106 protein-coding genes, 2 tRNA genes and 1 pseudogene (2 of these 109 cut by a window edge) are annotated in these 114,513 nt (G+C 67.8%); 57 read left to right on the forward strand and 52 right to left on the reverse strand.

Translation table 11 applies throughout. The features are described from left to right. From ACFFRH_RS19135 to ACFFRH_RS19150, 4 genes are all read right to left on the reverse strand, one after another. Positions 1-227: the 5' portion of a carbohydrate ABC transporter permease gene (locus ACFFRH_RS19135; RefSeq protein ID WP_344743479.1), read on the reverse strand. The gene continues 688 nt to the left of window position 1, outside the view; only the first 227 of its 915 coding nucleotides appear in the window; it begins with the start codon at positions 225-227; its stop codon lies off the left edge, out of view. Further along, the gene (locus tag ACFFRH_RS19140) at positions 220-1,167 is read right to left on the reverse strand and encodes a carbohydrate ABC transporter permease (RefSeq protein WP_386158254.1); all 948 of its coding nucleotides are present in this window, start codon (positions 1,165-1,167) and stop codon (positions 220-222) included. The genes ACFFRH_RS19135 and ACFFRH_RS19140 overlap by 8 nt, the downstream gene beginning before the upstream one ends. After that, complete coding sequence (locus ACFFRH_RS19145) at positions 1,164-2,438, reverse strand: ABC transporter substrate-binding protein (protein ID WP_344743481.1); 1,275 nt, start codon at positions 2,436-2,438, stop codon at positions 1,164-1,166. The genes ACFFRH_RS19140 and ACFFRH_RS19145 overlap by 4 nt, the downstream gene beginning before the upstream one ends. Positions 2,439-2,521: 83 nt before the next feature. Beyond that, positions 2,522-5,230 (reverse strand): glycoside hydrolase family 97 catalytic domain-containing protein, encoded by a 2,709-nt coding sequence (locus ACFFRH_RS19150; RefSeq protein WP_344743482.1) that lies wholly within the window; start codon positions 5,228-5,230, stop codon positions 2,522-2,524. Between the two features lie 657 nt (positions 5,231-5,887). On the opposite strand from ACFFRH_RS19150, the gene ACFFRH_RS19155 reads away from it, so the two are divergent. The 3 genes from ACFFRH_RS19155 (at position 5,888) to ACFFRH_RS19165 (ending at position 7,612) form a co-directional block, all read left to right on the forward strand. Next, positions 5,888-6,442, forward strand: coding sequence for an ArsR/SmtB family transcription factor (locus tag ACFFRH_RS19155; protein ID WP_386158258.1), 555 nt, complete (start codon positions 5,888-5,890; stop codon positions 6,440-6,442). Further along, complete coding sequence (locus ACFFRH_RS19160) at positions 6,442-6,945, forward strand: SRPBCC family protein (RefSeq protein ID WP_344743483.1); 504 nt, start codon at positions 6,442-6,444, stop codon at positions 6,943-6,945. Before ACFFRH_RS19155 ends, ACFFRH_RS19160 begins: the two co-directional genes overlap by 1 nt. A 202-nt stretch (positions 6,946-7,147) precedes the next feature. Further along, positions 7,148-7,612 carry a VOC family protein gene (locus ACFFRH_RS19165; RefSeq protein ID WP_344743484.1) on the forward strand — a complete coding sequence of 155 codons (465 nt, stop codon included), beginning with the start codon at positions 7,148-7,150 and terminating at the stop codon, positions 7,610-7,612. A gap of 66 nt (positions 7,613-7,678) precedes the next feature. Here the strand turns inward: ACFFRH_RS19165 and prfH are convergent, their stop codons facing one another. From prfH to ACFFRH_RS19180, 3 genes are all read right to left on the reverse strand, one after another. Next, positions 7,679-8,320, reverse strand: a complete 642-nt coding sequence (gene prfH, locus ACFFRH_RS19170) for a peptide chain release factor H (protein ID WP_344743485.1) — start codon at positions 8,318-8,320, stop codon at positions 7,679-7,681. Next, positions 8,320-9,507 (reverse strand): RNA ligase RtcB family protein, encoded by a 1,188-nt coding sequence (locus tag ACFFRH_RS19175; protein WP_344743486.1) that lies wholly within the window; start codon positions 9,505-9,507, stop codon positions 8,320-8,322. Before ACFFRH_RS19175 ends, prfH begins: the two co-directional genes overlap by 1 nt. A 340-nt stretch (positions 9,508-9,847) precedes the next feature. Continuing rightward, positions 9,848-12,181: a collagenase gene (locus tag ACFFRH_RS19180; protein WP_344743487.1), complete on the reverse strand. Its 2,334-nt coding sequence runs from the start codon at positions 12,179-12,181 to the stop codon at positions 9,848-9,850. Between the two features lie 553 nt (positions 12,182-12,734). On the opposite strand from ACFFRH_RS19180, the gene ACFFRH_RS19185 reads away from it, so the two are divergent. Then, positions 12,735-13,688, forward strand: coding sequence for a LysR family transcriptional regulator (locus ACFFRH_RS19185; protein WP_344743488.1), 954 nt, complete (start codon positions 12,735-12,737; stop codon positions 13,686-13,688). Between the two features lie 375 nt (positions 13,689-14,063). After that, the gene (locus tag ACFFRH_RS19190; protein WP_344743489.1) at positions 14,064-14,876 is read left to right on the forward strand and encodes a CPBP family intramembrane glutamic endopeptidase; all 813 of its coding nucleotides are present in this window, start codon (positions 14,064-14,066) and stop codon (positions 14,874-14,876) included. Here the strand turns inward: ACFFRH_RS19190 and ACFFRH_RS19195 are convergent. The 5 genes from ACFFRH_RS19195 to ACFFRH_RS19215 form a co-directional block, all read right to left on the reverse strand. Continuing rightward, positions 14,824-15,528, reverse strand: coding sequence for a response regulator (locus ACFFRH_RS19195; RefSeq protein WP_344743490.1), 705 nt, complete (start codon positions 15,526-15,528; stop codon positions 14,824-14,826). The genes ACFFRH_RS19190 and ACFFRH_RS19195 overlap by 53 nt on opposite strands. Then, positions 15,528-16,832: a sensor histidine kinase gene (locus tag ACFFRH_RS19200; RefSeq protein WP_344743491.1), complete on the reverse strand. Its 1,305-nt coding sequence runs from the start codon at positions 16,830-16,832 to the stop codon at positions 15,528-15,530. The genes ACFFRH_RS19195 and ACFFRH_RS19200 overlap by 1 nt, the downstream gene beginning before the upstream one ends. Positions 16,833-17,122: 290 nt before the next feature. Continuing rightward, positions 17,123-18,685, reverse strand: coding sequence for a sensor histidine kinase (locus ACFFRH_RS19205; protein ID WP_344743492.1), 1,563 nt, complete (start codon positions 18,683-18,685; stop codon positions 17,123-17,125). Beyond that, on the reverse strand, positions 18,672-19,367 hold the full coding sequence (locus ACFFRH_RS19210; RefSeq protein ID WP_344743493.1) for a response regulator: 696 nt from the start codon (positions 19,365-19,367) through the stop codon (positions 18,672-18,674). The genes ACFFRH_RS19205 and ACFFRH_RS19210 overlap by 14 nt, the downstream gene beginning before the upstream one ends. Positions 19,368-19,437: 70 nt before the next feature. Then, positions 19,438-20,907 (reverse strand): serine hydrolase domain-containing protein, encoded by a 1,470-nt coding sequence (locus ACFFRH_RS19215; protein ID WP_344743586.1) that lies wholly within the window; start codon positions 20,905-20,907, stop codon positions 19,438-19,440. Between the two features lie 97 nt (positions 20,908-21,004). Here ACFFRH_RS19215 and ACFFRH_RS19220 point away from each other — a divergent pair. Next, positions 21,005-21,319: pseudogene (locus ACFFRH_RS19220) on the forward strand (IS256 family transposase); the annotation flags it as partial. A 99-nt stretch (positions 21,320-21,418) separates the two neighbouring features. Then, the gene (locus ACFFRH_RS19225) at positions 21,419-21,727 is read left to right on the forward strand and encodes a hypothetical protein (protein WP_386158268.1); all 309 of its coding nucleotides are present in this window, start codon (positions 21,419-21,421) and stop codon (positions 21,725-21,727) included. A 572-nt stretch (positions 21,728-22,299) separates the two neighbouring features. Here the strand turns inward: ACFFRH_RS19225 and ACFFRH_RS19230 are convergent. Both ACFFRH_RS19230 and ACFFRH_RS19235 read right to left on the reverse strand, forming a co-directional pair. Then, positions 22,300-22,647 carry a hypothetical protein gene (locus ACFFRH_RS19230; protein ID WP_344743494.1) on the reverse strand — a complete coding sequence of 116 codons (348 nt, stop codon included), beginning with the start codon at positions 22,645-22,647 and terminating at the stop codon, positions 22,300-22,302. 496 nt (positions 22,648-23,143) lie between these two features. After that, positions 23,144-23,725, reverse strand: a complete 582-nt coding sequence (locus ACFFRH_RS19235) for a DUF305 domain-containing protein (RefSeq protein ID WP_386158271.1) — start codon at positions 23,723-23,725, stop codon at positions 23,144-23,146. Between the two features lie 612 nt (positions 23,726-24,337). Here ACFFRH_RS19235 and ACFFRH_RS19240 point away from each other — a divergent pair. Together ACFFRH_RS19240 and ACFFRH_RS19245 are read left to right on the forward strand one after the other, a co-directional pair. Then, entirely contained in the window at positions 24,338-25,297 is a 960-nt protein-coding gene (locus ACFFRH_RS19240) for a ferritin family protein (protein WP_344743496.1), read from the forward strand. Between the two features lie 123 nt (positions 25,298-25,420). Further along, the gene (locus tag ACFFRH_RS19245; RefSeq protein ID WP_344743497.1) at positions 25,421-25,900 is read left to right on the forward strand and encodes a hypothetical protein; all 480 of its coding nucleotides are present in this window, start codon (positions 25,421-25,423) and stop codon (positions 25,898-25,900) included. A gap of 84 nt (positions 25,901-25,984) precedes the next feature. On the opposite strand, the gene ACFFRH_RS19250 is transcribed toward ACFFRH_RS19245, so the two are convergent. Beyond that, entirely contained in the window at positions 25,985-26,860 is an 876-nt protein-coding gene (locus ACFFRH_RS19250) for a hypothetical protein (RefSeq protein ID WP_344743498.1), read from the reverse strand. Between the two features lie 759 nt (positions 26,861-27,619). Between ACFFRH_RS19250 and ACFFRH_RS19255 the strand changes: the two genes are divergently transcribed. Continuing rightward, positions 27,620-29,983, forward strand: a complete 2,364-nt coding sequence (locus tag ACFFRH_RS19255) for a polysaccharide lyase 8 family protein (RefSeq protein WP_344743499.1) — start codon at positions 27,620-27,622, stop codon at positions 29,981-29,983. 122 nt (positions 29,984-30,105) lie between these two features. Next, on the forward strand, positions 30,106-30,240 hold the full coding sequence (locus tag ACFFRH_RS19260; protein WP_344743500.1) for a hypothetical protein: 135 nt from the start codon (positions 30,106-30,108) through the stop codon (positions 30,238-30,240). 36 nt (positions 30,241-30,276) lie between these two features. Here the strand turns inward: ACFFRH_RS19260 and ACFFRH_RS19265 are convergent, their stop codons facing one another. The 4 genes from ACFFRH_RS19265 to ACFFRH_RS19280 form a co-directional block, all read right to left on the reverse strand. Continuing rightward, positions 30,277-31,593, reverse strand: a complete 1,317-nt coding sequence (locus tag ACFFRH_RS19265; RefSeq protein WP_344743501.1) for a DJ-1/PfpI family protein — start codon at positions 31,591-31,593, stop codon at positions 30,277-30,279. A 7-nt stretch (positions 31,594-31,600) separates the two neighbouring features. After that, positions 31,601-31,990, reverse strand: a complete 390-nt coding sequence (locus ACFFRH_RS19270; protein ID WP_344743502.1) for a hypothetical protein — start codon at positions 31,988-31,990, stop codon at positions 31,601-31,603. Between the two features lie 120 nt (positions 31,991-32,110). Continuing rightward, positions 32,111-32,743, reverse strand: a complete 633-nt coding sequence (locus tag ACFFRH_RS19275) for a response regulator (RefSeq protein ID WP_386158278.1) — start codon at positions 32,741-32,743, stop codon at positions 32,111-32,113. Between the two features lie 17 nt (positions 32,744-32,760). Continuing rightward, positions 32,761-33,855 carry a sensor histidine kinase gene (locus ACFFRH_RS19280; RefSeq protein WP_344743504.1) on the reverse strand — a complete coding sequence of 365 codons (1,095 nt, stop codon included), beginning with the start codon at positions 33,853-33,855 and terminating at the stop codon, positions 32,761-32,763. An 87-nt stretch (positions 33,856-33,942) separates the two neighbouring features. Here ACFFRH_RS19280 and ACFFRH_RS19285 point away from each other — a divergent pair, with 87 nt between their 5' ends. After that, positions 33,943-34,266 (forward strand): transposase domain-containing protein, encoded by a 324-nt coding sequence (locus tag ACFFRH_RS19285; RefSeq protein ID WP_386158428.1) that lies wholly within the window; start codon positions 33,943-33,945, stop codon positions 34,264-34,266. A gap of 37 nt (positions 34,267-34,303) precedes the next feature. Here ACFFRH_RS19285 and ACFFRH_RS19290 read toward each other — a convergent pair whose 3' ends face one another. Beyond that, positions 34,304-34,816, reverse strand: a complete 513-nt coding sequence (locus ACFFRH_RS19290; RefSeq protein ID WP_344743505.1) for a MerR family transcriptional regulator — start codon at positions 34,814-34,816, stop codon at positions 34,304-34,306. Between the two features lie 48 nt (positions 34,817-34,864). Here ACFFRH_RS19290 and ACFFRH_RS19295 point away from each other — a divergent pair, with 48 nt between their 5' ends. After that, positions 34,865-35,662, forward strand: coding sequence for an MBL fold metallo-hydrolase (locus tag ACFFRH_RS19295; protein WP_344743506.1), 798 nt, complete (start codon positions 34,865-34,867; stop codon positions 35,660-35,662). 122 nt (positions 35,663-35,784) lie between these two features. Continuing rightward, positions 35,785-35,946, forward strand: coding sequence for a transposase (locus ACFFRH_RS19300; RefSeq protein ID WP_344743507.1), 162 nt, complete (start codon positions 35,785-35,787; stop codon positions 35,944-35,946). A gap of 543 nt (positions 35,947-36,489) precedes the next feature. On the opposite strand, the gene ACFFRH_RS19305 is transcribed toward ACFFRH_RS19300, so the two are convergent. The 4 genes from ACFFRH_RS19305 to ACFFRH_RS19320 form a co-directional block, all read right to left on the reverse strand. Then, positions 36,490-37,449 carry a hypothetical protein gene (locus tag ACFFRH_RS19305; RefSeq protein ID WP_344743508.1) on the reverse strand — a complete coding sequence of 320 codons (960 nt, stop codon included), beginning with the start codon at positions 37,447-37,449 and terminating at the stop codon, positions 36,490-36,492. Beyond that, positions 37,430-38,536 (reverse strand): DUF3696 domain-containing protein, encoded by a 1,107-nt coding sequence (locus ACFFRH_RS19310; protein WP_344743509.1) that lies wholly within the window; start codon positions 38,534-38,536, stop codon positions 37,430-37,432. The genes ACFFRH_RS19305 and ACFFRH_RS19310 overlap by 20 nt, the downstream gene beginning before the upstream one ends. Then, positions 38,533-39,693, reverse strand: a complete 1,161-nt coding sequence (locus tag ACFFRH_RS19315; protein WP_344743510.1) for a GmrSD restriction endonuclease domain-containing protein — start codon at positions 39,691-39,693, stop codon at positions 38,533-38,535. Before ACFFRH_RS19315 ends, ACFFRH_RS19310 begins: the two co-directional genes overlap by 4 nt. Before the next feature lie 917 nt (positions 39,694-40,610). Then, entirely contained in the window at positions 40,611-41,564 is a 954-nt protein-coding gene (locus tag ACFFRH_RS19320) for a GIY-YIG nuclease family protein (protein ID WP_386158286.1), read from the reverse strand. A gap of 400 nt (positions 41,565-41,964) precedes the next feature. On the opposite strand from ACFFRH_RS19320, the gene ACFFRH_RS19325 reads away from it, so the two are divergent. The 4 genes from ACFFRH_RS19325 to ACFFRH_RS19340 all read left to right on the forward strand — a co-directional run bounded on the left by ACFFRH_RS19325 (position 41,965) and on the right by ACFFRH_RS19340 (position 51,347). After that, positions 41,965-43,710 carry an N-6 DNA methylase gene (locus ACFFRH_RS19325; protein ID WP_344743512.1) on the forward strand — a complete coding sequence of 582 codons (1,746 nt, stop codon included), beginning with the start codon at positions 41,965-41,967 and terminating at the stop codon, positions 43,708-43,710. Between the two features lie 11 nt (positions 43,711-43,721). Beyond that, entirely contained in the window at positions 43,722-44,972 is a 1,251-nt protein-coding gene (locus ACFFRH_RS19330; protein WP_344743513.1) for a restriction endonuclease subunit S, read from the forward strand. After that, positions 44,972-48,121, forward strand: coding sequence for a type I restriction endonuclease subunit R (locus ACFFRH_RS19335; RefSeq protein ID WP_386158290.1), 3,150 nt, complete (start codon positions 44,972-44,974; stop codon positions 48,119-48,121). Before ACFFRH_RS19330 ends, ACFFRH_RS19335 begins: the two co-directional genes overlap by 1 nt. A 484-nt stretch (positions 48,122-48,605) precedes the next feature. Further along, on the forward strand, positions 48,606-51,347 hold the full coding sequence (locus ACFFRH_RS19340; RefSeq protein WP_386158293.1) for a hypothetical protein: 2,742 nt from the start codon (positions 48,606-48,608) through the stop codon (positions 51,345-51,347). Between the two features lie 702 nt (positions 51,348-52,049). On the opposite strand, the gene ACFFRH_RS19345 is transcribed toward ACFFRH_RS19340, so the two are convergent. From ACFFRH_RS19345 to ACFFRH_RS19355, 3 genes are all read right to left on the reverse strand, one after another. Beyond that, the gene (locus ACFFRH_RS19345) at positions 52,050-54,494 is read right to left on the reverse strand and encodes a type I restriction-modification system subunit M (protein WP_344743516.1); all 2,445 of its coding nucleotides are present in this window, start codon (positions 54,492-54,494) and stop codon (positions 52,050-52,052) included. A gap of 1,637 nt (positions 54,495-56,131) precedes the next feature. Continuing rightward, complete coding sequence (locus ACFFRH_RS19350) at positions 56,132-57,367, reverse strand: IS110 family RNA-guided transposase (RefSeq protein ID WP_344743517.1); 1,236 nt, start codon at positions 57,365-57,367, stop codon at positions 56,132-56,134. Positions 57,368-57,929: 562 nt separating this feature from the next. Further along, entirely contained in the window at positions 57,930-58,664 is a 735-nt protein-coding gene (locus ACFFRH_RS19355) for an XRE family transcriptional regulator (protein ID WP_344743518.1), read from the reverse strand. A gap of 163 nt (positions 58,665-58,827) precedes the next feature. On the opposite strand from ACFFRH_RS19355, the gene ACFFRH_RS19360 reads away from it, so the two are divergent. From ACFFRH_RS19360 to ACFFRH_RS19370, 3 genes are all read left to right on the forward strand, one after another. After that, positions 58,828-59,172: a hypothetical protein gene (locus ACFFRH_RS19360; protein WP_344743519.1), complete on the forward strand. Its 345-nt coding sequence runs from the start codon at positions 58,828-58,830 to the stop codon at positions 59,170-59,172. 4 nt (positions 59,173-59,176) lie between these two features. Next, the gene (locus tag ACFFRH_RS19365; RefSeq protein WP_344743520.1) at positions 59,177-59,653 is read left to right on the forward strand and encodes a GntR family transcriptional regulator; all 477 of its coding nucleotides are present in this window, start codon (positions 59,177-59,179) and stop codon (positions 59,651-59,653) included. A 67-nt stretch (positions 59,654-59,720) separates the two neighbouring features. Continuing rightward, positions 59,721-60,287: an HD domain-containing protein gene (locus ACFFRH_RS19370; protein ID WP_344743587.1), complete on the forward strand. Its 567-nt coding sequence runs from the start codon at positions 59,721-59,723 to the stop codon at positions 60,285-60,287. On the opposite strand, the gene ACFFRH_RS19375 is transcribed toward ACFFRH_RS19370, so the two are convergent. Together ACFFRH_RS19375 and ACFFRH_RS19380 are read right to left on the reverse strand one after the other, a co-directional pair. Beyond that, positions 60,255-60,731 carry an NUDIX hydrolase gene (locus ACFFRH_RS19375; RefSeq protein ID WP_344743521.1) on the reverse strand — a complete coding sequence of 159 codons (477 nt, stop codon included), beginning with the start codon at positions 60,729-60,731 and terminating at the stop codon, positions 60,255-60,257. The two genes, ACFFRH_RS19370 and ACFFRH_RS19375, sit on opposite strands and share 33 nt — an antisense overlap. 3 nt (positions 60,732-60,734) lie before the next feature. Next, complete coding sequence (locus tag ACFFRH_RS19380) at positions 60,735-61,475, reverse strand: XRE family transcriptional regulator (RefSeq protein ID WP_344743522.1); 741 nt, start codon at positions 61,473-61,475, stop codon at positions 60,735-60,737. Positions 61,476-61,628: 153 nt separating this feature from the next. Here ACFFRH_RS19380 and ACFFRH_RS19385 point away from each other — a divergent pair, with 153 nt between their 5' ends. Both ACFFRH_RS19385 and ACFFRH_RS19390 read left to right on the forward strand, forming a co-directional pair. Continuing rightward, positions 61,629-61,850: a hypothetical protein gene (locus tag ACFFRH_RS19385; RefSeq protein ID WP_344743523.1), complete on the forward strand. Its 222-nt coding sequence runs from the start codon at positions 61,629-61,631 to the stop codon at positions 61,848-61,850. Next, positions 61,847-62,023, forward strand: a complete 177-nt coding sequence (locus tag ACFFRH_RS19390; protein ID WP_344743524.1) for a hypothetical protein — start codon at positions 61,847-61,849, stop codon at positions 62,021-62,023. The genes ACFFRH_RS19385 and ACFFRH_RS19390 overlap by 4 nt, the downstream gene beginning before the upstream one ends. Before the next feature lie 8 nt (positions 62,024-62,031). Here the strand turns inward: ACFFRH_RS19390 and ACFFRH_RS19395 are convergent, their stop codons facing one another. Continuing rightward, a complete protein-coding gene (locus tag ACFFRH_RS19395; protein WP_386158301.1) occupies positions 62,032-62,370 on the reverse strand; it encodes a winged helix-turn-helix domain-containing protein in 339 nt (112 codons plus the stop codon). 127 nt (positions 62,371-62,497) lie between these two features. On the opposite strand from ACFFRH_RS19395, the gene ACFFRH_RS19400 reads away from it, so the two are divergent. The 8 genes from ACFFRH_RS19400 to ACFFRH_RS19435 all read left to right on the forward strand — a co-directional run bounded on the left by ACFFRH_RS19400 (position 62,498) and on the right by ACFFRH_RS19435 (position 68,417). Next, complete coding sequence (locus ACFFRH_RS19400) at positions 62,498-62,851, forward strand: SCO3933 family regulatory protein (RefSeq protein ID WP_344743526.1); 354 nt, start codon at positions 62,498-62,500, stop codon at positions 62,849-62,851. Continuing rightward, on the forward strand, positions 62,844-64,166 hold the full coding sequence (locus tag ACFFRH_RS19405) for an FtsK/SpoIIIE domain-containing protein (RefSeq protein ID WP_386158304.1): 1,323 nt from the start codon (positions 62,844-62,846) through the stop codon (positions 64,164-64,166). Before ACFFRH_RS19400 ends, ACFFRH_RS19405 begins: the two co-directional genes overlap by 8 nt. Before the next feature lie 35 nt (positions 64,167-64,201). Then, the gene (locus ACFFRH_RS19410; RefSeq protein ID WP_386158307.1) at positions 64,202-64,864 is read left to right on the forward strand and encodes a DUF2637 domain-containing protein; all 663 of its coding nucleotides are present in this window, start codon (positions 64,202-64,204) and stop codon (positions 64,862-64,864) included. Positions 64,865-64,882: 18 nt separating this feature from the next. Continuing rightward, on the forward strand, positions 64,883-65,227 hold the full coding sequence (locus tag ACFFRH_RS19415) for a hypothetical protein (RefSeq protein WP_344743529.1): 345 nt from the start codon (positions 64,883-64,885) through the stop codon (positions 65,225-65,227). Next, positions 65,217-65,375 (forward strand): hypothetical protein, encoded by a 159-nt coding sequence (locus tag ACFFRH_RS19420; RefSeq protein ID WP_344743530.1) that lies wholly within the window; start codon positions 65,217-65,219, stop codon positions 65,373-65,375. The genes ACFFRH_RS19415 and ACFFRH_RS19420 overlap by 11 nt, the downstream gene beginning before the upstream one ends. Before the next feature lie 98 nt (positions 65,376-65,473). Then, complete coding sequence (locus ACFFRH_RS19425) at positions 65,474-66,868, forward strand: replication initiator (RefSeq protein ID WP_344743531.1); 1,395 nt, start codon at positions 65,474-65,476, stop codon at positions 66,866-66,868. Continuing rightward, positions 66,865-67,056 carry a helix-turn-helix transcriptional regulator gene (locus tag ACFFRH_RS19430; protein WP_344743532.1) on the forward strand — a complete coding sequence of 64 codons (192 nt, stop codon included), beginning with the start codon at positions 66,865-66,867 and terminating at the stop codon, positions 67,054-67,056. Before ACFFRH_RS19425 ends, ACFFRH_RS19430 begins: the two co-directional genes overlap by 4 nt. After that, positions 67,053-68,417, forward strand: coding sequence for a tyrosine-type recombinase/integrase (locus ACFFRH_RS19435; RefSeq protein ID WP_344743533.1), 1,365 nt, complete (start codon positions 67,053-67,055; stop codon positions 68,415-68,417). The genes ACFFRH_RS19430 and ACFFRH_RS19435 overlap by 4 nt, the downstream gene beginning before the upstream one ends. Before the next feature lie 70 nt (positions 68,418-68,487). On the opposite strand, the gene ACFFRH_RS19440 is transcribed toward ACFFRH_RS19435, so the two are convergent. Together ACFFRH_RS19440 and ACFFRH_RS19445 are read right to left on the reverse strand one after the other, a co-directional pair. Beyond that, entirely contained in the window at positions 68,488-69,111 is a 624-nt protein-coding gene (locus ACFFRH_RS19440) for a hypothetical protein (RefSeq protein ID WP_386158312.1), read from the reverse strand. Between the two features lie 726 nt (positions 69,112-69,837). Beyond that, positions 69,838-69,913: transfer RNA gene (locus ACFFRH_RS19445), tRNA-Arg, on the reverse strand. Between the two features lie 260 nt (positions 69,914-70,173). On the opposite strand from ACFFRH_RS19445, the gene ACFFRH_RS19450 reads away from it, so the two are divergent. Both ACFFRH_RS19450 and ACFFRH_RS19455 read left to right on the forward strand, forming a co-directional pair. Beyond that, a complete protein-coding gene (locus ACFFRH_RS19450) occupies positions 70,174-70,911 on the forward strand; it encodes a hypothetical protein (protein WP_344743536.1) in 738 nt (245 codons plus the stop codon). Between the two features lie 173 nt (positions 70,912-71,084). Beyond that, positions 71,085-72,119, forward strand: a complete 1,035-nt coding sequence (locus ACFFRH_RS19455) for a D-alanyl-D-alanine carboxypeptidase family protein (RefSeq protein ID WP_386158315.1) — start codon at positions 71,085-71,087, stop codon at positions 72,117-72,119. A gap of 60 nt (positions 72,120-72,179) precedes the next feature. Here ACFFRH_RS19455 and ACFFRH_RS19460 read toward each other — a convergent pair whose 3' ends face one another. From ACFFRH_RS19460 to ACFFRH_RS19470, 3 genes are read right to left on the reverse strand one after another with little or no spacing between them, the layout of a single operon-like run. Next, positions 72,180-72,380: a DUF397 domain-containing protein gene (locus ACFFRH_RS19460; RefSeq protein WP_386158318.1), complete on the reverse strand. Its 201-nt coding sequence runs from the start codon at positions 72,378-72,380 to the stop codon at positions 72,180-72,182. Between the two features lie 27 nt (positions 72,381-72,407). After that, positions 72,408-72,608, reverse strand: coding sequence for a DUF397 domain-containing protein (locus ACFFRH_RS19465; RefSeq protein WP_344743539.1), 201 nt, complete (start codon positions 72,606-72,608; stop codon positions 72,408-72,410). Then, positions 72,595-73,434, reverse strand: coding sequence for a helix-turn-helix domain-containing protein (locus tag ACFFRH_RS19470; protein WP_344743540.1), 840 nt, complete (start codon positions 73,432-73,434; stop codon positions 72,595-72,597). The genes ACFFRH_RS19465 and ACFFRH_RS19470 overlap by 14 nt, the downstream gene beginning before the upstream one ends. Before the next feature lie 1,024 nt (positions 73,435-74,458). On the opposite strand from ACFFRH_RS19470, the gene ACFFRH_RS19475 reads away from it, so the two are divergent. Both ACFFRH_RS19475 and ACFFRH_RS19480 read left to right on the forward strand, forming a co-directional pair. Next, positions 74,459-74,707 (forward strand): hypothetical protein, encoded by a 249-nt coding sequence (locus ACFFRH_RS19475; RefSeq protein ID WP_344743541.1) that lies wholly within the window; start codon positions 74,459-74,461, stop codon positions 74,705-74,707. Then, positions 74,704-75,021 carry a hypothetical protein gene (locus ACFFRH_RS19480; protein WP_344743542.1) on the forward strand — a complete coding sequence of 106 codons (318 nt, stop codon included), beginning with the start codon at positions 74,704-74,706 and terminating at the stop codon, positions 75,019-75,021. The genes ACFFRH_RS19475 and ACFFRH_RS19480 overlap by 4 nt, the downstream gene beginning before the upstream one ends. Positions 75,022-75,090: 69 nt before the next feature. On the opposite strand, the gene ACFFRH_RS19485 is transcribed toward ACFFRH_RS19480, so the two are convergent. From ACFFRH_RS19485 to ACFFRH_RS19510, 5 genes are all read right to left on the reverse strand, one after another. Then, on the reverse strand, positions 75,091-75,696 hold the full coding sequence (locus ACFFRH_RS19485; protein ID WP_386158323.1) for a CpaB family protein: 606 nt from the start codon (positions 75,694-75,696) through the stop codon (positions 75,091-75,093). A gap of 257 nt (positions 75,697-75,953) precedes the next feature. Then, the gene (locus ACFFRH_RS19490; RefSeq protein WP_386158325.1) at positions 75,954-76,763 is read right to left on the reverse strand and encodes an S-methyl-5'-thioadenosine phosphorylase; all 810 of its coding nucleotides are present in this window, start codon (positions 76,761-76,763) and stop codon (positions 75,954-75,956) included. A 272-nt stretch (positions 76,764-77,035) separates the two neighbouring features. Continuing rightward, positions 77,036-77,410, reverse strand: coding sequence for an FmdB family zinc ribbon protein (locus tag ACFFRH_RS44760; RefSeq protein WP_425581705.1), 375 nt, complete (start codon positions 77,408-77,410; stop codon positions 77,036-77,038). Between the two features lie 205 nt (positions 77,411-77,615). Continuing rightward, positions 77,616-79,121, reverse strand: a complete 1,506-nt coding sequence (locus ACFFRH_RS19505; protein ID WP_344743545.1) for a potassium/proton antiporter — start codon at positions 79,119-79,121, stop codon at positions 77,616-77,618. A gap of 273 nt (positions 79,122-79,394) precedes the next feature. After that, entirely contained in the window at positions 79,395-79,976 is a 582-nt protein-coding gene (locus ACFFRH_RS19510) for a 5-formyltetrahydrofolate cyclo-ligase (RefSeq protein WP_386158329.1), read from the reverse strand. Between the two features lie 25 nt (positions 79,977-80,001). Here ACFFRH_RS19510 and galU point away from each other — a divergent pair, with 25 nt between their 5' ends. The 7 genes from galU (at position 80,002) to ACFFRH_RS19545 (ending at position 84,933) form a co-directional block, all read left to right on the forward strand. After that, positions 80,002-80,901 (forward strand): UTP--glucose-1-phosphate uridylyltransferase GalU, encoded by a 900-nt coding sequence (gene galU, locus ACFFRH_RS19515; protein WP_386158331.1) that lies wholly within the window; start codon positions 80,002-80,004, stop codon positions 80,899-80,901. A 5-nt stretch (positions 80,902-80,906) separates the two neighbouring features. After that, complete coding sequence (glp, locus tag ACFFRH_RS19520) at positions 80,907-82,094, forward strand: molybdotransferase-like divisome protein Glp (RefSeq protein ID WP_344743588.1); 1,188 nt, start codon at positions 80,907-80,909, stop codon at positions 82,092-82,094. 41 nt (positions 82,095-82,135) lie between these two features. Beyond that, entirely contained in the window at positions 82,136-82,639 is a 504-nt protein-coding gene (gene moaC, locus ACFFRH_RS19525; RefSeq protein ID WP_386158431.1) for a cyclic pyranopterin monophosphate synthase MoaC, read from the forward strand. Positions 82,640-82,745: 106 nt separating this feature from the next. Further along, the gene (locus tag ACFFRH_RS19530) at positions 82,746-83,219 is read left to right on the forward strand and encodes a MogA/MoaB family molybdenum cofactor biosynthesis protein (RefSeq protein WP_344743548.1); all 474 of its coding nucleotides are present in this window, start codon (positions 82,746-82,748) and stop codon (positions 83,217-83,219) included. A 55-nt stretch (positions 83,220-83,274) separates the two neighbouring features. Beyond that, complete coding sequence (locus ACFFRH_RS19535; RefSeq protein ID WP_350969880.1) at positions 83,275-83,919, forward strand: GNAT family N-acetyltransferase; 645 nt, start codon at positions 83,275-83,277, stop codon at positions 83,917-83,919. A 124-nt stretch (positions 83,920-84,043) separates the two neighbouring features. Further along, positions 84,044-84,799, forward strand: coding sequence for a divisome protein SepX/GlpR (gene sepX, locus ACFFRH_RS19540; RefSeq protein WP_344743550.1), 756 nt, complete (start codon positions 84,044-84,046; stop codon positions 84,797-84,799). Between the two features lie 57 nt (positions 84,800-84,856). After that, positions 84,857-84,933 (forward strand) — tRNA-Ala (locus ACFFRH_RS19545). Between the two features lie 240 nt (positions 84,934-85,173). On the opposite strand, the gene ACFFRH_RS19550 is transcribed toward ACFFRH_RS19545, so the two are convergent. From ACFFRH_RS19550 to ACFFRH_RS19565, 4 genes are all read right to left on the reverse strand, one after another. Continuing rightward, positions 85,174-85,662 (reverse strand): hypothetical protein, encoded by a 489-nt coding sequence (locus ACFFRH_RS19550; RefSeq protein WP_344743551.1) that lies wholly within the window; start codon positions 85,660-85,662, stop codon positions 85,174-85,176. A 56-nt stretch (positions 85,663-85,718) separates the two neighbouring features. After that, positions 85,719-86,237: an AAA family ATPase gene (locus tag ACFFRH_RS19555; RefSeq protein WP_386158336.1), complete on the reverse strand. Its 519-nt coding sequence runs from the start codon at positions 86,235-86,237 to the stop codon at positions 85,719-85,721. Then, positions 86,131-86,670, reverse strand: coding sequence for an AAA family ATPase (locus tag ACFFRH_RS19560; RefSeq protein WP_386158339.1), 540 nt, complete (start codon positions 86,668-86,670; stop codon positions 86,131-86,133). Before ACFFRH_RS19560 ends, ACFFRH_RS19555 begins: the two co-directional genes overlap by 107 nt. A gap of 461 nt (positions 86,671-87,131) precedes the next feature. Then, entirely contained in the window at positions 87,132-89,282 is a 2,151-nt protein-coding gene (locus ACFFRH_RS19565; RefSeq protein WP_344743589.1) for a WD40 repeat domain-containing serine/threonine protein kinase, read from the reverse strand. Between the two features lie 269 nt (positions 89,283-89,551). Between ACFFRH_RS19565 and ACFFRH_RS19570 the strand changes: the two genes are divergently transcribed. From ACFFRH_RS19570 to ACFFRH_RS19610, 9 genes are all read left to right on the forward strand, one after another. After that, positions 89,552-89,893, forward strand: coding sequence for a cyclic nucleotide-binding domain-containing protein (locus tag ACFFRH_RS19570; RefSeq protein WP_344743554.1), 342 nt, complete (start codon positions 89,552-89,554; stop codon positions 89,891-89,893). Positions 89,894-90,111: 218 nt separating this feature from the next. Beyond that, a complete protein-coding gene (locus ACFFRH_RS19575; RefSeq protein ID WP_344743590.1) occupies positions 90,112-90,270 on the forward strand; it encodes a helix-turn-helix domain-containing protein in 159 nt (52 codons plus the stop codon). Between the two features lie 476 nt (positions 90,271-90,746). After that, a complete protein-coding gene (locus ACFFRH_RS19580; RefSeq protein WP_386158342.1) occupies positions 90,747-92,666 on the forward strand; it encodes a helix-turn-helix domain-containing protein in 1,920 nt (639 codons plus the stop codon). A gap of 146 nt (positions 92,667-92,812) precedes the next feature. Further along, complete coding sequence (locus ACFFRH_RS19585; protein WP_344743558.1) at positions 92,813-94,105, forward strand: hydroxymethylglutaryl-CoA reductase, degradative; 1,293 nt, start codon at positions 92,813-92,815, stop codon at positions 94,103-94,105. 18 nt (positions 94,106-94,123) lie between these two features. Beyond that, a complete protein-coding gene (locus ACFFRH_RS19590; RefSeq protein WP_344743559.1) occupies positions 94,124-96,202 on the forward strand; it encodes a hydantoinase/oxoprolinase family protein in 2,079 nt (692 codons plus the stop codon). Continuing rightward, positions 96,199-98,364 carry a hydantoinase B/oxoprolinase family protein gene (locus ACFFRH_RS19595; protein WP_344743560.1) on the forward strand — a complete coding sequence of 722 codons (2,166 nt, stop codon included), beginning with the start codon at positions 96,199-96,201 and terminating at the stop codon, positions 98,362-98,364. Before ACFFRH_RS19590 ends, ACFFRH_RS19595 begins: the two co-directional genes overlap by 4 nt. Continuing rightward, entirely contained in the window at positions 98,361-99,611 is a 1,251-nt protein-coding gene (locus tag ACFFRH_RS19600) for a CaiB/BaiF CoA transferase family protein (RefSeq protein ID WP_344743561.1), read from the forward strand. Before ACFFRH_RS19595 ends, ACFFRH_RS19600 begins: the two co-directional genes overlap by 4 nt. Then, positions 99,612-100,394 carry an enoyl-CoA hydratase/isomerase family protein gene (locus ACFFRH_RS19605; RefSeq protein ID WP_344743562.1) on the forward strand — a complete coding sequence of 261 codons (783 nt, stop codon included), beginning with the start codon at positions 99,612-99,614 and terminating at the stop codon, positions 100,392-100,394. It begins immediately after the preceding gene. After that, complete coding sequence (locus tag ACFFRH_RS19610; RefSeq protein ID WP_344743563.1) at positions 100,391-101,326, forward strand: hydroxymethylglutaryl-CoA lyase; 936 nt, start codon at positions 100,391-100,393, stop codon at positions 101,324-101,326. The genes ACFFRH_RS19605 and ACFFRH_RS19610 overlap by 4 nt, the downstream gene beginning before the upstream one ends. On the opposite strand, the gene ACFFRH_RS19615 is transcribed toward ACFFRH_RS19610, so the two are convergent. Together ACFFRH_RS19615 and ACFFRH_RS19620 are read right to left on the reverse strand one after the other, a co-directional pair. Continuing rightward, positions 101,307-102,641 (reverse strand): ATP-binding protein, encoded by a 1,335-nt coding sequence (locus tag ACFFRH_RS19615; protein WP_344743564.1) that lies wholly within the window; start codon positions 102,639-102,641, stop codon positions 101,307-101,309. The two genes, ACFFRH_RS19610 and ACFFRH_RS19615, sit on opposite strands and share 20 nt — an antisense overlap. Then, on the reverse strand, positions 102,638-103,537 hold the full coding sequence (locus ACFFRH_RS19620; protein ID WP_344743565.1) for a GAF domain-containing protein: 900 nt from the start codon (positions 103,535-103,537) through the stop codon (positions 102,638-102,640). Before ACFFRH_RS19620 ends, ACFFRH_RS19615 begins: the two co-directional genes overlap by 4 nt. A gap of 132 nt (positions 103,538-103,669) precedes the next feature. Here ACFFRH_RS19620 and ACFFRH_RS19625 point away from each other — a divergent pair, with 132 nt between their 5' ends. Next, positions 103,670-103,894, forward strand: a complete 225-nt coding sequence (locus ACFFRH_RS19625) for a hypothetical protein (RefSeq protein WP_386158350.1) — start codon at positions 103,670-103,672, stop codon at positions 103,892-103,894. Between the two features lie 86 nt (positions 103,895-103,980). On the opposite strand, the gene ACFFRH_RS19630 is transcribed toward ACFFRH_RS19625, so the two are convergent. The 3 genes from ACFFRH_RS19630 to ACFFRH_RS19640 form a co-directional block, all read right to left on the reverse strand. After that, complete coding sequence (locus ACFFRH_RS19630; RefSeq protein ID WP_344743567.1) at positions 103,981-104,373, reverse strand: ribonuclease E inhibitor RraB; 393 nt, start codon at positions 104,371-104,373, stop codon at positions 103,981-103,983. 40 nt (positions 104,374-104,413) lie between these two features. Next, on the reverse strand, positions 104,414-105,079 hold the full coding sequence (locus tag ACFFRH_RS19635; protein ID WP_344743568.1) for a site-specific integrase: 666 nt from the start codon (positions 105,077-105,079) through the stop codon (positions 104,414-104,416). Between the two features lie 210 nt (positions 105,080-105,289). Then, the gene (locus ACFFRH_RS19640; RefSeq protein WP_344743591.1) at positions 105,290-106,699 is read right to left on the reverse strand and encodes an FAD-binding oxidoreductase; all 1,410 of its coding nucleotides are present in this window, start codon (positions 106,697-106,699) and stop codon (positions 105,290-105,292) included. Between the two features lie 108 nt (positions 106,700-106,807). Here ACFFRH_RS19640 and ACFFRH_RS19645 point away from each other — a divergent pair, with 108 nt between their 5' ends. Next, positions 106,808-108,487: a helix-turn-helix domain-containing protein gene (locus tag ACFFRH_RS19645; protein WP_386158354.1), complete on the forward strand. Its 1,680-nt coding sequence runs from the start codon at positions 106,808-106,810 to the stop codon at positions 108,485-108,487. An 87-nt stretch (positions 108,488-108,574) separates the two neighbouring features. Here the strand turns inward: ACFFRH_RS19645 and ACFFRH_RS19650 are convergent, their stop codons facing one another. After that, positions 108,575-109,171: a TetR/AcrR family transcriptional regulator gene (locus ACFFRH_RS19650; protein WP_386158356.1), complete on the reverse strand. Its 597-nt coding sequence runs from the start codon at positions 109,169-109,171 to the stop codon at positions 108,575-108,577. 93 nt (positions 109,172-109,264) lie between these two features. On the opposite strand from ACFFRH_RS19650, the gene ACFFRH_RS19655 reads away from it, so the two are divergent. From ACFFRH_RS19655 to ACFFRH_RS19665, 3 genes are all read left to right on the forward strand, one after another. Next, positions 109,265-110,491 (forward strand): metal-dependent hydrolase family protein, encoded by a 1,227-nt coding sequence (locus ACFFRH_RS19655; RefSeq protein WP_344743571.1) that lies wholly within the window; start codon positions 109,265-109,267, stop codon positions 110,489-110,491. After that, positions 110,488-111,342, forward strand: a complete 855-nt coding sequence (locus ACFFRH_RS19660; RefSeq protein WP_344743573.1) for an alpha/beta hydrolase — start codon at positions 110,488-110,490, stop codon at positions 111,340-111,342. Before ACFFRH_RS19655 ends, ACFFRH_RS19660 begins: the two co-directional genes overlap by 4 nt. 177 nt (positions 111,343-111,519) lie before the next feature. Then, positions 111,520-112,803 carry an NAD(P)/FAD-dependent oxidoreductase gene (locus tag ACFFRH_RS19665; RefSeq protein WP_344743575.1) on the forward strand — a complete coding sequence of 428 codons (1,284 nt, stop codon included), beginning with the start codon at positions 111,520-111,522 and terminating at the stop codon, positions 112,801-112,803. Between the two features lie 8 nt (positions 112,804-112,811). Here the strand turns inward: ACFFRH_RS19665 and ACFFRH_RS19670 are convergent, their stop codons facing one another. Both ACFFRH_RS19670 and ACFFRH_RS19675 read right to left on the reverse strand, forming a co-directional pair. Beyond that, positions 112,812-113,372, reverse strand: coding sequence for a PucR family transcriptional regulator (locus ACFFRH_RS19670; protein ID WP_344743576.1), 561 nt, complete (start codon positions 113,370-113,372; stop codon positions 112,812-112,814). 228 nt (positions 113,373-113,600) lie between these two features. Continuing rightward, the gene (locus ACFFRH_RS19675; RefSeq protein WP_344743577.1) at positions 113,601-113,816 is read right to left on the reverse strand and encodes a hypothetical protein; all 216 of its coding nucleotides are present in this window, start codon (positions 113,814-113,816) and stop codon (positions 113,601-113,603) included. A 137-nt stretch (positions 113,817-113,953) separates the two neighbouring features. Here ACFFRH_RS19675 and ACFFRH_RS19680 point away from each other — a divergent pair, with 137 nt between their 5' ends. Beyond that, positions 113,954-114,513, forward strand: the 5' portion of a protein-coding gene (locus tag ACFFRH_RS19680) for a helix-turn-helix domain-containing protein (RefSeq protein ID WP_386158435.1). Its footprint extends 427 nt past the window's final position; the window shows 560 of its 987 coding nt (coding positions 1-560); it begins with the start codon at positions 113,954-113,956; its stop codon lies off the right edge, out of view.

Here is a 114,513-nt window from a genome sequence, read left to right on the forward strand (position 1 = left end):
GTCGGCGGGATCCTGGTCGCCTCGGCGGTCGACTTGAACAGGGTGAGGATCTGCCAGACGAACGGCGCCACCATGATCGCGGCCGCGAGGACGAGAACGACGTGGATCGGCCAGGTGGTGCCCGCCCTCCCGCGCCGCCGGGGGCGCGGCCCGGGGCTCCTGACGGCGGTGGTCTCGACGGTGGTGGTTTCGACGGCGGTGGTCTCAGCGGCGGTGGACTCAGCCATAGAACACCCACGATTTCTGGAGGCGGAACTGCAGGGCCGTGGCGATCATGATCACCATGAGCAGCACGATCGCGATCGCGGCTCCGTAGCCCTGGTCGAACTGGACGAACGCCTTCTCGTAGAAGAGGTAGACGATCGTCTTGGAGTCGGCGAGGGCGGTGTTGTTCACCCCGCGCAACATGACGAAGATCAGGTCGAACATCTGCAGGGCGGCGATCACGTTGAGGATCGTGACGAAGAAGATGCTCGGGCTGAGCAGCGGCACGGTGATGTGCCGGAACTGCCGCACGCGGCCCGCGCCGTCCAGGGCCGAGGCCTCGTAGAGGTCCTTCGGGATGGCCTGCAGCCCGGCGCCCAGGATGATCAGGTTGATGCCGAGGCCCATCCAGATGCCCACCACGCCGAACGCGTAGATCGTGAACCGGGGATCGGCCACCCAGAACCGACCGGAGACGCCGAACCACGACAGCACCGAGTTCAGCAGCCCGAAGTCGCCGTTGTAGATGAACCGCCAGACCATGCCGATCGCTACCGGCAGGGTGACCACGGGCAGGAAGAAGAGCACCCGGTAGACCGCGCGACCCCGGCCGACCTGCTCGATCAGCGCCGCCAGCACGATGGCGACCGGGATGCCGAGCAGGATGATCGCAGTGTAGAGGGCGGAGTTGCCGAACGCCTTCCAGAAGTCCTCGTCGCCGACGAGGTTCGCGTAGTTGTCCAGCCCCACGAAGGTCGCGGGCCCGAACGCCGGAACGTCCTGGAAACTCTTGATCATGGTGGACAGGAACGGCCACAGGTAGAGGGCGGCCAGGCCGACCACCGCCGGGGCGACGAACGCGGCCGCCCACCAGCCGCTGGGCTGACCGACGCCCGTACGGCGGCCGCCCGGCCGCCGTACGGGCTCCGTCGCCCTCACGGGCTTCGTCGTCAGGGACGTCATTGCTTCGCGAGCACCTCGTCGACGGCGGCCTGGTACTCCTTGGCCGCCTCCTGCACGGGCTTCTCACCGTTCCACGCGGGGGCCAGGTACTGCGCGGCGAGGCCCTGCCACTCCGACGCGTTGCCCGCGACCGGGAGGGGGACGCCGTACTCGATGGCGTCGACGAACACCTGCAGCTTGAACTCGGGCATCGCGTCGAGCCACGGCTGCTGCGTCCCCTTGTACGCGGGGAGCACCGTCCCGGTGGCGGCCTGGATCTCGGCGGCCTTGGTCCCGCCCAGGAAGGCGAGGAACTTCTTCAGCTCCTCCGGGTGCTTGCTGCCCGCGTACCCGGCGTTGCCGATGCCGCTGGTGACGGTGGCGCGCTTGACGCCCTGCGGCAGCGGCGCGACGTCGACCTTGCCCTTCAGGTCGGCGTTCTTGTGGAAGCGGAAGGCCCAGTACGCGCCGGAGAAGTACATGGCGACCTTCTGGTTCTCGAACATCGAGACGGCCTCGGTGTCCGACAGCTGCTGCAGCGTCGGCGACGAGCCGGCCGCCTGCAGGTCGGTCCAGAACTTCAGGCCGGCGACGCTCTCCGGGCTCGCGAAGCCGGACGCGGTGCCCTCACCGTTGATGATCGACCCACCGGCCTGGAGGATCGTGTTGTAGTAGCCGCCCTGCGGGTCGATCGGCGCCGCGACGCCCCACACGCCCTTGGCCTTGTCGGTCAGCTTCCGGGCGGCGTCCTGCACGTCCTGCCAGCCCCAGGTGTCGTCCGGGTAGGCGACCTTCGCGGCGTCGAAGAGCGCCTTGTTGTACCAGATGCCGTTGGTGTCGAAGTCCTTCGGCAGCGCGAACAGCTTGCCCTCGTAGGTGTAGGAGTCGGTGACCGCCTTGGGGTAGACGCCCGTGTCGATCCCGCCCGCCTTCACCGTCTCCGACAGGTCGAGCAGCTGGCCGCCCTTCGCGTACTCGCGGAAGTGGTCGGCGAGCATCCAGAACGCGTCGGGCGCGGTCCCGCCCGCGGCGCCGACCTGGAGCGTCGACCAGTACTCGGTCCACGGCAGCGTCTGGACCTTGACGGTGATGTCCGGGTTCGCCTTCTGGAACTCCGCGGCGATCTGCTCCATCGCGGGAGTCTGGTCCTCGCTCCAGTTGGCGTAGGTGAGGGTGACCTTCTCGCCCGGCGCGGCAGCCGACCCCGACCCCGATCCTGATCCGGACCCGCAGGCCGCGAGAAGTGTCGTCGCCGCGGCCATCGCCACGGCCGCCATCCACGTGCTTTTCATGGTGTTCCTCTGGTTGTGCCGTTGATCGTGCTGTGCGCGGGTCGCCGTGATCGGCGCGGTGTCGTCGGCGTGGTGTTCACCGGTCATCGGCTTGGTGTTCGCCGGCGGGGCGTCACCGGCGCGGCGTCATCCGCCGGCAGGGGGCCGGTGGGCGGGACGCGCAGGGTCGTGTCGACCCAGTCGACGTGCACCCCGGCGTCGTCCGGGGTGTCCGTCTCGCCGCGCGGGAAGGGGGTGGCCGTCTCGCTGCGCAGGCAGAGGGTCCGCACGCCCCGCACGTCCACGCTGAAGTCCGTGACGGGCTCGCCCGCCTCGACGACGGCGGTGAACAGCTCGCGTCCGTCACCGAGCACGCCGACCCTGGCGACGCCGGTCGACTCGTCGTCGACCCCGACCGCCCCGGTGAACGTCTCCACGCGCCCGCCGAGGTGGAAACGCGCCTCCGAGTACGGCGCCGTGCCGAGCCCGCGCTCGAACCCCCGCCCCGCCACCCGCATGGGCCGCCCGTCGCCGGGATTGCCCGCCCCGTTCGACTGGTCCCGCTCGACGGGCCCGTCGTCGTTGACGAAGGCGATCATCGGCAGGTCGGACAGGGCGTGGTCACCGGGCGTCAGCGGGCGTACGACACGCACATGCGACACGACAGGCACCCGGCCGCCGCCCTCGCGGTCGCCCTCGCCGAGGTCGTAGCCGTGGTCCTGGCTCCGGCCGTCACCGCTGTCGAGGCCCTCGCCGTCCCGCTCGACCGTCACGACGCCGAGACGCCCGGGACGCAGCGAGGCGTCGGGACGGACGGCCCAGCCGGTCCCACCGACGCGGCCGGCCGACCAGCCGGGGGGAAGGCGCAGCCGGACATCGGCGTCGGTCGTGATCGACGCGATCCCGTCCGCGCCGACCTCGGCGACGGCCGGATACACGGCCGGTACGGCCTGACGCGGCCGGGGCCCGGCCCGGAACAGCTCGGTGCCCGCCGGAGCGACGATGGCGACGAAACCACCGTCGCGGGCGACCTCGACGTCGATCGCCTCGCCGGCGGTCGTGGTCGTCTCGGCGAGCCCGGTCGCCGCTGTCCGGCCGGCCTTCTCCGCGAGCCCGGTCGCCGGCACCTCGCCGGTCAGGGGCGACGCGTCGCCGACGATCCACACCTGGGCGTCCGTCCCCACCCCGAGCGCGTCGAGCGGCACGCGGATCGTCCGGGCCTCCCCGGTGGCGATGCCGCCCACGAACCACCGGTCGCCGGACCGGCGGGCGACGACCGCGTGGCTGTCGGGGTCGCCCGCCAGCAGCACCGTCTCCGCCCAGTACGGCGCCTGCTCCGCCAGGAACCGGGCCGCGAGCGGGCGGCCGGCATAGGCGTCGACATGATCGGCGAAGTGGGTGATCCCGCACTCGAACGCCACCGACAGCCCGAGCTCGTGCCCGTCGCTGGTCGTGCGGTTCGCGGCGCCGAACGCGACAGGCGTGGCGTCCATGCCGCCCACGACGTTGCGGGTGAACGGCTGGATGACGTTGTGCGCGGCGGTGAGCGCCTGGTTCTCGAAGAACACGTAGTACTCGGCGCCCCGGATCGCCTCGTACCCGATCACCTGCGGGAACGTGCGTCCCCAGCCGCGCGGGATGACCGAGCCGTGGAAGTTCACCATGAGGCCGAGCCGCGCGGTCTCGGCGAGGATCGTGTCGTACCAGCGGTAACGGTCCTTCGACTCCGACTCCATGAAGTCGACCTTGATCCCGGCGACGCCCCAGGACCGCCACAGCGCCAGTTTCCGCAGGTCCTCCGGGCTGTTCAGGTCGCGCCAGATCGTCCACAGGTGCACCTGGACGCCCCGGCTGCCCGCGTAGGAGACGATCTCCGGCACCCAGGTCTCCTCCCACCCGCAGTCGATGAGCAGGTGTTCCCAGCCGAGGTCGGCGGCGACGTCGACGAAGTGCTTCTGCTTGTCCAGCTGGGCACCCGAGTAGAAGTCCGACCACCACGACCAGGCCGCCCGCCCCGGCCGTACCCACGCGGCCTCCTCCAGCTCGGGAGAGGCCGCGGGCGCGAGCTCGTCGACGAGCAGCGAGGACACCAGCTCCGCCAGGGGCCCGACGAGGAAGACCCGCCACGGCGTGACGACGCCCCGGGTGACCTCGACACTCTCGTCGGCGAGGGCGAACCGCAGCGTCGGCCCGCCGTCCTCGAACTCCTCCGCCTCGACGTGCGCGCCCGCGAACCGGCCGTCGATCCCCGACTCGGTGATCAGTACGTGGTTCGTCTCGTCCACCCGGACCAGGAACGGGAGCCCGTACGCTCCGCCCGCCAGCTCGGCGCTGTCGACCCCGAAGCGGGGCGTCTCGTACCAGGTCTGGTAGTCGAGCACCCAGCTCCGCGACCCGGCCGGAAGCGTGACGGCGGTGCGATCACCCGTGACGCGGGCCGTCCCGTCCAGCGCGGGAAGCGCGTAGCGGATCGCGACACCGTCACGCGCGACGCGCAGGATGACCCGCCATTCGACGCCGGCGGCCTCGCGGAAGGCGTACACGATCTCGCGGTGCTCGTACTCGTGCTCGCCGACCGACTTGCCGGAGCGGGCACGGAACCGGTCGCGGACCGTACGCTCCGAGACGCGCACGAGCTCCGCGTCCGCCGTCCCCAGCTCCGTGCCGTCGAGCACGAAGCCGAGCCGGACCCGGTCGAGGACGACCTCCTCCCGCCGGGTGACGGTCAACCGCACCCCCGTGCCGGTGTTCTCGACCCGGGCGTCGACCGGACCCGCGTTCGTCGCGGGTCGGGAGCGTACTTCGTCGGTCACCACGTTCTCCATCAGATGCCGTCCGGCTGCTCGGGCGGTGGGGAGCCACCGCCACATATCAATGACGCTATCGGCCGGGTGATTCCTCGTGAAATGGGCTTTTGCAGGTAGAGCATGGACGATCCGACGGTGTAAGCGGGGCGACACCCGGCCGTGCCGCCCGGCCTGGGCGGCGAGGCCCGGCTCGTTGCGGCATCTCGCCTCCGGTCGGGACGAGGGGCTGGACGTCACCGTGGCGTATTCGCTCAGGTGAGGTAACTATGAGTCCGGCCGAAGGCCACAGGAATGGTGGAAACGGCGGACCGGCTGGACGATCCGACTGTCCATCGGAACGCCCCAGGGGGACACAGGACCGGTGCTGGACTGGTACGGGAGCGGTGTGACACTCGGGCACCAGGTCAAAAGAGCGATCACACGGCACCTGGCCGACGACCAACGACGTGCGCCGGTTCGAGATCCCACGCACTCCCCGGCGGCCCGGGGACGCCCCTGCCGCTGGCCATCCAGCCGCCTGTCACCGTCTCCACCGGCACGGCCACGTCCGCCATACGACCTCGGCACACGGCCTGTCGTGGTCGAACCAAATCCGAAACCCTTGACGGAGCCGAACCCGGCACGATAGAAAACCAACTAGTTATAGAACCGAGAGGTAATAAAGTGGCTGCCGACGTTCTCGACGCGACGTTCGCCGCGCTGGCCGACCCGACCCGGCGAGCGATCCTGGCCCGTCTGATGGAGGGCGAGGCCACGGTGACCGAACTGGCCGCGCCCTTCGCGATGAGCCAGCCGGGTATCTCCAAGCACCTGCGGGTGCTGGAGCGCGCCGGCCTGATCTCCCGCGGCCGCGACGCGCAACGCAGACCCTGTCGTCTGGAGGCCGGCCCGCTCAAGGACGCCGTGGACTGGCTGGCCAACTACCGCTCCTACTGGGAGGAGAGTTACCAGAGGCTGGACGGTCTGCTCGGCGAGCTTCAGCCCGGCGGAGCGAACGCGGCCGAACGGGAGGGCCCGCGACCTGACGAAGCGAACGCCGTCGAGGGGGAGATCGTACGGCCAGGTGGAGCGAACGCCGCCGGACGGGCGGGCACGCGGCCCGGCGAAGCGGATGCCGTCGAGGGGGAGATCGTGCGGCCAGGTGGAGCGAATGCCGTCGAGGGGGAGAGCCCGTGGCCTGGCGAAGAGACGAAAGCCGCAGAGCGAGGAAACCCGTGATGTCACGGCAGGACCGGGCCGGAGGTCTGACGGTGCGAGCGGTGTCCGACACCGACCTCGTGCTCACCAGGACGTTCGCCGCCCCCCGCCGGCTCGTCTTCGACGCGTTCACCCGCCCCGAGCTGCTCCGGCGATGGCACGGCGCACGTGGCTGGCACCTCGTCGTCTGCGAGATCGACCTGCGCCCGGGCGGCGCCTGGCGCTTCGTGTCGCGCGGCCCGGGGGACGCCGAGCTGGGCCAGAGCGGGGTGTTCCACGAAGTGGACGCACCCGGCAGGCTGGTCCAGAGCGAGGTCCACGACGGCTGGGAAGAGGGGGAGGCCCTCGTCACCACCGTCTTCGACGAGCGAGACGGCCGGACCGCGATGACCACCACGGTGCGCTACCCCTCCCGCGAGGCCCGCGACAGCATGCTCCGTACCCCCATGGAACGCGGCGCGGGCGAGGCGTACGACCGTCTCGCCGAGATGCTCGACGAGACGACCGCGAACGCCGACCTGTGACGCCCGGCCGTGCTGTGATGCCCACCCGTGAACGGCGACCTGTGATGCCCACCCGCGGGCGACCTGTGATGACCACCCGCGAAAGACGAGCCGTGATATCCGGCCGCGAAAGACGAGTCGCGACGACCGCCCGCGAAGGCCGAGTCATACTCACCGACCGGTGAAGGCGAGTCGCGATGACCAACCCGAAAGGCAAGCCGCAATGACCGACGCCCAGCCCACGCAGACCGAAATCCCGACCGATCTCGCCGACATCCCGGCCAACCCCACCAACCCGCCCGTCCCGCCGGGCGCGTTCCTCCTCGAGCTCGTCCCGGTGCCCGTCAAGGACATCGACCGGGCCAAGGCCTTCTACGCCGACCGTCTCGGCTTCAACGTGGACGTCGACGTGCGGCCCGCGGACGGGGTCCGGTTCGTCCAGCTCACCCCGCCGGGCTCGGCCTGCTCGATCACCCTGGCCGAGGGCGTCCCGTCCCTCGACATGCCGGCCGGCACGCTGCGCGGCCTGCACCTGGTGGTGAGCGACATCGAGGAGGCCCGCGCGGCACTCATCGAGCGCGGCGCGGACGTGGGCCCGGTCGAGGACCTGGGCGGCGTCTACTACGCACGCTTCGCCGACCCGGACGGCAACACCTGGACCCTCCAGCACATGCCCTGGCGCGTCTGAGGACGCTCATGAAAGTCGAGCACACGTCGTTCGCGCAGGTGCGGACCTGAAGGTGTGAGCAGGGCGCTACGAGATCCCCGGACGTTCGACGCGGGCGGGGTTTCCGCGTACGAGCTCGTCGTGGATGCGCCGGCGGCCGGTGGTGGCGGCGCGCTCCGCCTCCTCGTCGCGGTGCTCGATGCGCTGCCGCAGCAGCCGCATGGCGATGCCGCGGTTGAGACTGAACTGCCGCTCGGTGTCGACCACGACGACGATCCCCGAGGGCCGGTGGGTCGCCCGCACCGCCGTGCCGGCCTTGTTGCGATGTTGACCGCCGGGGCCGCCGGTGCGGCAGGCGACGATGTCGACGTCCGCCTCCGCGAACGTCGTACGCGGGGTGTCGACCTGGCACGGCCGGGCGATGACGTACCAGTTCTTCCGGCCTGTGCCGGTCCGGTACGGGCTCGGGGCCTGCCAGCACAGGGTTCCGGTCCAGGAGGCGGCGAACGCCTCGGCGCCGGCTCCCGAGATCCGGATCAGGACCGACCGGTAGGTGCCGGGCCGGTCACCGGGAACGGTCTCGGCCCGATGGGTCTCCAGGTCACGCCGGGTGGCGTCGGCTTCCAGGCGGCGCAGCAGCCGGGCCAGCGCCCAGGCGCATTCCTGCGGGCCACGTCCGGCCGACAGGAGCAGGTGGACGCTCGCCGCCGGCCTCGCCCGCGCGCTCATCACCGGCCTCGCTTTCGGCGACGGTCCCGCTGGGGTGCGGACCCGAGGTCGGGCGTCTTGTAGGTGACCAGGGGAACCGTGGTGGCCACGGGCGTGGCCAGGTCGTGGTCGACGAGGTCGGAGATCACCTGCTCGATGCGCTTGTAGGCCGTCGGCGCCTCCTCGAAGAGCAGCTGACGGTCTCCGCACACCACCAACGACCCCACCGGCGTGCGGCGCAGCTCCTCGACCGTGTGCTTGGCCCGGCCCCTGCGCAGGGCGTCCGCGCGCGACATCTTGCGGCCCGCGCCGTGCGCGACGGAATGACCGGCGTCCGGCCCGGCGTGGGCGGCCACGAGATAGGAAGGGGTGCCTCGCGTACCGGCGATGAGCACGTCGTTGCCGTCACCCGGCGCCGCTCCCTTGCGGTGCAGGTAGAGCCCGTCGCGGATCTCGACCAGGTTGTGGCACTGGTCGACGAGCGGCTCGGCGGGCTCGGCCCCCAGGGCATGGGCGACCCGGGCGGCCATCAGCCGCCGGTTGAGTGATCCCCAGCGCACGGCGTCGTCGTGCATCGCCAGGTAGGCGCCGGGATCGGGGGCCGGACCCGCGCCGTGGACCTCGGTGTGCGCCCGCAGGATCCGTTCGCCCAGCCCCCGGGAACCGCTGTGGACGATGAGAACCAGGTCGCCCTCGGCGAGTCCGAGACGGCTCGCGTGCCCCGGCTCGAAGACCGTCCCGATCCTCGCCAGCTCGACGAAGTGGTTGCCCCGGCCGACCGTCCCGAGGCCCTCGGTGTGACCGGCGGGAATGTCGCCTTTCACGACGGCCCAGGCCGGGTCGTCGGCGTCCCGCTCGGGATCAAGCGCGCGGTCGAGGTCGGGGAAGCGGGCGGCGAGCCTCTCGGGCACGGCGCGCTTGAGCCTCATGGGGAACACCGCGATGCCGCACCCGATGTCGGAGCCCACCAGGAACGGATACAGCACGGTCGAGGCCATCGCGGCACCGATGGGGGCGCCCTTGCCGGGGTGCAGGTCGGGCATGGCGGCGACGTGCGTCATGCCCTCGAGGGCGGCCACCTGGTGGCACTGCGCGAGGGCGTCGGACTCGATCCAGCTCGCGGGGGAGGCGAACACGGTGACGGTGGCCGAACCCGTGGCCGCGGTGGACGACAGCGGGGACTCCGGCCGGGAGTGTCGCTGGGACAAGGAAACTCGCTTCCCTCAAAAGGGGTGGGCTGACGGCATCACGACGCGCGTCGGCGCCGTGGCATCTCGGCCGTGGCACCTTGGGGGGCGGGGTGCTGTCTCTCGGCCGTGGCACTTTGCGGGGCGGGGGGCTGTCCGTCAGATCATCATGGACACCACGTTCCCTGAACCCGCCACACGAGGGCAAGCGGTTTTCGGCCGTGCGGACCTGTGCGTTTTCGAACCAGCATTACCGGCGTGAACGGTCGACTGTCATCAGACGGCGGTGCCGAGGGCCGGGACCGGACACGAGGTCCGGTCCCGGCGCGGATGTTCAGCCGCTACGAGGCGACGGTGGGCGTCAGTACTCGACCTTCACCGAGGCCCCGGAGAACGCGGTGGTGGCGTACAGGCTGATGTAGTGGTAGCCGGCCACCGGGTTGGTCACCGTCAGGGTCTCGCCGTTGCCGGAGTTGGTCGACCGCCGCGTGTACGCCGACTTCGTGGCCCACGTGCCGGTGCCGTAGTAGAGGTCGGCGTTCCCGGTGCCACCGGACGACGTGATGACGATCTTGGTGGTGCCGGCCGGGAGGTACAGGTAGAAGTAGGCGTGGTTACCGGCGGTCGCGGACACGTCGCCGCGCCGGCAGTTCCTGCCCAGCTCCCTGGCGTCGGAGGAGGTGCACTCGGGCAGGGTGCCGCCGCCCGAGCAGGAGCCGGACGCGCAGGCGGTGAGCCAGCTCGACCAGTCGCTGTCGTAGCGGGTGCCGATGGTACTGGTCAGGAAGGTGCGTGCGCCGCTCCAGTCACCCGTCCGGTAGTTGCCGAGGACGGTGGTGACGTCGGCTGGGTGCCTCTCGAACATGTATCGCACGGCCAGGTAACCCCAGCGGTAGATGCGGGTCGTGTCGTGCGAGTAGTCGGTGTCGAACAGCGCCCTGAGCGTGTGCGTCCTCTTGGCCGCCTCGGTGATCGCCGCGTCGTAGGTCACGTTCCGGTAGGAGTACGACACGTACTCGGCGAAGCCCTCGATCCACCAGATGGTCGGGGTGGTGATGCCGGCGGTGAAGTCGCCGTACATGTCGAACCGGCCGTCGAGGTAGTGGGTGTACTCGTGGTTGAGGTTCCAGATCTCGAACGCGGGCCGCAGCCACTCCGCCTCGTAGGCGATGAAGCGCGGCTGGTTGCCGGCCGCGGCCGGGTCGCCCTCCAGGTACATGCCGCCGTTGTTCGTGTCGATGCCGAACATCGTCCCGGCGTAGTTCCGGTAGTCGGTGCTGGAGTGGAAGACGACGACTTCGATGGTGGTGTTGTTGTCGTTCGCCACGGGGCGGTTGCCGTCGTTCACCAGGTTGTGGAAGTACGCGTCCTGGCTCCTGAGGCTGTCACAGGCGGTGGTGAGCTGCGCGGAGGTCAAGGCCTGCGCACGGACCGTGACGCTGGGACCGCAGGTGTACCGGATCGGCAGAACGACGGCCGCGAGCCGCGCCTGCAGGTCGCAGGTGTCGTAGTAGGAGCAGTTGGCCCTGTCGTAGTAGTCGGTCATCTCGGCGACGCCGACCCACATGGGCGCGGTCGTCCCGGCGATGTCGCCGCGGTCGAGCAGGGCCTTGACCATCGGCCGCACCTTCGGCCGCAGCGCGGTTTCCTGGAGGAAGCGGGCCATCTCCCGGCCGGCGTTCGACGCCAGGTAGCTCTGGCCGGTGCCGAGCAGGTTCCAGTTGTCGTCGGCGAAGCCGTACAGCGTGTCGATCACGCTGGGGTCCGCCTGGACGGCGGTCACGAACGCCGGGAGCTGGTGGCCGCGGAAGAGCACGGTGTAGACGTTGTTGACCGCGTTCAGCATCCACCAGCTCGCGTCGTAGGAGCTGTTGTAGCCGTTGAGCAGCCGCTTCACCACGTGGAGGTAGCGGTCGTTCTCCTCGGCGCTGTCGATCAGCGTGACCGCCTCGGCCAGCACCTCGCCGTTGGCGTCGCTCACCGTCGAGGACTTGGGGTTGCCGAAGAAGGCGTCCAGGCCCGCCTCGATCGCGGTCCTGAGCGGCGAGCCGTACGTGCCCACGGTGGACGCGTTGTACCAGTGCACGTAGTAGCCGGCCCGCAGGTAGAGCACGAGCTGAGCGGTACCGGTGGAGTTGTCACCGGGGTAGGACGACCCGTTGTCACGCAGGCCGTACGCGACGCTGCTCATCTGCGCCTCGCGGAAGGCGTGGTAGGCGTCGCTGCCGGTGAGGCCGAACAGGGTGTTGACGCAGTCGGTCGTGGAGGACTTGATCTGCTGGACCAGGGCGCTTCCGGTCCGGCCGGTGAAGTCGCTCACGGCGCACGCGGCCCCCGCCCGCACCGGGGCGGCGGACTTCGCCTTCTCCTTCATGGACGGGCGAGGGTGCGCCGGGGCGGGCTCGGGCCGATCGTAGTCATGGCGCAGCCGCTCGTCGGAGGAGGGCGTCGGTGCCCGTTCGCTGACCGGGAGCGGAGAGCGCCGGACGTGGTCGGTGCCGTCGGTTGCGAGCAGTGCCGGCGCGGGGGGCGGTGTCCTGACCGCGGATGCCGTCACGACGGGCTCGGCGACGGGGTCGGTGGCGGCCGATGCGGCCGCCGGTTGCAGGGCGAGCCCCAGGCCGAGGGCCGGGACGAGGACGAACGCGGCCAGTGACGATCTTCTGAGCGCGCGCAGGGGTGGGGTGATTCCCACGAGCAACCTCCGGGGGGTGTGGAAGAACGAGCGTGAGGTTGGATGTGACCGGGGATGCCGCGGCGGCCGGAACGGGCCGGGACGCGGCGGGGGCTCCGCCGGGTCCTGCCGGACCGGCGGGCCACGTGGCTCAGGGATTTCGGAGAGCGGAGAGGTGTTGCCGCCCGTAGTTTGCTGACGAAATCAGGCCAGAGGTCATAAAGGCCCACATAGTTCTTGGTTATGACCCCGTCGCAGCCCGGTCTGAAGTGCGGCGGAGCGTGCCGGCTCGGCGTGGAAAAGCGGGTGTCGTCCGGCTCGGGATGCTGCTTCGAGGTCGTCGCCTTCGTGCCGCTCGGCCGGATTGCCTCGTCCCACCTGCGACCGCCGCCCCGCCCTTCGGCCGACGGAGCCGCCGTTGGCCCGTGGCCGGACTCGCGGCGCGCCGGGGGCGTCCCCGGGCCGGTGGAGACGGGGGTGGGGAGGAGAAAGAAGCAGTCATCCGCAAGGGAGAAAAATGAATTTTGTCCGGAAATTCAGGCATTGATCATTAATTGCCGCATAATTCTGAGTTATGGATCTCGATATCCGTCATCTCCGCATGATCTGTGCGATAGCGGAGTCGGGCAGCCTGACCAGGGCGGCGGCCCGGGTGGGGCTCTCCCAGCCGGCCATGACGAACCTGCTGCGCCGGATGGAGACCTTCGTCGGGGGCGAACTCTTCGTCCGCAGCCGCTCCGGGGTGGAGCCGACACCGCTCGGCAACCAGGTCATCGCCCGCGCCCGGATCGTCCTGTCCGAGGTCGACGCGCTCTTCGGTGACCTGCGCGTGCCGTCGGAGGCCCGGTACCTGCGGCTGGGCTCGGTCCACGTCGGGTGCGTGGGCAGCATCGTCAACCGGGTCGGCGACGCCCTGCCCGGACGCGAGATCTCACTGCGGATCGAGCCCTCCACGGCGCTGCTGGCGGAGGCGCTCACGCACGGGCGGCTCGACGCGGCGCTGCTCGGCGTCATCGAGGGCTTCGAGGTCACGCTGGCGCCGCCGGTCGCCAGCCGGGCGCTGGTGTACAGGTATCCGATATTCGTCGCCCTGTCGGCGGGGCACCCGCTCGCGGGAAACGAGGAGATCCGGCTGGCCGACCTCAAGGACGAGGCGTGGATCAGCCCTCCGGGAGCCGACGACGGCTCCCTCGCCGCGCTGCGGGCCTCGTGCCGGGCGGCCGGTTTCGAACCCAGGTTACGTTTCGAGGCGCCTAGCGGCGCCGGCCGCCCCTTGGTGGCGGGCGGGCACGGCGTGCGGCTGGTCGATCCCTGCTGGACCGCGGCGCCGGGCACCGCCGTACGACCCCTCATGGGAGAGCCGCAGGTGGCACGGCTGCTCGTCGCGTGGCACCGGGACCGCCTGGGCGATGAGACCGCGGGGGCGCTCTACCGCGGCCTCGCCGCGGCGTTCATCGACCATGTGCACGACAATCCTCTCTTCGGACGCTGGTGGGAGGCGCATCCCGAGGTGCATCCGCTGGTGTGAGGCACATCCCGAGGTGTATCCGCGGTGTGAGGCCGCCCGCCCGGGGACGCGCGTCCTGCCGGGAGACGGCCGGGCCGCTGTGGAGAACGACCATCGCCCTCCCCGGCGAATCGGCGAGGCGCGCACCGTCACATCGATCATCTCGGTAGTCGTCACCGCGACGGAGCGTGTACGACGGGACGGCCGTCCCCGGTCTTGACGCACCGAGTCGATGACCGACGCGCCGGCGACGCCACCTTCCTGAGGCGGTGGTGCTAGTCCCAGGGGAGGAAGGATCGGGTGGGGAGCGGCCGAAGTCAGGACCGCTGGTGGATGGCGGCGGCGGCACGTTCTTGAACACTGGGCCGGACCGGTTCTCCGAAAGAAGGTCTGTCCGTGTTCGAACGGCTCTCCGATCGCACTACGTCGATCGTTTTCATCGTCCTGACGCTCACGATCTCGCTGGGCACCGCCAACATCGCCGGGGGGCTCGTCCTCGCCCTGTCACCACTGCTCGTCGTGATGGCGATGCTGCTCGTCATCACGCGAGAGGGGTACTCCAGAGACGGATGGCGCCGGCTCGGCATGGGGCGGCTCGGCCTGCGGACCTGGCCGCTCGCGGTCGCCACCACCGCCGGTGTCTGCCTGCTCGCCACCGCGGGCACCGTCGCGCTCGGCTTCGCCCGGTTCTCCGCGCCGCAGGGAGACTGGTTGCAGTCGGTGATCGCTTTGTCCATCACCGGGCCGATCCTGGCGTTCGCCGAAGAGATCGGCTGGCGGGGCTACCTGCAGCCACGGCTCGCGTTCCTGGGCGAACGCTGGGCGATGCTCGTCGTCGGGCTGGTCTGGGTCGCCTGGCATCTGTCGTACATCCTGTTCACGCCGTACTACCACAGCGAAGGGAACCGTGGCCTGGTGCTCCTGCTGTTCAGTGGTTCGGTGATCGCGTTCTCGTTCCTCTTCGGGTACCTGCGTGTCATGTCAGGGAGCGTGTGGCCGGTGGTGCTGGCCCACTTCGCGCACAACGCCACCTTCGCCTTGTTGCTGGAGTACGCGATCTCGACTGAGCGGCCCGTGGTGGTGCGCGAGTACCTGGCCGGTGACACCGGGCTGTTCGTGCTCGTCGGCACGACGGCCTGTGTTCTCGCGATCGGGATCAGCCGGTCGGCCGCGAGTCGCCGGTCAGCCCCTGCGTCCGTGCGAGGATGACCGCCTGAACACGGTCGCGTAGTTCGAGCTTGCGCAGCACCGAGCCGAAGTGCGTCTTGACGGTCGACTCCGCCAGCTGCAGCCGCGCGGCGATCTCCGCGTTGGTGAGTCCCAGACCGACCGAGGCGAGGATCTCGCGTTCGCGGGTGGTGAGACGTTCCAGCCTGGGCGCGGTGGCTGGCGGCTGCTCGGCGGACGCGGCCGTCGGCGGCGCGAGGACGAACGAGTCGATCAGGCGACGTACGAGCCTCGGCGCGACAGGCGCCTCCCCGGCGGCGGCCGCCCGGATCGCCGCCAGCAGTTCCGCCGCGCCCGCGTCCTTGAGCAGGAACCCGGCCGCTCCGGCTCGAAGGGCGGCGACGAGAAGCTCGTCGTCGTCGAACGTCGTCAGCATGACGACGTGTGGCGGGTCGGGTGCGGCCAGCAGCCGACGGGTGGTTTCCACGCCGTCGATGCCCGGCATGCGAATGTCCATCAAGACGACGTCCGCCCGGTGCTCGGGCCGGCGCAGGGCGTCGAGGGCCGTCTGCCCGTCGGCGGCCGATCCGACGACCCGAAGATCCGGGGTGGCGTCGAGAATCATCCCGAACCCGGTCCGCACCAGCTCCTGGTCGTCCACCAGGAAGACGCGGATGAGGCGGTCGGGGCTCATCACTCGCCGCTTCGCCCTGTGCCGCCCGACGGGGTGGCGAGGCCCGCGGGTCGCGCGGAAGGCGATGGAACGGTGACGGGGGTCGCGGCGTCGATCACGAATCCGCCGCCACGGCGTGGACCTGCCTCCAGCACTCCGCCCAGGACGCGCAAACGCTCCCGCATGCCGTCGAGGCCGTAGCCGGGTTCGGAAACGTGGTCCGCGATCGCGTCGGCGCGGCGGACGCCGACGCCGTCGTCCTCGACTCGAACCATGATCCATCCCTGTTTCCTCGCGGCGACCACGTGCGCCGTGGCATGCGGGCCGGCGTGCTTCAACACGTTCGTCAGTGACTCCCGGACGACGCGGAGCACAGCGAATCGTATAGCAGCAGGAACATCGTCGAACACGGCCGGCTCGGCGTCGACGTCCACGGCGAGTCCCGCCGCCCGTACCGAGTCCACGAGCCGCCGCAGCTCGGCGATTCCCAGCCCGGCCCCGTGCGGCTCCTCCGGCCCACCGGTGTCAGCGTCGGTTTCGGTGTCGGCGTCGGTGTCGCGGAGAACCTCGATGACGCCACGCACCTCGGTGAGGGCCGAACGCGCGGTACGCCCGATCGTGGCGAAGACCTTTCCCGCGTCCGCGCGATCCCAGGGCCGCGCGTGCTCGGCGGCGTACTCGGCGCCGTCAGCCTGCACGATCATGACGGTGAGAGAGTGGGCCACGATGTCGTGGATCTCCCGTGCCGCGACGACACGTTGCTGTTGCGCGACGAACCGCTCCCGCTGCAACCGGCTTTCCTCAAGCCGGGCACTCGCCTCACGCAGTGCGCTCACGTTGGCCTGGCGGCCACGGACGAGATCGCCGATGACCCAGACCAGCACGGAAAGGATCCCCAGGAACACGGCGTTCGTGAGCACGTTCGCCATGTATTCCGGCGGGGTGCTCCATCGGAAGCCGGCGAGCACGCTACCGGTGAGCGCGGCACCGAGGGCGAGCAGGCGAATCGGCAGAGACGCGACGTGTGCGGCGACGGTGTAGACGACGATCGCCTGCGCGATGTTGGCCGGCAACGGAACCGGCACCAGCATGAGCTGGACGGCGAAGACCGTGGCCAGCCAGGCGAGGACCGCGGTCGGGAAGCGTCGCCGTACGGCGAGAGGGAGGATGGCCGCGGTGGCGATGAGGAAGGCGAGCGGCCCCGCGAGGGCACTCAACGGGCCGAAAACCAGCCACATCAAGCCGGCCAGTGTCAGATCCAGCAGCCTGGGATGCTCTCGTGACCACTGGTCGACGCGGGCGGCGAGGAAAGTCCGCTGTTTCAAGGGTCTCTCGATCTTTCGTGACCGTTTGGCCGAAGCGGAGGCCCCGGGGCGGAGGCCTCAGGGGGAAGCCTCAGGGGCGAAGCCGACCATCGACGCTCGGACACACGGTGCGCTCCAGCGCGCGGTCCACGCTGGTCTACCAGCACATTACCCGCAAGTCGTCGAGCTCGTCGTTCTCATCACCATCGATGACCTGCCGTTCGAGGCGGAGGCCAGGCTGCTGGAGATCCGTTCCCGGTACGGCCCCGGGCACCGGGTCAGCCGATCGATCACGAAGGCGGCCCCGTGCGTCACCGCGAACCCCCGACGATCGCCTTGGAAACGAGACGATCGTCGGCGAAGCACAACCGGTAGGCGTCGGTCGAGGCCGTTCTCGTGCTGTAGTACACACAGTCCTCACCCCCAGGCGGGGGCGGGGCGTTGTCCGGCGGGCCGTCCTTGGTGAACGCGGGCAGCCGGGACCGTACGTCGCCGCGCGCGTCGCCTACCTCCAGCTGCTCGTACCGGTCCCGATCCAGGACCGAGAAGGAGGAGCTGACGAAGCTGATGGGGATCATGAGCAGGAAGATCCCGGCCAGCACCGCGAGAGGTACCACGATGGCCTGCACCAGCCGGCGCCGCACCTGCCGTCGAGCACGAGCCAGTTCCCCGGCGGAGACGGTGGGAGGGGACGAGCGGGTGGCGGCGCGCGGGGTCGTGCCACCGGTGATTGGCAGTTCGGCGACGACCTCGAAGCCGCCCTCGGGGGTCGAACCGGTGCGCAGCGTGCCACCCGCGAGACGTACCCGCTCGTCGAGTCCCACCAGCCCCGAGCCGCCCGAGGCCACGCCCGGCAGCGGGGCCACCGTGGCCGGGTCGTTGACCACGCTGAGGCCGAGGATCGCCCCGTCCCTGACGAGCCGGACGTGTACAGCCGTGCCCGGTGCGTGTTTGGCGGCGTTCGTCAGGGCTTCCTGGAGCACGCGGTGGACGGCGAGGCCGACCATGGGCGGCAGGTCGTCCGTGTCGTCCAGGCGTTCCGAGGTGACCGTGACCCCGGAGTCCCGCACGCGTTCGACCAGGGCCTCGGCGTTCTCAGCGGATGGGACCCTGGGCGGACGCTCGTCGTCCGTGCGCAACACGCCGATGATCTCCCGGAGGCGTTCGGTCGCGGCCCCGGCGGCCTCCCGCAGTTCGCCGACGGCCGCCTGCTGCCGGGCGTCCAGCCCGGGATCGAGCTCCAGGGCACCGGCCCGTACCGCGATCAGGGTCAGGTCGTGGCCGAGGGAGTCGTGCATGTCGCCCGCGATGCGGGCCCGTTCCCGGATACGGGCGCGGTCGGCGACGGCCTGCTGCTCGCGCTCCAGCCGGTCGGCGAGCCGCCAGCCCGTACCGACCAGTTCGGCGTACTGGCGGCGGTAGCGGCCGAGCAACCACGGCAACCCCACCGTGAGCAGCAGCGTCAGCAGTTGCATGGGCCAGGCCCACAGGTCCCGCAGGACGAGCGCGCACAGTGGCAGCCCGGCGGTGGCGACGGCCCCGAAGAACCACAGCGCCGGACGCGCACTCGCCATCCGCTGCCCCGCCAGGTAGCCGAGGAGCACCAGCGCCGTCCAGTACAGAGGGGTCGACATCCGCGTGTCCAGGGCGAGGCTCAACGCCACCGGTACGGCCAGCGCCGCCAGCGGCCATCTCCGGCTCAGTGCCACCGCGGCCCCCAGCAGCGGGACGCCCACGGCAGCCGTCATCACGTCCCGCCCCTGAAGGGAGACGGCCGCCGTGACCGGCGGCACGCACACCGTCAGCCACAGTCCAAGGTCGAAGAGACGGGAAAGCCGGCCGGGCACGCCGCGCATGGGCTCAGGACCGCCCATGTCCGCGCACCGACGCCTCTGAGGACTCCTCGTCGGGAACGAGGCCCGCCTCGTACGCGAGGATCGCGGCCTGCACCCGGTTCCTGAGGTCGAGACGGGCGAGGATCTGGCTGACGTACCCCTTGACCGTGCCTTCGACGACGTTCAGGCGCCGGGCGATCTCGGCGTTGGACAGGCCGGCCCCGACCAGGGCGAGGACCTCGCGCTCGCGGGCGGTGAGCTCCCGTACGCGGGCGTGGGCGATGGCCTGCCTGTCGAACCGCCGCGTACCGAGGCGGGTGATGACCCGCCGCGCGACGGTGGGGGAGAGATAGGCGCCGCCTTCGGCGACGGCCCGGACGCCGGCGATCAGCTCTCGTGGGTCGCCCGACTTGAGGAGAAAGCCGGCCGCGCCGGAGCCGAGCGCGCTCGCGATGTACTCGTCCTCGGAGAAGGTCGTGAGCATCACGACGGCGGTCTCGGGGAGGACCCGGCGCAGCTCGGCCGCGGCCTGGAGCCCGTCGAGCCGCGGCATCCGGATGTCGAGCAGGCAGATGTCCGGGCGGTGTCCCAGGGCGAGGTCGACGGCCTGGTGCCCGTCGGCGGCCTCGGCGACGACCTCGATGCCGTCGGCCGTGGTGAGGATCGCTCGGATGCCGGCCCGGATCATCGCCTCGTCGTCCGCCAGCAGCACTCGGATCATCGGCCCCGCCTTCGTTCTTCCGTGTACCGCGCCTTCGTTCTTCCGTGTACCGCCAGGCCACGCAGGCACGCTACCCCACGGGGTGAGGGGCGGAGGTGCCCGTGCGACGGACGAGGACGATGTGGACGAGACGGGAGGAGACGACGGCGGCCGCGGCGAGCGCGCCGGTGGCGGCCCAGACGTACAGCGCGAGCCAGACGTAGGTGATCTGATCCAGCGTGCCCACCCGATTCATCACGAAGCCAATCAGATCGGCGAGGCCGGCGAAGAGCGCGATCGGCAGCGCGTAGGGGACCAGCCGTACGACCAGGCGCCACACGGGGCGGCCCGTACGGCGGCGGGCCCAACCTCGGGCGCGGTGGACCCCCACGAGGCCGAGCCCGAGGTTGAGCAGCGCCAGGCCGCCCAGCCAGGGGTCCGCGGTCATGCTGAAGGGTACGGTGCCCGCGTCGGGGCGGCCCTCGATGATGTCGACCAGGCCGTCGGTGAGGATGACCGCGTCGTCACCGGAGATCATCCCGGTGTTGGTGACGACGGCGATGCCGTATCCGCTCGCGGGCAGGAGGGTCTGCGCGGAGTTGTGGGTGAGCAGCCAGCCGGTGTGCCGGAGCCGGGGCGCTCCCCCGGCGGTCCTCCCGGTGTCCCATCCCATGCCGTAGCCGCTACCGCCCACGCCGGACGCGGTCTGGGCGATCCTGACGGTCTCCCTGGGGAAGACCTGGTCGCCGCCGTTCTGCGTGATCAGCCACTTGGCCATGTCGCCGGCGGTGCTGACGACGCCGTAGGCGCCGTTGACGAACCACTTCGGATGGGAACGCCTGACGACCTGGCCGTAGGCGCGAACGTACCCCTCGCCCGCGCCGGGGAGGTCCAAGGTGGTGTTCACCGTCCTGGTGGACGTCATGCCGAGCGGGCCGAAGACGGTGGTGGCCATGTAGTCGCCGAACGGCACCCCGGCCACCACCTCGACGAGCCGTGCCGCGAGGGAGTAGTTGGGGTTGTGGTAGATCTTCCTGGTGCCCGGGTCGGTGGCGAGCGGGGCGGTTCGCAGCATCGCGACGGCGCCTTCGAGAGTGTCCGCCGCGGGGAGCGTCAGCTCGGGGAAGGTCTGGTCGCTCATCCCCGAGGTCTGCTGGAGCAGCTCCCGCACGGTGATCCTCCCCGCGCGTGGATCGGCCATGGCGAACTCGGGCAGGTGCTTCCGGACGGGGTCGTCCAGGCTGATCCTGCCCTGGTCGGCGAGGTGCAACGCCGCCAGGGCCGTGAACGACTTGGAGACCGAGGCGAGCGGCATCGGCGTGTCCTTCGTGATCGCCTCGCCACCGGCCGTGTGGCCGTAACCCGCGGCGTACACGACCTGGTCGCCCCTGGTGACCGCGATCAGGGCGCCGGGCAGCCGGGTCCGCTCGATGTAGTCGCGCATGTGGTGGTCGATCGCGGTCGCGCTCAGCCCGCCGCTCTCCGGCGCTCGCGCGAGGGCACTCGCGGTCGTCACCCCCATCGCGAGCGACACACCGATGATCGCCGCGACTTTTCCCATCACCGTCGAGGGTCCTTGAGAAGGTCCTTGAGAGGTCTTCTGAGAGGTCTTCGTCCACATGGGACGAACGCTAGGAGCCGGGCGGAGGGCCACACAGCGTACGATCGGCCGGACCTCACCTGACTTTCGTCAGGTCCTCCTGGACGGACTGCCAATGCCGGCGCGCACCCTGCGCTCGACCAATCCCATCGAGTCGATGATCTCGATCTGCCGCGACCACGCCGTCAACGTCAAGAACTGGAAGGACGGCCCGATGGCGCTGCGCTGGTGCGCGGCCGGCATGGCCGAGGCCACCAAACAGTTCCGTCGTGTCAACGGCCACATGTGCCTACCCGGACTCCGCGCCGCTCTCGACCGGCATGCCATGACGCGGAATCCCAGCCCGGACTGTTACAACGAGAACATCGCTTGACCGTCGGACCGCTGATCAAGTTCCACGAACGTCAGGACATTCTCTGCCGCTCCAGCAGGGACGGCTCACCATCCGGTCTTCTCAAAAGTCCCAGAACTTATGATCGGCTCAGTACGGCGAACCGGCCTTCCCCGCTTCGACTTCGGGCGGCCTGACGAGCGAGCCGGAATCGGATATCTCCTGGGTCTGATCGTGGAGAGGACTTACCCGGAAACCAAGCTGATGATCTCGGCACTCGTCACACACAAGGGAGGAGCCGACCCGGGCGGCGGTTTCTACGCCCTGGCGACAGAGCTTGAGCTGCTCCGGCCGCGCGCTTCGAAGAGTGAGAAGGACGCGTTCTGGGTGGATCAGTACACCCGGGTGCAGGAGTATCACTCCGGAGCCGGTCGGCCCGGGCCTTACTGATCCGTTGACAGGGCTGGACGATCCGCATGCTGGGTCGCCGTGGTGTCTACAGCAGGGCTCACGGTCGAGGGACAGAGTTTCCGGTCTTTATCGGCGCGTAGGCATCGAGCCGCCAGCTCACCGACCACATCGCCGCTGACGCGGATGCCCAGTATGGCCGCTCCACCCGATTCCAAGTAGGCCGTCACCTTCACGCACGCCGTGAGCCGCTGGCCTGGGACGGACCTCAGTAGATAGACCTCGGACCTCTCTCGGTCTCCTTGGTATATGAGTGGTTCGCCGGCCTGCCGAGGGGACGACGGTACGAGACCCAGAAGTTCCGCTCGCTCCTCCGGGCTGAGTCTGTCCATGAGGGTGCCGATGGGCCACCTGGCGGGAATTTGATCATTTATCACGGATTAAGCGCCTTGAGTCATCGATGTGAAGCTGCTAGAAGCTACACCCTGGAATATGTGGGGGCCAGGTTAGATGGTTATCAGTGTGGATATATTGCATATTGTCCGGCTTGCTCTAAAAGATGGGGCAATATTCCTGTGATTGTCGTGACCTGGCGGAAAGTCGGCACCGGCTCACTACTTATGTACTTGTAAGGTGGTTATTGGGAGTTCTGTGACATGTGTACTTATCTGGTACTGGGCCGACCTATAAGTTTTGAGGCATCGGCGATACGGGTTGATGTAGGCCAGGTGTGAGCCGGTGAAGAGGGCCTGGGCGATGCCGGGGCGCTTTTGTGGTCGGCGCATGCCGCGGTGTGCGGCCATGGCTGACTCGTGCTCATCGGCCACCACCTCACGGACCGCCCGGCGCCGCCGCGGCCGGCCCGGCGCCTCCTTGATCCGCGGCGCCTCGGTACCGCCCTCCCGCGCCTGGCGTTTCCGCCGGAACACCGATTCGCGGCTCGCGTCCAGCGCTTCGGCCACCCGATCCGACGACATGCCCTGCTCCGACGATCGGCTGGCGAAGATCCTTTACCTCCTCCGGGGTGGTGCTGTTGCTCGGGACACCTCGTCTTCGTGTGCGGGAAACCGTTGGCAAGTCGGGGTCCTCGTAAAGGCTCGGCTGGTGATCGCGATGGGAGGCCGTGCGAGACGCACCCGGAGGGTGAGGCCGTCGCGGCCCCCCTGCCGGGGTGAACCTGCATCACGAGTAAAGCGTATCGTGAACTCAGTGCACAATAAATATTTCTGTGTTGGTTCCGGAACGGAAGGCAGCGCGCGACGGGGCCGCCCTCGGATCCGAGCCGTGTGGCCGGCGAACCCCGCGAACGTTCGTGGTCATCGCACCAGTGGTCGCGCTCGTCGGTTCGTCGGAGGCGGTGAGGTTCCCGCGGCAGTCCGGACGCCGAAGGTGTGCCATCAGGCGTCTGGCGTCCGTGGTGAGCGTCGCGGGCAAGGCGAGGCGCAGATGTCCCCTGAGTCAGGTTCCTGTCGGCGAGGGCTCTGCGGGCGCGGGCCGGCCAGGTGTTCCCATATGCGGTCCCGGCGTCATGCCGGGCATGTGAGGTCCTGGCATCATGCCGGGCATGCCGGGCACTTGCGGGATGCAGGGCATGTTCTGCTTCCCGAACCACCGGGCCAGGTGCTCCCGCATCGTTCGGACCTCCGCCCACTGGTCGTCGCGCACCTTGCGGGCGAAGGCGGCGACCTCGGCATGCTGCGCCTCACCGTGCATGAGGAGCTGCTGCGACATCATGATCGCCATCATGTGGTGCGGGATCATGTAGTGCAGGAACGTCTTGTCGAGCTGATCTCCCGAAAGCCCCGACAGGTCCGGCATCGTGGTCCCGCTCGGGCTCGGCGCGGGGCTCTGCCGGTACCACCGCTCCAGCCAACCCTTCATCTTGCCGACCTCGGCAGTCTGCGTCGTGACGATGGACTGCCCGAGCTGCCGCATCTCGGGCCTGTTGGAACGCCGCAGTTGCCGGGCTGCGGTGATGGCGTCCTCATGGTGCGGCACCATCTGTGACAGGTAGTCGTACTCGCTGGTAACGAGATGCATCTGCCCCATGCCCGGGCATGTTGGCTGCGGGCCCTTAGAGGAAGGAATCGGGGACGGCATCGGTGGAGATGTCATGGCCGCAGCAGTGGACCCCGAACCCGTGGTGATGGCGGCAAGGAATGCCCCGGCGGCCATCGCGGTCTTCATGGAGCGTCGCTTCATGCGTCCCCCCAACGCCGATTCGACACCTACTTCTACGGTAGCCTCCCGTTCTTCCACGGTAACCTCGCCTTTTGATCAGCCGACAGGCAGGTCCGTCGGCCCCGGCCGGAGCGTCCATCCGGAGCCGCGCGCCCTTCACGTGGGCCCCAACCGCGGGCCGAACCCTCTGGCGCCGCCCGGGTCGACTTTCGCGGCGGCCGGATGCTCGGCACTCGGCTTTCGGTTTCCCAGGGGTGACTCGTCTTCCCGGAGGTGACTCGCCCAAGCCATGTCACGGAGAGTCTCCGACATGCAACTCTCCGGGGCGCTTCGCCCCGCGCATGGGTCGTGCTTTGCATCCGACCCGCATGCTTCACCTGTTTTTGCCAGAACGACCGTTATCAACCATCTGGTCTAGGTAAGTCCTCCCGTGATGAGCAGGAGACAGCCGCACCAGGCGGGGAGGTCGAAATGATCACCTTGTTCGCACGCGCACTAGCCACCGGCGCGTTCACCATCGCACTGAGCACGCCCATCGGCGGCGCGCTCGCCGCTTCCGCCTCACCGGTGGACCCATCGAGCCCGCAAACCCAGAAGGACCTCGAACAGTCGATGCGCGGTGAGGCGTTCGCCAACGCCTCCTACCGCCTGTACGCAGCTCAGGCCCAGCGGGAGAGGCTGCCGTCGGTGGCCCGCCTGTTCGAACACACCGCCGACGTCGAATTGGGCGAACACTTCAAGGAGGCGGCCGCGCTGAGCGGCCTGGTCGGCAGCGACGCCGAGAACCTGCGTGCCGCGACGGCCGGGGAGGCCTACGAGTCCCGGCAGATGTATCCCGGCTTCGCGCAGCAGGCCAAGGCCGGCGGCGACAGCCGGGCGGCCGCCCGCTTCTCGGAGATCGCCCGTGACGAAGGCAAGCACGCGCGGGCGTTCGGCACCGCGCTGCGCGCCGTCGAGTCCGGCCGGGGCAGGGTGCCGAAGCCGCCGAAGGCCGATGAGGTTCGGGTCCCGCAAGGGCCGCCCGAGGTCCGCGCACGGCAGACCAGGACCGATCTGGACACGGCCATGCATGGTGAGGCGCTCGCGTACGCCAAGTACCAGCAGTACGCCGAGCACGCCAAGGACCCGGCCCTGGCGAAACTGTTCCGTGGCACCTCCGACGTGGAGCTGCACGAGCACTTCGCCGATGAGGCCAAGCTGGCCGGGCTGGTCGGCAGCACGCACGCCAACCTGACCAAGGCCATCGCCGGCGAACGGTACGAGTCCCGGACCATGTACCCGACCTTCGCCAAGCGCGCCGAGGCGGCGGGCGACAGCCAGGCGGCCGAACGTTTCTCGAACAACGCCGAGGACGAGGCCGGACACGCCCGCGCCTTCCAGCGGGCGCTGGATCGGCTTCCCGAGCAGTCTCCGGCGGCGGACTCGCCGTGAGGAGATGACAAGGCTCCGGCCGATCGATGCCAGAGGCCATGGCCGTCGGCACCGTCCGCGGCCATCGGCGCTTCTCGTCAGTCGCGATCCGGCGCCCGGCGTCGCGCGAGACAGGAGACGGACATGTTCTTCGGCCTGCCCCTGCACCCGCTGGTCGTGCACGCCGCCGTCGTGTGCCTGCCGCTCGCGGCGCTCGGCACCATCTTGATGGCGTTCTGGCCCGCAGCGGCGCGTCGGCTGTGGCCGGCGGTGCTGTTCGTCGCCACCATCGCGCTGATCGCCGTGCCGCTGTCGATCAACAGCGGCGAGACGTTGGCGGACACGATCGGGGAGAACGCGCTCATCGAGGCCCACGAGGAGCAGAGCAAGCAGGTGTTGCCGTTCGTCATCGTGCTCTGGCTGGCCGCGCTGGGCCTCTCCCTGGCGACCCGGTTCATGGGACACGGCGGGCACCCACCCCACGAAGGCATCGGTACGCGACCGCGATGGCACGCCGGCGCGATGATCGTCCTGGTGATCTTGGCCCTGATCGGCGGTGTGGGAGGCACCGTCGCCATAGTGCGGGCGGGCCATAGCGGAGCCCAGAGCGTCTGGACCAAGTGAGTTCCGCGGAGGAAAGAGGGGGCGTTCCTGTCGAGAGCCCGGTCGCACGGCCCGGCTCCGCTTTTCCGCCGGAGAGGAGGACGCTCAACCTCGGTTGTTCAGGGCCTTCAGGTCCAGGACGTGGTAGCCGTCCGCCGTCTCCCAATGGAGGTACCGGGCATTGGAGATGCTCACCTTGTCCGTCTTCCTGCCCGGCAGGCGCACCGCGGTCCGTGTCCGTGCGTCGAGAAGCCATCCGGTCCCGCCCTCACGCCACGCCGCGAAGCGCCCGTGCTGCGAGATGCCGACGTTCTTGGCACCCGGGCTCATGCCCGCGACGGTGCCGTCGTGGTACTCCAGGCGATCCCGGTCCCTGTCCACCTGGGCGATGTACGAGGCCGGATCGGGAGCGCCGCGCCTGGCCCCGTCCGGGCCGTAGCGGGACGGCGGCGAGCCGGTGAACTCCCCCGGATCCGACGAATCCGCCACGACAGGGGACCTCGCGAGGAAGGTGTCGCCCTCCCAGGCGATGTCGTACAGTCCGCGCAGCCACAGCCGGGGAGTCCTGTCGCCGGGACCCATGCGGTAGACGCCCACGTCTGCGGTGGCGCCGGTGACGCACCTGGAGAAGTAGAGCTCACCCCGATGGAACTGCAGGTCGACGGGGTATCGCCAGCCGGTCCCGCAGTGCCCCCCGGGAACGCCCCAGGTGTTCAGCACCTGCAGGGTCAGGCCGGTGCGCATGTCGGTGATCTCAAGAATCCATCCGCCCGGCTCGTCGTTTCCGAGGAGCTTTACCACGCGGGTACCGTGCGCCGCTGCGGCGACGGTGTACGACTCCCTGTTCTTGCGTTGCAACAGCGTGCTGCGGCCGGTGACAGGGTCGAGGATGTCGATGTGGTCGAGGTACGGGAGGTACCGGGAGAACTTGCGGACGATGAGCCGCCCGTCGGGCAGGGTGCCGACGACGGAACGGGACATCGTGTCCTTGGCAGGGATCCACAGGACCCTGGCCCGGGGATAGGCCCGTTCGAAAGGCGTTTCGGCCTTCCGAACGGGAGAGGGCATGGGTGGGGGCGTCTCCGACGGGCCGATTCCGGGAGGGACGCTCGGAGCCTGTTCCTCGGTGGCCGACGGCGGTACGGCGGGTCCGCAGCCGCAGACTCCCATCAGCAGTACGGCCCCCATCATGCGGAAACGGTGCTTCACCCGCGTCCGTGCCGGGACGGGAGGTTCCCGATCGCGGCCCCGGAGGACACTGCCGGCGACGTCCGTGCCGTTGGCACCCTGACCCGTCTGCTGACGAGAGGCCATCGCGCACACCGCCGATCGCGCTTTTCGAAGTACCGCTGACAACTTAAACGATCGTTGTCAGATGGGTGGGACGTTTGTCACGATCGCCACCGATCCCGTCCCCCTCGACCCTGCCAAAAGCCGAGCCGGTTGGGGCCGTTTTCTGCCATCAGGGTGAGACGGGCGCCGCAACCAGAGTGACCGGCCATGACCTCCGTCCACTGCTCTCCGGCGCTCGCGCGAGGGCACTCGCGGTCGTCGCCCCCATCGCGAGCGGCACACCGATGATCGCCCGATCGGCCCGGCCTGTCACCGCCCGAGCCGGGTAGCGGGTGTTCCGGGCGGCGTTCGTACGCCCGCTCACCGTCAGAGGAGCCGGATGGTCCATCCACATGTCGACTTATGATCTTTTCATCTGATATTTGCCCTATTGCCGGAAGAGCCTTCATGACCCACCCCCTCAGTCGGCGGTCCGCCCTGCTGAGCGCCGCGGCAGTGGCAGGTCTCGCCCTGTGGGAGAGACCGGCCGAGGCGGTCGGCGCCGCCGCGGTCGATGCTGCGGCGTTCGACGCCGCGCGTGAGCGGTGGGTGAGCCTGCTGGCCGGCGGGTCGCGCGACTCCGCTCATACCGACAGAACTCATACCAACAGAACTCATACCGACAGGTCTTACGCCGACAGCACCTATACCGACAGGACGCGGGCGCTTGAGGGCTCGGCCAACGCGGTGCTGCGCAAGCTGAAGCCCGTTCCCGGTCGCCCGAGCCTGTGGCCCGACCTGCCGCTGTCGGACCCCCGGACGGGCAATTTCAACCGCTCCTACAACCGCATGCGCACACTGGCGCTGGCCTGGGCCACGCCGGGCACCGCCATGCACCACGACGGCCAGGTCGCCCAGACCGCTGTCAGGGCGCTGGACTTCCTGTACGAGCACGCGTACCACGAGGGGCTCGACCGGCGGGGCAGCAACTGGTTCTGGTGGGAGATCGGCGTCCCCCGCGCGCTGACCGACACCTGCGCCCTGCTGTACGACGGCCTGCCCTCAGACCGCCTCGAGCGCTGGTTGCGCCCCTTGCGCCGCTGGTGTCCCGACCCGGAGCGCCGCGTCAGCCACCCCGGCGTCGTCGAGACCGGCGCCAACCGCGCGGGCAAGGCCATGGCGGTGGCGATGCGCGGAGTGCTCACCCACGACGCCCGCCTCGTCAAGCGGGCCGGGAACGCGGTCTCCGACCTGCTGCGGCCGACCAGGGGCCCGGGCGACGGCTTCTACCGTGACGGATCGTTCATCCAGCACGACGTGTACCCCTACACCGGCAGCTACGGCGTGGACTACCTGGAGAGCGTGGCCAAGTTGATCGCCATGCTCTCCGGGTCACCGTGGGAGATCACCGGAATCGGCAACGTCTACGACCTCGTGGATCGCTCGTTCGTGCCGTTCGTCTTCGACGGGCTGATGATGGACTGCGTACGCGGTCGGCAGATCTCGGTGCAGGGCCACCGTGACCACCACTCGGGACAGAAGGCGGTCGAGGCCGTCCTCACCCTGCTGGAGACGGCACCCGAGCGCCATGCCCGGCGGTGGCGACCGCTGGTCAAAGGCTGGCTCACCCGCAACCAGGCCACCCCCTACGGCACGCTCGCACCGCCGGCGAGCATCGCGAGGGCCACGGCCCTGCTGGCCGACCCGTCGGTGCCGGTCGGCCCGCGCATGACGGGCACGTACGTCTTCGCCGACATGGACCGGGTCGTGCACCGCCGTCCCACCTGGGCGTACGCGATCGCGATGAGCTCGCAGCGCATCGGCGCCGCCGAGGCCATCAACCGGGAGAATCTGCACGGCTGGTACACCGGCGACGGCATGACCTACCTCTACACCGGCGACCTCACCCACTGGAACGACGACCTGTGGCCCACGATCGACCCGTACCGGCTGCCGGGCACGACGGTCGACACCCGCAGACGCGCCGATCTCCCGCACGACCACCGTCGCCTGCCTCCCACCCCGTGGGCGGGCGGCGTGGCGCTCGACGGCGAGTACGGCGTGGCCGCCATGAGACTCGTCGCCGGTGGCTCCTCGCTGCGGGCCAAGAAGGCGTGGTTCCTGCTCGACGACGCGGTGATCGCCCTCGGCGCGGGCATCACCGCCTCCGACGGCCGCCGTGTCGAGACCATCGTGGAGAACCGCAACACCCATGACCGGCACCCGCCACTGACCCGGGGCGACGGCTGGATCCACCTGCCCGGCGTGGCCGGCTACGCGCTGCTCGACGGCGCCGACGCGAAGGTGATCCGCAAGAAGCGCACCGGCCGCTGGCGCGACATCGACAAGGGCGCCACCACCGGAGGCGACACCTCCCCTGTCACCAGGCACTACACGACGATCCTCATCGACCACGGCGTCGACCCCCGCAAGGCGCGCTACGCCTACGCCGTACTGCCCGACGCCTCCATCACGCAGATGGAGGCCTACGACGGGCGGATCGAGATCCTCGCCAATTCCGCAGCGGTGCAGGCCATCTCACGCGATGGCGTGACCGCCGCCGTCTTCTGGCGCGCGGGGACCGTCGAGACCCCAGATGGACCGCTCACCGTCGACGCCCCCTGCACACTGCTGGTCCGCCGCGCCGGCGAGCGGGTGCGCCTCGCGGTCTCCGACCCGTCCAGGACCGTCGACGAGGTGAAGATCACCCTGCCCTGGCCGGTGAGATCGGTCAGGGAAAGCGACCGCAGCGTGCGCAGGGCCAGGACCGCGCTCAAGGTTGAGGTGGGGGGTAGTCGCGGGCACGCCCATACGGCGGAGGTGCGCGTCTGACTTCGAACGGGTACGAGATCGACGAGCGAACCACGTACAGGATCACGACAAAGAGCAGCCCGATGAGCTCGGCGGGAACACGTTGAGACCGCATCCCACGTGGGTCTCACAGCGGTTGACACATGGCTTCCTACGGTGGCACGTGGGCGGACGGCGGTCAGGTCACGCTCAACCCGCGCGGCGGCTTCGCCGGTAGGACCGCCTCGGCCGAGAACGACATCAAGGTGCCGTACTCGCGGATCGAGGACCGGTTCTGACGGCGGCTCCCTCGTGTCACGAGGGAGCCGCCGCGATCAGGCCCGGACGAGAGTGTCCACAGTGGTCCGAAGGCGCGTAAGGCAGATCACCGCGGCAACACCCAAAAGGATCAACAGGATGGGCAACGCCGTCTGCTGCCACGGCCACGCCGGGCCGTCCAGTCGCAGGCCGTCGGTCGGCAGTTCCATGGTCTCAGCGGTCCAGCGGGCGGTGGCCACATCCGTTGTCCGGGCCAGGTCCCGCACGGCGTCGTTGTAGGCGAAGTCCTGTCCGGAGTGGACGTACACCGGCTCCAGGCCGTCGGGGACCCGGCCCAGGCGAACGCCGGCTCCGGGCACGAGCAAGCGATCCAGATCCGGGGCCGCGCCGGCGAGATCGGCGCGGGGCAGGAACGTCAGACCATGCCGTGACCGGATCGGGCCGCCGTCCGCGCTCACGGCCAACGTCCGGTCCGCGAGCGACTGGGCGTGCGTGTCGAACACCGACGCCAGGTCGATTTCGCCGACGCCCGGCGTCAGCATCACGCCGACGGTCGGCGGCGCCCACGTCCAACCCGCGTTGACGATCGCGGCCGGGGCGGGCATGGCGACGCCGGTCACGACCGGTGGCGTGTTGCCGTAGTACCGCCAGCCCACGGCCCTGGCCGCGTTCGCCGCCACCGTCGAACCGGCCAAGCGCTCGATCATGTGCAGGGTTCCGTCGATGCCGGACAACACGCCCGCGGTCGTGACGACGGTACCGCTGTCGACGAAACGCCTGCCGTGCACCCAGTTCACCGCGGGATAGTCCGACTCGAACGAGCCGATCCGCATCCAGTGCGCGGTCGCGGGCCGGCCGTCGAGCAGACCCGCCGAGGCGAGGACACCGGCGCCGTTGCACACGCCCAGCAACAGCGTGCCGCGGCTCACCTGATCACGCAGCCACGTCGTGACCGGACCGGTACTCGGCTCGCCGACGTCCGGGATCGCCGGGATGACCGCGAGCGCAGGCGCGGCCCCGCCGGTGAGTTCGGCGAGATCCGCGAAGCTCAGATCCGGCACCAGATCCAGACCACCGGTCAACGGCAGCGGACGCCTTTGCGACGCGACGGTGTAGACGTTGAACCGGCCCGAGGCGACCAGGATCTCGTACGGGGCGAGGGCATCCGACACGACGGCCCCGTTGTCGCCGATCACCACGACCGCGGTCGGTTTGGCGGAGTCGAAAGCCGGGGAGGTGGCGGCGGGAGTGGGCCGGTCCGGCCCGGGTGCGGACCGGGCGGCGAGCGCGGCGAGAGCGGAGACCGCCCCGCCCGCCACCGGAATCAGGAAAACCGCGATCACCGCGAGCGTGCGGCGCAGGAAGGTGCGCATCGAAACCTCAGTGCCAGTAGTGGTCGCGGCGCCACACCATGGCGGCCAGCATGAGCGGGAACATGATCACGTGCCCGGCCGTCATCAACCCCATGGCGGACAACGCCCCGAGCCAGAACGGCACCAGCAAGACGAGGAACGGTAGGTACATCGCGGCCGCCATCTCACCGATCCGCGCCCACGAGTGCCTGCGCAAGACCATCGCCATGGTCATTCCGATGGTCATGTCGGTCGCCATGACGAGCGCGTCGACCTCCGGCCGCGCCAGCCAGGCGTCCGGCCACAGCGGCGCCAGCACGAACATCCCGGCGAGCATGGCGATCACCATCTCGACGTAGTGCCAGACGAACCGGCCCAGCTTGCGACTCGTACTTCGGGTGGTTCCCACGGTCGTCATGACGTCCCCTCGGATTCGGCATCGACTGATACCGGCAAGAGTCGCCGTCCGCCGCCGTCCTGCCATGTGCCGAAGGTCATGCCCGAGGTCATGAGGTGGCCGTGACCCGGGCGGAAACGGTCAGAGCAAACCGAGTGACCGTGCGCGTAACGCGGCTTGGGTGCGGTCGCGGGCGTTCAGTTTTGACAGGACGTTGGTGACGTGGTTTTTCACGGTGCCCTCGGCCAGGTGAAGCGTTGCGGCGATTTCGCGGTTGCTGTGGCCGGTGGCGAGGAGGCAGAGGACTTCGAGTTCGCGGTCGGACAGCGGCACGACCAACGGCTGCGGTTCCGGGGCGCCGGTCGAGGGCAGGCGGACGAACTGGGCGACCACCTTCGCGGCGACGGACGGCTGCAACACCGACTCGCCGCGGGCGGCGGCCAGGACGGCCTCGATCAGCCGAGCCGAGGAAACGTCCTTGAGCAGGTAGCCCAGAGCTCCGGCGCGAAGGGCGGCGAACACGTCCTCGTCGTCGTCGAACGTCGTCAGCGCGACGATGCCGATGCCGGGGTGGTCGGCACGCAGGCGGCGGGTCGCGGCGACGCCGTCCAGGACGGGCATGCGCAGATCCATCAGGACGACGTCCGGGGTGAGCTCGGCGGCCCGACGGATCGCTTCGTCGCCGTTGCCCGCCTCGCCGACGACCTCGACGGCGTCGTGCGTGGCCAGGAGGGTGGCCAGGGCCTCGCGGAACAGAGCCTGGTCGTCGACCAACAGGACGCGGACCGGGCTCATCCGGGAACCTCCATGCTCAATGTGTAGCCCGCCCCCGGTGCCGACTCGACGCTCAACCGGCCGCCCAGGTGCTCGGCGCGTTCCCGGAGCCCGACCAGGCCGAAACCGGACGCGGGCGCCGAAGCGGAGCCGGCGCCGTCGTCGCGGACGGCCAGCCGGACGGCGGTGTCGGCGTAGTCCAGGACCAAGTCGGCGCGGGTCGCCCGAGCGTGCTTTCGGACGTTGGTCAGACCCTCTTGCGCCGCACGGAACAAGGCCTCGCGCGTCTCGTCAGGCAACGGTCGTTGCTCGCCGGATATCGCGACGCGGGTGGTCACGCCCGCGGCGGATGTCAGTTCGGCCAACGCCTGCAGGACGTCGGGCAGGGGAGGGGTTTCGCGTGGTTCGCGCAACGTGCGGACCGAGCGGCGTACCTCGGCGAGCGCGGCCTCGGACTGGTCCTGGGCCTTGGCGAGTATCTCGTCGGCCTTGGCGGTGTCGGTCGGCAGGACCGCACGGGCGGCCTTGACCTGCATCTGGACGACGGTGAGCGAGTGCCCGAGTCCATCGTGGATGTCGCGTGCGACCCGGTTGCGTTCCTGCACGGTCGCGAGCCGCTCCGCCTGCGCGGCGTAGTCACGCAACTGCTCGTGCGCCTCGGCCAGTTCGACACGGGCGCGTTGTTCGCGTTGCAGCAACTCCGTCACGATCGCGGCGAACACCGCGGCGACAAGTATTCCAAGCCCTTCCCGCAGCCCCTCGCCCCACGACATGCCGAGGTGGACGAACGGGACCAGCCCGATCACGACCACCGTCACGGCGATCGGCAACCGCAGCAGCACGCACTGGCTGACCAGCACGACGAGCAGAAGCGTCGCGGCGACCCCCGAGTTCAGCGAGAACACGACGAACGCGACCGGCAGCTGCACGACCACGTACCCGAGCGACCAGGCCAGCTGATCGCGCGCACGTACCCACGAGAAGCCGGCGGTGGCCAATGCGGTGAACACCGCGCCGAGCACGAGCGACGACAGGGACTCTCCGGATGCGACGACCCCGATCACCAGTGTGAGCAGCGCGCCGAAGGTCAGCGCGGCCAGAGCCCTGTTCATGCGCTCACTGTGGGCCGTCCGGCGGCGTACGGTCAACTCACGGTGATCTCGCGGGTGTGACTTGTCGCTGCCGGGCAGCTCGGTGGCCTGACTCCGTTTCTGCCCTTCGAGTTGGTGGACGCTGTTCTGGAGGAGACCCGGGCGGTCCAGCGGCGGCTGAGAGACCTGCCGTCACGGTCCCCGAGCCGGCCCCGGCCAGACCAGCAACCGCACGAACCGCGTCCGTGCAGCCCTGCAGGCGGAACCCGAGCGGCGATGGCGGGCCAGAGAGATCGCCGAGCTTCTCGGCGACGTCACCCTGGTCGCCACCCATCGACAACTCGTCCGCTGGACCGAGAGATGGCTGATCAAAAGGGTCCGCACCGGCCGCTACGCAGCAGTGACTCCGCCAGAGACCACCACCTTGCGTGACCTGCAGAAACGCTAACTACCCGGCCTTAGGGGAAGCTCACCCCGGATGAGACGAATGAGATCCAATCGTCGTCCCACTCGGGACCCTGCCGCCGGGCGACGCGCCGGGTCGAGTTCCACCTGACCGGGCCCTGCCAGTGACCAGGGATGGCGTGAGAGCCGCAGAGCTTTCGAATGTGCGCTTGAAGTCGGGGCACTCTACGAGCGGTTCGTGCATGCACGTCGAGGCATGGTGGAGACCGTCGCGCATCCGAGTGAGCCGGGCGATGTCTTCCTCAAGCTCCCGCGCCTTCTTCGCCATGTGCGCACGCAGCTTGGTGTCGTCGGGTGTGGCCAGTAGGAACCTGGCGATCTCGGTGATCGTGAACCCGGCGCCGCGGGCGCAGGCGACGAGTGCGAGGCGCTCGAGAACGTCGGGCCGGTAGGTGCGGCGCAGGCCGTTGCGACCCGCCGAGGCGATGAGGCCTCTGTTCTCATAGAACCGCAGCGCCGAGGGCGCCAGCCCGGAACGCTCGGCCACTTCGGCGATGTCCAGCAGCGACTCGACCACCACGTCCCCCTTGACTTGAACCGTGCTTCAAGTCACAGACTAGCCGCCATGAACATCCATCACCTCAACTGCGGGTCCGTACGGCAGATCGAGGCCACCTACGACGGCCCGTCTCCCGCGCACGCCGTCAATCACTGTCTGCTGGTCGAGACCGACTCCGACGGCCTGGTCCTCGTCGAGACCGGCCTCGGCCTCGACGACGTCCGCAACCCAGGCGACACGCTCGGCTCCGACTGGGTCGAGATGGCTCAGCCCGTACTGGCCGAGGAGGAGACCGCCATTCGCCAGGTCGCCCGGCTGGGATATTCACCCGACGATGTACGACACATCATCGTGACTCACCTCGACGTAGACCATTGCGGTGGCCTACCCGACTTCCCGGATGCCCAGGTCCATGTCCTTGCCGCCGAACTTGAAGCAGCGACCACCGAGGCGCCCAGCTTCCGTTACCGCCCGGCCCACTGGGCACACGGCCCGAACTGGGTTCCCTACACTCCCGAGCCGGGCGAGGAGTGGTTCGGGTTCACCTCCGTCCAGCCGAAGGGCCTGCCGCCGGAGATCCGGCTGGTCCCGCTCGGCGGTCATACCGCCGGCCACACCGGAGTCGCCGTGCACGAAGGCGATCGCTGGCTCCTGCACTGCGGTGACGCCTACTACTACCACCGGGAACTCGACAAAGATCCGCATTCGCACCCCATTCTCGACATCGTGCAGACCAGCTCGGAAGTCCACCACGACCTTCGGCTCGGCACTCAGGCCCGGCTGCGCGAACTCGTCCGCGACCACGGCGATGAGGTTTCGGTCATCAGTGCTCACGATCCGTGGGAGCTGGATCGCTACCGTTGACCCTGGGCGACCGCAGCATGGCAGTGGATCCCGGGACACGCGCTAATACATGATTTCCCAAAGGGCGGTTTGTGGGCTTCCCCTTCTAGCGTGGAGACCTGACCTAAGGAGGAGGTTGGGTCGTGGGAGAGACCAGACGCAGGTTCGATCCGGAGTTCCGGGCGGGCGCGGTGCGCATCGTGCGGGAGAGGAGAAAGCCGATCGCGCAGGTCGCCAAGGATCTGGGCATCAATGCGGGCACGCTGGCCAACTGGGTGCAGATGGACCGGCTGGCCCGTGAGTAGGACACCAACGGTGGCGAGCTGGCCGAGTCCGAGCGGGAGGAACTCGCCCGGCTGCGTCGGCAGCGGGCCGAGTGGGCCAAGGAGCGCGCCGAGCTGGAGATGGAGCGCGATGTGCTCAAACGCTCGGTGGTCTTGTGGGTTCGAGAAGTGCGCCCAGTCCTGGAGTTTCTGGCCTTCCAGGATCAGGGGTCAGGCTGGCGGAGTACCTAGGAGGCTGTACTTCTCGGGCCGTATTGATGCCACCTGCCCTGGGAAAATATCCGCAAGATCATATCGCGCATGTATCGCGATCATTGGCATGTGGCTGTACGCAGTGGCCTACGACTGCTCTTGATGCACTACTCGTGATCAAGAAATGCCCAGGTCAAAGGTATTTTCGCTGGTCAGAAGAGTGCCCCCGGCATGATTCGAACATGCGACACCCGCTTTAGGAGAGTGGTTGCTGTACAGCTCGGTTGTACGCTCTCACCTGCGTAAATGCTTCGTGCCGCCCTCGCCATCTGAAAGATCATCCCGCGCATATCCCCTCCCGTTGAGGTGGCGTTAAGTGTTCAGGTGGCCGACGAAGATACCGATCAAGATCCGTCCATCCTGTTCAGGGATGGGAAGAGAGAAGTGCACGCGGTCACGGTTCCATAGCCGTTTGCCGTGCCACTCACAGCGGTATGGCGCATCCTTGTAGGTGACCAGACGCTGTGCCCAAGCTTTCGCGTTCCCCCGCGTCGACGGGCTCTCGGGAGAGACGTCCAGACCCAGGGCGGAAAATCGGGCGATGACCTGGTTGTGGTCGCCGGCGTGTTTGTTCAAGTCGTTAGCAAAGTGGTCATTGACGGCGCCGAGCAGCCGAATTAGCCAAGGGAGCACCTCAAGATACGTGCCCTTGAAACGGCGGAAGCTCAAGGATGGTGCGAAGAGCAGCTTAGGGAAGGCCAGGCTCGACAGGGTGAAGAACTGGTCCTCCGGAGTGGATTCACGAGTGTAGATCTCCCGCCAGAACCCCGTCGCCTCCGCTGGGTCGCTCAAGATGTGAATGTCCACCTGATCCGCCTCGCGGTCGACAGCAGTCCACCCCGAGGGACCCGGGACGACCGGCACAACGAGGCAGGACATGGCCCGGCCCGCTGCGGCGCGGACCAGAGCATGTGTCATTCCCCACGACGCCTCCTTCCATTCGTCCCCATCTATCCGTACGAATTGAGGTAGATCTTCCTCCTGCGGTTCCAGGACTCGGCATTTGTCCAGCAGTCTGGCAAGGCGGACACGTTCGTCACGGGGCACAGCGGGATGTGGGGCGTAGATGAGATCGCCAACGGTGACGTCTGGCAAGCACTCGATCGAATACGCCGAGTCCATTAACGCTGCCAGTTGACCATTGGCTACCGGTTCCAGCAGATCCCCGAAGACCCCCAGGACATCTCGTAGTTCGGTGTTCGTCAAGCGACGCCAATCGAGGCTTCCCTCATCGAGTACTACTCGATAATCGTCATCGGGCTCGCCGAGCACGTGCCAGCCTCCCCAGGTCGCTCTCGATCTGGTCAAAGAAGCCTGTCGGCCAGCGGTCCAGCTCGCCCTTGTCGTTGACCTGGATCGGCAGGGTCTCATCCTGGCCGAAGTAGTGCACGATCATTTCTGCTGCAGGAAGTGAGCGGTCTTGGGCGACGGCCAAGCGTGCTCCGTTGAGTACATGGTCGCTGTGGGTCTCCACCACGACGTGAACCCCGCTCCCGGCCACTAGAGCAAGGAATCGGCCGAGCTTGGACTGTCCCGCGGGATGCAAGTGGGCTTCGGGGTTCTCCACAAGCAACAAGTCGCCAGGCTCGGTGAGCAGGCCGGCGACGATGATCGGCAGAGAATAGGAAACACCGAATCCGGTGTTCGCTGGGCGAACCTGCTCGCCGTCGAAGGCGGCCTCCTCGAAGCGAATCGTGCTCGCCATGATCCCCACGGCCATCTGCGCGGTGATGCGGAGTGGGCGGATGATGTCCGATGCCCACGCTTGGGCCTGAAACCGCGGTTGTGGACTACCCGCCTCCGGGTGACGAAGTGCTTCGCGCACGACTCTACGGGTACTCACGGCCCGTGTCTCACGCAGGGCCAGTACCTGGGCGGTGAACTCACCCTGCACCCCTACTCCAATCTCGTCCGGTTCCTGAGCCGAAATCGACAGAGTGTCGCGTGGGCCGAGGCGCTCTGCACAGAGGTAGGTAAAACCAGCCTGCGAGTTGCCGACACCTGGTCCCGGGGCAGGGGGAGCGTAGCTCACATCCAGGTGTAGGGCGTGCTCCTCCTTTGGCAAGCCAAACCGGTACTCCCATTCCTCACCTGCGGGACCGCCGAGCCGCACACTGATTTTGGGTTCCGGCGCGGCCCAGTGCAAGACATCGCGAGCCTCCCCCAAGGCGAGCCCGAACGGTCCATTCAACCGGACAGCACTCCCCGGTGAGGTGGCTGCCAGCCTGGCCATTAGTAGGGCCTGCAGCACAGTGCTTTTCCCGCCGCCGTTGACACCGGTCAGAACAGTGAGCGGACGCATTTCGAACGAGGCTTCCTGAAAACATTTGAAATGCACGATGTTCAGCGAGTGGATCACAATCCTGCCCCCGCATCCTGGGCGGCAGCCTCGAACCGATATGCGACTCTTCGCCGATCCGCTGTGGAAGAGGTGATGGCGTTGAGATATTCAACATCCGTGGTCATTCGATCACGTGCGGCCGAGACGATTTCCTCACGGCGCATGGTTAGACCGTGGGCGTTGTAGTCCGCCACTGCGATAGACCAGGTCTCGAACAGCGCCCGGTTGATAGGACTCCGCCCGCTCGCGCCGTAGGGCCACTTGCGGAATGTATGTTCGCCGAAGATCAGATATGCGTTGGTCATCGCCTTCTCGAAGGCGCGTTCCAACTCCTGCACCTTGGCATCTGGCGTCGCCACCGGATCGTCCAACAGGCGAGTTGCGTACATCAAGAAGGCTTCCATTACCGGATTGTCCATGTACGCGTCCATGCCAAGAAGCCAGAACGCCGCGAAGCGCAGGGCCATCTCGCGGTCGTTCATCCTGATGTGATCGGTAAGGCCATTGGTGGCCTTGGTGAACGCGTCGGTGTGGGTCATCCGTTTGAGGATCTCGCGGCTCCGCGGCCGACTCATACAGTGACGGATCTCCTGTGCGTTGAGTGGTGTGCCGCCGGTGTTGATTCGTTTGAAGATGTCGTACATGACTTCCGGAGGTGTGCCCGGATCGATCACATTGATGATCAACTGGGTGTTATAGATCCGGCGTTGCAACTGCACGGCGAGGTCCTGGAAGCGCAGCCCTTCCACGTCATCGAGGTACTCTACGCCCTTGAGTCGGAATGCTGTGTCAGAGCCGCGCACGAAGTCGTACAGCGTGGACAGCCGCTGGAGTCCGTCGACGACGCGGAAGGCGCCGTCGCTGTCCTCCGCGAAGTAAAAGGCCGGAAGCGGAATCTGCAACAGCAAGGACTCGACGAGTAGTGACTTCTGGTCTGTGCGCCAAACCCTGCCTCGTTGAAAGTCCGGCGCAAGTTCGAGGGAACGCTCGTCGATCTGATCGAGGATGTTACGCAGCGAGAACGCGCTTGTCGTTACACGAATTTGCTCGGGATTCCATGGTCGGTGGATTACTTCCTCGACGCTGCCGGAGTCCTCTACCTCGATGCCGGTGGCCCGGCCATCGAAGACATCTTCCACTATATCCGGCGCCGCCTGTGTTCCCTCCGCAGTCATACGGTCATCCTAGTTTGGTCGCTACCCGATCCCCTCATGATCGCCAAGCTCGACAAAATCGGCTAGTAGGAGACGGGGGAGTGATCAGCCTCGAAGCAGCCGATGGCATGAGTACCGCACTCTCTTGATCGCAACAGCACGACGAAGACGGTGTGGACCGTTAATCGCGCTCGGGCGCTGTTGGTGACGAGAACAACCCCGCAGGCGCAGGGCCTGACCTGACCCGGCTCAGTGGCCACGTGGCGGCGCGCGAAGACCTCGCACGGGATCTTCCGGGACCGGACGGCCGCTGCCTGCCCGCCCGGATATGGCTCTGCATGCGCGGGGATGTCCCGGCGATGGGGAAGAAGAAGCGATCTTGGAGTGGCCCCGCACGCTCTGGGTGAATCGGAGGTCTACCTCTATGACGTGCGGCTAGAGGATCGCCGCGAGTCAGCTTTGCGATCACGACTCGTATCGCGCACATGCACGCAGGCCTGGCAAACACAGGAAGGGAAGTTCTGCAGAAAGCACAAGAGCCTCGCTGTAGGAGAGCGGTGGTCGTACGGTTACGTCATGCGGTGTGAGCTGCGCGAACGTCTCACGCAACCCACACCACTTACAAGGTCATCCCGCGCACGTCCCATGCTTGCGGAGGTTAGCCACCACGTCGCTTGACGCAGGCTGACCTGCGTGTAGCCCGTGGCCCATGAATGGTGGTCGACGGTCGCCAGGGAAGCGTAGCCGGCTCCGGAGATGCCACTCCTCCAGTCAGGCTCCTCAACGCGGTGAGCCCAGTGAGCATCAAGGATGATGCCCGTAACGAGCGGTTCCGGGTCTGACCGCGCTTACTGGTCGCGGACCGACCTGGGGGTCCCAGCCAGACAGAAGGGTCTGGCTGGTCACCCCGCGGGCCTCTCGTTTCGGCCTCCCTGTTTCTAACCGCGGCCGGCTGATCTGGGCTGTGTGAGCTGAGTGAGCCAGTAAGCCGAGTCTTTTGTATTGCCAACTGTATAGTCCAACTTCTCGCCAGTTGAAACCCTCGGCCGTGGCGCCCATGACCGAGGAGGCGACATGCGCATAACCAATTGGATCGTGCGAACCATACCCGGCGGCAGGACTTTATAAGTAGGAACGTTCAGCAGGAGTGGATAGCCATCGGGATCAATTTTCCCGTTCCAGGTTCGACTGACCACCTGACAGTGGTCTCGCATCTCGAACAGAGCAATCTTGCAGAATTGGCTATCGGCCAGAGGGGTGAGCCAGAGCAGGCGATCACCAGGCACCAGACGCTCTCTCCCATTGACGACGCCGTTCGGCATCTTCCGGTCCCGGTCAAGGTAGGGAACGGGGTCGACGATGCCCTCCGGATCGTCGTCGCTGAACCCTGCGACTATCTCCATATTCCGGGTGCCCATCAGCTCCAGCAGGTCGCTGTCACTGTGTGCCTGCCAGAAGTCGACCGGCTCAACCTTCGGCGCCATAAGGTGCGGGAGTGCTAGGACCACAAAGATGTCACCGGCCGAAGCGGTCAGGGCGATCCGGTCTCCACTCCTGACGTAATACGGCTCGTTCGCGTCCCACCCGTCGATACCAGCGGCCTCCAACAGGGCATTCCTGACCGCGCCGATTGCTATATCGGGGGACACTCGGAAGAACTCCCGATTCGGCGAGACCCGAAAAGACTCCAGAAATTTATGGACGCGCTTCTCGACCTCGTGCGGGCGGGACGTTAAAGCGCGGAACTCAACATCGAACGGGAGCGGGACGCCGGTAGCATGGAGCTGCCTCGCGCGATCCTCCGCGAGCTTGGTGGTCATCCCGACCTTGACGATCCCCGGCATCGCCTCATTGCTCAGGACATAGACGAAACCAACAGTGTGAGTAGGCAAGCCGCCTCCCGGCGCACGGTTACAGGCTGGCACCCAGAATGCCAGGAAGGACCGACAAACAGCGCCAAGAATATGGTGGCGAAGGGACCGCTGATATCCGCTCGCGCCGAACTTGGGCACCGGTCGCGGTGGTTCAGAGGGCCAGATCCCATGCGGCCCGTGCGAGGGAGAGTTCGCCGAGGCTGCCTGACCTCTCGTTGCTTGTGCTTTGTGTCGCCTCCCTCCGCTACGGTGCGGGCGGGCCTGAAATTCCGCCCGACTTCTCACGTACATAGGAGGCCGAGGTGCGCGAAGATGGCTTCATGGCGCCCCATCAGCGGACGTGCGCTGCTTTGCGGAGCGCGACTACCCACGTGGGCCAGCGCAGCCATGCACGTTGAGTGATCCCCTGAGGAGCCTTGTGAGCACGCTCGGTAGTTTCATCTGGTCGATCGCCGACCAGCTTCGGGGTCCCTACCGCCCCAACCAGTACGGGAACGTGATCCTACCGTTCACGATCCTTCGGCGCCTCGACTGCATCCTGGAGCCGGACCGCAAGACCGTCCGAAGCCTGGCTGCGGCATACGAGAACCCGAACCGGCTCCGGATCGAGGTCAAGAGAGCCACCGGCCGACCGTTCTACAACACCTCGAAGTACAGCTTCGCCAACCTGCTGAAGGACGCGGACGGGCTTGAAGACAACCTCGTCGACTACATCGACCGGTTTTCCGCCGATGTCGATGTGTTCGAGTACTTCGATTTCAAGAAAGAGATCATCGCCCTGGAGAAGGCCGGTCTCCTGCGCGAGATCGTGAAGTCCTTCGGCGCCGTCGACCTACACCCCGATGTCGTGTCCAACGCCGACATGGGGGACGCGTTCGAATACATCATCCGCAAGTTCAACGAGGCCGCGAACGAGACCTCCGGTGACCACTACACGCCGCGCGACGCGATCCGGCTGCTGGTCGACCTTCTCTTCGCCGAGAAGGACGCCGTCCTGGACGAGGAAAACATCGTCCGTACGCTCTACGACCCCACCGCCGGCACCGGCGGCATGCTCGCCCTTGCCGAGGAGCACTTGCTCGCGCATAACCCGGGCGCCCGGCTGAGCCTGTACGGCCAGGAGTACAACCCGCAGTCGTACGCGATCTGCAAGTCCGACCTGCTCGCCAAGGGCTACGACGCGTCCAACATCGCTTTCGGCAACACGCTCACCGACGACGCCTTCAAGGGGCGCCAGTTCGACTTCTGCATGTCCAACCCGCCGTACGGCGTTGACTGGAAGCAGTACGCCAAGGCCGTCACCAAGGAGCGCGGCGAGGCAGGCCCGTACGGCCGGTTCGCGCCAGGCCTGCCCGCCACCTCGGACGGGCAGATGCTTTTCCTGCTGCACCTGGCGCACAAGATGCGCGCCCCCGAGGACGGCGGTGGCCGGGTCGGGATCGTCATGAACGGCTCGCCGCTCTTCAACGGCGCAGCCGAGTCCGGCCCATCGAACATCCGCCGGTGGCTGCTGGAAAACGACCTGGTCGACGCGATCGTCGCGCTGCCGACCAACATGTTCTTCAACACCGGCATTGCCACCTACATCTGGATCCTCGACAACACCAAGCACCCTGACCGCAAGGGCCTGGTCCAGCTCATCGACGGCACATCGTTCTGGACCAAGATGCGCAAGAACCTCGGTAACAAGAACCGTGAGCTCAGCGACGTTGACCGCGACAAGATCGTCCGGCTGTACGCCGACTTCACCGACGCCGACCCCGACTTCTCCAAGGTGCTGCGCAACGACGAGTTCGGCTACTGGACCGTCACCGTCGAACGGCCACTGCTGGACGAGGGCGGCAAGCCCGTCGTCGACCGTAAGGGCAAGCCGAAGCCCGACTCCAAGAAGCGCGACACCGAGAACGTGCCTTTCACCTACAGCGGCTCGACCGCCGGACTTGCGGGCAAGGACGAGGTCATCCAGGCCTATTTCGACACCGAGGTGAAGCCGCACGTACCCGACGCCTGGATCGACTGGGCCAAGATCAAGGTCGGCTACGAGATCCCCTTCACCCGCTACTTCTACAAGTACGTCCCGCCCCGGCCTCTCGCCGAGATCGACGCCGACCTGGAGAAGCAGGTCGCCAAGATCCTCGATCTGCTGCGGGAGGTCGAAGGATGAGACGGGCATATATGAACGCCGCTTCGCCTTGGCTCGGCAGGATTCCGGAGGACTGGGTTGAGTCCCGCTTCCGCTACGAGGCATTCATCAGCGGTGGCCAGGTCGATCCCCGAGTGGAGCCGTGGTCTGGCATGGTGCTGGTCGCTCCAAATCACATCGAGTCAGGCACCGGTCGACTCCTAGGACGTGAGACGGCAGCGGACCAAGGTGCTGACAGCGGAAAGTACGTGGTCACCGTCGGCCAGGTTCTCTATTCCAAGATCCGCCCAGCTCTGAACAAGGTGGCAATCGCTGTCGAGGACTGCCTTTGCAGTGCGGATATGTACGCAATCTCACTGTCAGACAGAGTCGACACGCGGTTCGCTCGCTACTTCATGTCTGCGAAGCCGTTCCACGACTTCGCCACCGGGATGTCGATGCGTGTGAAGATGCCAAAAGTCAACCGGGAGGAATTGGCTGACGGACCATGGTTGCTGCCTCAGTTGCCTGAGCAGCGCGCCATCGCCGACTACCTCGACCGCGAAACCGCCCGCATCGACACGCTCATCGAGGAGCAGCAGCGCCTGATCGAGATGCTCCGCGAGCGCCGGCAGGATCTGATCCGAGCGGCGGTCCTCGGATCGGCGAACCCCTTCTCGCCTCCCGCTGAAGCATCGTTCACGGCGATTGGTCACCACTTCTCAGTGACCCTCGGGAAGATGTTGGACGCTGGCAAGGCGGTTCGTGCCGAAGATCGGATGCTCCCCTACATCCGAGCCGGGAACATCCAGGACGCCGGGCTGAAGCTTAACGATGTAAAAGAGATGCCCTACTCAGAGGCGGAGGCTGCGAACCTCAACCTGCTCGCGGGCGACTTGCTCGTAGTTGAGGGCGGAGCCGTCGGGACGAACGTGCTGGTTCACGAGGATATGCCTGGGTGGTCCTTCCAGAAGACCGTCAATCGACTCCGTCCGCTCAGCAATTGGTCGTCCGCTTGGCTGGGGTATGTCCTGCGGACCTATCGGGACATCGGCGTGATTGACATCGTGTGCAACAAGTCGACGATTCCGCATCTGACGGCCGAGAAGCTCCGCGCCATGCGTATTCCTTCTGTGGAACCGCAGGAACAGGTGCGTTTGGCCGCAATGCTTGATCGTCAGACTGCAAAGATTGACACGCTCATTACCGAGTCCGGACGGTTCATCGAGCTCGGCCGGGAGCGACGTGCTGCCCTGATCACGGCGACGGTGACGGGGCAGATCGATGTACGGGAGGCGGCGTGATGGCCGATCACAACGAGGTCGTCTTCGAGACTGAGATCTGTGAGTACCTCGCGGACCATGGCTGGCTGTACTCGGCGGACGACACCGGCTATGACCGTGAGCGGGCGCTGTTCCCCGAGGACCTCTTCGCGTGGCTGGAGGCGACCCAGAAACCCGCGTACGAGAAGGCCTTAAAGGCGGCAGGGTCACAGGCGAAATTCCTCGACGTACTGACCATGGCGCTCGACAAGCCGCTGGAGCACGGTGGCGGGATGCTGAACATCCTGCGCAGCGGAGTGCAATACATCGGCGGTGGCCGGTTGAAGATGGCGCAGTTCCGGCCCGAGACGACGCTGAACGCGACGACGAACGCGCACTATGCGGCGATGCGGGTCCGGGTGATGCGTCAGGTGCACTTCTCGACCGCCGACCAGCGCAGTATCGACCTAGTGTTCTTCGTAAACGGGCTCCCGGTCGCGACGGTGGAGCTGAAGACCGACTTCACCCAGTCGTTGAACGAGGCGATCCAGCAGTACCGCAAGGAACGCAACCCGCTGACCAGCGGCCGAGTCGAGCCGCTGCTGTCGTTCGGACACCGGGCGCTGGTCCACTTCGCGGTCTCCAACAACCTCGCCGCGATGACGACCCGGTTGGAGGGTGAGAAGACGCACTTCCTGCCGTTCGACACCGGCTTCGACGACGGTGCCGGGAACCCGCCCGGTGCGGACGGGAGGTCGGCGACGGCGTATCTGTGGGAGGGGATCTGGGAGAAGCACGCCTGGCTCAACATCATCGGCCGGTTGATGATCGTGGAGACCAAGCAGGAGTGGGACGTCGCGACCGGCACGTCGGTGCGTCGTACGAGCATGCTGTTCCCCCGGTTTCACCAGTGGGAGGCGGTCACGAACATCGTGGCCGCCGTGGCTGAGGAGGGTGTCGGCCAGCGTTACCTGATTGAGCACTCCGCGGGGTCGGGGAAGACGAACACGATCGCCTGGACGGCGCACCGTCTCGCGCGGCTCCACGTCGATGATGAGAAGGTCTTCGACTCGGTCATCGTGGTCGTCGACCGTACGGTGCTCGACGGGCAGCTTCAGGACGCGATCCGGCAGATCGACGGCAGCGGGAAGATCGTCGCGACGATCAGCCCCGAGGACGTGCGCAAGGCCGGTGCGAAGTCGAAGTCCGGCCTGCTGGCACAGGCGCTGAAGAATGGCGAGTTGATCATCGCGGTGACGGTGCAGACCTTCCCGTACGCACTCGATGAGATCCGGGCCGACTCCGGTCTGAAGGGCAAGCGGTTCGCCGTCATCGCCGACGAGGCGCACTCCTCGCAGTCGGGGCAGATCTCGTCGAAGCTGAAGCAGGTCCTGACCGCCGAGGAGATCAAGGAGATCGAGGATGGCGGCTCGGTCGACGTCGAGGCAGTCCTGGCCTCGGAGATGGCCGAGCGGGCCGAGTCGGAAAACATCTCCTACTTCGCCTTCACAGCAACCCCGAAGAACAAGACCCTGGAGCTGTTCGGCCGCAAGGGGCCGGATGGCAAGCCGCGCGAGTTCCACCTGTACTCGATGAAGCAGGCGATCGAGGAGGACTACATCCTCGACGTGCTCAAGGGTTACCAGTCCTACGACACCGTGTTGAAGATCGATGGGAAGGCAGGGAGCGGCGGTGGTGGCGAGGTCGAAGAGTCGGTTGCCCGCAAGGGGCTAATGCGGTGGGTGCAGCTGCACCCGACCAACATCAGCCAGAAGGCGAAGATCATCGTCGAGCACTTCCACCTCAACGTTGCCCACTTGCTGGAGGGCAAGGCGAAGGCGATGGTCGTCACCGACTCGCGCAAGGCCGCGGTGAAGTACAAGAAGGCGATAGACGCTTACATCGCCAAGCGGGCGGCCGAGGACGCGTCATACAACTACCGGACTTTAGTTGCGTTCTCTGGATCGGTGTCGATGGCCGAGAACGACGAGTGGAGCCAGGACTGGGGGCCGGCGCCGTCGAAGGGCGACGAGTTCACCGAGGCCAAAATGAACCCTGGAGCGGGCGCCGACCTGGCCGCGGCGTTCAAGAGCGACACGTACAAGATCATGCTGGTTGCCAACAAATTCCAGACCGGCTTCGACCAGCCGCTGCTCTCGGCGATGTATGTCGACAAAAAGCTCTCCGGGGTCACCGCCGTGCAGACGCTCTCCCGGCTCAACCGAACCCACCGCACCGCCAGCGGGGAGCAGAAGGCCAAGACGTTCGTCATCGACTTCGTCAACAAGCCCGACGACATCAGGGCCGCCTTCGAGCCGTACTTCACCAACGCCACCCTGGAGACCGAGACCAACCCGTACGTCGTTATACATCTGGCGAACAAGCTCGCCCAGGCGGGCATCTACACCGAGGAGCAGGTCCGCCAGGTCGCCGAGCTGTGGGTCACCCGCAAGGGCAATAACGCGCTCTCGGCGGCGATCAGCCCGGCTCAGCATGACTTCCGGCGTCGCTATGCGGCAGCGATCGAGGCCGAGGACAAGGTTACGCTCAACACGCTCGACCTCTTCCGCAAGGACGTCGCCACCTACGTGCGGCTCTATGACTTCATGAGCCAGATCGTCGACTACGGCGACCCGTACATGGAGATGCTCTCGATCTTCCTCCGGCTTTTGGAGAAGGTCATCGCCGAGTCCTCGTGGAGCGCCGACGTCGACCTTTCGGACGTGGTCCTGGTCGGTGTGAAGCACAACAAGGCGATCGCGGTTGACATTTCGCTGACCGGAGACGGCCAGTTGAAGGGGATCAGCGGAGCAGGCACCGGCACCAAGAAGGAGCCGAAGTACGTCGCGCTCCAGGTCGTTATCGACAAGATGAACGACCTCTTCGGCGCCGAGTCGTTCGCCGAGTCCCAGATCCGGGAGTTCGTGCAGGGGCTCGTGCAGCGACTGCTCGACGACACGAATCTGGTCCAGCAGACTCGGGTGAACTCGAAAAAGCAGTTCATGGAGTCGCAGGACTTCCAGTCCGCCGTCACCGAAGTCGTCGCTGACAACCAGGAGGCGCACAACACCATGGCTGACTACTTCTTCACCGACGGGCCTGCGATCAAAGGGATCATCGTGGCGCTCGCCGACGCGTTCTACGAGGCCGCGATCGACAAGGGGGCAGGTGGGCCTGCCTCAGGATCTTGAGGTGTCCTCTCACAGTTCCGCCCCCTTGTTCGTGGGCCTTGCAGATCAGACTGTTCGGGGCGGCGACTGAGACTTGAGCCGGCATCGCGAGGTAGCGTCCAACCTGCGGTCCGGTCTCTCGTCAGTTCTTGATGCTTCCAGCCGTTTCCCACTCTCAATGTGCCCGGCCCTCGCAGATCTGGGTGTTCTCCGATCCGGGTTCCAGTGACCTGTGAGGACAGCTCGTCATGCAGCTGAGCTGGAGTTGACCTGGTTCAGTAGGCGAACCGCGCCGGGGTACATCAGCCTCCAGCAATCCCGGCGCGGTTCAGGTCTTGATGTTCGGTTGATCACCCGATCGGGGTGAAGGATCTCGCCGAGGATCTTGGCTACAGCCGCCTGGGGCTGGTCTGTGGGCTGTGATACCAGCCCACAGAGCTGAAGTTCCGTCCTATGCGAGCAGATGGCGGGGCACATACCCACTCTTCCGGCCATAATAAAAGGCATGCATCAAGATGCTATGCGCCCCAAGCTACCGGATGGCCAGCAGATCGCCTTTGACATGCTGTTGAACACATGGATGAATCTATCCGAAGCGACAGTCATTCGCATAGCAGCCCCCCTTGGCAGGGGGAAGACCCACATAGTGCAAGTATTCTATGAATATCTCGCCGAAAATCATCAAATATCAGGCGGGTTCTATGCTTCGAAAGCCTCCGAGTATGAGGAGCTGGCTTCCTGGAGAAAATCACGAAAGAATCTTTCGGCATCCTTGCCTAATTGGGAAGCCAGCCCTGATTGGGTTTGGCTTTCTGTGCGGGCATTGCCGATGGCTGTATCTGATTTACTGGGCGATCTCAAGGAGACTGTCGCGGGGCTATTGGAGTATCTCACAACAGAAGGGCTTGAGTCGGCCAAGGCTGTTCGTCTTAAGAGTGTGCTTCCTGATCAGTTTACTGGAATCGCGGGTAGGGCTGCCGCTGACCTGTTGCTTGACCAAATCCCGTTCGGTAGCACGACCAAGACGTCATTGAGAGCAATTATCGAGACCTATAGCGCAATGCGGGGTCGCGGCGCTCCTTTGAAGGAGTTCGCAGAGTTTCTTGAGAGCGATACATCGTATGCATACATCGTTTTGATGTCTCTCCTTGGGCAGCTGCGTAACCCGCAAATTGGTCCCGCGATCCTCCCAAGCATTATCGTCATCGAAAATGCCGAGCAACTCGAACCTACTGCCCTACGTTCATTACATGAATTGCTTGCTTGTGATCCAGATGTACTGCTAGCCGAGAGAAATACGCTATCTAGATCCATCTATCGCCAGCTCAAACAGCACGGTATTCCCCCGCGGCTCCCACTACTGCTTGTTCTGATGGAGACGACGAATTCTGGAGATGAGTCCGTACTTGCGCCGAATCAAGAAAGAACGGAAAGATTCAAGGCAACTACGAGCCCTCTCCGCCCCTGGCTTGAGCACTGCCGTCAGACAGGAATACCCGTAAAAGAAATTGACTCCACCATGCTTAGACTAATGGTCAAAGATGAAGCAACGGATATTGCCTCGAAGCTGCTTCCAGACGGGCTTGGTGAGCGGCACGCCTCGATGATTGCAGATCGGGCGACGGACCCTTTCATGGGAGGAGTGAACGCTGCTCTGCTCATATCTCATTGTGCGAAGGTCTCGGTACTTTCTTCGCCTGAGGCAACTTTAACTTCAGCGTGGGCGAATCAGCACCTTCCTCTTTTTCTTTCTCTTGAAACCGAGCAGCGATTTGAGGCGCTTTCAGAAGAGGAGCGAAAGGTCATTGGAGCTGCTGCGCTAGCTGGTATTGGATTCGCTGAATCCACCGTTAATTCTTTGTTGCCTGGCCTAGATATCCATCGAATATTAACGCAGATGGAGAAGTCCGGCTATCTCCATAGCTGGGGAGAGGATGGCCTGTACTGCTTCGATGACAACATGTTGCATGAATATGCCGAAAAAACGGTGCTGTCGGATCCACATCTTTGTCGAAAGGCGCTCGATGTAACGGAGGCGCCGAAAATTCGTGATCTAGCCGAAGCCTGTTTCGCTGGAATAACCTACTCGAAGGCGTGGGTTTATGACTCCCTCCGCGGCTCACTATGGAGATATGTAGAAATAGCGACAGGGGCAAATCTGGGTCGACAGTGGGAGACTCACCGCGATGTTTGGCTAGCAGCTCTCACGCTAACCGCCGACCGAGACCTTGTGTTTGCTGCGCTTGAAGAGGACGCCGATAAGAAACAACGTATTGACCTCCTGTTCCAACACCGAGAATCCGACCCGGAGGGAGATGAGAGCGAACTTCTTTGGATGATTTTGGTTCGCTGGCATGTGCATCGACTCACCCCGGGACCGATGACTCCTCTTTCGCTCCGTTCAGCCATTTCCTATGGCCAAGATTTGAAGGATAACACCCGAACACTTACCTCAGCGCATCGGATAGCGGCTAGAATAGCTGGCCGTGTCCTTCGGGCGTCGATACTTAAGCGAGGACAGATTGGCGAGCTAGGGATTAGGTTGGTGACCAGGTTAGGTCCGTATGCGAGACTCATGACTGGTGAAGAGCGTTTGTTAGTAGCCCAATCACTTCTCCGAGCGGGCCCTTTCTCCGCTACTGCCACACACCTATGTTGCTTCGAATACGCGTCTTTGCTGAATAAGGCAGAGCTCCTTGCTCTGAAGCGACAGCTTGCTTGGTGGGCAACTATGCCTGAACCACTCGTCAGGCTTCGTAGTCTCTTGGCTCTATCTCACATTGAGGGAAACGCTTTCGGGGTGGATCTTCTTCCTCAATTAGAGGACTTTCTCATGCATGGCGAGAAAGATGATATGTTTCGGGACTTTGACAATATAACTGGCATTACTTTTGGGCATGATCCTCTCGGGTACCCATGGTGGGGTCTCCGTGTACTGCTGTGTCAGGAAATTCTACGATTGACTGAAAGTTCTTTGAAGGAAAGGCCGTTGCTTCGAAATGCTGTCAAGGAGGCTCTCCGAGAGGAGGCTGAGAGGCATCCGTCCGCCGTTGGGCTGCTAATCGAGAACTTCTCCAGCGAATTACCGGAAGATCAGATCGAGGATCTTAAAGAGCTTGCTGCCCATTGGAAGAAGACCCGCCTGCTCGGGCATTCAGAGCAAGCGGGAATTCTGCCATTAAAGAGAGTGGGAAAAAGTAGGTCGAACGTTACGAATCGCTCGAAAAAGAAGAAGAAGCGACGCTAAAATACATTTAGACGAGAAGAAATTTTAAATTCATCTGAAGTTGTTGCTGATTGGTAGGTCAAGATCAGTTGTCGAGTCGTAGCACAGCCGTTGCGACTAGTGCTGTGCTCCTGAATGGAGGCGGAAATCCCTGCTACCTGGGGTGATGATGCTTTCAGGGGGGTTGTTGTGCCGAAACGGTTGCATGCGCGTACACCGGTGGCCGCCAAAGAGGAACGACAGATCCACAAGCTGGCCGGGGGTTCGCCATGCCCCGGCTGACTGGATCATGCGGGCACAGATCATCGCGTTTAGCTGGTAAGGGTGCGCACCAGCGCCATCGCCGCCAAGCCCGGCTGCCACATGCAAACCTGTGCGCGAGCGGATCGAGCGCTTCAACGCCGAAGGCCTGACCGGCCTTAGCGACCGGCTTGGGACGGGACGCAAACCACGAATTACCGAGGTCGAACGTGGACGACTCATCGCCCGGGCGAGCTCGACTTCGCCCGGCCAGCTAAGCCGCGACCAGACTGGGGACCCGGCCGAGACGACAAGAATGGCCCCGTACAGTGAACGCTGGACAGCCTGACCGCCGCCCGCGCGCAGGGCATCATCATCGCGCGCAGCCAAGTACGCCGGATCCTGCTGAAGGAGAAAGTCCGCTGGCGCCATCCCCGCTCCTGGGCCACTTCCAACGATACAGATTCTCAGTCTTCGGGGAGTTCATGCATAGCCGAGCTCCTTTAGACGCCCATTGAGCTGAACGGCGGCGACCTCGCGCTGGGCTTCGAGGTCTTGAAGGGTGACGGCGTATTTGTCGACCCAAGTGCGGAATGCCGACTCGATAACCCTGCGGACCGCAGCTGTACAGGAATAGAGGCGGGAGGCGAGCTGAAGACGGAGGACGTCGAGTACCAGGGTGCGGCTTCCAGCCTGGTCAAGGGCTTCGGCGGCTACACGGAGGCGGGGCAAGAAGTGGTCTTCCAGCGCTCCAACCTTTTTACGAGCCGCGGTGACACTTGTCTTTAGCTCCTTCAGGCTGGCCTCGGAGAGCTGATCCTCTGGCTCCTCAACCTCGTCTTCATCGTCTTCGCTGAGCTTGGCAGTGGCTGCCTTGAACTGGGCGTTCAACTCGGCGTACCGAGCTTCGGCTTCTTCGAGCTCGACCAGATATTCGGGGATGAGCGCCGGAACGACACGGTGGTCGCGGGCCTTGCGCTTCTCAACCGCGATTTTCTGCTTATCCCAGTATTGAGCCTCTTCCTCGTCGATTTCGAATGCTGACTCAATCGTGGTGAGCCATCCTTCGACAACGCCCTCGAAGCCGTTCAAGGACAAGGTCCTGATGTCGTACTGTGTTTCGCTCCACCAAGCGGCCACGACACCGGCCAGCTCGAACCGGTCAAGCAGACCAAGCGGCTTCAGCTCTTCGACAAACGATTTCAGCAACTCCGCGCGGATCTCCATGACCTTCTTGGAGTCCGGCAGCTCGGCTAGACGCTTGCTGTGCCGTACCCACCAGTGGGAGAACGCCTCCCGCAATCGTACCTCTGCGGGGTTAGCCAGTGCCGGGAGGTGCTTGACAGTGGTCTTCCAACCTTCAGGCAAAAAGTCGTAGTAGTCGGCATTCTTCTCGACGAAGAGCGTGTCAGGGGGGATACCGAATGCAGCGAACAGGTGAGCCTTGTCGGCGACTTCGGCCTTAGGGACGCCCCCGTGTAGGTGGGCACGGACGTCCTGGGGCTCCGGCGGGGGCGTGTTGTCAACGTAGCGGCGGATGTTTAAGTTGAAGTCGTTCTCCTTCAATTCCGCAACGTTAACCACGTGGGCGAAATTGGGAATGTCCTTGTACTCCTCGTACGCAGCGACGATCTTCTCAGTGTGCTGCGGGTCGAGGTAGTTCTGCGTGCGGCCCGCAGTGAACTCGCGGTCGGCATTGATGAACAACACCTTGCCTCGCCGTTCGTCGGGCCGCCGTGCCGTACCTCTCAGAACGAGGATGCAGGCGGGGGTGCCGACGCCGTAGAAGAGGTTGGGCGCGAGGCCGATGACCGCCTCTAGGCGGTCATCCTTGATGATGCCCTCACGGATGTCCTTCTCCTTGCCACCGCGAAACAGCACGCCATGCGGGAGGACCATGGAACCAATGCCGTCAGGAGTCAGTACAGCGAGCACGTGCTGGGCGAACATGAGATCTGCCTTCTTGCCACTCTCGGGCGCAAAACCGTACCTGAAGCGCTCCTTGTGTTCCATGTCGGCTGCGACATAGTTCTGCGAGAACGTAGGGTTAGTAAGCACCCGGTGAAAGCGCATCAGCTCACCGCCCTCCTTGTGGAGGGGGTTGGCAAGGGTGTCATCGTTCTCCAGGCTCGCGTTGAGCACACCATGAAGGATCATGTTTATCTTTGCGACAGCCCACGTGCCGCCGTTGTACTCCTGGCCGGCCAGGGTCAAGTCGTGGTGGTCTTGCCCATGCTCCTCGACGTACTCCTTTGCGTGGATGAGCATGCCGCCTGAGCCGGAGCACGGGTCGTAGATGCGCATACCTGGCTCTGGCTTAACCAGGCGGACCATCGTGCGGATGACGCCACGCGGCGTGTAGAACTCGCTACCCTTCTTTCCCGCGGAGTCAGCAAACTTACCGATCAGATGCTCACAAGCGGTGCCGAGCAGGTCGGGAAACTCGAAGTCCTCATTGCGCAGCCGTACCCGGTGGAAGTGATCGATGAGCTGCTGAAGCCGTTTGTCGGGGATAGTCGAATGGCCGACCTTCTTCATAAAGTCGATGTGCTCAAGCACGCCTTCGAGGATGGGAGAGTTGGCCTCCTCCAGCACCCTGAGGGCAGTGTTAAGCAAGTTGCCGATGTTCTTCTCGCAGGAGTGGTCCTTGATGTGTTTCCAATGGGCCTTTTCCGGAACGTAGAAGTTCTCGCCCCGGTAGAAGTCGGGGATGGCGGCCACCTGCTTGGCCTCGTCGCGGCTCTTGCCCCGGGAGACCCACTTCGTAATGAGCTGTTCGCGGACCACGTCGAACTGATCGGAGGCGCGCTTCAGCAACAGCAACCCGAAGATGTATTCCTTGAACTCCGAGGCGTCCATCTTGCCGCGGAGGATATCCGCCGCTCCGAACAGATGCCGCTCAAGCTGTGGCAGCGTCAGCTTCGCCACGTGGTGCCTCTCCCCATCAATAGTCTGCGATATACCAGTATGGATCCGTCTGTGTGGATCTTCTACCAGCTTTCTAAACTTAGATATCTCTCTAGTGTTAGGCATTACCCTGTTGGCTTATGAGGATGCAGGACGTTAATGCCGACGGAGGGTGTCCTGTATTGAGATCACAGATCTTCAAATATTTCCTCGAAAAGCGCGGGACCCATGTATTCCAGTTTGGTTAGAAGAGCTCGCTGCGCTTTGATCTGAGCATTGATTGCGGCGACCGCTTTTGTCGCTGCTAGCTGTAGCGGAAGAGGGGGCACGGCTACCACCTGTCGTCGCAATGTTCCCGCGTGAGTCCACAAGACTGTCCCTGGAGGGGCCTGCCCTAGAAGATTGGTTAGGACCATCGGGCGAGACAGATACAGTGCCAGAAAAGCAGGAAGCACCCGATCGGAGCGCAACCGAAGGCGGAGACACGACGAGTTGTAGAGCCATCCAGAATGCTCCGGCATGATAACCGCGACTCTGCCGAGAGCGCCTTGACGGACAAAGAGCACATCTCCCTGGCGCAAGGCAAATCGGGATAAGCGTGCGGCCTCCCTTCCTGGAAGGCGCCGCAGGCGATCCGTCTCCACTTCATGTAGGGGGGTGAGGTCGGACGGTGTAAGAACTGGAATGCCGTCATCACCTTCATGGAGGTTTTCCAGCAACGAACCCGATGGGCCGACAGTTACCTCGCACAGTTCCCCCAGAGGGACTTGTCTGAGTTCGGCCACCTCCTCACTCCTTCCTAACTTCTGTGGTGGTGATGGGCCCAGGGTAGATGCTCTTCACCCTGGGCCCTACGCGGTCTACGCCGTACGTGCTTTACCTGGCAAGAGAACCCGCGTCGCCGCCTGCGCGCCTACGCCTATCACAGCTGCCGACACCGCCAGCAATACCTCGGTCGTGCGTAACACAGCCGATACCCCAACGACAACCAACACGAGGATCACCATGACCACGCGGAGGGTCCTTCTAGTCCGTGACTGCCGTGAGGGTCCATGATGGACCTTGGCGCATCTCATAGAGGATGTTCCTTTCTGTCCCCAACGGGACTATCGAGCCGCACCGCCCTCGCAGGCCGCAAACCAAGCAGGGCGGTGCGGCAGATATTGGGGCCAAGTGCCGGAACGCTCGGCGTCCAAGTCTGACGACTCCTCCGCTGTCATCGCTCCAACACCATGCGGCTCCCGTGTCTCGCCACACGCTAGCGGTGCGTATGGAGATAATCAATCCGTTCGTGAGGCTAGGATGCGTGACAGATGCGCCCTTGCAAGCCTTCATAGTTCGTTTGGCCTTGTGGGTGCTGGGCTCGTTTGTTAGGACGACAGCGAACATCCTGAGAAGCGGCACACCAGCTACCAGTCCCGCCTCCCGGGAGGTTGCGCGGCGAGTTCAGAGGTCATGCGATGGCAAGCCGACCCGTACCGCAGGGCTGCCAGGCCCGAGACATCCGATGGGCGGGGCGTGTCAAGTTGGTCCGGAGTGACCGTCGGCGCGAACGGCGGGGTGTGGGCATGACAGTGGGCGCGCTGGCGGTTGCTCCGGCGCGCGGGGGGCTGGGGGCTGTGAAGCCCCCAGCGGCAACGGTGCTCAGCCCGGTGGTCTCAGGCTGTGGCGGGGTGCTGGGCCGATGTGGGAAAGGCCGCCTGTTCCCGGTAGGTCTGGCGGGTGGTCAGGCAGTGAAACAGGCACCCAAGGAAGCGGTTGTAGAGGTTGCGCAAGGCGGCGGCGTGGCGCTCGCCCTGGTCTTTGCGCCGGTCGTAGTGGCCTCGCGCTCCAGATGAGGCGGTCAGAGCGGCGAATGCCCACACATACCCGACCGCGGCCAGGCGCTGATTCTTGACCCGGCGGTGCATCACGGCGCGGCTGCGTCCGCTGGAGCGGGTGACCGGGGCAGCGCCGGCGTAGGCCTTGAGGGCTCGGGCGTCGGCGAAGCGGTTGCGGTCGTCGCCGACCTCGCCGAGCAGTCGGGCGCCGGTCAGATCGCCCAGGCCGGGGAAGCTGGTGATGATCGCGTGGTCGGGGTGGGAACGGAACGCGGCGATGGTGGCCTCTTCCAGGGCAGCGGCCGAGGTGCAGGCGGCCTCCAGCACCGCCAGCAGCGCCAAAGCTTGGTGGCCGTAGGCGTCTTCGACGGGGCCGGGTTGGCGCAGGTGCTCGGCGCGCAGCCCGGTGTGGATCTTCTCGGTCCAGGCTTGCAGGTGGTAGATCCGGCCGCTGCGCTTGAGGGCGGCGCGGATCTGCGGTCGGCTCAGCCGGGCGGCTGCGGTGGGGGTCGGGGCGATGGCCAAGATCGCGCGGGCCTCGCGGCAGCTGACTCCGCCCTCTTGGGCGGCGAACAGCTCCAGGAAGGCGGGGTAGTACTCGCGCAACACCGAGCGCAGCTCGTTGCCGGTGCGGTGCACGCGCCAGACGGCATCTTGCTGGGCGCGGGCCAGCACCGTGACCGCTTGGGCCTGGTGGGTGTCGGCCGGCAGCGGCCGGTGCATGGCCATGTCGGTGCGCAAGATGTTGGCCAGCACGATGGCGTCTTGGCGGTCGGACTTCTTGCGGGAGATCGTGTGCCGTTCCCGGTAGCGGGAGGCGCTGAAGGGGTTGATGGCGAACACCGGGCGGCCGCCGGCGCGCAGGCACGCCACCAGCAGGCCACGGGGCGTTTCGATCGCGACCGGGATCGGGGTGTCGGGGCCGTCGCCTGCCTCGGCGAGCATGGTCAGGAGTTCCTGGTAGCCCTGCACGGTCTCGGTGATTCGCCGTTGGGCGATCACGGTTCCGTTCTCGTCCACCAACGCCACGTCGTGATGGCGCTCGGCCCAGTCGATTCCGCAGAAGACGCGCATTGTTCACCTCCGCTGCTCCGGTTGCTCCTTTGCCCGTGGCGGGGTCGTGCGGCGCCCTAATGACAAGGCTCTGCGGCCTACCATCCGATGAGCCGTCGCTGACCCCGGCGATCCGTGCAGGCCCCGGTCTTGCTCGGAGCTGGCCGCTCACCAACGGGTGAAAGGGGTTCCTCCTGCGCGGGCGGGCTCATGCCACGGTCTATCAGGTGCGGCACGTCCCCGTCCGGCCGAGTCGGCAACGGCACCAGTCTCGGGCGAAAGATCTCGGAGATCTTGCAACGGAAGTAGGCATCCGCTCCGCTCTGCCGGACCGGGGACGTGCCCGCGACCGTCATTAGGAGCGGAAGCGGTGCGGCAGCCTTACAGGGGATCGTCGCGATTACTGAAAGTCTTCCCACTCAAGTGCTTGCCCGGCGGACCTGATGCGTGGGCGGCGCTGGCCCGGACCGGCCGAAGAGCCGCAGCCGGGCCAGCGACCGCCCAACGCGCGCGGGACGCCGCAGGCGGCACGCGCCTTGAAGACGAACAGATAAGTTTCTTTCGATCTTGGGCAGGCTGCCTGTCAGAGGCTTCGGCCTGCGGGTTCGGCGCTGGTCCAGACGTGTTCGAAGCTGGTCAGGTAGGTCGTTGCGGTGCTGTTGGCTTCGGTGTGGGTCAGGTAGATGACCGGTGCTTCGGGGGCTCGGGTGCCGTAGGCGTGCAGGTTGATCAGGAGTTCGTTGTCGGCGCGGTAGATGGAGTTGTAGAGCACCGTGCGGTGTAGCCGGAGCTCGATTCCCTCGACGTCTTGGAGTGGCCGGTAGAGGGCGTGGGCGTTTCTGACTCGGCTGGCCATGACGTCGCCGCCGATGCCTTCCTCGGTGCCGCGGGTTGTCACGTGTGGGCTGTCGGGGTCGCCGAGCAGGATGCGTACGCGTACCCCAACCTGTGCTCGGTCGGTGAGGATGCGCAGGAGGCCGGAGTCTTCGGCGAGGAACAGGCCGCTGTAGACGAGGATGTCGATGTTGGTGGTGGCGGACGCGAAGAACGTGCGCCAGGTGTCCGCCGGCACCGCCCACCGATGGGGATAGACAGCCTTCAACTCATGGGTGAGCCCTGAGCGGTGGCGGATGCTGTCGGGCCACAGGTCGTTCTCGTCGATGTCGAGGAGGTCGGCGACGGCCAGGCGGTGGCGGGGGTGGGGGATGCGGCCGGCGAGCCAGCGGGTGACGGTTTTGGGGTCGACGGTCAGGTGGGTGGCGACGTCGAGGGGTTGGAGCCGCGCGCGGATGAGGGCGTGGCGCAGGTTCTCGTTCATGGGTGGCACCTCCCGTGGCACGGTCAGTGCCTGCGACGTTAACATAAGACGTCCCTAGACGTCCCTAAGTTGCGGTGTCGATCCCCAACCTCGGAAGACGAAGCTCGTCGGCACGGGCTCCCACCCAAGGGACTGCGCCCTTCACGCTGACAGGAGCACATTCATGACCACCGCACGAGAAAGACAGCGCGCCCACCAGCAGGAGTTGCTGACCTTGCTGCGCGAGCAGCTGTCCTCGCTGGAGATCACCACCGTCCTGATCGTCGACAACACCGGACAGCCCTGCCTGGAGGTCATCGACCGGCATTTCCGGACCCGGCGGGTCTATGTCCAGACGGCGTTTCACTGGTTCTACTGGGGCGACCAGCTGGACGAGCGGACCTCCTCGCTGCGTCTGGCGAGTGCGGCCAAGCGGATCTCCACCGCGGCCCGGGAAGGTTGGCGCCAGGGTGAGCAGGAGCCGCTGACCGTGGATCTGAGCAAGATTGCCGACGCGTACCGCACCTGAGTCGATGATCTCTGAGACGAGCAGGTGGCTGACCGGCGGGCTGGTCTATCCCCAGATCGCCGACCGGCTCCGCGAAAAGATCACCTCCGGCGAGTATCCGGCCGGCGGAGTTCTACCCTCCGAGGCGGTCCTTGTCGCGGAATTCCACGTAGCCCGCACGACCGTCCGTCGCGGCCTGGCCATGCTGCAGAGCGAGGGGCTGATCGTCACGATGCCCGGCAAGGGGCGCGTGGTGAAGGAGGAAGGGCATCAAGCTGACGCGGCGGCGTACCGGTATCAGGTGATCGCGAGGGATCTGCGGACACAGATCCGCAGGGGCGTCCTGGCCGTCGGGGCGGCGTTGCCGAGTGAGAACGCGCTCCGGCGGCAGTACGCGGCCTCGCGCAACACGGTGCGCCATGCCCTTGGTGAGCTGGAGCGCGAGGGGTTGATCGTGACCGCGCATGGCAAGGGCCGATTTGTCCGTCCTCTCCCAGACTGAGACGTCCTGGGACGTCTCGGCTCGCGTACTGGATTCGCCTCGGGGGACGGCGTCTATCGTGAACCGCATGGGACAAGCTGAGTGGGCACGTGACCTGGCCAAAGAGCTGCTGGAGCAGCCGTTGCCGCGCCGGTGGGCGCACACGCAAGGGGTGGCCGCGCGTGCCGAGTTGCTGGCGCCGATCCTCGGGCAGGAGTCCGACCTGCTGACCGCCTCGGCCTGGTTGCACGACATCGGGTACGCGCCGCAGCTGGTCGACACCGGGTTCCATCCGCTCGACGGTGCCCGCTACCTGCGCGAGGTGCACCAGGCCGATGACAAGCTGGTCCGGCTGGTGGCGCATCACTCGTGCGCGGTCTATGAGGCCACCGAGCGCGGCCTGCTGGACGTGCTGAACGAGGAGTTCGACCGGGAGCGTCCGGAGCTGGTGGAGGCGCTGACCTACTGCGATATGACCACCAGCCCGGACGGCCTCCCTTTGGACGTCGATGTGCGGCTGGCGGAGATCCATTCCCGCTACGGTCCCGAGCATCTGGTGAGCAGGTCGATCACCAACGCGACGCCGTGCATCACCTCGGCAGTACGGGCGGTCCAGGTCGCGCTAGCCGATGTGCGGCCCGGTGGCGCCGGCTAGGTAGTGGCCGATCCGCAAGCGCATCGAGCGGTCCATGGTCAGCGAGTCGACCTGCTCGCGCGGCACCCACCTCACTTCGCGGGACTCGTCACTCGGCGTCGGTTCGCCGGAGATCGGGCGGCCGGTGAGGACGATGGAGAACTCCTGACGGGCTTCGCCGTCGCTGGTGTAGAGGATGACGTGCCTGGGATCCGTGTAGGTGCCGACGATGCCGGTGATCTCACACGTGATGCCGGTCTCCTCCAGCGTCTCGCGGATGGCCGCGGCCGGGAGGGACTCGCCGAGGTCGATGGCTCCGCCGGGAACGGCCCAGTTGTCGTTGTCGGTGCGGTGGATCATCAGGATGTCCCCGGCGTCGTTGGTGACGACGACGTTGACCGAGGGAACCAGGCTGTTAGGTGCGGGCGCGGAAGGGTCGTTGTAGAAGTCGATCCGGCGGGCCATGGGTCAGGACTCTACCGGGGGGGCTCCGGCCCAGACGGCTTCGAAGCTGTCGAGGTAGGTCGACACCATGCCGCCGCCCACCACCTTGCGCAGGTGCAGGACGGGTGCGTCCCCGGCGGGCATGCCGTACAGGTGGGTGTTGGCCAGCAGTTGGTCATCGCCGCGGTAGATGGAGTTGTACAGCACCGTGCGGTGCAGCCGGATCTCCACGCCTTCGACCTGGCGCAGCGGCCGGTACAGCACCAGCGACATCCGGATTTGGGCGGCCATGCCGTCGCCGATGCCCTCGTCGGCGCCGCGCTGGGCGACCTCGGGTGAGTCGGGGTCGCCGAGCAGGATGCGCACCCGTACGCCCGCCTTGGCCTTGTCGGCGAACAGGCGCATGAGGCCGGTGTCCTGGGAGATGAAAGTGCCGCTGTAGACCAGCACGTTGATCTCTTGCCGGGCGGCGGAGAACAGACGTCCCCAGGCGTCCCGGGGTACAGCCCAGCGGTGTGGGTAAACGGTGACGATCTCGGTCTCCGAAACCGCGGCGGCCTGTTTGGGCGTCAGAGCGTTGGGCCAGAGGTAGGCCTCTTCGGCGTCGAGGTACTTGGCGACGGCGAAGCGGTGCTTGCGGTAGGGGGTGCGGCTTTGGGAGATCCACCGCTCCACGGTCTTGGCGTCCACCTCGATGGCCTCGGCCAGCTCGACGATCGTCGTTCCCCGCTCCAGCAATGCCGTGCGCAACCGCTCGTTCGCCATCTCACCTGCCCGTAAGAAGGGACGTCCAGGGACGTGGCAATCGTAGACCGGACGTCCTGAACATGTCCCATCCTGTAGTGATCTCGTCCCACCTCTCTGCCGCACTCTCGATATCGCAAGGCAGCAACAGCAGCGATCGAGAGGAGAGACACAGTGATCAACGACATTCGGCCGATCGACGAGACGCCCGCCTGCGTGTGCGGCGCGACCCTGGAGGAGGGGCGGATCGCCTGCCGCAAGTGCCTGGCCCGGGACCGGTGGATCCGGCGTCAGGGGCAGGCGGCCAAGCGCCGGATGAGCAAGCGGCGCGGGCAGAGCAGGCGCCCGACCGGCCGTCCGCGCAACCTCGCCGAGGCGGGGGTGAGCTGGACGTGACCACAATCCCGCTGATCATCGGCCTCGTCCTCGGGGCGGCCGTACTGGTCGGCTACGTGCTCGTCATGATCGGCATGCGCCAGGAGGACCGGCGGATGTCCCTGGGGGGCGTTCCCCCAACCCGGGCGGCGGGCCTGGCTCGGCGGGTCACCGGCTGCCACGTGCGCGGATGAGCGGCGAACTACTCGCGCTCGGCCAACTTCGACTCCACCCGCTCCAGACGCTGCGACAGATCCCGCAGCGTGGCCCGCATCTCGGCCAACTCCTCCGCAGCCGGCGGCAAAGCCGGGGCGGCGTCATCGCGGACGAAGACGCCCTTGCCCTGCTGGCCGATGACCAGCCCTTCGTTTCGTAGCACCCCGACGGCGAGTTTCACCACGCTCAGCGATGCCTCGTACGTCGTGGCGAGCTGGGTCGTGGACGGCAGCGGATCTCCGGGTATCAAGGTGCCGCGCCGGATCTGCTCACGCAGGTCGTCGGCGATCTGCAGATAGCCGGGTCGCCCGGTGTTCTTGACCATCGCCCCTCTTCTGTCGCGAGTGCTCCCTAGTTCAGCACAAAGGCGCGACCAAGCCAACCACGCGACCATTGACACCCATGCCAACTAGGCCGACTATGTTGTCCTAGCCAAATAAGGAGGTACATCCATGCGCAACATCCCGATTCCCGTCGATGTCCACCGACTTCGCTTCACCTGCGTCAAGGCCGCCCGTCCCCGCGTGGTCGACCAGGACACCGGCAAGATCAAGACCGACAAGGAGGGCAACAAGATCTACGAGTCCGTCCTGCTCGCCGAGGATGAGTTGGGCCGAATCGAACTGGTCAAGGTCGGAACCTCCGGACAACCCCCGATCGCCCCCGGCCAGGACGTCGTGCCGACCGCGATGGTCGGCTACGTCTGGGAGATCCCGCAGAACGGCGCCTCGCGATGGGGCATCAGCTACAAGGCCACCTCCATCGTCCCCGTCTCCGGTATCCCCGCGGGAGAGCAGAGTGTCTGACTCCCTGAGGCTCGCCCTCATCGTCCTGGCCTGCGTCGCGGTCACTCTGTGGGCGTGGCGGCGCTTTCATCGCCGGTCGTTCTGGCTGATCGCCGCCTACCCGCTCACCGCGCTCAGCGTCCGCGCCACCTGGCGCAAAGTCGCCCTCGGGTGCGGGCTGACGAAGAAGCGGGCGCGCTGGGCCTTCACCCTCACCCCCGGCGCCCTCGTCTCCACCGGCACCGTCAAGGTACGGCGCCGCTTTCGCCGGGTCGCCGTCGACACCAAACCCTGGATGTGGCTGCCCATGCCGACCCGGCACGGCTGGCGCGCCACCCTACGCCTGCTGGAAGGCCAGATCCCCGACGACTACGCCCAGGCCGCCGAACGCCTCGCCCACTCCTGGGGCGTGCACGCCGTCCGCGTCTCCTCACCCCGCCCCGGACGCCTCGTCATCAACACCACCATCCGCGACCCCCTCGTCCAGGTCGACCACCTGCCGCCCTCCACCGAACTACTCAAGGTCACCGTGGGACGGTTGGAGACCGGCAAACCCTGGGTGATCGACTTCCGGACCGTGCCGCACTGGATCAACGCCGGAGCCACTCAGTCCGGCAAGTCCAACCTTGCCAACGCCCTGCTCGTCGGCCTGGCCCCGCAGCCGGTCGCGCTGGTCGGCTTCGACCTCAAAGGCGGCGTGGAGTTCACCCCCTACGCCGCACGCCTGTCGGCACTGGCCACCGAGCGCGCCGAATGCACCCGGCTGCTGGCCGATCTGATCGGCATGATGATCGACCGGATGGGCCTGTGCCGGATGACCGGCGCCCGCAACATCTGGCAGCTCCCTCCGGCGGTGCGCCCGGTGCCGGTCGTGGTGCTCGTCGACGAGCTGGCTGAGCTGTACCTGATGGCCGACAAGTCCGAGAAGGACGACATCGCCAGGACCTCCACCGCGCTGCTGCGCATCGGACAACTCGGCCGCGCGTTCGGGATCTACCTGTTCTGCTCCGGCCAGCGCATCGGCTCCGACCTCGGCCCCGGCGTCACCGCACTGCGCGCCCAGTGCTCGGGACGCATCTGTCACCGGGTCAACGACCCCGAAACCGCGACCATGACCCTCGGCGACCTCGACCCCGCCGCTCTGGTCTCCGCCCGCGCGATCCCCGCCGAAACCCCCGGCGTCGCGATCGTCGCCTCCCAAGACGGCCAGTGGTATCGGGCGCGCTCCTTCTACGTCGCCGAGAACACCGCCGAACACGCCGCCAAGACCTACGCCCACCTGACCCCGTCCTGGGACGACCTCACCGCCGCCCAACCGGTCGACGTCCCCGCCTAACCCCCTGTCCCCACTGACTTCTGAAGGGAGGAACCATGACGCGAAACCTGCTCGCCGTCCTGCTCGACTCCGGACCGGTGATCGTCCTGGCCGCGATCGCCGGGGCCGGCTCGTTCACCCACATCCGCGACACCGCCACCGAACACGGACAGAGCGGCTGGATGGCCTGGGCCGTCGCCGTGTGCGTCGACCTCACCTGTGTCATGGCCGCCCGCGAACGCCAGCGCGACAAGAAGACCGGACGCGTCCGGGACGGCCTGGCCTCCTGGCCCACCCTCGTCCTCATCCTCGGCATCGTCTTGTCCCTGTCCGCCAACCTCCACCAAGCCGAAGCCTCCGCCTGGGGCTGGATCACCGCCGCCACCCCGGCGGGCGCGTTCCTGATCGCCGTCTCCATGCTCGAACGCCGCGCCTCCGGCCCCCGTCCCAAACCGTCCCCGGCCCCGTCCTCCGAGCCGGCCCCGGTGCCCGCGCTCGTCCCCGCCACCCAGGACGACAAGGACGACGACGACAAGGACCAAGCCGCGGACGGCCCGTCCTCGGAACTCGTCGACTACGCCCGCCGGGTGGCCACCGAGTACCAGAACGCCCAGGGCAAGCCGATCAGCCGCGACACCCTACGCGCCCGCCTGGGCGTGTCCAACCAACTCGCCTCCGACCTACTGCGCACCCTGCGCACCACCTCCGAAACCGCCTGAACCGAAAGGAGAACCATCGTGACCACCACCGACAAGCACACCGCAATGATCACCGGCCTGCGGGAACTGGCCACCTTCCTGGAGGCCAACCCCGAGCTCCCCATTCCCTACGAGGTGAGTGCCTTGTGTTTCCCCGCGCGAAGCACCGACGCTGAGATGACCGCCGAGGTCGACCGGATCGCCACCCTCCTGGGCGCCGAAGTCGACGCCGAGGACGCCTCCTACGGCCACTACCGCACTGGCATCAACTTCGGCCCGGTCCGCTACGGGGCGCTCGCCGTCCTGGCCCACCGGCGCGCCCGGTACGACGCCGAGACCAGCTACATCGGCTGCGTCGAACCCGACTCCGCCCATGCCGCCTGACACCCCACCGACCGCCCAGCATGACGGCGAGCAAGAACCGCCCGCGCTGATCGCGCCCAAGCGGTGGCGGTGCTGCGACTGCGGCGCCACCGGCCTCGACAGCCACGGCATCACCTGCAAGTCCTGCGACGGTCTCGGCTTCTGCTGAAACCGTCGGCGCCCCCGGCCTGGCCGTACATCCGCCAAGACGCCTGCCAGGTCGGGGGCCATCCCCCCTCACCCAACGAGTGAAAGGAGGAGACCATCTTGCCCACAACACGCCCCGACACGCACGCGATCGCAGGCATGATCACCCGCCTGAACGATCCGAAGTACCCTCGCTGGGCCGCCCGCCTCCGCGCCACCGGCGGCTGCCGCCAGCCCATCCACATGCGGGGCCGCGTCCTGCACGTCGACCGCGCCACCGGCCGGCTCCTGCACCGCTACACCACCGCCACCGAACCCGAGGGCGTCCTGCACCTGCCGTGCAAGACCCGCCGCGCCTCCCGCTGCCCGGCCTGCGCCGAGGTCTACCGCGCCGACACCTACCAGCTGATCCGCGCGGGGCTGGTCGGAGGCAAGGGCGTTCCAACCACGGTCACCACGCACCCATGCCTGTTCATCACCCTGACCGCCCCGTCATTCGGAGTCGTCCACACCCGGCGAGAGAAGAACGGCAAGACCTTGCCCTGCCACGCCCGCCGCGACGCGCAGACCTGCCCGCACGGGCGCGTCATGTCCTGCACCGCCCGACACGGCGCCGACGAATCGTGTCTCGGCGAGCCGCTCTGCCCGGACTGCTACGAGTACACGGGATCGGTGCTGTTCAACGCCGTCTCCCCGAAACTCTGGCAGCGCTTCACCGACGCCCTGCGGCGACGCGTCGCCAAGACGGCCGGTCTGACCCTGCGGGAGCTGCGCGAGCGCCTGACGATCTCCTTCGCCAAAGTCGCCGAGTACCAGAAGCGCGGGGTCGTCCACTTTCACGCCGTCATCCGCCTCGACGGGCCGGACGGACCAGGCGCACCGCCTCCAGCCTGGGCGACGGTAGAGATGCTGACGCACGCCGTACAACACGCCGTCCGAGCAGTGACCGTGACTGTTCCTTCGGCAGGCGACGAACCGGCGCGCATCCTGCGCTGGGGCCGACAGCTCGACGTCCGCGAGATCACCATGGACGGGGAACTCTCCGACCAAGCCGTGGCCGGCTACATCGCCAAGTACGCCACCAAAGCCGCCGAGTGCGTCGGCACCCTGGACCGACGTATCAACCCCCTCGACGACCTGACCGCCTTCAACCTCCGTGACCACCCTCGCCGCCTCATCGCCGAATGCCAGCGCCTGGGCGCCCTGGACGCGTTGGCCGACCTCCGTCTTGCCCACTGGTCCCACATGCTGGGATTCCGCGGCCACTTCTCCACCCGCTCGCGCCACTACTCCATCACCATCGGCTCCATCCGCGACGAACGCCGCGACTTCGCCCGTACTGAAGAGACCAGCACCGGGCGCCTGCCTCTCTTCGACGAAGACACCATCCTTGTGATCGCCAACTGGGAGTACGCCGGAAAGGGCTACTCACTCGGTGACGCACTCCTCGCTGCCGCACTGACCGGCACGGCCTTACATGCCTCGCCGACGAACGGCGAAGGTGATGCCCGGTGAGTCGGCGTGACGAACTGCTGACCGTTCCCCAGGTCCTCGACGAGTTGGGCGGGCTCTCTCGCCGGACGTTCTACCGCTGGCGCGAGCTCGGCCACGCGCCCAAGTGCATCAAGCTGCCTAACGGAGAGATCCGCGTCTGGCGGAGCGACTTCGCGGCCTGGCTGGACAGCCTCCGGGAGGCGGCATGAACACCTCCTACGACGTGAAGATCTGGGACATTCGCCGGAACGCTTCCAGCAAGACGCCTTCGTATGTCGTCCGCTGGAAGCTCGGCGGTAAGGAGCGGTCCAAGACCTTCCGGACAAAAGCGCTCGCCGAGAGCTTTGTCTCTGATCTACGGCAGGCGACCAGGAAGGGAGAACCCTTCGACTTGGTGACGGGTCTCCCCTCATCGATGGCCGCACCCGCCGAAACTGGGCCTACCTTCTTCGACTTCGCACGGTCGTACATGGCGGCTCGCTGGGTCCACTCGGCGGCCCGAACCCGCGAGACGATGACGTACGCACTGCTGTCCCTCGTCCCCGCGCTCGTCAAGGAACTTTCCAGCAGGCCGAAGGATGACAACCTCCGCGCGGTACTGCGCGATTACGCCTTCCTCCCCGACAAGCGGCGAGGGGAACTGCGGCAGGAGTACAAGGCAGCGTTCGCCTGGCTGGAAGCGGCGTCCCTGCCCCTTACCGACCTACTGGAACCAGCTGTGATCCGCTCGGCTCTCGACGCGATCGCCCTCTGCTTCGATGGCGAACCGGCGGCAGCCAACACGGTACGGCGCAAGCGGGCCGTACTCCATCACATGATGGAATCCGCGGTGGAACTCAAGAAGCTGCCCGCCAACCCGCTGCACGCGGTGAAGTGGAAGCCTCCGAAAGCGACTGGGACCGTCGACCCTCGGACGGTGGTCAACCCAGTCCAAGTACGAGCGCTGCTCGATGCTGTGAGACAGGTGGGTCGGACGCGTGGTCCCCGCATGGTGGCCATGTTCGCCTGTATGTACTACGCGGCACTCCGTCCTGAGGAGGCTTCGGGGCTACGCCGCCAGAACTGTGATCTTCCCGCTGAGGGGTGGGGCTTGATCACGCTTGAGAAGGCCCGTCCGCAGGCGAACAAGCGGTGGACGAATTCGGGGGAGACCCACGACGAGCGCGGTCTAAAGCACCGGGCTCAGGACGACACGCGGGAAATTCCCATCCCTCCCCTCTTCGTCGAAATTCTCCGCGAGCACATCGAGACGTACAGCGCCGAGAAGGATGGCAGGCTCTTCCGCACGAGCAAGGGACGCCCGTTCTCCTCCTCGGCCTACTCTGCCGTCTGGCGGGAGGCTCGCCGGCTCGCCTTCACCGCCGAACAAGTCGTCTCTCCACTGGCGGCCCGGCCGTACGACCTGCGGCACGCGGCGGTCTCTCTGTGGCTCAACGCGGGAGTCCCGCCGACCGAGATAGCCCAGCGCGCCGGGCACGGCGTTGATGTGCTCCTCCGCGTCTACGCGAAGTGCATAGAAGGACAACGAGCACGCGCCAATAGTCAGATCACCCAGGCTTTGGAGATGTGATCACTATTAACTTAGGAGGCCCCGGCAGAGTCCGGGGCCTTTGGTGTTGCCTGCTGATGGTGTGCAGCGGTTAGCGCCAGTGTTTTAGGTCTGGCGCAGCTAAGGTCCGACCCGCTGCGATGGCGTTCTGCACGCTTCGCGCAAGAGTGTTCTCCAGGGCGGTCGCCTGCTGCAGGAGATTCTGCATGCCCATTCTGTCGTCGGTGTGCGCGAGAAGGTAGCGGTACTTGTCGTTGTTCTGTAGTTGCTCATGAGCCCGTAGCGCGGCGTCTGCCTCTTGAGTACGGCGAGCGTAAGCCTCTAGCTCCATGATTCGCTGTGTGACCATCGCGACCGAATGCTGCAGGGCTTGCCGCTGTGGAGCGAGGACGGCCGTCAGCTCAGGTGTGACGATGACACCGTGGGTAGCGGCGACCTGTTCCGCACGAAGGATGCTCTGAAAACGGAGGAGACGACTGATCTCCCACAGTTGTTGGGGAAACAGTACGTTGTTGGCGACAGAGTCCAAGAATCCCTGCCGACTGACTTGCGACCCGGTGACTGTCATCGTGGCGTCGGCGGTCCGTTTGAGCAGAGCGTGGGCTTCGTTGTCGAGATCGCTGGGGAGTACGTAGCGATCACGGTAGAGGCGTGCAAGTCGTTTTGGGGATTTGAGGCGTTTCCGCGCGAGCAATGTCGCTGCGGCCGCAGCCATCAGAATGAGGAGGGGCGGGCCTATCCATGGTGCCTTGCTCGCAGCTACAGCGATGGCTATGAGGATTCCGTAGACCATAAAGATTGCAAGAGTTATCAGGAGACCTTGTGTTCTCGACGGCTGAGAACCGGCGTACCCGGACGAAGGCGCCATTGATATGCCAACGAGCTTCCGATGACCTATGATTCGGTGCTTGTCCCGAGGCGGGATGGTGGGATCGACGATCGGCCAGTGATCAGCCCAGGAGTGCATGGTAAAGATCAGCCTCCTAACGGCCCTGGCGTAGTCCAGCGTTGGACTCGGCATCGTGGGCTCTTCAGAGCGCAGATAATCTCAGAGAGCACTTTCCCGCACAACCAGCTTCAAGGGCGGCGAACAGAAGCGGGTGAGAGCGGAGGGCTCCCTGAAGCCGGACAGAGTTTCTCGCTGAGCTGCGGCTCGCTCTTCCATCTGTCGGTAGCTGAGGGCTCGGCGAGTAACGCCTGTCCTGTCCGTAGGGCGTAGGGGCCGATCCCTGACGTGGTGGTTTCGCTGGTTGATGTGACAGTCGACCGCGCTGACCTGGTCCTTTTGCGGGACATCGCCGGGCTGGGTGACCTCAAGATCATCCCGTGCATATTCCGCGAACGGCGACTCAGGGCCGCTCAAGGTGGCCTACGGCTGCACAGGGCGCATGCCGCCTCAGACAAGAAGTCCCAGGCCAGACGGCAAACCACAAGGTCAAGATGGTGCCCCCGGCATGATTCGAACATGCGACACCCGCTTTAGGAGAGCGGTGCTCTATCCCCTGAGCTACGGAGGCAGGGGCTCCTAGTAAGAGTAGCGAAAGTAGCGAGTGGTTGCGCGCTCGAAGGGGGAGTTGGGGGCGGACGGTGGGTTATCGGTTCGCTGGCCTGGAGTAATAAGGGGGGCAAGTGGGCGGGTGTGCGGCGTTGGGTGGGGTTAGCGTCACGGTCTGTGATCGACAGGCGACGGAAGCGTATTCGCGGGCATCGCGCCCTGCGGCCGGTGGTGCTGTGCGGTGCGATGCTGGCGCCCGCGCTTCTGGCCGGGGGGTTGCTGGTGGCCGAGCTCACCGGCTACGAGGCGGCTGTCCAGATGGCCGATGCCGATGTCGATGGGGAGCCTGAGGGGCCTGAAGAGGCCGAAAGGCGCGGGAAAGCCGAAGAGGACAGGGAAGCCGTAGAGGCGGCAGAGGCGGAAGAAGCCGAGAGGGCCGGGGAGGCCGAGACGCTTCACGAAGACGAAGACGAGGGTCTCTGGGCGAAGGGCAGGGGGCGGCGCGGATTCCAGGGGGGTGGGGGAGCCTGGACCGGTTCGGCGTCCCAGCTGGGGGCCGGGGAGCTTGTCGAGTCGCCGGATGACGAGCCGCCGGGGGATGTGGTGGCCGTGGTGCCGGTCGCGGTCGGGCCCGTACGGAGCCGGATGTTCGAGGCGAGGCTGGTGCCTCCGCCGTTGCGACCGGAGCGGGTGTACGGGGGATGGGTGCCCGTCGCGGCGAAATCGGGAGTGCGTCACATGGAGGAGGGCCCGAGTAAGCCGGGCCAGTTGGATGGTGCCCCTAACCCGAACGGGACGGATGGTGTGGATGAGCCAGATGTGGTCGTTCCCATAAAGACCCGCCCGCAGGGCTCCAGAGTGCCACGGAAGGCGGCATTGCCACCCCCTGTGGCACCTGAGCCCAGGAGGGAGCGGACGCCGCCACTCGCGCCACCTGAGCGCCGCGACGGGTGTTCGGCGGAGTGGAAGGGGACGTGGCTCTGGGAGGTCTGCAAGAAGCGAGGGCGGCAAGAAGTCTGACTTGTCCGGTCCCAAAAAGGGGTGTTCGGCGCATAACGGCTGTGGAGAGTCTGGCCCGTGTACTTGGTCAGCTGTAGTAGCGTGCGTGCCTGACCCAGGTCACGAGTTCGCAAACGGAGGGGTCGAACGTGCCACCTCGTCGATCAGCGGGTCTGATCGCCGTCGTCGCGACGATGACTTCCTTCCTGCCGGGAGCCGCTGCCGCGCAGCGGGCGCCGGCGGAGGTTCAGGCCGTCGTCGCCGCGGAGCCGGTGAATCTCACAGAACTGCGTCGCGAGGCGGAGAAGGCCGCGAAGGATCTTGAGGCCGCGACCAAGGCGCTGGAGCAACGCCGGGCCCAGATCCGTACCTCGGAGAAGGAGCTCACCACCAAGCTGCGGGAGCTGCAGGCCGCTGAGAGGGCCTTCGCTCAGGTACGGCAGCCGCTGTCGGATCTCGTCGGGGTCCTCTACCAGCAGCCGACCGGCGGTGACGTGGTCGGTTTCCTGTCCGGTGAGTCCGACGCCGACACCCTGCGCGCGATGGCCGGTCTCACCCAGATCGTCGCCGAGCGCGATCTGGTCCTTGAGGACAGCAGCCGCCTGCAGCTGGAGCGGGAACGCCTGGCGGGCGAGGCCCAGGAGCTCCGGGCGAGCAATCTCCTCGCGGAGGCGCAGATGGGCGCCGAGATCGAGACGCTCAGGGTGCGCTCGCAGAAGATCGTGCAGTCCCTGACCAAGGCCCTGGTGAAGCTAGGCGTCAAGATCGACAAGAAGGGGCGTCCGGCGGCCGGGTGCGACCCGACCAGGGCGACCTCGATGAGCGAGTTCCCCAACGGGCTCATCCCGCAGGCGTACCTCTGCCCGCTCCAGCAGCGGGGCAACCAGCTGCGGGGGGACGCCGCACTCGCGTTCATCAGCCTCAACGAGTCGTACAAGCGGCAGTTCGGCAGGCCGATGTGCGTGACCGACAGCTACCGGAGCCTGGCCGAGCAGCAGACGGTCTACTACACCCGCCCCGGCCTGGCGGCGGTCCCGGGCCGAAGCAACCACGGCCTGGGACTCGCCGTCGACCTGTGCGGGGGCGTCGAACGCTTCCGCTCGGCCGAGTTCAACTGGCTGGAGACCAACGGCAAGAAGTTCGGCTGGATCCACCCCAAGTGGGCCTACGTCAGCCCCTTCGAGCCCTGGCACTGGGAGTACGACCCCAAGATCGGCTCCCTGCTGTAAGGGGGCTCATTCGGTCGCGGCTCGCGGGCGCTGTATTCGTCGTCGGTGCTCGGCGTTAGATCAGATTTCTCCGTTGCGGATACCTGTCAGGAAGTTGTTCCAGGCTGGATGGGAGAAGGTCAACGCTGGGCCGAACGGGTCCTTGCTGTCGCGGACGGCGACAAGCTCCGGCAGGTTGGTGGCTACTTCAACACAGTTGTTGTTGGCTCCGCTGAGGGTGGGCGTACGGAACTCGGCGCCGGACAGGTCGGGGGAGATCATGGTCGCTCCTCAATGCTCCTCGCCAGGTCAGAGTTCTCCGGTGCGGATGCTCCTCAGGAAGTCGTTCCAGGCCGCGGGGGAGAAGGTCAATGCGGGGCCGGACGGGTCCTTGCTGTCGCGGACGGCGACGAGCCCCGGCAGGTTGGTGGCCACCTCGACGCAATCGTTGTTGGGGCCGCTGAGGGTGGAGGTGTGGAATTCGGCGCCGGACAGGTCAGGGGAGATCATGGTCGCTCCTCAACGCGGCGATGAATGCCGCGGACTCCTTGGGGGACAGGCACGCGTCGGTAAGGCGCTTGAAGGTCAGCATAAGTCGCTGAATCTGCTCGCCGTCTTCGACATATACCTCGCCTGCCGGACATTCGGCATAGCCCAGATCTGGATCGTCATCGAAAGACAACACCGAGAAGGCGCCCTCGGTGCCGCAGTGAACGCCGACCTTCAACGGGAGGATCTGGATGGTGATGTTCGGCTTGTCTGTGGCGTCCAGGATGTCGCCAAGCTGATGAGCCATGATGTCGGCTGATCCCACCGGGTAATGGAAAACACCTTCGGAGATGAGGAAGTGCAACATCGGAGCATGAGTGCCGAGCAGAGTGGTCTTGCGCTGCATACGGGCATCGACGCGACGCGTCAGTTCAACGTCAGGTCGATCGGGGTGGCCCGCTCTGATGATTTCCCGAGCGTAGTTCTCGCTCTGGAGCAGGCCGGGGACCACCAGGGGAGCCCAGTGGCAGATCGTCCTGGCCGCCGCCTCGAATTCGACGTATGACCCGGTGAACACGTCCGAATAGGCCGTCCACCAGCCACGCCGGGCGACTTCACGGGTGAGTTGCACCATGGCCTCGGTGGTCGCCGCCTCCACGCAGTACAGGTGGCAGATGGCCGCCACATCCCCAGGCGCCGGAGCGATCTTGCCGGTCTCGAAGCGGTTGAGCTTCGACCTGGACCACCCAAGCTGCTCGGCGGCGGCCTCGGTCGTCAGGCCGGTGGTCGCACGAAGGGTGCGCAGCTCACGTGACAGACGGCGTAGGCGGACCGTGGAGTACTTCATGCGGTTAGTTTGCCGCAGCTCAGCTGGCCCTTCCCGCTCAACATAGCAATTATGTGCGATGGGATTGCCGGCGTGAGATTCTCACGCCATGATGCTGCTTGTTACGTAGGGTAGTGAGATTCAAACGTATGGTGACGAATCCACTCCCTGTGTCGTCGCACGAAGCCTTGATACGAAACGGGCCCGTCAACGGTGTGGGCCACCGTCAACGAGCCCTTGATCAGGAAGTGAGTCCTGACCCGTGAACAACCCTAGTGCTCCGGTTCTCGACCGGGCCATGGCGAGCGGCTGTGCCTGTTTCGCCGACGTACCGCCGTTGCCCATGGGGTGTGCCGCCTGCGGGCACGCCCCCTACGCGCACGGTTGCCCCGGCCAGTCCGCCGATCATGAGCATGAGTACGCGCAGCCCTCGGGCACCTTGATGGCCATCCGTCTGGAAGCCCGTCGCACCGGGGACCGCTCCCTGTCCTGCTTCGAGCCGCTCGGCCCCGCGCGCCTGGCCGAGGTAACCGCCTCGGTGCCCGTCCAGCGGTCCGCGGAGCGGACCCGAGTCCAGGCCCAGCCTGTGGAGGCCACGCCGGTGCCCGTTCCGCGCCTTCCCTGGCGGGCTCGGATTCCCTGGCGGGCTCGGGCCGTACCGTCGCCGTCACCGTGGTGGGCGCGCGGCGGTCGTCGCCCGGCGCTCCGGTCCGGGGCCGTTCTCACCCGGACACCCTGGCCACCAGGGCCACCCCGACCCGGCATCGGGCGCCACTGCGCGCCTCATCCAACCGACCCACTCCGGCTCGGCGTCGGATGTCATCGCGAGGCCTGTCTGACCCGCCCACTTCGGCCCACGAGTATCGAGCACCACCCCGGGCGAACAGCCGCCCGCACCCCGTGCCGCGCGGCGCTCACCTCATCTCCGTACCGGCCGCCTGGCCCGTACGGTCCACCCCTCCGTGTCCTTCCCCGCTTCACAAGGCGGGCCCGTCCACCGCTACCGACGACCGGACGGGCCCTTGATCGGATGGAGGTCCAATCAATGGACGATGGTAGATCCAGCACCCCCGAACCGGCCATCCCCGGCTGGCGGCTGATTCTCAGTGACGCCGGGCGGCTGTGGGCCAGCCGGAAGGAGCCCTTCTCGGCGGTCGCGTTCGAGGCCGGGGCCGAACGGACCGTCGACGCCGACACCCTCCGGGCCGAGACCGAACGGCAGGAGGCCATCGCCAGGGAGGCCGTCGCCAAAGAGGCGCACGAGCAGCAGGCTGCCGGGCAGGTGATCTCGTGATCCGTCGCGTTCCGATCAGGCGGACCTCCGTTCGCGGGCGCCACCGCGACGGCCTGGCCACCGCCGCCGTACCCCACTACACCTGGGACCACGAGGCCCGCGCCGAGGCTGCCCTGCTGCAGATCACCTGGCCGGGGTGGGCCGTGCTCTACGGCACCGGCAGCCGCCTCTTCCACGCCATCGCCACCTGGCCCACCCCGGAACCGCTGCTGCTCTGCGACCGGACCGTCGAGGGCCTGAAAGCTCAGATGCGCGAGGCCGAGATGACCGCGATCACTCGGCGCCGGGTGCTCACCGGGACCGATCGTCCCTGAGCGGAGGGTACGGCGGCCAGAGCCTCCCCGGCTCCTGGTCGCCGTGCCCTCATCGGTCACCGCGGAGACTCATCCCGCGCGAGGGCCGATCGTGATGGAGAGCCGCCCGCCGGCCTGAGCGGAGGCGAGCTCGGTCGCCTGGGCCGACGTGGTGGCCAGCACGATGAGCGCGCCCCGCTCCGACTCCCCGCCCGGGGTGGCCAGGACCGTGACGTCCTCGGCCGCGACGGTCGCCGGAGCGTCGCCGTCCCACGTCGAGGTGGCGGCGAGCACGTCCACCACGTCACCCGGGGAGAGCAGGCGCGCGGTCTCGGGATCGGCGACGCGTACGGGGGTGGCGACCGTTCCCTCGCCGTGGGCGGCCAGCAGGCCGGGACCGAGCAGGCGGACGTCGGTCAGCGGCTCCCCGCGCCGCGCGGGACCCGTCAGGATCTTTCCCGCGTACGGCGTGCCGGGCCTCAGGGCGCCGTCGGGGACCGTACCGGGTCTCAGTGGGGCCGGTGTGAGGTCGGCCGGTTCCAGCACGCCTCCGGGAAGATCTTTGGCGGCGGTCAGGACGGTCACCGAGGCGGTGTCCGGGCGCAGAGCCAGTACGGCGCAGCCCATCGCCAGGGCGGCGACGGCGGTGGCGATGAGACGGTGACGGCGGTCGAGGAAGCGGCGCAGGGCGCGCATGGCTGACTCCAGGGGTGGGAGCCGGGCGGCGCGGTGCCCGTGATGGGGGTGGGACGCCCCCCGCCGATTGGCGGTGTGGTGCCCGTGGTGGATGGGACGCACCCCAGTTACGGAACGGAACGGGGTGAGGTGAGTGGCTCTCGGCGGATCCGGGTGGCGTGGGCAGGGAACGGGAGCCAGCTTTTTTCGGGGGGCGGGGTTCGGGGTTCTTCGGGGACTACCTGGGGCCGAGGCCGGGGCCGCCGACCACGGCACGGTCAGCCGGGAAGGTCGAAGGGGAGCTTGAGGCCGTCCAGGGCGGTCGGGCAGGGGCAGGTGCGCTCCTCGGGGAGGGCGGCGACGACGTCGGCGACGAGGGAGCGCATGCGGCCGACGTTGGTGGCGAAGAAGGAGAGGACCTCGTCGTGGGTGACCCCCTCACCCGCCTCGACCCCGGCGTCGTGGTCGGTGACGAGGGAGATCGAGGTGTAGCAGAGGGCGAGCTCGCGGGCGAGGACGGACTCGGGGAAACCGGTCATGCCGACGATCGACCAGCCGTTGCCGCTGAACCAGCGGGACTCGGCGCGGGACGAGAAGCGCGGGCCCTCGATGACCACGAGGGTGCCGCCGTCGGTCACCTCCCAGTCGGCGGAACGGGCGGTGGAGACGGCCGCCGCGCGACCTGAGGGGCAGTAGGGGTCGGCGAAGGCGACGTGGACGACGCCGTCCGCGTCGTAGTAGGTCTGCGCCCGGCCTGCGGTGCGGTCGACGATCTGGTCGGGGACGACCAGGGCGCCGGGGCCGATCTCGGCGCGCAGGGAGCCGACCGCGCTGGGGGCGAGGACCTGGCGGACGCCGAGGGAACGCAGGGCCCACAGGTTCGCCCGGTAGGGGATCCGGTGCGGGGGGAAGCGGTGGTCGCGGCCGTGGCGGGGCACGAAGGCGACCGAGCGCCCTCCGATCCGGCCGACGGTGACGACGTCGCTGGGCGGGCCGTACGGCGTGGTGATCTCGACCTCTGTGGCGTCGTCGAGCAGGGAGTAAAACCCCGAACCGCCGATGACTCCGATGTCCGCGCGAGTGACCATGGAGCCGAGGTTAGCGCCACGGCCGGTCCCTGAGGAGCCCGGATGACAGCCTGTGGATAACTACGTCCCTGGGTAGTCGCTCGATCGCTTTGGGTGAGAACGAGCGGAATGCCGACCGGGGCTGTTCCGCGATATCGGTGGCGGGCGGAGGGGGCGTCGGCGACCAGGGCAGGCAACAGGTCAGGGGCGGGGCGGGAGCCACGGCTCGGGGGCGGCCGGTCGAGCGGCCGCCCGTGAACGGCCAACCGAGGGGACAGGGGTGAGGGCAGGGCTTAGGAGGCCGCGGCGGCCGTGCTGCTCGCGGTCTTCGTCGACGTGGAGCCCGACGAGGACGAGGAGCTCGACGACTTCGAGGAAGACGAGTCGGACGAGCTCGACGAGTCGGAGGACTTCGACGACGAACCGGAGGAGTCCGAGGAGCCGGAAGAGCTCGACGAACCGTTCGCGGACGTCACCGTGCTCGACGACGAGGACCGGCTGTCGGTCCGGTAGAAGCCCGAGCCCTTGAAGACGATGCCGACCGCGGAGAACACCTTGCGCAGGTCGCCCGCGCAGCTCGGGCACTCGGTGAGAGCATCGTCGGAGAACTTCTGGACGATTTCGAACTGGTTGTTACAGGCTGTGCAGGCGTACTGGTAGGTGGGCACGCGCTCCTCCTCGTATGATCCGCGCCGATTGGCACTCTAGTGGCGCGACTGCTAATGGTACGCAGCCGACAAGCTTAAACGCGAGTCGGAGTCCTCGCATTCCGTAGCCGGATTCCGATCAGATGGGGTCGGACCCGGCTCCGGACATGGCCCGGCCTGGTGGATCGGGGGCATCGGCCCCGATTCGGCCGGGGCCGGATCCCGGTCAGGTGCCGCGTTCGCCGAACCAGCCCGCGAGCTTGCCCTTGCGGCTGATCGCGCGCATCCGGCGCTCGACCATGTCGCGGCAGGCGGCCGTGGTCACGACCAGCAGCTGGTCGTCGACCCTGATCCTGGTGGAGTCGGTGGGCACGAACGTACGGCCGTCCCTGACGATCAACGTCACCTGGGCGTCCGAGGGCAGCCGCAGCTCGAAGATCTCCACACCCTGCAGCTTGGAGGTCGGCGGGATTTTGACCTGCAGCAGGTCGGCGTTGAGCTCCTCCAGCGGCGCCGACTCGACCTCCAGGTCGCGGGCCTCGGCGGGGGTGGTCAGCCTGAGGAGTTTCGCCACGAACGGCAGCGTCGGTCCCTGCAGCAGGGTGTAGACGATGACGATCACGAAGACCTCGTTGAACACGAACTTGGCGGTGCCGTCGGGAACGGAGGTGGCCGCCCAGGGGATGGTGGCGAGCACGATGGGGACCGCGCCGCGCAGACCGGCCCACGACAGGAAGGCCTGCTCCCGCCAGCCCAGCCGGTCGATGCGTGTCAGCCGGGCCAGCAGCGCGGAGACGATGATCGACAGAGGACGGGCCACCGCGACCAGGATGAGCCCGGCCACCAGGCCGGGCACGATCGCCGACGGCATCTCCGAGGGGCTGGCCAGCATGCCGAGCATGACGAACAGGCCGATCTGCGCCAGCCAGGCCACGCCCTCGGCGAAACCCCGCGAGGACGCGCGGTGCGGCATCCGGGAGTTGCCCATGACCAGCGCCGCGAGATAGATCGCGAGGAAGCCGCTGCCGTGCAGCAGCGTCGCTCCCGCGTAGGCGACGAACGCGAGCGCGAGCACCGCGATGGGGTACAGGCCGGAGACGGGCAGCGCGATCCGGCGCAGCGCGTACGCGCCGAGCGGGGCGACCGCCAGGCCGACGGCCGCGCCCACCACGAGTTCGAGGACCACCTCGAACAGCGCCACCCCAAGGCTGGGCGAGGTGGCGGCGCTCAGCAGCATGACGGCGATCACCGTGGGGGCGTCGTTGAGGCCCGACTCGGCCTCCAGGATGCCCGCGAGGCGCGGGGGCAGGGGCAGGCGGCGCAGTACGGAGAAGACGGCGGCGGCGTCGGTGGAGGCGAGGATCGCGCCGAGCAGGAACGCGGTCCGCCAGTCCATGCCGAGGATCAGGTGCACCGGGATCGCGACGGCCACGATGCTCACTCCCACGCCGACGGTGGCGAGTACCAGGGCGGTGGGGATGGCTTCCTTGACGTGGCTCCAGGTGGTGGTCAGACCGCCCTCGGCCAGGATGATCGCCAGCGCGATCAGACCTATCTCCTGCGCGAGCTGCGGGTTCTCGAACTGCAACCCGAACCCGGCCTCGCCGACGAGCAACCCGAAACCCAGGAAGATCAGGAGACTGGGCAGCCCGCTCCGGTGGGCGACACGTACTGCGACGATGGCCGCGATGACGATTCCGGCACCGAGAAGCAGCCAGACGTCCAGTCCCATCTGGTCCCCTCTCTGACTCCGGGGACCATTGTGTCGTATTCGGAAGGGCTGCCACGCGCGAGTGGCGCGCACTCCCCGTCACGATCCTGACGCTTTCGGTCCCGCGTACGGCGGCGATCCCGCCGGCCGGTCACCTCTCGGTCACCTCCCGGTTCCGCGGTTCGGGCACACTTCCACCCGGCTTCCACCCGGCCGGGCACCCCCTGTGTCCCGCCGCCGGTCACACCTCCGCCCTGCCGCGTCCGGGTACCCCCCCCCGCGCCCCGTGGCCGGTCACACCTCCGCGGTGGCGGTCTTGAAGATCCCCTCGGGGGTCGCCGCGTAGCGGACCGCGAGGTCGTGGGACTCGGCGGGCACGTCGTCGAGCAGCTCGCCCTCGTGGAGCAGCGCCACCGTCGGCACGTTCGGGCCGACCCTGGCCAGGGCCCGGTCGTAGGAGCCACCGCCCCGGCCCAGCCGTACCCCGGTGGTCCTGTCGACCGCGAGGGCGGGCACGATCACCAGGGCCGCGGTCCTGACGGCGTCGACGCCGCGCCGGGTGTCGACCGGTTCCATGATCCCGAAGCGGCCGGGGGCGAGGGTGTCGGGGCCGTCGTACACCGCCCAGTCGAGATCGTCGTCGTCGCGGAGCACGGGCAGGATCACGGTCGCGCCGTGTTTCCACAGGGCGAAGACCAGCCCGTGGGTCGCCGGTTCGGTCCCGACCGACCAGTAGCACGCGACCAGCCCGGCCATCTGGACCCAGGGCCGCTCCAGCAGGGATTCCCTGATCTGGACGGAGGCCGCGTGCCGCTTCTCGCCGGGGATCGAGGCGCGTGCGGCCTCGATAGTGGCACGCAGCGTCAGCTTGTCCACAGGTCCCTCCACTAAGGTTTCGGTTATGGCCGACTTCGAAGCTGTGACGAAAGCAGTCGTTCCCGCGGCGGGTATGGGCACCCGTTTTCTTCCGGCGACCAAGGCGACCCCCAAGGAGATGTTGCCCATCGTCGACAAGCCCGCGATCCAGTATGTCGTCGAGGAGGCCGTCTCCGCCGGGCTGCTCGACGTTCTCATGGTCACCGGCAAGAACAAGCGTTCCATCGAGGATCACTTCGACCGGGCCCACGAGCTCGAGGAGATCCTGGAGGCCAAGGGCGACGACGAGCGGCTCTCCCAGGTGCGGGAGCCCGCCGACCTCGCCATCCTGCACTACGTACGGCAGGGCACGCCGCGCGGCCTCGGCCACGCCGTCCTGTGCGCCAAGCAGCACGTGGGCGACCACCCCTTCGCCTGCCTGCTCGGCGACGACCTCATCGACCCCCGCGACGAGCTCCTCAAGCGCATGATCGAGGTACGCGGCACGTACGGCGGCAGCGTCATCGCGCTCATGGAGGTCCCCCAGGAGCAGGTCTCCCTGTACGGCTGCGCCGCCATCGAGGCCACCGCCGAGGACGACGTGGTCAGGGTGACCGACCTGGTGGAGAAGCCCCCCGCCGACGAGGCCCCGTCCAACTGGGCCATCATCGGCCGCTATGTGATCGACCCGGCCGTCTTCGAGGTCCTGGAGAACACCCCGCCGGGACGCGGCAACGAGATCCAGCTCACCGACGCCCTGCGGACCCTCGCCGGACGCGGCACCGACCAGGGCGGCCCGGTGCACGGCGTGCTGTTCAGGGGCCGCCGCTACGACACCGGCAACAAGCTCGACTACCTGCGCACGGTGGTGCAGTTCGCCGCCGAGCGTCCCGACCTGGCGCCCGAGTTCATGCCCTGGCTCAAGGAGTTCCTGGCCTCGCGATGAGCTCCCTGAAATCGGTCGACGACCACCTCTCCGACATCCTGCGCACCGTGCGGGTGCTCGCCCCGCTGGAGCTGGAGCTGGAACGGGCGCTGGGCACCACGCTGGCCGAGGAGGTCGCGGCTCCGGTCGCGATGCCGCCCTTCGACAACTCGGCGATGGACGGCTACGCCGTGCGGTCCGAGGACGTCGCGGACGCCCCGGTGACGCTTCCGGTGATCGACGACATCGCGGCCGGAGACGGCCGGTTGCAGGCCATCGGCCCCGGTATGGCGATGCGGATCATGACCGGGGCCCCGCTGCCCGCCGGGGCCGACGCGGTGGTCCCGGTCGAGTGGACCGACGGCGGCACCGCGCGGGTCGCGATCGGCCGCCCGGCGGTGAAGGGCAACGCCGTCCGCAGGTCCGGTGAGGACGTGCGGGCGGGTGACGTCGTCCTGCCCGTGGGCACCCCGATCGGTCCCGCGCAGCTCGGCGTGCTGGCGGGCGTCGGCCGCCGCCGGGTTCTCGTACGGCCCCGCCCGCGGGTGGTCGTGATCTCCACCGGAGCCGAGCTGGTCGAGCCGGGCCTGCCCCTGGGGCCCGGCCAGATCTGGGAGTCCAACAGTTTCGCCCTGGTCGCCGGCGTTCGCGAGGCGGGCGGGGAGGGCTACCGGGCGGGGATCGTCGGCGACGACGCCGCGGGGTTCCTCGACCAGCTCGACGCGCAGCTGCTGCGGGCCGACCTCGTGATCACCAGCGGCGGCGTCTCGATGGGCGCGTACGAGCCCGTCAAGGAGGCCCTCGGCCCGCTCGGGACGGTCCGTTTCGAACGGGTCGCGATGCAGCCGGGCATGCCCCAGGGCTTCGGCGTGGTCGGTGAGGACCAGGTGCCGATCTTCGCGTTGCCCGGCAATCCGGTCTCGTCGTTCGTGTCGTTCGTCCTGTTCGTCCGGCCGGCGCTGCGTAAGATGCAGGGCCTGCCCGAGGGGCCCACGCCGACCGTGCGGGCGGTCACCACCGGCCCGCTCCGCTCGCCAGAGGGCAAGCGCTCCTACCTGCGCGGGGTGTTCGGCCCCGGCGGCACGGTCGGCCCGGTGCGCAGGCAGGGTTCCCACCAGCTCGCCGCCCTGGCCGCGGCGAACGCCCTGATCGTGGTGCCCGAGGACGTCACCGAGCTTCCCGAGGGCACCGACGTGGAGGTCATCCCCCTGTGAACCCCGTGGACCCCGTGAATCCCGTGAATCCCGTGAATTCTTTGGACCCCGTGAACGAGCGGGACCGGAGCGAGGCGGCCGGATTCACCCACCTCGACGAGACCGGCGCGGCGCGCATGGTGGACGTCTCGGCCAAGGACGTCTCCCTCCGTACGGCGACCGCCACCGGCAGGGTGCTGCTGTCCGCCGAGGCCGTGGCGCTGCTGCGGTCTGGGGAGGTCCCCAAGGGCGACGCGATCGGCACCGCGCGGATCGCCGGGATCATGGGCGCCAAACGGACCCCCGACCTGATCCCGCTCTGCCACCCCATCGCGCTGCACGGGGTCAAGGTCGAGCTGACCGTGGCCGACGACGGCGTGGAGATCACGGCACGGGTCAAGACCGCCGACCGCACCGGCGTCGAGATGGAGGCGCTGACCGCGGTCTCCGTCGCCGCGCTCGCCCTGATCGACATGGTCAAGGCGGTCGACCCGGCGGCCGTGATCACCGATGTCCGCGTCGAGGAGAAGACCGGCGGCAAGACGGGCATCTGGACCCGCCCCTGACATCCCGCGTTGTCGCCACCGTCGAACAGGTCGCCGAATCGAGCGGTGTCGTGCCGCGTTTCCTCCCCAGGGCCACACCCCGGGATCTCCACCCTGGAGGTATTCCATGAGAGCTCTAGTGATCACCGCCTCCAACCGGGCCGCCGCCGGGACGTACGAGGACACCTCGGGGAAACTGCTGGCCGAGTTGCTGGTGGCGGCCGGGTGTGACGTGGACGGCCCGCGGGTGGTCCCCGACGGCGAGCCGGTCGAGGCGGCGCTGCGGTCCGGGGTCGCCGAGGGGTACGACGTGATCGTCACCACCGGCGGCACCGGCCTCACCCCGGCGGACCTCACCCCGGAGATGACCCGGCGGGTGATCGACAGGGAGGTTCCCGGCATCGCCGAGGCCATCCGTCACGTGAACCGCGACAAGGTGCCCACCTCCATCCTTTCCCGCGGGCTCGCCGGGCAGGCCGGTGGCACGTTGATCGTCAACCTGCCGGGTTCCTCGGGAGGGGTGCGTGACGGCATGGGCGTGCTGTCTCCCGTGCTCAGGCACGCCGTGGACCAGATCAGGGGAGGAGATCACACCCGTTGATCCGCCTCCTTCGCTTCCATGGCACGGCGGGCCTTCTTCGGGAGATGATGAGGGGGTGGATCGACTTCGTGGCTGGCCGGTGACCCTTACGGAAGGCCCGGTAGGACTTCGGCCGCTGCGCCTGCGGGACGTGCGCGTCTGGCGGGAGTCGCGGCTGCGCAACGCGAACTGGCTCCGTCCCTGGGAGCCGAGCAACCCCGAGACGCCCCTCTTCAAGACCGGTCTCGGTCCCTACATCTCCATGGCCGGGACCCTCCGCAGGGAGGCCAGGCAAGGGCTCGCGCTGCCGTGGGTCGTCACCTACGAGGGCGCCTTCGCCGGGCAGCTCACCGTGGGCGCCATCGTCTGGGGTTCCGCCAGGTCGGCCCAGATCGGCTACTGGGTGGACGGCGCGCTCGCCGGTCGCGGGATCACCCCCACCGCGGTCGCGATGGCCGTCGACCACTGCTTCTTCACCACCGGGCTGCACCGTGTCGAGGCCAATATCCGGCCGGAGAATCATGCGAGCCGCAGAGTGGTTGAAAAGCTGGGATTCAGGGAAGAAGGGGTCAGACGTCGGCACCTGCACATCGACGGTGCCTGGCGCGACCACATCTGTTACGCGCTCACGGTCGAAGACGCCCCGAGGGGGTTGCTCGTACGGTGGCGGCGAGCCCGTGAGGCGGCCGCCCACGGTGGCACTCCGCATGAAGAGGTTTGAAGATCTCGCGACACACCGCATCGAATGCTCGTCAAATAGTGACACGCGGTCTTACGGTGCGTGACATGAGCAGATCGAAGGCGCCGGGAGACCACGCGCGTCTTCATGCTGCCCGGAGGTGGCCGTGAGCAGCGGTGTCGTTCTCTATCTGGCCATCGTCGTCATGTGGCTGTGCGTGCTCGTGCCCATGTGGCTGCACCGCGACCGCAACACCCTGTCCGAGAACCCCAAGGACATCGAGCCGTACGCCTACGACGAGCGGGTGATCGACGAGGACTCCGCCGAGACCCTCACCGAGCCTCTGCCCGTCACCTCCGGCGACCTGCCCGCCTCCCCGCTCTCCCAGGGAGACGACCTTCCGTCGCCCGGTGCCGAGGAAGCCTCGCCGGGTGCTCAGACAGCGCCCGAGACCGGGAGTGAGGCCCCGCCCGCCCGGCCTCAGGCCGGCAACCCCGCGACCGGCAACCTCGCGACCGGCAGGGCCGCCGCCGGCAGGGCCGCGTCCGAGCGCCGCCGCGCGGAGCTCCGCCGCCGGGGCAAGCAGGTGGCCAAACGCAGGCGCCTCACGTTCTGGTGCGTGCTGCTCCTGCTCGCCTCCGTGGTGACGGCGGCCGTCCAGATCATCCCCTGGTGGGGTGTGGCGCCCTCAGTGGTGCTCCTGGGCGCCTACATGGCCGTTCTGAGGGTCACGGTCCAGATCGACGCCGAGCGGCGCGAGGCCATCGCCAGGGCCCACGCGGAACGTGCCAAGCGCGCCCGCCGCCGTGCCGCCCTCCTGGAGGCCCAGCGCCCCGTGGCCGAGATCATCGACCTGGCCGCGCACCGCGATGAGATCTTCGACCAGTACGCGGAGACGCCCCGCCGCGCGGTCGGCGACTGATCCGCGCTCCGGATGGCGCGAGCGCCCCTGGAAGTTTGCTAATCTAGTCCACGTCTTGGGGATGTAGCGCAGTCCGGTAGCGCACTTCGTTCGCATCGAAGGGGTCAGGGGTTCGAATCCCCTCATCTCCACCAGGGGCCGTTCTTGAGTTAGCTCAGGAACGGTTGACGAGATCCCGTCCGATCGCTTGATCGGGCGGGATTTCCTCTTTTCCGAGGCTCTGTGGCCGCTGGGTGGGCTGATTTCGGCTCGTGCGGTGGCCCTGGCGGAGGGCGCTGGTGGTGGTGGACCGCTGTGAGCGCGTGTGGGACCGGCCGGTGGGCGTGCGAAACCCAGCGGTCGTCGTGGTGTTGTGCGGCTGGTGGCGGGGCGGATCACTCGCGTGGTGGTGGTCTGCTGTCTGCCTTGGGCGGGGCGGGGTCGTGCTCGTCAGGCGTTGTCGGGTCCTGAGGTACGGGCTCCTCGGTGCGGTCGTGGACTTGCCGCCAGCTGAGCAGGATGTGCTGGTTGGCCAGGCAGACCATGAGCGCGGCCAGCAGCGTTTGGGCCACGCGGCCGTGCGCGAGCCGATTCATCGGGTCGCCGATATCGATGTGGTGGCCCTTGATCCTGCCGTTGACGCCTTCGGTGTTGGCTCGGATGCTCTTGTAGGCGTCCTGCCAGGTGGGGGTGAGGTAGCGCCGGTCCTGGCGGAGCTTGTCTTTGATGCCGAGGTCGTCGGGGCGCAGCGTGATGGTCGACTTCTGGCAGATGCGTGGCAGCTCGGCCAGGGGAAGGGGGCGTTTTCTCTCGTTGTCGGGCAGCTGGATCGTGGGTTTGGCGGCCGGGTGGGCGGCGCGCTGGCCGGTGTTGGTCAGATCCACCGCCGCGGGAGAGGCGGGTGGAGTAAGGCGGGTTCGGGTGTCGTCGGCGGGGGCGCTCACCGGGATGGGCCGCTGACGACCCGATCGCCGGCGGCGGTCAGCCCGCTCTCGCGCAGGATCTGCTGCACGGTCGCCTCCAGCGAGCTGTCCGCGCCGATGATCGTCTCGTCGCCCTCGGGCAGCAGATCGCGTTGCCGGTACCACTGGCACATCTGTTCGCCGCTGAACTGTGAGCGCTGGGGCCGGGTGGTGTGCCGACGCAGGGTCTCGGCCAGGGGAATGTCGAGGTAGAAGAAGGAGCTCGGCCCGGGGTGGTCGCGGCGCAGCGCGGCCAGCATCGGCGCGTACCGGTCCGCGTACAGGATGCCTTCGATCAGGACGTGGTAGCCGCGCTTCAGGCAGTGGCGGGAGATGGTGTCGATGAGGTCGATGTTCGCCCCGCCCGGCACGTCGCGTTCACGGAGGATGTCACGCCGGATGGCGTCCTGACTGACCACGGCCAAGTCTCGGTCGCGGGCGGCTTGCAGGACTCGGGCGATGCTGGTCTTGCCGGAGCCGGAGTTGCCGCGCAGCACGATCAGATGGGTATGGGGTGAGCCGGTGCGCACTCGAGCAACCTAGCGAAGCCCATCTGGACCTGCGGGTACATTCGCGGCGGCCACCAATCGCCGGTGCGGGCCGACAGGGCGAGGAGACCGGCTGCCCCGCATAGGTGTTGAGAGCGTGGGTGCAGACGGGCGAACGGTCGAAGAACTGCACGGGCGGCGCGGTGATGACCGGCCGTAGCTGCCGCCGTTGCAGGGCCACGACCTTGTCGATGAAGGACGGCAGGGTCCACGGCTCGGCGTCGCCGCGCCTGCCCGTCCGCGATGACCGCCGTGGCCGCCTCCTCGGCCGTCGCGTATCCGAGGGCCGCCAGGCTCGCAGGGGCGTGGTCTTGCCGGCGCCAGGGGTGCCGGTGAGGATGTAGCGCCTCATTGCCGTCTGTCCGCCTTTCTGGTCACACATCGAACGATCTCGGTTGTGGGCGTGGGGATCCGGCCGGGTGGCAGTGGGCGGTGCCGGAACCGCTGCCGTCCAGGGCGGGAAAGGGGGAAGACCACCGAGGACGGCACCCGGACGGGGATCGCGACCGGTCCGCGGGCGTGCCCGGACCCGGCCGGGTCGATCATCTGGGACGTGTCGGCGGATTCCGCAACCGCCCGAGCGCACCTGCACTCCGCCGGGGCGCGCAAAAGGGAGGGGCGCGATCGCCGCGCTGGATCTACCCGCCGGACGCGCCCGCGGCGACCAGCCGTAGCACTTCGCCCTGGAGCGGGCTCAGCACGGACGCGGCCGTCGCCGGACGCGTGCCGGGCGAGCGGGGCCATGTCGGCAGGGTCCCTCGGCAGATATCCTCAACGGGTGTGCGCGACTTCGACGGCCAGGGAGTCGATCCCGCCCTCGACCTGCGGGGCTGGTGTCTCCACTCACGTCGCGCCGAGACTCCACGCCCGGACCTTGAGGTCGTCGCCGCCGGCCACGGCGATGGTCACGCCGTTCAGGGTCCCGACCGCCACCGAGTGGACCCATCTGGTGTTGCCGACGAGGGCTCTGCCGATCTGACGTCCTGCGGCCAGGTCCCACACCCGCACGGTGCGGTCATAGGCGCCGCCGGAGACAGCGATGGGCCGTCCCTCCAGGGTGCCGAAGGCCATCGAGTTGACGGAATCGGTGTGGCCGGTGAGCGGTCGCCCTATCAACTCGCCGGCGGCCAGGTCCCATATCCGGATCTTTCTGGCGCCGCCGGTGACAGCGACGACCTTGCCGTCCAACGTGCCGAGCGCCAGCGACTGGATGGGGTCGGGACCGGTGAGGGGGCGGCCGACGCGTTGGCCCGTGGCCAGGTCCCACACGCGCAGGGTTCTGTCATCACTGCCGGTGACGGCGATGATCCTGTCCCCCAGCGTATGGATCGCCGCTCCCGTCACCGCGTCGGTGTGACCGGTGAGGGGCCGGCCGATTCGGCGGCCCGCGGTCAGGTCGTAGACCCACATTGCGTAGCGGTCGTCGTAGCCGAAGACGGCGACGGCGTTGCCGTTCATCGTGCCCAGCGCGAGCGCGCTGACCGCGTCGGTGTAACCGGTGACCGGCTCGCCGATCTGCTTGCCTGAGGTCAGGTCCCATACGTTGAGCGCGCCCCCATTGTCTCCGCCGCCGCCCGCGTTGTCGCCGGTGACGGCGACGGGCGTGCCGTTCACCGTGCCGGTGGCCATCGTCCAGACGGAGTCGGGGATCTGGACCTTGCGGATCTGCCGGCCTGCCGCCAGGTCCCAGATCCGCAGCGTGTAGTCGTAGTGGGTGCCGGAGATCGCGACGGTCCTGCCGTCCACGGCGGCGATCGCCACGGCGCTGATCTCGCGGGTGTGTCCGGTGAGCGGGGGGCTGAGCGGGGTCCCGAACGGCGGTTGCGCCGTGCTCGGCGATGGTGCGGAGGTCTGCGCCCGGGCATGAGGCGTCGCGGGAGCGGATGCCGGCCGGCCGGATCGGCCCACGTCCGGCGACCCCGTCGCGGGGGTCTCCTGCTGCAGGGTGCGGATGATCGCGGCACCCCCGCCGACGACTCCCACCGCCGCGAGGGAGAGTAGGACACGCCGCCGGGCCGGGCCGGCGGGCATCGTGGACGGCTGGCGGGAGGGGGCCATCGGCTGGTCGAGGTCGCCGCGCGCCGGTGGCGGCACGGGGTCGGGGGGACGGGCGACGACGTGACCGGTTGAGTCTTCGGAGCCAGGGGCCGCCGCCGGCGACTCGGCGGGTGCCGCCCGGCCGGGGGTGGCGTGTTCGCCGGTCAAGACGCTCAGTATGGCGGTGATGGTGGGGCGCGCGGCGGGGTCCTTGTCCAGGCAGGCGGCCAGCAGGTCGTCCAGCGGGGTGGGCACGCCGCTCAGGTCGGCCTGTCCCAGCACGATGGCGCCGATCACCGCTGTGGCGTCGTCACCGGGGAAGGCGCGGCGGCCGGTGGCGGCGAACACCATGGTGGCCGCCCAGCTGAACACGTCACAGGCCGTGGTGGCCGGCTGGGAGGCGAACAGTTCGGGGGCCATGTAGGCGGGGGTGCCGACGGGGCCGGAGCTGGTGGTGACCTGTTCCAGGGCCTGGGCGATGCCGAAGTCGATGACGACGGGCCCCTCGGGGCCCATCACCACGTTGGCCGGTTTGAAGTCGCGGTGCACGATGCTGGCGCGGTGGACGGCGGTGAGCGCGGTGAGCGTGGTGAGCGTGGTGACCGCCAGGCGCTCCAGCCCGCCCCCGGTGCGCGGCCCGTCGCCGGCGACCAGGTCCTGCAGGGAAGGGCCGGGCACGTACTCGCTGACCACGTAGGGGCGATCGCCGGTCATGCCCGTGTCGAGCACTCGGGCCGTGCAGAAGGGCGCCACCTTACGGGCCAGGTCGATCTCGCGCAGGAAACGCCGGCGCACGCCGGGGTCGCGGGCCATCCGGGCGTGCAGCACCTTGATCGCGACCCGGGCGCCCGACGGGGAGTGTCCCAGGTAGACCACGCCCTGACCGCCTTCTCCCGCGACACCGCTCAGGCGGTAGTCGCCGATCTGGCGGGGGTCGGTCTCACTCAGCGGGAACAGGTCGGCCGCCGTTCACTCCGTGACCGCGTCGCGGGCGGGCGGACCCTTCCGCGCTGCCACCTCATGTGAAGGCTCCTTGACGCCGAGGCGGAAGCCGAGCATGTCGCACCACCGGCACCGCGTCAAGGAGCCTTCACATCGATGCCCGCACCCACCTGAGAGCCGGGATCTCCATGCCGCCGTCTCGCCCCTCAGGGCGTTGAAAGCCTTCTGCGGATAGCATTTCTCGCGCTGGCAGAGTTTCGCCCCATGCCTCCGGGAGGGCTCCTATGCGGTGGGTTCCGGCTTCATCGGGAGCCTCCCCCTGGCCGGCGGAGACCTTCCTGGCGCGGTTGCCGGAGCCGTCCAGGCAGACGCTGCTCGCGCTGGGGGGCATCCACACCTATCCCGCCGATCACGTGATCGTCCGCCAGGGCGAGTCCGCGGATCTCGTCTCCGTCGTCGTGCACGGCCTGGTCAAGGTGACCGCGCGCACGGAGAACGGCCGGGAGTCCTTGCTCGCGGTGCAGGTCAGGGGGCGTGGTCGGCGAGGTGGCCGTGCTGGACGGGTCGACGCGCTCGGCGGACGTGGTCGCCTGCGGAGTGACCGTCGTCCAATTGATCAAGGGTGAGGTCTTCCTCGGTTACCTTCGGCGGCATCCCTCCGCTGCGCTCAGCACCTTGATGGGCGACCGGCTGCGCTGGGCGAATCAGCGGCGGCTGGAGTTCGCCGGATACGACAGCGACATCTGCCTGGGCCACCTGTTGCCGGCCGTGCTCGCCCGGCACGGCCGGACCGGAGGGCACGGATCTGGGCGTCCCGCTGACCCAGGTCGAGCTCGGCGGCCTGATCGGCGCCAAGGAGAGTACCGTCCAGAAGATCCTGCGTGACCTGTCGGCGCGCGGGCTGGTGCGCACCGGCCACCGGCGAGTCACCGTCACCGACCTTCCGGGCCTGGCGGCCTTCGCTGACCTCGGCCCGCCTCCCTCGGGTGAAGGTCAGGCGTAGGTCGACCGGCAGGTACGGGATCAGAGCGCGGGCCGCGACCGCGCGGCCGCGCGTTGCAGGGCTGCGGGAGACCGGCGAGGGCGGAGCGGGTTCCGCGATCCGCTCCGCGATCCGCGGGCGTCAGCCGGTCAGCGCCGTCAGCGCCAGCCAGGCGACGGTGGCTACGACCTTGACGGAGCAGCCGACGGGTCTGATCTTGTGATCGGTGTGTGGTCCGGCGGGAACGTCTTGGGGCGCTGCCAGAATGGCACACCGCCGGTGTCCGGAATCTGCTGGGCACCTCAGCCGCTCTGCGGTACTCGTTTATCAACCCTCCGACAGCTCGTCGGTGCTGAATCGGAGCGGTCAGGTCGATCACCGGGCCGGCTTCATTCACTGGCGGCTTCTGGTCCAGGGCCTGATAGGGCTGCCGGCGCCCGGATACACAGCGGCCACGTCCATACCGGCACGTGAGACGGGGCCCATATGCTGGGAACATGGTATTGCCCGCGCAGCGGGCGCTGGTGCCCCTGGACTCGGTGCTCGGACTGCTGGACCTGCTGCTCGATGAGACGGCCGACGAGCAGAGCGCCGTCGCGCCGCTCGCCGAGTCGCTCGACGGCGTCGAGCTGGCCGGCGTGCTGCGGCGGACGCGGCGGGTGCGGGCGGCGCTGGCGCGGTGGCGCCGGCGAGATCAGGAACTGTCCGCGCTGCTGTCCAGCGCGCGTGAGCTGGCCGAGCTGCGCGATCTGGACGCGCTGCTGGACCGCCTGGTGGCCCGGGCGCATGGCCTGGTGGGCACCGACGTGACGTATCTGTCGGAGTTCGACCAGGAGACCGATGAGTTGCGGGTGCGCTCGACGCTGGGCACGTTCGCGCCCGAGTTCCGCCGACTTCGGGTGCCCCCGGGAAAGGGCCTGGCCGGCAAGGTCGTGTCCACGCGCAGCCCGCAGTGGACGACGAACTACGACCACTATCTCGACGTCCCGCATGACGCGGAGATCGACGAGGCCGTGCGGGCCGAGGGGCTGGTGTCGCTGCTTGGTGTGCCGCTGGTGGCGGGCGACCGCGTGCTGGGGGTGCTGTTCGCGGCCAACCGCGACGAGCACGCGTTCACGCCCGAGGAGATCGTGCTGCTGTCGGCGTTCGCCGACCACGGGGCCGTGGTGTTGCAGACGGTGCACCTGCTGGCGCAGGCCCGTGCGTCGGCCGAGGCGGCGCGGGCGGCCAACGAGGATCTCGCGCGCACCATGGCGGCGAGGGAACGCGCCAGCGCGGTGCATCAGGACCTCACCAATGCGGTGTTGCGCGGGGGCACCGCGCACGAGGTGGCCCGGACGCTTGCCGCCTCGCTGGGGCGGTCGGTGGAGATCTTCGACCGCGACCTGGCCCCGCTCGCCTCGGCGCGGACCGCTGCCTCGCGGGAGTCCTCGTCCGTGACCGCGCACGTACGCGCCGCGGTCGAGCGTAGCCGCACCACGGGGCGGTGCGTGTTCCTGGACCCGTCGGATGACGGGGCGTCTGTCGTGGTCGCCGTGGTGGCCGCCGAGACGCTGCTCGGCGCGATCCTCGTCGGCCACGGCGATCTCGCGCTGGGCTCGGTCGAGCGGCGCACGATCGAGCGCGCGGCGCAGATCGTGGCCCTGCTGGCGCTGAAGCGGGAGGCCGTCGCCGAGGCCGAGGAGCGGGTGCGGGGGGAGCTGATCTCCGACATCCTGCTGGGCGACGGCGCGCACCGCGAGGAGCTGATGTTGCGGGCCCGCGCCCGCGGGGTCCGTCTGGAGTCGCTGCGCATGGTCGTCGCGGTGCTGGTGCCGCGTGACCGGCGCAGGGCGGCCGTGCAGGCGCTCGGCACCTGGCGCCCTGGCCTGCTGGCCGGTGAGCACGCGGGCTGTGTGGTCGTGCTGACGGACGCGGCCGACCCCGACAGCGCGGCGACCGAAGTCCGTGAGTGCGTGCGCCCGCTGACGGGGGTGCCGGTGCTCGTGGTGGCCGACGCGCCCGTCGCCACATGGGGCGAGCTGGGCGCCCGGTTCGAGCCGCTGCGCCAGTGCGCCGATCTGCTGCACGGCATGGGCATCCAGGACACGGCCGTCAACGCGGCGGCCTACCAGCCATACCTGGCCCTGTTCGGCGCCGGGCGCGACGGGATCGTCGCGTTCACCGAGGCGGTGCTCGGGCCGGTGCTGCGCTGGGACCGCGATCATTCGACCGACCTGGTGAAGACGTTGCGCACCTACATCGACTCGCACTGCAGCCCGGCGCGGGCGGCGCGAGCGCTGAACATGCACATCAACACGGTCAACCAGCGCCTGGACAGGATCACCCTGCTGCTCGGCCCCCCGTGGCGCGAGCCGGAGCCGTTCTTTCGCGTCACCGTGGCCGTACGTATGCACGCCCTCGCGACCGGTCTGTGATCTACGTCGATTCACACATGGCAATGGCTTCAACGGCGTGTGATTCACCCATGGGCGTGGCGTTCCGGTCGGACCTAGCCTTCCGCACAAGCCGTTTGCGTTTCGGCTCGATTAACAGCCTGTTTCGGCGGTATGCGGGAGGCATCGTGGGTGTTCACAGTCGGCTGACGGGGTTACGCGACCTGTCGCCCGGGGAGCGGCGGGCCCTCGCCGCGAAGAGCGCCGGGCTCGATCCCGGCGCGCTCGACGTACTCGATCCGGCCGCCGGGCTCACCCTGGACCAGGCCGACCACATGATCGAGAACGTCCTCGGGGTCCTCGGGGTGCCGGTGGGCGTGGCCACGAACTTCAGAGTCAACGGATCCGACGTCCTGGTGCCGATGGCGACGGAGGAGCCGTCGGTGGTCGCCGCGGCGAGCAACGCCGCGCGCATCGCCCGGATACACGGCGGCTTCGCCACGACGTGCTCGGCGCCGATCATGCAGGCGCAGGTGCAGGTGCTGGGCGCGGCCGACCCCCACGCGGCGCGGCTGCGGCTGCTGGAGGCGCGTGGCGAGCTCGCCGAGCTGGCGAACGCGCAGGACCCGCGCCTGGTGGAGTTCGGCGGCGGCGTACGGGACATCACCGTACGGCTCGTGCCGTCGGGCGAGGACGTCTACGTCGTGCTCCACCTCGTGGTCGACGTGCGGGACGCGATGGGCGCCAACGCGGTGAACACGATGGCGGAGGCCGTGGCGACCAGGGTGGGTGAGATCGCCGGAGGCCGCACCCTGCTGCGGATTCTGACCAACAAGGCGGACCTGCGCCTGGCCAGGGCACGCGCCGTCTTCGACGCCGAGGCCCTCGGGGGCTCGCAGGTGGTGCGGGACATCGTGCACGCGGCGGCGCTGGCCGAGGCCGATCCGTACCGGGCGGCGACCCACAACAAGGGCATCATGAACGGCGTCACCGCCGTGGTGCTGGCGACGGGCAACGACACCCGCGCGGTCGAGGCGGGCGCGCACTCCCACGCGGTCGCCCCGGACGGTCGCTACACCTCCCTGTCCCACTTCGAACGCGACGCCGAGGGCAACCTGTCCGGCTCCCTGGAACTGCCCATGCCGGTCGGTCTGGTCGGCGGGGCCACGAAGGTGCACCCGGTGGCGCGCGCGGCGGTGCGGCTGCTGGGGGTGCGGACCGCGAGCGAGCTGGCCGGTGTCGTCGCCGCGGTCGGGCTCGCGCAGAACCTCGCCGCGCTGCGGGCCCTGGCCACCGAGGGCATCCAGCGAGGACACATGTCACTGCACGCGCGCAACGTGGCGGTGACCGCGGGCGCGAGCCCCGAGGAGATCCCCACAGTGGTCGCGCGCATGCTCGCCGCCAAGGCGGTACGCGCCGACCGTGCCGAGCAGATCCTGGCCGAACTCCGTGTCGGAGCCGGTACAGCCGAAGGAGACTGAGCAGCCATGGTTTTGGACGTGGGTATCGACGTCGGGGGCACCTTCACCGACGCCGTCGCCATCGCCGACGGCCGCGCCGTGCGCGGCAAGGCGTTCTCGACACCGGACGTGACCACCGGCATCCTCGCCGCGCTGAGCATTCTGCGCGAGCAGGTCGGGCTGAGCGAGGCGGAGTTCTACCCGGCGATCGACCGGTTCGTGCTCGGCAACACCATCGTCACCAACGCGGTGGACGAGCAGAAGTACGCCCGGGTGGGGCTGCTGACCACCCAGGGCTTCCGGGACACGCTGCGGATCGCCCGCTCCGCGCGTACCGACGAGCGCGACTCGCACAAACTGGCGCCGCCGCCGGACATCGTGGACCGGCGCCTGATCGTCGAGGTGCCCGAACGCGTCGACGCGTACGGCACCGTGCTGGTGCCGCTGTCGCCCGGCGCCGTGCGTACGAGCGTGGAGCAGGTGCTGGCGGCCGGCGCCGAGTCGATCGCGGTGTGCCTGCTGTGGTCCTTCCGCAACGACGCGCACGAGCGGGCGATCGCCGATCATCTGCGCGAGCACCACCCGGACGTGCCCTACTCGCTGTCCAGCGCGCTGACGCCGGTGTACCGGGAGTACGAGCGCATGGTGACGACGGCGCTGGACGCGGCGGTCAAGCCGATCGTCGCGACCCACTTCCAGCAGCTCGCCGACGCCCTGGCCGCCAAGGGGCTGCGCACCAGGGTGCAGATCATGCAGGTACACGGCGGGTTCCTCTCGGTCGAGGAGACCGCGCGGGCGCCGATCTCGATGTTCAACTCCGGCCCGGTCGGCGGGGTGACCGGCGCGCGCCTGCTCGGCATGCGGCTGGGCCGGCGCCGGGTGCTCACCGCCGACATGGGCGGTACCAGCCTGGACGCCGCCGCGATCATCGACGACGAGCTGCGGGTGCTGCCGCGAGCCGAGATAGGCGGGCTGCCCACCAGCCTCACCGCGGTGGACATCGAGACCATCGGCGCCGGTGGCGGCAGCCTGGGCTGGATCGACGGCCGCGGGGTGCTGCGCGTCGGCCCGCACAGCGCCGGTTCCGTGCCCGGGCCCGCCTGTTACGGCAAGGGCGGCGAGCGTCCGGCCGTGACCGACGCCGCGCTGGTCATGGGGCTGATCAACCCCGATTACTACCTGGGCGGGACGGTCACCCTGTCGCCGGGCAAGGCGCGCGAGGCGATCGGGCGGCACCTCGCCGACCCGCTCGGGCTGTCCGAGGACGCCGCCGCGCACGGCATGTACCGGCTGGCGACCTCACAGATGGCCAACGCGCTACGCAAGATCACCGTCAACCGCGGGCACGATCCCCGTGAGTTCACCCTGGTCGGTTTCGGCGGCGCCTGCGGACTGTTCGCCGCCGCGATCGCCGCCGATACGGGAGTGGGCGAGGTGATCATCCCACGTAACGCCGCCGTGTTCTCGGCGTACGGGCTCATGCACGCCGACTCGGTCTTCTCCGCGGTCCAGACCAGCCCGTGGACGATGGACCAGCCGGCCGAGGCGCTGGAGAGGGAGTTCGCCGCCCTGGAACAGCGGGCGCGCGACTGGTTCGACGCCGAGGGCATCCCCCAGGACCGCCGCGCGGTCTTCCGCGAGGCCGACATGAAGTTCGTCGGCCAGATCTTCGAGGTGACCACGCGCCTGCCGGAGGAGCCGTTCCGGGAGAGCGACAAGGAGACGCTGCGCCGCCGGTTCGTGGCGGACTACGAGGCCGAGTTCGGCACCGGCACCGCGTGGACCGAGGCCGAGGTGCTGCTGGTCAACTCGCGAGTACGGGCGGTCGGCCGCACCGAGACGCAGACCGTGACCGAGACCCCCGGCCAGGAGCGGCACGCCACCACCACCACGCGGGAGGTCGTCGAGCCGCTGTCCGGCCACCGCCGCCACGTCGAGGTGCACCGGGGGTTCGGCGCGCTCGGCAAGGCCGAGGGCCCGTGCCTGATCGAGGAACCCGACACCACCGTCTACGTGCCGCCGGCCGCGACGGTCGAGGTCATCGACGGTGGGCACTTCCTCATCCGCCTGAACCACGCCGGCGCCGGCGACGCCGCCCGATCGAAGGAGACCCCGTGAGCTCACCGACGTCCGACGACTTCGACCCGGTCACGCTGGAAGTGATCAGGATGCGCCTCGACTCGATCGTCGAGGAGATGGGCATCGCGATGATCCGGTCCTCCGGATCGCCCGTCATCACCGAGGCCGGTGACTTCAACACCGCGCTGTTCGATCCCGAGGGACGCATCTACGCGTACTCGGACTACGTGCAGTTCCACATCGGGTCGGGCAGCGTCGCCGTCCGCAACCTCGTCGAGGCCATCCGGGGCGAGCCGTTGTATCCGGGCGACGCTTTCATCTGCAACGACCCGCACACCGCGGGGGCGAGCCACCCGCCCGACACCAACGTGATCTCCCCGATCTTCCACGGCGCGGAGCTGATCGGCTGGGCACAGTCGCAGGCGCATCTGCTCGACGTCGGGGGCATGACCCCCGGTGGCTTCGCGCCCGGTGCGTACGACTGCTACAGCGAGGCCCTGCGGCTGCCGCCCGGGGTCAAGGTCTTCGAGCGGGGCGAGCCGGTCGAGTGGGTCCGGCGGATCCTGCTCAACAACGTCCGTGTCCCCGTGCCGTACTGGAACGACGTGCGCAGCCTCGTCGCGAGCAACAACACCGGCATCCGCCGGCTGCTCGCCACGATCGCCGAGTTCGGGCCCGACCGCTTCCGGGCGTACACGCGGCGCAACTTCGAGATCGCCGAGCAGGTCGTGCGCGACCGGCTGGCCCGGCTGCCCGACGGCGTGTGGGAGGCGGAGGAGTGGACCGAGCACAACGGGCACACCGACGATCTCTACCGGGTCCGGTGCACGCTGACCAAGCGCGGCGATCAGGTCACGCTGGACTTCACCGGGTCCAGCCCGCAGACCGACGGGTTCGTCAACTGCAGCTACGGGGCCCTGGTGGGCAGCGTCGCCACCGCCGTCGTGCCGATCCTGGCGTGGGACGTGCCGTTCAACGAGGGCGTCATGACGGCCTTCGAGGTGGTCGCCGAGCCGGGGAGCATCGTCAACCCGCGCCCGCCGGCGCCGATCAGCAACGGCCACCTCACCACCGGGGCCCGGGTGAGCAGACTGATCACCAAGCTGTTCAACGAGCCGTGCCAGGCCAGTGACGACCCCGTGCTCCGGGAGCGTACGCAGGGTGTCTGGGCCGACTCCTGGACGGGCGGGATCTCGGCCGGAACCCGTGACAACGGCGACTACTTCGTGCTGTTCAACATGGACGGCGGCGGCATGGGGGCCGGCGCCCAGCCCGAGGCCGACGGCCTCGACTGCGCCGGAATGATGACGCAGATGAACAACATGCTGCCGGACGTGGAGATGAACGAGATGCTCTACCCGGTGCTCTACCTGTGGAAGCGGCTCTCTCCCGCCAGCGCGGGCCACGGCGCGCACCGGGGCGGCCTCGGCCACGAATTCGCCTGGACACTGCACGGCGCGAGCGAGGTGACACAGACCGTGTTCGCGCCCAGCGCCCAGGTGCCCGCCGACGGCTACGGGGGCGGCCTGCCCGGCGGCGGCAGCGGCCACCTTCTGTGCCGCGACACCGACGTGTGGCGGCTCATGTCCGGCGGCGCCGTCCCCACCGAGGAGAACCTCTCCGCGGCCACCAGGCAGTTGCTGGACATCAACCAGTACGACCTCACCGTCCGGCGCGGCGACGTCTTCGTCCAGTGGATCGCCGGAGGAGGCGGTTACGGCGACCCCCTGCTGCGCGACCCGGCGCGGGTCGCGCAGGACGTCGGCGACGGCTACGTGACCGCGGCCGCGGCCGAGCGTGTTTACGGCGTGGTGCTCGACGGCGACCATGCCGTCCTCGCCGCGACCGCCGGGCGCAGGGCCGCGCTCCGCGCGGAACGGCTGGGCGGCACACCCCCCGCGGCGGCGGTCCTGGACACGATGATCGGCGTCGCCGGAGCCTCCGTCCCGCACCGGGGGCGGGACGGCCACTGGTACTGCCCGGCCAGCGGGGCCCGGATCGGCACCGCCGACGACTGGCACGACGACGCCGTGATCCGGACCCGTCCCGCCGCCGAACGCCTCGCCGAACTCGGCGTGCGGATCCGGCCCCGGTCCGGAGAGCCCGCCGTCCTGCTGGACGAGTTCGTCAGCCCAGTCTGCGGCACCCTGCTGGAGACCAGGGTGCGCGTGGCCGCGCCGGAGGAGGTGTGCGCCCGATGACCGCCGAGACCTGGGACGGCGACGACCTCGTCCCGGCGGAGCGCGGGCCTCTCGCCGGAGTCGTGGTGCTGGACATCACCCGGGTGGTCGCGGGCCCGTTCTGCTCGATGATTCTCGCCGACCTCGGTGCGACGGTGATCAAGGTCGAGCGGCCGAGCGAACCGGACTACGCCCGCGACTTCCCCCCTCATCTGTCGGCCGCCGACGGGAGCACGTTCAGCGCGTTCTTCGCGCAGTACAACCGCGGCAAGCTCGGGCTCACCCTCGACCTGGCGACGCCTGACGGGCGAGACCTGCTCAAGCGGCTCGTGCGCCGGGCCGACGTGCTGGTGGAGAACTTCCGGCCGGGCACCATGGACAAGCTCGGCGCCGGGCCCGCCGTCCTGCGCGCGGAGAACCCCCGCCTGGTCTACACCGCCATCTCCGGCTTCGGCCAGACCGGGCCGTACCGGAGCAGGCCGGCCTACGACAACTCCGCGCAGGCCACCGGCGGCCTGTGGTCGATGAACGGCTACGCCGACCGGCCCCCGGTCCGGGTCGGCACGATCATCGGCGATCTGTCGGCCACCCTGTACGCCGTCATCGGCACCCTGGCCGCCTTGCGGCACGCCGAACGCACCGGTGAGGGTCAGCTCGTCGACGTGTCGCAACAGGACTCGGTGCTGTCGCTGACCGAGAACGCGGTCGTGTCGTACACGGTGGACGGCGAGGTGCCCAGGCCGTTGGGCAACCAGCACCCGTTCGTACGCCCGTACGAGCTGTACCCGTGCAGGGACGGGTACGTCTTCTTCGGTGGCTACACCGACAAGTTCTGGCGGCTGACGTGCACGATGTTCGGCCGTCCCGAACTCGCCGGTGACCCGGAGATCGACACCATGGCCAAGCGGTTCGACCCCGGTGTCTACTCTCACCGGATTCGTCCGCTTCTGCACGACTGGTTCGCGTCACGCACCCGCGCCGAACTCGAAGAACTGGCCGGCGACCAGGTGCCGCTGAGCGCGGTCAGGACCATCGCGGAAGTGGTGGACGATCCGCAGATCGCCGCGCGCGACATGATCGTCGACGTCGAGTACCCGGACTTCGGGCCGTTGCGGATGTTCGGCCAGCCGATCAAGCTCGACGTCACCCCCGCCCGGCCGCGTACGCTCGCCCCGCGCCCCGGCGAGCACACCGACGCCGTACTGCGGGGCCTGCTGGACCTCTCCCCGCAGCGGATCGCCGAACTCCGCGCCGCGGGGGTGATCTGATTGACCATCGGCTTCGAGCGGGACGGGTCCACGGCCATCATCTCCTTCGCCCGTCCAGCCAAGCTCAACGCCCTGACCCTGGCCATGTACGACGAGCTCGCCGACGCCTTCGCCCGGGTGCGGGACGACGACACGATCGCCGCCGCCATCCTCACCGGCGAGGGTGAACGCGCGTTCTGCGTCGGAGCGGACCTGGGCGAGTCGATCCCCGCGCTGGCCGAGGGGCGGTTCGACATCTCCCGCTGGGACGGCGCGCACCAGAAGCACACCAGCCTGTTCAAACCGGTGATCGCCGCCGTCAACGGCCTGTGTCTGGGTGGCGGGTTCGAGATCATGCTCTCCACCGACCTGCGGGTCGCGAGCGAGGACGCCGAGTTCGGCCTTCCCGAGCCGGGCGTCGGAGTGGTGCCGGCCGGGGGCACACTCGCCCGGCTGACCCGGCAGATCCCGTACGCCTGGGCCATGCGGTTGCTGCTGCTCGGCGAGCGCGTCCCGGCCGCCGAAGCGCTGCGACTGGGCCTGCTCAACGCCGTCGTACCGGCGCAGGAGGTGATGCCGACGGCGCTCGCGTGGGCCCACCGGATCGGCGGGCTGTCCGGCACCGCGGTCGCGACGATCAAGCAGGCTGTCCTGCGCCTGGGCGACCTCCCGCTCCACCAGGCGTTCCACGCCGAGGCGCTCTACGGGCAGCGGGCGTTCACCTCGCCCGACGCCCGCGAGGGCCTGGCGGCCTTCGCCGCCCGCCGACCACCCGAGTTCCCCTCACGCAAGGGGCAAGGGTGAACCGCTACGGAGTCGACCCGTTGCCCAGCCTGCCCGGCCGGATAACGATCTGGGAGGTAGGGCCACGGGACGGCCTGCAGAACGAGGCCGCGATCCTGCCCGTCGAGGTGAAGGTCGAACTCGTCGAGCGGCTCGTCGACGCCGGGCACACCGTCGTGGAGACCACCTCGCTGGTGCACCCGAAATGGGTGCCGCAGCTCGCCGACGCCGAAGAGGTGCTGCGCCGGCTGAAGCGGCGCGACGGCGTGCGCTACCCGGTGCTCGTCCCGAACGAACGCGGCCTGGACCGGGCGATCGGCCTCGGGCTCACCGACGTCGCCGTCTTCGCCAGCGCCACCGAGTCCTTCGCCAGGGCCAACCTGAACCGGACCGTCGCCCAGTCGCTGGAGATGTTCGCCCCTGTGGTCGCCCGCGCCCGCGAGGCGGGCCTGGGCGTGCGCGGCTACCTGTCGATGTGCTTCGGCGACCCGTGGGAGGGCGAGGTGCCGATTCCCCAGGTCGTCGCGGTCGCGACGCGGCTGCTCGCGCTCGGCTGCACCGAGCTCGGCCTCGGCGACACGATCGGCGTCGCGACCCCCGGCCGGGTCGCCGCGCTGCTCGACGCCCTGGTGGGCGCCGGGGTGCCGGTCGGACGGATCGGCGTGCACTTCCACGACACCTACGGCCAGGCTCTGGCGAACACCCTCGTCGCGCTCGGCCGCGGGGTCACCACGGTCGACGCGTCCGCCGGCGGCCTCGGCGGCTGCCCCTACGCCAGGAGTGCCACCGGCAACCTCGCCACCGAGGACCTGCTCTGGCAACTGGCCGGACTCGGCATCGACACCGGAGTGGACCTGGGCAAGCTGGTCGAGACGAGCGCCTGGCTCGCCGCGCGTCTGAACCGTCCGAGCCCTTCGCGTACGGTCCGGGCCCTCACGCCGTCCGCGTGTTGAGCGGGAGGCGGAGGACGAAGTGTGCTCCGCCCGAGGGCGCGTCCTCGGCGTGGAGGGTGCCGTGGTGGGCGTGGGCGATGTCACGGGCGATGGCCAGGCCGAGCCCGGTGCCGCCGCGGTCGCGGCTGCGGGCGGTGTCCAGCCGGGCGAAGCGCTGGAAGATGTGCTCGCGCTCCGCTGGAGGCACGCCCGGGCCGTCGTCGGTGACGCTGAGCTCGGCCATGCCTCCGGCGCGGCGCACCGTGACCAGCACGTCGCGCGCGGCGTGCCGTTGCGCGTTGTCCAGCAGGTTGTCCAGCACCCGGCGGATCTGTTCCGGGACGGCGTCGGCCGTCACGTCGGCGGTGAGGTCGAGCCGGGCCGGGTGCGGATCGTCGGTGCGGCGCGCGGTTCCGGCCTTGGCCAGTACGGCCAGGTCGACGGACTCCAGGGCGGCGGGCGGTGCCGCTCCGATCCGGGCCAGCATGAGGAGGTCGCTGATGATGGCCTGCAGCCGGTCCACATCGCCCAGGGCGTGTTCCATCAGGTCGGCGAGGTCGGTCTCGTCGGGGTGAAGCCGCGCCTCCTCCAACGTGACCCGTAGCCCGGCCAGCGGGGTGCGCAGTTCGTGCGAGGCGTCGGTGGTGAAGCGTCGCTGGAGGTCGAGCGCCTGCTGCAACGACGCGGTGACGCGCTCCAGCTCCGCGGATATCGCGTGCTCGCGGGTGTAGCGGCGGGCGTTGTCGACGCACACCGCGGCGCGGCCGACCAGTTCCTCGGCCAGGGCGAGGTCGTCCTCCTCGAACGCGTCCTTGCCCGTGGCGCGATAGAAGCTCACCACGCCGAGTGTGACGCCCCGGGCCCGCATCGGCACCGCGATGAGCGAGTGGATGCCCTGCTCACAGATTCTCCGGCAGCGCTCGGGATCCTGTGCCAGCCACCCGAAGGTGTTGGACAACACCGAGCCGAGCACCGGCTGCTCGGTGGCGAGGCTGCGCCCCTGCGGCGTGGACGGGAGCGGGTGGATGAGCGCGCCAAGCTGGTGCAGAGCGGTCCCCTCCCTGATGCCCGCGAGGGCGACCCGGCGCTGCCCCGCGTCCATGCTGCCGGGCTCGTCGCCCCGCAGGACGCAGTCGGTCAGGTCGACGGCGACGTAGTCGGCGAACCGGGGGACGGCGACCTGGGTCAGTTCCTCGGCGGTCCGGGTGACCTCCAGGGTGGTGCCGATGCGGGAGCCGGCGTCGCACAGCAGGCTGAGTCGCTCGCGCGCCCGCAGGGCGAGCCGGCCGATGCCCGGCTCGCTCACGGCGAGCAGCCACTCCTCGGTTCCGATCATCTTCCCCCGTTCGGCCGGGCCCGCTGGCCGTCGGTGAACCGCGCCTTCACCGCGATGGCGGTGGAACCGTTGATCGGCTGCGCCACGAGCGTGGCGGTGCGGCCGTCCGAGATGACCATCTTCACCACCGCCGCCCGGCCCTGCGCGACCAGCCTCACGGCGGCGTCCTCCAGGGCGAGCCGATCACGGCGGCACAGGTCAAAGGGCGTGGAAGCCGTCGGGGCGCCTCCATCCGGTGCCCGGAGGAACTCCTCCATCAGGGCCCGCTCGCGGTCGGCCGCCATTTCGAACAGGCGCTGCTCGACGGCGGCGGCCGATCGCCGGACCAGGACCATCATCTCCGCGTTGGCCGTGTCGTTCGGGCCGACGACGCTGATGACCCCGTTCACCCGCCCGCTGAGCGGGTGGCGTATCGGGGCGCCTACGCCGGTGAGCCCGCGCAGTTCCTCCGCGAAGTGCTCATTGCCGGTGACCTGGAAGATTCGCCGTTCCACCAGCGCCGAGCCGAAGGCGTTGGTGCCCATGTCCGCCTCGGCGAAGCGGAACCCGGGCGCGGCGCCGACCGCGTCCAGAGTCCGGGACAGGGCCGGTTCGCCCTCGTTGCGCAGGAACATGACCCCACTCGCATCGCCCAGGAACATGCTCACCGGGGTGCCCCCGACGACGGTACGCAGCCGCTCGAACACGGGTCGGGCCGCGCGCACCACTCCGCAGTCGAAATCAAGATCACCGAGCAGGCGCGGCTGCACGGTGCCGGGCGTGAGTCCCGCCTCCTGGCACCGCCGCCACGAATGCAGGGTCACGGCGCGTACGTCATTCCCCGTGAGCTTCCCAGCCAGGAACCGCTCCACGAGCTTCTCGTCGGGCCCTCCTCCGTCGTTCCAGCCATCTGCCATCCGGCTCGCTCCAAAGACTTCCACTCGGTGAGCTTTATGCACCTTCCGCCCAGAATACGGAGGAAGGACATCTTGAATCTCATACTCCGGCAAAGAAATGCCAGGTCCTGGCCTTCCTCGGCAGAGGCCGCCATGCCAGGACCGGGGGTGATCCTGGCCCAGGGCCGAGTCTGGCGGGGCATCGAGAGTGCCGAGCGGCTCGTAGGGCTGGCCACGCGGCCCGTTGTGCCCAGCGGGCACAACATCGTGCCAGGGAACGTGGCCGACGCCCGCTACTACGGCCGGGAAACGATCTTCGCCGCCTCGGGAAGCGATCTTCGAGATACCTTCAGCGCCCCAGGCCAGACCTACTTGTGAACACCCCACATCCAGGTCAGAGGCCGCTTCCGAAAGATCGGAAGCGGCCTTCTGCGTTACTGAGTGACCAACTGAGTGACTACCGTTCACGGAGTGGCTGCGGCCTCCCAGCCGTCGTACTCGCTGTGATAACGAGTGGCCAGGTCGTCGAACAGGTTGCCCGTCTCCCGTACGAAGTCGGGTGAGATCACCGTGTTCGCTTCACAAGTCACCGGCCAGCTGTCCGGGTCCTCCGGAGAGGGCTTCCCGACCTCGGCGCGCAAACCGTACGCAGCGCCTTGAGCCTCTTTGGCGACGCTCTGAGCGGCATCGAGGCTGGGGGCGTACAAGTAGAAGATCACGTGGCGAGGTTGCTCAAGATCGACTCCTGCCTTGGTGAGGTGGTGCATCACCAGCAGGTCCTTGTACTTGATCCCAAGCTCTGGTGACCGCTCCTCCAGATCGACTTGCTCGCGCTGCTTTCTCCGGAACGGCCACATATGTCATCCTTCGTAATCTTGTTCGGATTGGCGATCTTAGTCAGTCGGGGAAGATCCGGTCCATGGCCTCTGCTCCATCCAGAAGCACGGGTCGGAGTTGCTTGCGGTAGACGGTCTCCGTCACCGAGGTGTTGCGGTGGCCGACCAGGCGGGAGATGTTCTCCAGCGGGATGCCGGAGTCGGACAGCAACGAGACGAAGCTGTGCCGCATCTCGCGGGGCGTCCACTCCTTCTCGTTCAGGCCGGCCTTCTTGAGCACGGCCCGAAACGAGCGGCGGACGTTGTGAGAGTCGAGTTCGGTGCCGACCTTGGAGGCGAAGACGAGGCCGTTGTCCTGCCAGCTTGCGCCCGCCGCCTTGCGGGCCACGTCCTGCTGCTCGCGGTGGAGTTTGAGGGCATCCACACAGCGCTTCGGCATGGCCGGCGTTCGCCGGGACTTGCGGGTCTTGGTGTTGCCGCCCTCCTGGACCGAGTGCCAGACCATGATGGAGGGCAGAGTGCCGTCGAGGTCGACGTGTGACCAGGTAAGCGCCCGCAGTTCCTCCGTATGAGCCCCGAGCAGCAGCGAGAGCACGATGTAGGCGTGCAGCGCTGTGCCCTCGGACGCCTTGAACACGGCTTCCGCCTGGTCGAGAGTGAGCGACGTGGACGGACGCCCCTCCCTTCCCCTGGGAATCTTCCAGAGCAGTGCGACGTTCCGCTTCACCTTGTCGCGAGCCTGTGCGCGGGAAATGTGTCGACGACGGGTGCGAACCGACCCCGTGGCGGGGCCAGGGGGCAAGGTTCAGACGTCATCGGCAGAGAAGGCCCGTCGATCACCGAAATCCCGAATTCACGCCGGCCAAGGTACGTCATACCGCATCGCGCCCGGTCTCATCGTCCCGTGACGACCGGGTTCTGTCGACTGGTTCCATTGTCACGGCCCTTCCCGCTCGGTCGCCACTACCTTGCCGGGATTGAAGATCCCGTGCGGGTCCAACGCGTCCTTGACCGCCCGGCCGAGCGCCAGCACGGCAGGCCCGGCCTCGGCGGCCAGCCCCTCCCGTTTGAGCAGACCGACTCCGTGCTCGCCGGTCACCGTGCCGCCCAACTCCAGCGCCGCCGCGATGATGTCATCGAACGCCGTCTGCGCCCGCTTCTTCGCGGCTTCGTCGCCGGGTTGGGTGATCAGCAGCGGGTGGAGGTTGCCGTCGCCGGCGTGCGCGATGTTGGCGATCAGCGTGTCGTGCCGCGCGGCGGCTTCCTCGATCCGCGCGAGCATGTCGGGGACCGCGCCCTTGGGCACGCAGACGTCTTCGGTCAGTACCGGCCCGAGCCGTTCGAGCGCAGGGTAGGCCAGGCGCCGCGCGTCGAACAGCGCGTCGGCCTCCTGCTGGTCGGTCGAGCGCACCGCGAACGTCGCGCCCGCCTTCTCGAAACAGGCCAGCATCGCGTCGGCTTCTCGTTCGCCCGCCGGACCAGCGCTGTCGGTGCGGCCCAGCAACACCACGTCGGCCTCGGTCGACAGGCCCATGTGCTTCCACTCGTCGACGGCGGCCAGGCAGTGCCGGTCGATCAGCTCCAGTGCAGAGGGCTCCAGCCCGGCTTCGGCGACGGCGGCAACCGCGTTCCCGGCGTCGACGATCGAGGAGAAGTGACCCACGACGGTGTGTTCGGGTTGGCGGGCAGGGCGCAGCCGCACGGTGACCTCGGTGATGACGCCGAGCGTGCCTTCGGAGCCGACCATGAGCCCGGCGAGGTCGTAGCCGGCGACGCCTTTGGCGGTGCGACGGCCAACGCGGACAAGGTCGCCGGTCCCGGTCACGAACTCCAGGCCCAGGACGTAGTCGCGGGTGACGCCGTACTTGACGCAGCACAGTCCGCCCGCGTTGGTGGCGACGTTGCCGCCGATGGTCGACCACGGTGCGCTCGCGGGGTCCGGCGGATACCACAGGGCGTGCTCGGCGCAGGCCGCGCGCAGGTGGTCGTTGACCACGCCGGGCTCGACCACGGCCAGCCGTTCTCGCCTGTTGATCTCCTTGATCGTGGTCATCGCCTCGGTCGAGACGACCACGCTGTGCTCGATCGCGTTCGCGCCGCCGGACAGCCCGGTGCCGGCGCCCCGTGGGACGACCGGGGCGCCGAGCCGCAGGCAGACCTGGACGACGTGCCGCACTTCCTCGGCCGTACGCGGCCGCACCACCACCGCCGGTGTGCCGTGCGGTGCCCATTCGGCCTCGTCATGGAGGTAGCCGGACACCACATCGGGATCGGTGATCACCCGGCCGGCGGGCAGGCGCCGGTCCAGGTCCTCGATCAGCTCACGCCGCCACGCCTCGTCGCGCATGACGGCGACGTTATCGGCGTTCACATCCTCCACTCAATGTGTGAGCCAGCTATCATTGACGATTACCAATGGATGGAGTGTCTACTGGTGCGGGAGTCATGGCTGGACTTGCTGCTGCGCGACGCTGCCCCGGACGAGTTCCAGCGGCACGGCAGGGAGCTGGTGCGGTCGCGAGACACCGCGGCGGCCGACCGGGAGACCGCGCAAGCGCTGCGGCTGACGATGGTGCTGCGGCAGCAGGCGCAGCGGGCGGCCGAGTTGGCCGCGCTCAACGACATCGCGATCCGGTTGGCCACCCTTCACGCGCCCGACGATCTACTACCGGAGATCGTCGACCAGGCACGCCAGCTGCTCGGCGCGGACCTGGCCTACCTCGGCCTCGTCGAGGACGGGTATCTGCGACTCAAGGTCACCAGCGGTGCGCTCACGCCAGAGCTGGTCGGGGTGGCAATCCCGTTGTCGGTGGGGCTGGCCGGTGAGGTGATCGAGCACGCCGCGCCCCGCTGGACGGCCGACTACCAGGCGGAGCGGCGTTTCCGCCACGACGACACCGCCGACACGGCGGCGCGCGCTGAGAACATGCGCGGGCTGCTCGGAGTTCCGTTGCGCCTGCGCGGCCGCGTGCTCGGCGCCTTGTTCGTGGGCAAGCGCCAGGAACGGGACTTCACCGAGCACGAGGTGATGTTGGCCTCGGCGCTGGCCGCGCACGCGGCGATCGCCATCGAGAACGCCAACGCCATCAGTAGCCTCAACGCCGCGAACGACCAGCTCGCGCGCCGCACCGACGAGCTGGAGCAGACGCTGCGCTGGGACCAGCGGCTGACGCGCGTGGTGCTCACCGGCGGGGGCGTCGAGGAGTTGCTGGTCGAGATCAGTTCGATGGCGCGCGGGCAGGTCAGCTTCGTGGCGGAACCGCCGGACGACGGGACCGGGGATAGCGGGATTGTGGCGCAGCCCGTCGTGGCCGGAGAGACACGCTTCGGCGCGCTGGTGCTCGACGGTGAGCCCGTCCGCGATGACCGGCTGCTCCTCGACCGTGCGGCCCCGGCACTCGCACTCGCGCTTCTCGCCGAGCAGGCTGCGGTCGAGGCGTCGCGGCGCACCCGCGCGGCACTGCTGGTCGATCTGCTCACCACGATGTCGGAGCGACCAGCCTTGCGGCAAGCCGGGCTGGACCCGTCGGCGCGGTACTCGGTGCTCGTGGTGGCCTCCGGACGGGCGCGGCTCCCGCAATTGCCCGGCGCGCTCACGGCCGAGCACGGCGGTCGGCTGCTTGTCGTGACCACAGCCAGTCCCGACGGCATCCGCCGGGACTGGCCGCGCGACGCACCGACCGCGGGCATCGCCGGGCCCGCGCGCGGGCAGGCGGAGCTGCGGCGGTGCTTCCACGAGGCCCGACAGACGCTGCGTGCCCTGGAAGTCTTGGGGCGCACAGGAGAAGCCGCGACCGCCGGACAACTCGGGCTGTACCGGATTCTGCTCGACCATGCCGGTCGCCGCGATCTGGCGGAGGCATTCGAGCGCGTGCTCGGCCCGCTGCTCGCCGAGGAACGACGCCGTGGTGTGCCGCTGGTGGAGACCTTGCGCGTGTTCCTCGACCATGGCCGCCGCCCTCGCCCGGCAGCCACCGCACTGGCGATCCACGTCAACACGCTCTACCAGCGACTGGCCGCAGCCGACCGCCTGCTCGGCGAGGGCTGGCGTTCGCCGCAGCGGGCGCTGGAGTTGCACATGCTCCTGAACCTCACCGCGGCAAGCGGTCCGCTGGATGGGCCGGAAGGCGGCTGAACCTGGTTGGGTGATGTCGGGATCGGTTGCCTGACGGGCGGCCGATGGCGCCCAAGGACCGCCACCGCGCCCTGTGCGACGCCCTGCTCAAGGCCCCGGGCGTGTCCGTTGAACGGATTGGCCCTTGCTCATGCGCAGGATCAAGGCGACCGCGTCCTCCGAGTGGCCTGTTGGAGTCAGAACTTCCTGTAAGAGCAGGCCACGAATCGCGGCAATGGTGACGGTGGCCATAGCCAGCGCTTCCTTGGTGTCGAGCCCTTCACGTTCCGCGAGCGAGGCCAGCATCTTGGTCAGGTCGTCGAGCGAGTCGATGAACTCACGAAAGTCCTCTGGGCTGTACGCGGCCAGCCCTACGACGTGAAAGAAGCCGCGGACACGCGACAGCTGCTCCGGGCGGGTGTAGGCCCGCCAGATCGCCACGACGAGGTCGTCAAAGGTGCCCTGCTGGGCGGCCTCAAAAAGCGCCTCGTTGTCACGAGATCGCTGTGCTTTGAGCATGGCTGCCAAGACGCCCGAGAGTGACCCGAAGTGGTATCGCAGGAGGGCGTGGCTGGTCTCGGCCCGGGCGGCGATCTCACGGAGCGACACCTCCGGTGAGGGAAGGGCCTCGCCGAAGGCGTCGAGAAGCCGAGCCAGGAGACGCTCGCGCGCGTCGCCTTTGCGTTCCGTGCTTGACAAGGCCACCCCCACAGTTTATCCATTGGAAAAGAGAGGCTGGTGGTGCCGTGTTGCGTCACACATGATCGCAGCCAGCTCGCAACGGTGGAGGGGCCACTCGTGGGAAGTTTTCAGGTAGTCGGCGCGGCGGTCGTCGACGGGTCGGGTCGCGACCCCATCGACGTCAACGTCACCGTCGAAGACGGGCGTATCGCCCAGCTTGATGCCTCCAGCGCACACGGCGAGCGCCTCGATGCCGGGGGACTGACGATGACGCCCGGCCTGATTGACGCTCACGTTCACCTGGGCTTGTCGAGCCTGATCCAGCCGCAGTTCTCGTTTCAGATCAGTACCGCTGAAATCGCGGCGGACATCTTCGCCACGGCCGGTGCGACGCTCGATGCCGGCTTCACGACCGTTCGAGACACCGGCGGGATCGACGGCGGCGTCGTCACCACGATCGCAAAGGGCAAGGTCAGGGGACCACGCGTCCTGTCGTGCGGACCTGTTCAGTGCCAGACCGGTGGGCACGGCTACTACGGAGCTGACTGGGAACCCACCGAGCTGTGGAGCAGCCATCACGTTCCGGGTCTGTGCGCTCTGTCCATGATGTCGGGCAACGCAGACGAGCTGCGAGGCAACGTGCGCGAGGCATTCCGTCGCGGGGCCTCCTTCCTGAAGCTCTGTGTGACCGGCGGAGTGGTTGGGGCGCGAGACCGGCTGACCGACACCCAGTTCACCGTCGAGGAGATCGCCGTCGCCGTCCAGGAAGCCGCGGCACGGGGTACCTACGTGACTGTTCACGCCCACAACAACGACGGCATCCGGAACGCGGTCGAGGCCGGGGTGCGTTGTGTCGAGCACGGCACCGACCTCGATGCGTCCACGGCCACCCTGATGGCCACTCGCGAGGTCGCCCTCGTGCCCACGTTCGCCGTTGTCGAGCAACTGCTGCACGACACCGCTGGAGCGGGCCTCGACGAATCGACCCGCGATCGTGTGCTGGGTGTTCGTGAGCGGATGACCGAGGCGCTCGCTGTCGCCAAGGAGGCCGGAGTGCGGATCGGGCTGGGTTCCGATCTCATCGGTCCGGCTCAGAACCGTCGAGGCGAGGAGCTCAGGCTGCGCGCAAAGCTCGAAACACCTATGGAAGCTCTCGTGGCGGCCACCAAGACCAACGCCGAGATCCTCGGCCTGTCCGGCCAAGTCGGTGTCATCGCTCCCGGCGCGCAGGCAGACCTCGTGTTGTGGAACGGCAACCCGGTCGAAGACCCGGAGCTGTTCGCTGATCCCGCCAATGCCGTCCTCGTTCTCAAGGCCGGCCGAGTTGTGAAGGACCTTCGATGAGCACCATGTGGCAGGGTTGCCTCGCCGACACCGGCTATTTCGAGATGCGTTCCAGCGGTGGGCATGACTACGGCGTCTGGGTCACCACACCACCGGGCTACGATCCCGCCGCGACGCAAGCGCCTGTCGTTTATGTGCTCGACGGCAACTGGGCCGTGGGCATGACGGCTCCGCTCATCGTCACCCAGATGGACCCCATGCACCAGATCCAGCCCTACATCCAAGTCAGCGTCGGCTACGCAGGCGAGGAAGCACAGCACTGGGATCGGCTGCGCAACAGAGACCTCGTGCCACCTGGCGAGCCCATCGCCAAGGAGCTCATCGATGCCGTGGAGATGGGATTTCAAGCGGGCGCGAGGACACGCGAAGAAGCCGACGCTTACCTCGGCGAATTACGCGACACCCACGCCGATGCATTCCTGAGCTTCCTCACCGCGGAACTGCACCCGCGGATCGAACGCGACTACGGCACAGCCACGAGCGGTCACGGCCTTTTCGGCTACTCCTACGGCGGCCTTTTCAGTCTCTACACCTGGCTCACCGGCTGCACGCTCTTCGAGAGCATCGGAGCGGGCAGTCCCGGCGTTGCCAGTGAAGACAGTCAGGTCTTCGCCCAGCTCCAAGAGATGGGTGACAGCCGGCATGCCGCCAAGCTTCATGTGACCTTCAACGAGCGGGAGCTTCTGGGAGACCTGGCCATCTACCAAAACATCACGAAGAACACGGCCACCGTCCTGCACCGTCTCATCTCACGCAACGAAGCCGTCACCAGCGCGATCCTGCACGAAACGCACGTGACTGGCCTGCAGGCCTCGTTCCTCAGCTACCTCAGGACATGCCGTGCCCGGTAAGCGCGAACGCCGCGGTCTGTGCAACCGCCGCGCTGGATGGCCGCAGCTCGCTGCGATGGCGCCACAGGAGTCGTGTCCGGCGGGCCGAATCCCTGACGGCAGTCGAGTGCCCCGACCGCTGCTGGTCACGACACTGGAGCGCGATCACCGGGTGTGCTTCAGGAGAGAGGGCGACGTATGAGTACCGATGTGGTCGTGATCGGGGCAGGGGTGATCGGTTCGTCGATCGCCCTTGAGCTTGCGCGGGCGGGGCATCGGGTGATCGTGCTCGATCGGGCCCCAGGGGCTGGACAGGGGTCGACCTCGGCATCGAGTGCGATCGTTCGGTTCAACTTCTCCACCACCGCCGGGGTGGCGACGGCGTGGGAGGCGCATTTCGGCTGGCTCGACTGGGCCGGCCACCTCGGGCACGATGTCGGCGACCTCGCGATGCTCCGCAAGAGTGGGCTGGTCATGCTGGACGGCGAGGCGGCTCCGCGTACGTCGTGGCTTCCGTTGTTCGATGAGATCGGTGTTCCCTACGAGGAATGGGACAGCGCGACATTGGCCGAGCGCGTTCCAGGTATCGACGTCGGCCGCTATTGGCCGCCGAAGCGGCTCGACGACGAGGAATTCTGGGAGGACGCGAAACACTCGCTCGGTGGCGTGTACACCCCGGATGCCGGTTACGTCTCGGACCCGAGCCTCGCCGCCGTGAACCTCGCCTCCGCGGCCTCGGCGTGCGGGGCGGAGTTCCGCTTCCGCAGCACGGTGACAGCGGTGGAGAAGGCTGGCGGGCGCGTGACGTCGGTGCGACTGTCGGACGGCACCCGGATTCCCTGTGCCGTCGTGGTCAACGCGGCCGGTCCGTGGTCGGGCGCGTTGAATCGGTTGGCCGGCGTGGGTTCCGACTTCACGATCGGTGTGCGCCCGATGAGGCAGGAAGTAGCGCACGTGCCGGTCCTGGAGGGCTATGGCGGGCCCGTGGTGGCGGACATGGATCTGGGCACCTATTTCCGCGGTGAAGTAGGAGGGGGCTTGCTCGTCGGCGGAACGGAACCGGAGTGTGATCCAATGCAGTGGACCAACGACCCGGACGCCGTCGACATCCACCCGACGGCCGCGGTCTTCGAAGCTCAGGTGACGCGGGCCGCGCGGCGGTTGCCCCACCTGGCGGTGCCCAACCGGGTGCGCGGCGTGGTGGGCGTTTATGACGTCGCCGACGACTGGACTCCGATCTACGACCGCACCGAACTCGAGGGCTTCTACCTCGCGATTGGAACGAGCGGCAACCAGTTCAAGAACGCGCCGGTCGTGGGGCAGCTGATGACGGAGCTGATCAACCAGGTGGAGAACGGCGTCGACCACGACGCGTCGCCCGTCCGGTTCCGGGCCCCGCGCACCGGCCTGGAGATCGACCTGAGTGCGTTCTCTCGTAAGCGCAGCCGAAACACCGCGAACTCGGGCACGGTGATGGGCTGAGTCGGAACTCAGACGAGGCGTTGCATCCGGGCGACCTTGATGCCCAGATGCAACGCCGGCCGTTGTTCTCCGTCGGCGAGGTCGACGCCGGTGACCTGTTCGATCTGTCGGAGCCGCGGGTAGATGCTCGCCCGGTGCACGGAGAGGGCGTCCGCGACGGTGCGGACGTCGCCGACGCGGCCGAGGAGCAGCTCCCCGGTGGCGAAGAGGATGGAGTCTGTTCCCAGAAGTCGGCCCACCATCGAGTCAAGCTGGCCCGGAAGCCGGTCGGACGGGAGGCCGGCGAGTAGCCCGTAGACCCCGAGTTTCCCGAACTCGGCGACCGGCCGGAACAGCGGGACGGTGTCAGCGACCCGGGCCGCCTGTACCGCGCCCCGGTAGGACAACGTCACCTCGGCGAGTGTGGGTACCGCAGGTCCCACTCCCACGACGACGCGGTGTCCGTTGCCTGTGTTGTCGAGCAGCCGTGACGCCGCGCTGTGCAGCGCTGTCGGCAGCTCCGGTGGTGACCAGAACTCCGTGGGTCGGACGCATCGCGACCACCGCCTGAAGCCTCCTACACAGGCCACGGCGTCTCGGCGTCCTTGAGGAGGCGCTTTTTCGATCCGGGCCCCGTGTCACGCCGCCACGGTCCCATCGGCGGTCTGGGCTCACCCGTAGGCCCCATGTCTGCTTGGTTGGGAGCACCGTTCGCCTGGAGCTCCACGGGAATGATCTTTACGAGTCGTCGAGCTGATGTGGCGCCAATCCCCAGTCGAACACGCAGGTTGTCTGCAGATACTGGCTTCTGGTGGGAATCACTCGCGAGGCGGTGGTCTGCTGTCTGCCTTGGGCGGGGCGGGGTCGTGCTCGTCAGGCGTTGGCGTGTCCTGAGGCGCGGGCTGCTCGGTGCGGTCGTGGACGTGCCACCGGCTGAGCAGGATGTGCTGGTTGGCCAGGCAGACCATGAGCGCGGTCAGCGGCGTTCGGGCCACGCGGCCGTGCGCGAGCCGGTTCGATCGGCGGACGCGCATGCAGTGGCTTCGGCATGACAATCCCCCTGAGATCATCATGCCCCCAGTTCAGCAGGGGTCTTTGACTCCGTTCAGGAACGCGGCATCAGGAGCTTGCATCTCAAGCCGCTTGAGGTTGCATAGTGAGCGTCGTGGACATGAACGAGCTGTACGCCATCGGAGATGTCGCCCGGCGGACCGGTCTGAGCGTCAGCGCCGTCCGGTACTACGCGGACGCCGGTGTCGTCACGCCGGCCGCCAGCACCCCGGCCGGCCACCGCCTGTACGACGTGTCGGCCATCGCCCGGCTGGAACTGGTCCGGACGCTACGGGAACTCGACGCCGGCCTGGACGAGATCCGGCGGGTGCTGGTCGGCGAGGCGACGCTGCGCGAGCTGGCCACCACCCACCTGGCCCTGCTGGCACGGCAGGAGGCACGGCTGCACAGCCGTCGCGCGGTGTTGTCGGCCATCCTGCGACAGGACTCCACGGCCGAGCAGGTCACGCTGATGCACAAGCTTGTCGGCATGCCGGACGAGGAGCGCGACCGGCTGATCGACGAGTTCTGGACCGAGGTCTCCACCGGCTGGGAGCCACCGGAGCGGATGGTCGAGTGGTGGCGGGCGGCCCGGCCGGAGCTGCCCGAACATCCCACCGCGGCCCAGCTGGAGGCGTGGATCGAGCTGGCCGAGATGGTCCGGGACACCGAGGCCCGGCA

The sequence above is a fragment of the Streptosporangium vulgare genome (assembly GCF_042428775.1).
GTDB lineage: Bacteria > Actinomycetota > Actinomycetes > Streptosporangiales > Streptosporangiaceae > Streptosporangium > Streptosporangium vulgare.

Bases quoted from the DNA above. Each gene is read 5' to 3' on its own strand.
- ACFFRH_RS19140 (WP_386158254.1), bottom strand. From the start codon at position 1,167: ATGACGTCCCTGACGACGAAGCCCGTGAGGGCGACGGAGCCCGTACGG.
- ACFFRH_RS19145 (WP_344743481.1), bottom strand. From the start codon at position 2,438: ATGAAAAGCACGTGGATGGCGGCCGTGGCGATGGCCGCGGCGACGACA.
- ACFFRH_RS19160 (WP_344743483.1), top strand. From the start codon at position 6,442: ATGTCACGGCAGGACCGGGCCGGAGGTCTGACGGTGCGAGCGGTGTCC.
- ACFFRH_RS19165 (WP_344743484.1), top strand. From the start codon at position 7,148: ATGACCGACGCCCAGCCCACGCAGACCGAAATCCCGACCGATCTCGCC.
- prfH (WP_344743485.1), bottom strand. From the start codon at position 8,320: ATGAGCGCGCGGGCGAGGCCGGCGGCGAGCGTCCACCTGCTCCTGTCG.
- ACFFRH_RS19185 (WP_344743488.1), top strand. From the start codon at position 12,735: ATGGATCTCGATATCCGTCATCTCCGCATGATCTGTGCGATAGCGGAG.
- ACFFRH_RS19195 (WP_344743490.1), bottom strand. From the start codon at position 15,528: ATGAGCCCCGACCGCCTCATCCGCGTCTTCCTGGTGGACGACCAGGAG.
- ACFFRH_RS19205 (WP_344743492.1), bottom strand. From the start codon at position 18,685: ATGGGCGGTCCTGAGCCCATGCGCGGCGTGCCCGGCCGGCTTTCCCGT.
- ACFFRH_RS19210 (WP_344743493.1), bottom strand. From the start codon at position 19,367: ATGATCCGAGTGCTGCTGGCGGACGACGAGGCGATGATCCGGGCCGGC.
- ACFFRH_RS19215 (WP_344743586.1), bottom strand. From the start codon at position 20,907: ATGGGAAAAGTCGCGGCGATCATCGGTGTGTCGCTCGCGATGGGGGTG.
- ACFFRH_RS19225 (WP_386158268.1), top strand. From the start codon at position 21,419: ATGATCGGCTCAGTACGGCGAACCGGCCTTCCCCGCTTCGACTTCGGG.
- ACFFRH_RS19235 (WP_386158271.1), bottom strand. From the start codon at position 23,725: ATGCATCTCGTTACCAGCGAGTACGACTACCTGTCACAGATGGTGCCG.
- ACFFRH_RS19240 (WP_344743496.1), top strand. From the start codon at position 24,338: ATGATCACCTTGTTCGCACGCGCACTAGCCACCGGCGCGTTCACCATC.
- ACFFRH_RS19245 (WP_344743497.1), top strand. From the start codon at position 25,421: ATGTTCTTCGGCCTGCCCCTGCACCCGCTGGTCGTGCACGCCGCCGTC.
- ACFFRH_RS19250 (WP_344743498.1), bottom strand. From the start codon at position 26,860: ATGTCCCGTTCCGTCGTCGGCACCCTGCCCGACGGGCGGCTCATCGTC.
- ACFFRH_RS19255 (WP_344743499.1), top strand. From the start codon at position 27,620: ATGACCCACCCCCTCAGTCGGCGGTCCGCCCTGCTGAGCGCCGCGGCA.
- ACFFRH_RS19260 (WP_344743500.1), top strand. From the start codon at position 30,106: ATGGCTTCCTACGGTGGCACGTGGGCGGACGGCGGTCAGGTCACGCTC.
- ACFFRH_RS19265 (WP_344743501.1), bottom strand. From the start codon at position 31,593: ATGCGCACCTTCCTGCGCCGCACGCTCGCGGTGATCGCGGTTTTCCTG.
- ACFFRH_RS19270 (WP_344743502.1), bottom strand. From the start codon at position 31,990: ATGACGACCGTGGGAACCACCCGAAGTACGAGTCGCAAGCTGGGCCGG.
- ACFFRH_RS19280 (WP_344743504.1), bottom strand. From the start codon at position 33,855: ATGAACAGGGCTCTGGCCGCGCTGACCTTCGGCGCGCTGCTCACACTG.
- ACFFRH_RS19295 (WP_344743506.1), top strand. From the start codon at position 34,865: ATGAACATCCATCACCTCAACTGCGGGTCCGTACGGCAGATCGAGGCC.
- ACFFRH_RS19315 (WP_344743510.1), bottom strand. From the start codon at position 39,693: ATGACTGCGGAGGGAACACAGGCGGCGCCGGATATAGTGGAAGATGTC.
- ACFFRH_RS19330 (WP_344743513.1), top strand. From the start codon at position 43,722: ATGAACGCCGCTTCGCCTTGGCTCGGCAGGATTCCGGAGGACTGGGTT.
- ACFFRH_RS19335 (WP_386158290.1), top strand. From the start codon at position 44,972: ATGGCCGATCACAACGAGGTCGTCTTCGAGACTGAGATCTGTGAGTAC.
- ACFFRH_RS19340 (WP_386158293.1), top strand. From the start codon at position 48,606: ATGCATCAAGATGCTATGCGCCCCAAGCTACCGGATGGCCAGCAGATC.
- ACFFRH_RS19350 (WP_344743517.1), bottom strand. From the start codon at position 57,367: ATGCGCGTCTTCTGCGGAATCGACTGGGCCGAGCGCCATCACGACGTG.
- ACFFRH_RS19355 (WP_344743518.1), bottom strand. From the start codon at position 58,664: ATGAACGAGAACCTGCGCCACGCCCTCATCCGCGCGCGGCTCCAACCC.
- ACFFRH_RS19360 (WP_344743519.1), top strand. From the start codon at position 58,828: ATGACCACCGCACGAGAAAGACAGCGCGCCCACCAGCAGGAGTTGCTG.
- ACFFRH_RS19365 (WP_344743520.1), top strand. From the start codon at position 59,177: ATGATCTCTGAGACGAGCAGGTGGCTGACCGGCGGGCTGGTCTATCCC.
- ACFFRH_RS19370 (WP_344743587.1), top strand. From the start codon at position 59,721: ATGGGACAAGCTGAGTGGGCACGTGACCTGGCCAAAGAGCTGCTGGAG.
- ACFFRH_RS19375 (WP_344743521.1), bottom strand. From the start codon at position 60,731: ATGGCCCGCCGGATCGACTTCTACAACGACCCTTCCGCGCCCGCACCT.
- ACFFRH_RS19380 (WP_344743522.1), bottom strand. From the start codon at position 61,475: ATGGCGAACGAGCGGTTGCGCACGGCATTGCTGGAGCGGGGAACGACG.
- ACFFRH_RS19395 (WP_386158301.1), bottom strand. From the start codon at position 62,370: ATGGTCAAGAACACCGGGCGACCCGGCTATCTGCAGATCGCCGACGAC.
- ACFFRH_RS19400 (WP_344743526.1), top strand. From the start codon at position 62,498: ATGCGCAACATCCCGATTCCCGTCGATGTCCACCGACTTCGCTTCACC.
- ACFFRH_RS19410 (WP_386158307.1), top strand. From the start codon at position 64,202: ATGACGCGAAACCTGCTCGCCGTCCTGCTCGACTCCGGACCGGTGATC.
- ACFFRH_RS19420 (WP_344743530.1), top strand. From the start codon at position 65,217: ATGCCGCCTGACACCCCACCGACCGCCCAGCATGACGGCGAGCAAGAA.
- ACFFRH_RS19435 (WP_344743533.1), top strand. From the start codon at position 67,053: ATGAACACCTCCTACGACGTGAAGATCTGGGACATTCGCCGGAACGCT.
- ACFFRH_RS19440 (WP_386158312.1), bottom strand. From the start codon at position 69,111: ATGGCTGCGGCCGCAGCGACATTGCTCGCGCGGAAACGCCTCAAATCC.
- ACFFRH_RS19455 (WP_386158315.1), top strand. From the start codon at position 71,085: ATGACTTCCTTCCTGCCGGGAGCCGCTGCCGCGCAGCGGGCGCCGGCG.
- ACFFRH_RS19460 (WP_386158318.1), bottom strand. From the start codon at position 72,380: ATGATCTCCCCCGACCTGTCCGGCGCCGAGTTCCGTACGCCCACCCTC.
- ACFFRH_RS19465 (WP_344743539.1), bottom strand. From the start codon at position 72,608: ATGATCTCCCCTGACCTGTCCGGCGCCGAATTCCACACCTCCACCCTC.
- ACFFRH_RS19470 (WP_344743540.1), bottom strand. From the start codon at position 73,434: ATGAAGTACTCCACGGTCCGCCTACGCCGTCTGTCACGTGAGCTGCGC.
- ACFFRH_RS19475 (WP_344743541.1), top strand. From the start codon at position 74,459: ATGGACGATGGTAGATCCAGCACCCCCGAACCGGCCATCCCCGGCTGG.
- ACFFRH_RS19485 (WP_386158323.1), bottom strand. From the start codon at position 75,696: ATGCGCGCCCTGCGCCGCTTCCTCGACCGCCGTCACCGTCTCATCGCC.
- ACFFRH_RS19490 (WP_386158325.1), bottom strand. From the start codon at position 76,763: ATGGTCACTCGCGCGGACATCGGAGTCATCGGCGGTTCGGGGTTTTAC.
- ACFFRH_RS19505 (WP_344743545.1), bottom strand. From the start codon at position 79,121: ATGGGACTGGACGTCTGGCTGCTTCTCGGTGCCGGAATCGTCATCGCG.
- galU (WP_386158331.1), top strand. From the start codon at position 80,002: ATGGCCGACTTCGAAGCTGTGACGAAAGCAGTCGTTCCCGCGGCGGGT.
- ACFFRH_RS19530 (WP_344743548.1), top strand. From the start codon at position 82,746: ATGAGAGCTCTAGTGATCACCGCCTCCAACCGGGCCGCCGCCGGGACG.
- ACFFRH_RS19560 (WP_386158339.1), bottom strand. From the start codon at position 86,670: ATGTGTGACCAGAAAGGCGGACAGACGGCAATGAGGCGCTACATCCTC.
- ACFFRH_RS19570 (WP_344743554.1), top strand. From the start codon at position 89,552: ATGCGGTGGGTTCCGGCTTCATCGGGAGCCTCCCCCTGGCCGGCGGAG.
- ACFFRH_RS19580 (WP_386158342.1), top strand. From the start codon at position 90,747: ATGGTATTGCCCGCGCAGCGGGCGCTGGTGCCCCTGGACTCGGTGCTC.
- ACFFRH_RS19600 (WP_344743561.1), top strand. From the start codon at position 98,361: ATGACCGCCGAGACCTGGGACGGCGACGACCTCGTCCCGGCGGAGCGC.
- ACFFRH_RS19615 (WP_344743564.1), bottom strand. From the start codon at position 102,641: ATGATCGGAACCGAGGAGTGGCTGCTCGCCGTGAGCGAGCCGGGCATC.
- ACFFRH_RS19620 (WP_344743565.1), bottom strand. From the start codon at position 103,537: ATGGCAGATGGCTGGAACGACGGAGGAGGGCCCGACGAGAAGCTCGTG.
- ACFFRH_RS19625 (WP_386158350.1), top strand. From the start codon at position 103,670: ATGCCAGGACCGGGGGTGATCCTGGCCCAGGGCCGAGTCTGGCGGGGC.
- ACFFRH_RS19630 (WP_344743567.1), bottom strand. From the start codon at position 104,373: ATGTGGCCGTTCCGGAGAAAGCAGCGCGAGCAAGTCGATCTGGAGGAG.
- ACFFRH_RS19640 (WP_344743591.1), bottom strand. From the start codon at position 106,699: ATGCGCGACGAGGCGTGGCGGCGTGAGCTGATCGAGGACCTGGACCGG.
- ACFFRH_RS19660 (WP_344743573.1), top strand. From the start codon at position 110,488: ATGAGCACCATGTGGCAGGGTTGCCTCGCCGACACCGGCTATTTCGAG.
- ACFFRH_RS19665 (WP_344743575.1), top strand. From the start codon at position 111,520: ATGAGTACCGATGTGGTCGTGATCGGGGCAGGGGTGATCGGTTCGTCG.
- ACFFRH_RS19675 (WP_344743577.1), bottom strand. From the start codon at position 113,816: ATGCGCGTCCGCCGATCGAACCGGCTCGCGCACGGCCGCGTGGCCCGA.